This window comes from Bacillus sp. OV322 (genome assembly GCF_900112495.1).
In the GTDB taxonomy this organism is placed as follows: domain Bacteria; phylum Bacillota; class Bacilli; order Bacillales; family DSM-1321; genus Peribacillus.
In genome coordinates, this window is sequence record NZ_FOMA01000001.1 from 519,042 (window position 1) to 634,384 (window position 115,343).

Genomic DNA, 115,343 nt, shown 5'->3' on the forward strand with positions numbered 1-115,343 from the left:
CAATTGTAATAGTTTAAAGGGGGAATACGGAATGGCTTTTTCTTTCAGTAAGTTGACAGCAGCAAGCTTAGTGATGATGCTGCTGTTTGGATACCTGCCAGCTCAATCACAGGCAAAGACCGTGAACCAAAGTACGAGAATTACATTTGCAGGCGATGTCATGATGGATTGGTCGGTCAAAACCACAATTAATAAAAAGGGTGCATCTTATCCTTTTCAGCAAGTGAAAAATGAGGTTGCACAAAGCAGTTTTGCTATTGCTAATTTAGAAACAGCAATCACAACAAGAAAAGATAAAAATGTGAAGCAATATACGTTTAAGTCTGATCCCAAAGCATTAACCGGCTTAAAGAATTCGGGTTTTGACTTGGTTTCTCTGGCAAATAATCATTCAATGGATTATAAAAGGGCAGGCCTGACAGATACCATGAACAATCTTAAAAAGTATCAACTACCCTATATTGGAGCAGGTAATAGCTCTAAGGAAGCTTATCGTGCATATACACAAGTCGTGCACGGGGCTAAGGTTAAGTTTTTGGCTTTTTCAAGGGTACTGCCTGATACGAGCTGGATGGCACAAGCTAAACGGCCAGGTATTGCCAGCGGGTATGATATCAATGTCATAGATTCAGTGATTAAAAGAGAAAAGAAATCTGCTGATTATGTCTTTGTTTACATTCATTGGGGTGTTGAAAAAAATAAGAAGCCAGAGCCTTATCAAAGAGAATGGGCTAAGAAAATGATCAACTCAGGCGCTGATGGAGTAATAGGGAGCCATCCGCATGTCCTGCAGGGGTTCGAATATTATAAAGGCAAGCCAATTGCATACTCTTTGGGGAACTTCCTGTTTCCTGATTATGTCACTGGGGCAGCTGCCCAAACAGGTCTGCTTCATTTGCATTTGAGTAAATCATCCATCTATATGAGTTTTTCCCCATACTATATCAAGAAAGATAAAATCATTGCCCAAAGTTCTTCTGCAAAGAAAAATGTCTGGCGCAATCTCCAATCGATATCTTATGGTGTAAAAATAGTCAACGGAAAAATACTTAAGAAATAATATAACAGCCTGTCCAGGCCGTGACCGAATGTATTTCATTTTCAAAATTACATTCGGGTCCCGGCGATGGACGGCTTTTTTTATCGGCTATAACTTTCAGAGAAATCACTGCCTGATGGAAGTTATTAATGGGTACTTATGAAAAATCAGCAGCCGAAGATCTTTTTTCGTGTGATAAGTCCATTTTTATCTTGTTCAATGCTGATTTTCTCCATGATTTAACGGCGCTGGCTGAGGAGCCTGTAATTTTTGCAATCTCCTGGATTGTAAGGTTATCTTTAAATGAAAGCAGAACCCATGATGCCTGCTTTGCTGTAAGAGATTCGCAGTAGGTTAATAAAATCTCTTCTTCAAGCAGATGATCATGGAAAACTGCGCTAACTTCATTTAACAGTTCAGCGCTGGCAGGTGTAAAGCGGGAGTCAAACCTGGCCTCTTTTTTTAATTCATTAAGTATACGCCCTTTCACCATTGAATAAGCAAAGCTTAGGAAGGAGCCTTTTTCTGCAGAAAATTTTTCTTCTGCCTCCCATAATGCAATGAGGCCGATTTGGAAATAGTCTTCTTTATTTTTGTAGATGGATAACTGTCGGATAATGCTGTGAATCATTGGAGTATATTGGCTGCAAAGTGCTGTAAATTCATCCATATTTTCGCCTTTTTGAAGAGTGCACTCTTCGGTTATTCCCGGGTGAAATAACTTTATTATGTTTTCCCGGCAATGGCTAAAAGGTAAAAAGGATAAATAGACAGCGTTATGGGGTGAAAATAGACAAAACATTCGTGTTAAATAACTAATTGCTGGGTGAAAGGAGAAGAAAGCAAGTTTTTTAATGGAATTCTGATAATTGTGATTATTTGTCATTCCATAGGCTCTGCTAAACGTTTTTGTTGATATTTCATCAAAAGAAAGAACCCATTTATGAGTTCTTCTTGTAGGCATCTTCTTAAGCTACAACACCCTGTAGTTTATGTACATTTCTTCACAAACTAAAGTGAAAAAAAGACAGCGTCTTTTCCCCTTAATTAACTTTGGGCTCAGTTCAACAATTTAATGTTAATCTATTGAAAAAAGAAACCATTTCATCAAATTTATTTTTCTGCTCTAAAAATGGAGAGTGATTACTTTCTTCAAAAATATACAATCTTGAGTTTCTTAATCCTTCGTTGATTTCTTCAGAAAAAACCAAAGGGCATTGTGCATCGTATTTTCCGCAGAAAACAATCGTAGGGATTGTTACATTTGTCAGCTTGCTTTGGATGTCAAAATTGGGTAGGTCTTTAAACGAATAGTAGTCTAATCTCTTTTGCACAACTTTCCCACTACTCGGTTTTGAGAAGTATTCATCCCATCTTTCAGGACTATGTAATGACATACTTGTCCATTCCCTACTAGCTTCTCTTCTCTCTTCTTTAGTTGAAGTTGAAGATTTTAATATTGAGAAAATCTCCTTTAATTGTTTATTTAAAGGACATTTAGGACAATACATACTTCCTTCATGTTCCATATACTGCTTAGAAGATGCTGCACCTCCAATTAATAACTTTTCAAGAGAATTTTGGCACATTACAGCATAAACTAATCCTAACATTCCCCCAGTTGAATGTCCTGCAAAACTCCATTGTTTATAATTTAGTGCTTCTCTAATTGCCTCCAAATCTTTTACACTTTCACTCATACTTAGTTCGTCGTCATAAGAAACTTTATTAGAGTTACCAGCTTCCTTTAAATTAATCAAATACACTTTAAAATGCTTTACAAAGGAATCTGCAAAATAGTTACCTAATTCATTAAACTCACTATACAAATGGGTAATACAAAGAGCTTCTCCACTTCCTTGAGTAAAGAATTCAAATTCTCCTCTAGATGTCTGTACGAAATTTTTCTCCCACATAATTAACCCCCTTGAACTCATAAAATATGATTTGAATAGTTTCTATAATTTGTATGGAAATCCTCTTTGTTCTTCAACTATCCTGCCCTTTAGCAGAAGAAAATCAACTACATACATTAACTGTGCGATTCCATTAAAAAAGAGCCAGGTTTATCTCTTTCATAAACGGCTCTTACGGAATTTTTTTAATTCCTGAATGATCATATCTTTTTTCTCTGCGTCTTCGGCAATATCGAAACCATAATGATAGTGATTCAATTTTTTTTGCTTCCAAATGATGCTGCCTGGAAGAATTAGTTCATTTTCTTCATTCAATGTAAATGAAAGGGAAAACGCTGTGTCCTGATTAACGGGCAGCTCCAGATGTGATTGAAACTTAACTCCGCCCGGACTGAGATCCAGAATTTCCATTTTCCCCATCTTGCTCATGCCTTGGAGTCCATTCATCCTAGTTATGGTAAAGTGACCCGGAAAAGGGGGATTGAAGTTAAAACGGAAGGATTCTTCTCTATTATATTTCATGGTACACCTCCAGATATCGTCAGGCCAGGGGCAGCCTGATCAATTTCCATATCCCCCGAAAGGCTGTGTGTTTGGGAATAGTGAAACTGATATATGTAAAATTATAGTAACTTATTGAAAAGGGAAAGTGAATAATAAAGCGGTATATTTTTTCTTTTCTAAAATGTCACACTATGCTGCCGCTCTATTTCCGCCAAAGATGACCTTTTTTAATATTATAAACGACTTCCTGAGGGTTTTCTGAATTATCTTATGATTGATTTTTGCTGCAAATTAGTTGATTTTAGGTTGAATATTGTGTACTCTTTTTATCATGAAAAGTGAGCCTAATGATTGTATGAAAGCCAAAGGAATGCTATTCTGATGAATGATAAGTATTATTTTATAGTTCCGCAAACTATGGAAATGCTTTCATTTCCATAGGCACACTTGTTTACTTTATAACATAGAATTTCTAATGGCGGGAAAGCTGTAAATAACAGAAATTCATGTTGTTCAGTAAATGAAACATTTATTAAACCATACAAATAAAAGGGAGATTGATTAGAATGGTAGAAAAAACATTTCATGTAATTGCAGAAACAGGTATTCATGCACGCCCGGCAACTTTGCTGGTACAGGCAGCAGGCAAATATGATTCTGAAATCCACCTTGAGTATAAAGGCAAAAAAGTAAACCTTAAATCCATCATGGGTGTTATGTCCCTTGGTGTAGGCAAAGATTCTGACATCACAATTTCAGCAGAAGGCAGCGACGAACAGGATGCACTAAATACTCTTGAAGAAACATTGAAAAAAGAAGGTTTGGCTGAATAATGTCAACACTATTGAATGGCATAGCCGCATCAAACGGCATTGCTATCGCTAAAGCCTATCGATTAATTGAGCCCGATCTTACCGTGAAAAAGCAATCAATCGATAGTGCAGATGAAGAAGTAAGCCGTTTCAGAACTGCTGTTGAAACCTCAAAAACAGAATTGCAAAGCATCCGTGACAAAGCTGAAATTGACTTAGGAGCAGACAAAGCTGCCATTTTTGATGCGCATCTGCTTGTGGTTGGCGATCCGGAGCTTATTTCTCCAATCGAAGATAAAATTAAGAGTGAGAACATAAATGCAGAGTTTGCTTTAAAAGAAACGGCTGATATGTTCGTAACGATGTTCGAACAAATGGATAATGAGTACATGAGAGAACGTGCTGCAGATATCCGCGATGTTACAAAGCGGATTCTTTCACATCTACTTCAAGTCCAAATTCCGAACCCAAGCATGATCCAGGAAGAAGTTATCGTCATTGCTAAAGATTTGACTCCATCCGATACTGCGCAATTAAACCGCCAATATGTGAAGGCTTTTACAACGGATATCGGCGGCAGGACTTCCCATTCTGCCATTATGGCACGTTCCATGGAAATTCCGGCAGTAGTAGGCACAAAAGAAGCAACGGATATTATCCAAAATGGAGACCTGATCATTGTTGACGGCTTGAATGGCGAAGTACATATCAATCCGACTCCAGAACTAGTTAAAAGATATGAATCCGAAATGGAAGCATATGAAAAGCAGAAGGCTGAATTGGCAAAACTGGTGAATGAAAAAACAGTTTCTGCTGATGGGCACCATGTTGAGCTAGTGGCAAACATTGGAACACCTAAGGATTTAACCGGCGTTGTAAACAATGGCGGAGAAGGTGTTGGCTTATACCGGACTGAATTCTTATATATGGGCAGAGACCAAATGCCAACTGAAGAAGAACAGTTTGAAGCATACAAAGCTGTGCTTGAAGGTATGGACGGAAAGCCAGTTGTCGTCCGTACACTGGATATCGGCGGCGATAAGGAACTTCCATACCTGAATCTTCCTAAAGAAATGAATCCATTCCTTGGGTACCGGGCCATACGTCTGTGCCTGGACGAACAGGAGATTTTCCGGATTCAGCTTCGTGCATTGCTCCGTGCTAGCCAGTTCGGCAACCTGAAGATCATGTTCCCGATGATTGCCACTCTTGGTGAGTTCCGCGATGCAAAAGCCATCCTTGAAGAAGAAAAACAAAAGCTTAAAGACAGCGGTGTAAAGGTATCCGAAACAATTGAAGTCGGAATCATGGTGGAAATTCCATCGACAGCTGTTATGGCTGACACCTTTGCAAAAGAAGTTGACTTTTTCAGCATCGGAACAAATGACCTGATTCAGTATACTATGGCTGCAGACCGTATGAATGAACAAGTTTCTTATTTGTATCAGCCGTACAACCCGGCAATTTTGCGCCTTGTTAAAATGGTTATCGATGCTGCCCATAAAGAAGGAAAGTGGGCAGGGATGTGCGGAGAAATGGCTGGAGATGAAATTGCAATTCCAGTATTGCTTGGTTTAGGGCTGGATGAGTTCTCTATGAGTGCAACTTCCATTCTTAAAGCAAGGTCATTGATCTCCAAGCTTAACAAGTCAGATATGGAAAAACTTGCACAATCTGTTCTTGGCATGGATACAAATGACAGCGTTAAAGCTGCAGTAACTGAAGCTGTAACACAATAATGCCGATTTGGACTTGCTGTAAAAAAGCAGCGGGTCATGGATCCCCGGGAAAATTGAGCACAAAAAGGATAAATTAAACCTTAAAATTTTTTAAATAAATGTTTATCCTTTCCTAAAAAGGGTATATAAAGAGCAAGCACAGTTGTTAAGCTAACATTAAGCAGCTGACATTCTCATTTCCCCCTTTTTAAACCGATGGAGTTATATCTCCATCGGTTCTTTTTTTTTAAACAGAGAAGTGCAGATTTTTCACTGCAGACAAAATAAGAAGTATAATAATAAAGAAAAATTCAAATTTCTGAAAGGGGAGGATGAAAGATGGATTTACAAGTAACTAATAAAACTGCTCTTGTTGTAGCTTCAAGCCAGGGGCTGGGAAAGGCAATTGCGGAGGAACTGCTAAAAGAGGGAGCAAATGTGATGCTGACAGGCAGAAATGGCGAGAAACTTGCCAGGCTTGCTGAAGATCTCAATAGGCTGGGATATGGCAGGGCAGCTTATATTAAAACTGACATCACCAAAGCTGAAGATATCAGCGCTATGGTGAAGGCTGCTGTAACTGAGTTCGGAGGATTGGATATTTTGGTAAATAATGCCGGAGGCCCTCCCGCAGGATCGTTTGAAGAGTTATCAGATGAAGACTGGCAGAATGCGTTCGAGCTGAATTTATTGAGTTACATACGGATCATTAGGGAGAGTCTGCCGCACCTGAAAAGGAATGGCGGAAAAATTGTCAATATAGCTTCATCTTCCATCAAGGAACCCCTGCAGGGAATGGCTTTGTCGAATACCTTCCGAACAGGAATTGTGGGCTTGGCCAAGACTCTGGCAGCAGAGCTTGCACCACATGATATCCTTATCAACACTGTCGGTCCGGGAAGGATTGCGACAGACCGGGTTGCTCAGCTTGATAAAATCAATGGAGATAAAAAGGGAATCAGCGCTGAAGAAATGAAACAAACCATGTTATCCTCCATTCCGCTGGGACGCTACGGGGAGCCGGAGGAGTTCGCGAGGTTTGCTGCTTTCTTAGTATCAGGAGCAAATACCTATATGACCGGACAGGCATTCTTAGTGGATGGCGGCATGGTGAAATCGATTTAACATCATGATAAATATAACGTTTGATATAGGAGCTGGCATTATGGGTTTGGATAAAAAAATTACAGCAATAGGGTTTATTGGAACTGGAGTTATGGGGAAAAGCATGGCACGCCACTTGCTGGACGCAGGGTTTGAACTGTTCGTTTATAACCGGAGCAAGGAGAAAGCGGTGGAGCTTCTCGCAAAAGGCGCAAAATGGGCTGGGTCTCCAGGAGAACTTGCCCAAAAGGCAGAAGTGATTATTTCTATAGTAGGGTATCCTCAAGATGTAGAAGAGGTTTACTTAGGTAAAGACGGGGTCGTCGCAAATGCTAAAGAAGGCACTTATCTGATTGACATGACCACTTCGACTCCATCGCTTGCTGAAAAGATTTATCATGCAGCAAAGAGTAAAGGGCTGAAAGCTCTGGATGCACCTGTTTCGGGAGGAGATATTGGGGCAAGGGATGCAAAATTGGCTATCATGGCTGGCGGTGATGAAGAAGACTTCAGGGAAATGAAGCAAATTTTTGATTTGCTTGGCACAAATGTTGTATATCAGGGACCTGCGGGCTCAGGACAGCATACAAAAATGTGTAATCAGATTGCCATTGCTTCCAATATGATTGGAGTCACGGAAGCAATTGTTTATGCAAAAAAGGCAGGGCTTAATCCGGAAACTGTGTTAAAAAGCATTTCCACAGGAGCTGCCGGAAGCTGGTCATTGTCTAACCTTGCACCTAGAATGGTGAAGGGAGATTTTGAACCTGGATTTTTCATTAAGCATTTTATTAAAGATATGAAAATCGCTTTAGAGGAAGCAAAAAGGATGGACATGGAAGTACCCGGTCTTTCTCTTGCAGAATCACTTTATGAAAAGCTTTCTCGTGATGGTGAGGAAAACAGCGGAACACAGGCATTATATAAGTACTGGAAATGAATTTTGAGGTAATTTTGTGCAAACTAAGGCAAAGCAGGGGGTTTGAATGAAAAGAAAAAGCATGCTGCCCATGGCAGTATGCTTTTTCTATTATGAAGCTTGATTTCCTGCAGCTGGGCTTATTTCAAAAGGAAGTTTTCCATTCGGTCCAGAGCTGTTTTTAACGTTTCTAATGAATAAGCGAAGGATATGCGGAAATATCCTTCACCCATCGGAGAAAACGCATCCCCGGGAACAACTGCGACTTTTGCTTTTTCAACAAGTTCAAGACAAAAAGCCAATGAAGTATCGTAATTTGCCGGGATTTTGACAAAAAAGTAAAAGGCACCGTCTGGCTTAACGATTTCAAGATTCATGTCAACTAAACGCTGGAATACATATTCCCGTCTTTTAGAGTATTCTTCTTTCATAGGCAGTGCATCATTATAGCCCTCTGTCAGTGCGGCAATCGCAGCTTTTTGGGAAACTGAAGATGCGCAGGCTACATTATATTGGTGGACCTTTAAGATATGCCGGCAAATGGAAGCAGGTGCGAATAAAAAGCCAATTCTCCAGCCTGTCATGGAATGGGATTTGGATAATCCATTAAGGAGAATGGTCTGATCCTTTAGGAACTCCGCGATTGAGGAGTGTTTTTGTTCATAAACCAGCTCACTGTATATTTCATCAGCCAGAATGAATATATCACGGCCTTTTACAAGTTCAGCGATGGATTGCAGTTCTTCCCTGCTTAACGTTACACCGGTTGGATTAGACGGGTAGGGAAGGACAATGCAGCGGGTGTTTTCTGTTATGTACGATTGGATGATTTCTGCAGTCAAACGAAAACCGCTGGACCTTGTATCTGCATATATGGGGCTTGCGCCGCACATTTTAATGAGGGGTTCATACCCAGGGTAAACAGGACCCGGGAGGATGACTTCACATCCAGGGCTAAGAATTGTCCTGAAGGCAATGTCAATGGCTTCACTGGCACCGGCTGTGACAATGATTTCATCGTCTGCCTTGTACTTTAGCTGATATTTCTTTTGTACATATTGTGATGCGGCTTCTCTTAGTTCGATGAATCCGGCATTATGTGTATAAACAGTGTAATCCTGGTCGATGGCAAGCTTAGCGGCCTCTTTAATATGCGCCGGAGTCGGAAAGTCAGGCTGGCCAAGTGTCAATGAAAGAGTGCCTTCAATGTGGGCTACCATATTGTAAAATTTTCTGATTCCGGAAATCTCTATTTCTTTGACAAGTGGATTGAGTAAATGTTCCATAAGCAGTGGTGCCTCCTTTTCTTTCATTCATTTTATCATTTAACGGCAGCTGAATACCATTGATATATACACAGCTTTCCAGAAGGAATATTTTTGACTATAATGAAGTAGGCATTGGTATTGATACTTAGAGCATGAGCAAATTTTTTACTGAGGATATGATATTGTGATACGAATATGCAGAATCGGAAATGATCATGAACCCCTTTTTGGGTCATCATTGGAAGATGTAAAAGATAATAATATTCAGTGGCATTGGGCGGATTTTTATAATCCTGATGAGCAGGAAATGAAAATGCTGACAGATTTCTATCATTTTCACCCTTTGGCCATTGAGGATTGTATGGATAATTTCAATCAGCGCCCAAAAATGGATTTTTACGAAGATTATCAGTTTCTGGTCATACATTCTCTTGAACAGAAGGAGCTTAGTGCAGTAGAATTGGATATGTTTGTCGGGGAAAATTTTATTGTAACGTTTCATAAGGAGCCTGTTCCGGAACTGGAAGCTACCTGGAAAAGCATGCAGGACAGCAAAAGTCTTAAAAGGGGCCCGTTTTTCTTGATGCATTCATTAATTGATAAAACGGTGGATGAATATTTTCCCCCTGTATATAAAATGGAAACAGAATTGAATGAAATTGAAGATAACACCAAGAACGATACGGTCAGTGAACTGATGGATCAATTATTTGACCTCCGGGCAGATTTGTCAAAATTAAGAAAAACCATTTTGCCGATGAGGGATATGCTGTACAGGATGACTCATTCTGAACGGCTAAGCTATTTGAAAGAACAGCATCTTTATTTTAATGATGTGCATGATCATCTGCTGAAGCTTGCTGAAATGCTTGAATCCTACCGGGATTTTTCATCAGACATCAGAGACAGCTATTTGTCGCTGAACTCCAATAACATGAATACCACCATGATGACCTTGACCGTCATAACGACCATATTCATGCCTCTGACATTCATTGCAGGAGTTTACGGAATGAATTTTAAAAATATGCCAGAGCTGGATTGGCATTATGGCTATTATCTCGTATGGGCCGTTATGCTTGGAATTGCGCTTTGCATGTTTTTGTACTTCGTAAAAAGAGGCTGGCTGGGATCTGGAAGAAGAAAAAGAAAAAAAGGTTTAAACAGAAGATGATGCAGGATAAAAGCAGGTCAGAAGTTTAAAGGATTTTGTCACCTGTCACAAAGTTAAAATATGCATGACAAACAGACCATCAAGTTTTGTAATAACTTGATGGTCTGTTTTTATTCTAAGGGCCCTTTTTCTTACTGGAAACAACTCATTAAGGTATCTCCGAAAGATCTGACGTCAGATAAATAATCATAGCCTTCGGGTGAACCAAAACTATTAAACATACGAACAGCAACCAAGTTTTCTGCAAATGGCTGTTTTCGTAAACTTTGTTGCTGTCTGAACAAGGGGTTGATTTCCGCTACAGGATGCTCCGCTTTCCGCGGGGCGTGCGCTGAGCCTCCTCGACTTGCGTCTGCGGGGTCTCATCTGTCATGCAGATCCCGCAGGAGTCTCCGCACCTTACGCTCCAATCAACCTGCTTTAACAATGGATTTGCCCCGATAACTTATTAAATAATGACGATCTTTAAGAAAGGCTGTTTTCATAAGCTTTGTTGCTGTCTGAACAAGGGGTTGATTTCCGCTACATGATGCTCCGCTTTCCGCGGGGCGTGCGCTGAGCCTCCTCGACTTGCGTCTGCGGGGTCTCATCTGTCACGCAGATCCCGCAGGAGTCTCCGCACCTTACGCTCCAATCAACCTGCTTTAACAATGGATTTGCCCCGATAACTTATTTAAATAACGACGATCTTTAAGAAAGGCTGTTTTCGTAAGCTTTGTTGCTGTCTGAACAAGGGGTTGATTTCCGCTACAGGATGCTCCGCTTTCCGCGGGGCGTGCGCTGGCCTCTTCGACTTGCGTCTGCGGGGTCTCAGCTGTCACGCAGATCCCGCAGGAGTCTCCGCACCTTACGCTCCAATCAACCTGCTTTAACAACGGATTTGCCTCGAAAGTAACAACGGTTTTTGAGAAAGAGCCTACCAATTAGGATCCTCAAGTTCTGCTTTTTTCTATCTCTTTACTCAAGGTGTTAAATATGGAAGGTGGGAGTTGCGGAATTTTGTAAAAATTTGTTATAATCTAGCTTGATATATTTTCATATTTTTAGAGAATGAAAAAAACTCTGGAGGTGGACCATGGAATTTGCAGAACTAACGAAGCATGAAGAAAAGAAAGAGTTTGGAGGATTTTGGATTCGGGCAGCTGCTTATCTGATTGACGGAATCATTGTCGGCATTCCGGTTTATGCCATTTATTTTGTCATTACTATGGTAATAATGGGGGCCGCAAACGGATTTTTTGATGAACCACTCTCAGATTCCGATTCAGCAGCCATAATAATTGGAATGATTATATTATTCCTTATTACGCTTATCGCAGTCACTTTATATTTTTCTTTTATGCATTCTTCAAAGTGGCAGGCGACCTTGGGCAAGAAGCTAATAGGCCTGAAAGTGACGGATTTGGAAGGGAAAAGAATATCTTTTTGGAGAGCTTTCGGCAGGTTTTTTGCTATGTATTTGTCTGGCATTTTTTATATTGGCTATATTATGGCAGCTTTTACTGAAAAAAAGCAGTCACTGCATGACTTAATTGCCGGAACGGTTGTAGTGAAATCCCGGAGTTGATGTCATTAGGTACTGCAGGGCCATTAGAAGAAAATGGAGGGATCTTGTGGATAGAAACGGGATTGCTGATCATTATACGAAATATTCCGAGTGGCTCCAAAGCTTAAAGGAAATGGATGAAACAGAATGGATAACCCCTGTTTCAGAAGGGAAATGGCCGCCTGCAGCCATTATCAGCCACATTTATTTCTGGGATACATTTTCCCTTCACGAACGGTTTCCATTCATTGAAAAGAATGCGAAGCTTAGTCCGTATCCTGATTTTCAAGAGTTTAATAAGGAAGCAGAAAAGTTTGCTGCAAGCGGCATTTCAAAAGAAGAACTATTAAATAAACTCCTCGAGATAAGAGAGGAAATGAAAGAGTTTGTTAACAGGCAATCTGATGATATGCTGGATGCGCCATTTTATATTGGGGAACATAGCCTGACTCTAAGAGAATACTTGGCGGATTTTGCTTCGCATGATTTGCATCATCAAGAACAAATCATTAATTGCTGCAGGTAGAATAAAAAGCAGATTGCATATGCAGTCTGCTTTTTCTGCGGCATTAAACAAATACAGAAGATTGCCGACATTAATATAGAGAACCAAGAAATTCATAAAATAGATAAAATGGAATACCGCAGCTGGCAAGAGCCTATAAAGAGATTTAGCTGCAGGAAAGGCGAGGGAGATATGGAAAGCAATAAAGGAATTCTTCTTGAAAGCGGAACAAATGAACTGGAAATCGTTGAATTTTCCATAGGGAAAAATAAATTCGGGATTAATGTTATAAAAGTAAAGGAAATTATCAATCCGGTAAGCATTACTGAAATTCCCCATGCACATGGTCATGTTGAGGGAATCATTGAACTAAGAGGCGAAGTTTTGCCTATAATTGATGTGGCAAAAGCCCTCGGATTTAAAGGCTCAGATAACCCCGCCCAAGATAAATTTATTGTAGCGGAATTTAATAAACAGAAGATTGTTTTTCATGTACATAATGTGACACAGATACATAGGATTTCATGGAATCAGATTGAAAAGCCTTCTAATATGTATCAGGGACTGGACAGCCAGATTATCGGAGTCATAAAGTTAAATAGTGAAATGATCCTGCTATTGGACTTTGAAAAAATTGTGGTTGACATCAATCCGGAGTCTGGAATTAACATTCAGCAGGTGAGGAAGCTGGGAACCCGTGAACGATCTAATAAAAAGATTGTTGTAGCAGAGGATTCGGCATTATTGCGAAAGCTCTTGCAGGATACGCTAAGCGAAGCGGGCTTTCATAATATTGACTTCTTTGAGAATGGCCAGGATGCACTATCATATCTGGAGGAAATTGTGTCAACAGGCGGGGACATTGAAACAAGTGTTCAATTGGTTCTGACAGATGTTGAGATGCCGCAAATGGACGGACATCATTTTACCAAAAGAATTAAGGAAAGCAGCAAGCTGAAAAAATTGCCGGTTATCATATTTTCTTCACTAATTACAGATGATTTATTGCATAAAGGAAACATGGTTGGAGCAGATGCACAAGTGAGCAAGCCGGAAATTGCAGAATTAATTGGCCTTATTGATCAGTTAATCCTGTAATTTGTACATCCAAGAGAAAAGGAAATCAAAAACGCCCAAAGGACATATTTGTTCTTTGGGCGTTTTTGATTTGCTGGCAAATGAAATCGTTTTAGAAGTATTGATTGCTAGGAGATGCAGAAAAGGGATCCCGGTGCTTTAATACTTAAATCCCTTTCCTAAAAATGAGGAGGGGAAGGTGTTCTGGAATGACTTTTTTGAATTTGTCTTTTGGCCGGCAGGGCGTTTGTGGCTGTCTTTTTTATTTAGTGCATTGCAGGCGGCTTGTCCTATATATGCCTGCAGTATTTGTTTTGCCCGATTTAAGGAAAGGACGGTTTTTGGGTTTCTGACAGATTGCGATCTGCTGCCTAAATGAGGCAAAGTCTTTAAGTCTTCCCTTGTCGGGGGCAGGTGGAAAATATATTCTCCGCAACTGATAATAACATCCGACTGCTGTGCTGAAAATTTTGGATGATCAGAGAAATGAAGACCCATTTTTTTTGCCTTTCCCTCACTAAGGAGTTTATTTAAAGAAAGGCGCTTCAATTCATATAGCAGTTTTGGCTCCGGAGCAGTTTTTGCATGTTTATTTATTATGAAGATAGCCTGGGCAAGAGAATTGGCCTCCGCATGGTCATTGTCGTCAGTTTGCCCTTTATTCTGGTTCATAGGGAAACTCCTTTCCTAAAGTAGCTTTTAGCATGCAGTACATATTATACCATTTCCAAAAAAGAAGGAAAATAAAAGAATGCAGGAAAAAAACGGCCGGTTCTTATTCAAGCTCATGAGGATAAAAATATGGCAGGCAGGAAATGTGGTTCTCGCACAGCAAAAGTGAAACTTGATGGAAAGTTTCACTTTTTTCAGGCTTGCTAATTAAAACCTCAAAAGGTTTAACCAAAACTGAGTGCAGCGGCTATGCGGGAGAAGCGGCAGAAGGACTACAGGCGTGCCCGGCCATCCCGCGGGGAAAATTACTTGAGCGAAAAATTTTCGGCTTCGTTTATCTTTGCTGATTATAAATGTTAATATTTTCTGTCACGCCAGCCTGGCTGCCGTAAACAGGCGGATATCCCGGGTAAGGAGGATAAGCAGGATATGGAGGGAATGGATAGCCTGGCTGTATTGGCGGGTAAGGCGGATAAAATGGACGTGCAAAAGGGCGGAATAATAATGGCCCAATGGCAAGTCCTGCTACAAATGGCAGCAGGGGAAAAAATCTTTGATCCTGATATTGTCCATTGCGAGAGTAAAAGGAATAAGGATTGTTTATATGATTTGATGGATAAAATTGCTGTTGCATGGGTTAACCTCCTTTTTCTCTTATTCCTTACAGTGTATGGTGTTTTGTTTATTTGGAGCCTGTATTATATGTTTTAGGGGAAAGTAAACTGTACTTGAAGACCCTGAAACGGCCGTTTTGGCAGTTGCTGCAGCATTGCTGTAATGGTATGGTTTTAAAGGGCCTGATGAAAATCCGGTGAAGTAAAACATATTTTAACTAAAAGATAGAAGTTTAAGGTAAAATATGAAAGATGTACTTAGAATGCTTGTAGAATGATATAATTTATATAAATGCAAATAGAATGTTTCAGAAACTCTTTATCCAGACAGATAAACAAAAAGATATTGGGAAAGCATACAGAGGCTTTTGATAATATAATTACTAACTATACTGTTTGTTGAAATCATAAATAACGGTACTATATATAATACGGCTGCACGCAATTTTTTATATTATCTCCATAGCATGGGAACTTGAGTTCCGGCGATAAAAAAAAGGCAAATCTGCACAATTGCTCATAAAGTATTTCTGGAGAAATGAGAGCCAGGTTTTACCTCCAGTATGCCTCACATCTCAAAATCAAAAGAGCTTTTGTAAAATGGTTTTTCCTTTTTAATGCTTAGCATTTTCAATGCCTGCGATGAGGACAGGTGTGTTTTTGGCGGAAAAATATAGAAAGATAGGTTCTTTTATTCTCCGCCTATCTTTTATATACTGTTTTCCTAATAATAACAAACTATGTGCAGAATAAGCAGAATATAGTATTTTTTTAATATGATTGAAACGAACCAGAAAAATAGATAGAAAAAGGAGTGCAATCTTTACAGGAAGATTTCATTCTTGCTTTATTGATGAACACCTATACGGGGGTAACAGAATGATGACTCTGCCATTGTTTTTAACAATGATTATACTTTTTTTTACATTGGTTTTCCTTATCCATGGAAAATTTAGAGCCGATTTAATTGCCTTAGCCTCCTTGTTGGCGCTGGGTTTAACACGTATATTGACGCCTGATGAAGTTTTATCAGGATTTTCGAATTCTGTGGTAATCATGATAGCCGGCCTTTATATCGTTGGTGCCGGAATTTTTAATACAGGACTGACTGAAGTGATTGGCTCACAGGTAATCAAAATGAGCAAGGGAAGCAGACTCAGACTTCTTATCATTAGTATGATTACCACTGCCATATTAAGCGGATTATTAAGCGGAACAGGAATCGTGGCCATTTTGCTTCCGATTGTCATGAGCATGGCGATAAAGCAGAAAGCCAGTCCGTCGCGTTTTTTGATTCCCATTGCCTATGCAAGCAGCATGGGCGGAGTTCTGACATTGATCGGGACACCTCCAAACTTGATCGTGGATGCAGTACTGAAGAAAAATGGTTTTGACGGTTTTAAATTTTTTGATTTTACTCCGATTGGATTAATTATCCTTGCAGCAGGGCTTATATTTATGCTTGCAGCAGGAAGAAAACTGCTTCCTGACCGGTCTGCACCAGCCGGTAGCGGGATAAAAGGGCTTTCAGCTGGAGAACTTGCCGGTATGTATAAAATTTATGACAGGCTGCATTACCTCCATATCCCGGCACATTCTGACCTGGTTGGAGAAAGACTTTCCGACCTGAAGCTTCCGGAAAAGTATGAAATTACCGTAATTGAAATCAAAAGGGAAAATGAAGAAAAATCCGGTTCCGATGCCTCAGTAAAAGAGGATACTTTGTCGGCAAGTGCAGATGAAATCTTCCATCCTGAAGATATTATTTTAGTTTTTGGTTCAGAACATGATGTATGCCGCCTCGCAAAGGACTATGAACTAGAGTTAAAGCATTTTAATACAGAGCAGATAAAAAGCCATTTTGCAAGCAGTGAATTCGGACTGACAGAAATTTTGATCATGCCGAATTCAGATTATGAAAACCAGACATTGCGTGATATCCATTTTAGGGAAAAATATCAGTGCAGCGTTCTTGCCATTAACCGGAAGGGAGAATATATTCAGGCTGATGCAGGAAATGAACAGCTTAATCCTGGAGATGCACTTCTCATTCATGGTAGATGGGAAAATATAGAAAGAATATCTGCTGATTTACAGGATATCATCGTAATTGGGAGTGCCCCGGAAGAAAGTGACAGGAGCCCTTACTCGGCTGGAAAGGTGTTAATGGCTGCTGTTATTACCGGGCTCATGATTCTCTTTTTGTCCATTGATATTATCTCGCCGACTATTGCCGTTCTTTCAGCCGCATTTCTGATGATTGTAACAGGCTGTGTAAGGTCAATTGAAGAAGCCTATCAGAGAGTGCAATGGGAGTCAGTAATCCTTATTGGAGCATTGATTCCGCTTTCTGGGGCATTGGAAAAGACGGGCGGATTATTAATGATAAGCACCTGGCTGGAAAAATCCCTGGGTGATCTAGGTCCGTACGGCGTTTTGGCAGGTTTTTATTTATTGACGATGCTTTTGGGGCAATTTGTTTCAAATGCTGCTACCGCTATTATAATTGCGCCTATTGCCTTTACATGCGCCATTAATATGCACTACAGCCCCGACCCGATTTTAATGTCTGTTGCAGTAGCTGCGAGCATGGCATTTACAACGCCTGTCGCATCTCCTACCAATGCACTGGTCATGACCGCAGGTGAATACAGGCTTAAGGATTTCGCATTGATTGGCATATTGCTCCAAATATTAATCGGGATTATCATGATTTTCACTATTCCATTATTTTTCCCGTTTTAACCACAGGCTCTTTGTTAATCGGTTTGCTTGGATAGAAAGGTGCCCGGGAAAGTGAACATCCTGAAGCGGAAATCAGCCGCCATGTTCCATCTCGGCAAAGTTAACGAAAAACTGCATAAACATTATAGCTTAAAAAACCATGTTCACATGCTGGACATGGTTTTTTGCCGTAATGTCTGATTGATTCTGCTTGCAGGCAAACCCGCTTTTATGGAAGTTTTAGCAAATCAAATATGTAAATGATTTAGTAACCCATACTGGCTTTCAAGTGATATAATTTTTTCATAATGTACTTAAAAAAAGGGGGAGCACATCATGGATGCAGATGAAATAATAACCCATCCTGAGCGAATACAGCCTTTTTTTCAGCCTGTTTTCAGTGCTGATGAGCATATGGTTTGCGGTTATGAAATTCTTGGCAGCTATCAGAATGGTAATGATTATCAAAGCCTGGATCCGTTTTTTCAAGACAAAAGCATTCCAGAAGAATACAGAAACGAAGTGGCTAACCAATTGCTCGAAAAAGCTCTGGACATAATCGCGGCAGAGAAGGAAGAATTTTTGATTTTCATTAACCGGGATCCTGGACAGCTTATGAGCGACCATGGTGAATCTTTTTTAGAGATTATAAAAAACCGCCTGGCTCCCGCCCAATATTCAAGAGTTGTCCTGCAATTAACTGACAGGGAGCATACAGAGGCGTTTGACTCTTTTTTGCACGTGCTAACTTATTATAAAACCTATGGAATTAAAATATCTCTTAAGCATATTGGTGAAGAAAGGCTGCTTGACAGGTTTGCGCTTATTTCCCCCCATATTCTTGTTGTGAGCCTTGAAGAGCTAAAGAAATCCGGCAGTGATGCCATGCAGATCACGCTTTATTCGTTAGGGATACTTGCAAGGAAAATCGGGGCAAATCTGTTGTTTGAAAGTATAGACAGAGACTATCAGCTCAGATTTGCGCTGAAAAATGGAGGAAGATATTATCAGGGAGGCTACCTTGCCCTGCCCGGTTCTTCATTTATACCTAAAGATTTGTTGAAAGAAAAAATAAAAGAAGAGAGCCAGCGATATATTTCTTTTGAAATGAGGAAGCTTGAGATTGTTTATCAAAGAACGTTGAAAATCAATGAAGATATTCAGCTGCTCCTGTCTAAACATAAAAAATTCATTACATATGAAAGTTTATTAAAGTCTTTGACTGTCAAGCTTGAGTCAATGTGTTTCCGCTTATATATTTGCAATGAAGAAGGATACCAGAAATCAGCTAACTTTTTGAAAAAAGATGGTTCATGGACAGTCCAAGAAGAGTATCTTGAAAAAAACTGGAGCTGGAGGCCGTATTTTTTAGAGAATATTATCAGGATGAGAAATGAAAAAAAAGGAATATTATCTGATTTGTACAGCGATATTGAAACCGGTGAAACGATCAGGACATTTTCTTATCCTCTAGATGGCAGCCATTATTTATTTTTGGACTTATCTTATGACTATTTATATGAAAATGAGGAACTTTTATAAAAAAGCCGTATGTGGAATAAAAGCCATAAAAATGTGCCATTCTAACCAAAAGAAATGAATGGAGAGGAAATGCGCTTGAGCACGTTTATTTGGATTTTATGCATCGCGGCAGCGGGGATTATCGTTTATTCGATTTATTACACGCTTGTAATCGCCAGAACGCAAAAAGCAGTGAACCAATATGATGGATCAGTAGATGAAAAGGTTCAAAGCCACCCTTATTTCCGCAATCCGGTTTTTATTGCCTTTATTGTTTTTTTCCTTCTGATGGGCTTATTAATCATGTATTTTTCTTTTAAATAACCCTGTTAACTGCTTGAGGATACAGAAATTTGAAGACTGCTGCCGGTTAAAGGGATAAACGGATTTTTCAAAAAGAGACTTCTTGGCGGAGTCTCTTTTTTCATTATTTTCCCAGCTTTTATTCGGTTTTCTGCTGCAGAGGAAGGGTATTGAATGAGTAAGAACCAAGTACAATGCATATAGCGAATCTATACGGGGAGTGATTTATGTGAAAAAATACTTTTTACTTTTTACGGCCGCTCTAATCGCAATGGCATTATCCTTCAGCAGTGCCGGGGCAAAGGGCAAGGTACATAATAACAATACCTTTGGAATCGTGCAGGAAGCTTTTAACAAACAAGTTTCCATTAGTGAAAAACCAAGAACTAAAAAAGAAATTCATGATATTCTGCAGGGATATTTTACGGAAGATGTTATTAAAAAATTCATGAAGCAAAATGTAGTAAAGGTAAAAGGGGGATATGCAGCATTAGGTTCGGATAATGCCGAGTATTATATTCCATTCTTTAGCTATGGAACTAAAACAAAGGTGTTTGAAAACCAGAATCACAGCATAAAATATGTGCAGGAAAAGATGCAGGCAGGTGAAGGGCCTGTATCATATACCCCCCATTATGAAACTGTAAAGATGGAGAAAATTTCAGGTAAATGGAAGGTCAGCTCTATTTCCATTAATAACAGAAAGTTGCCGGCTGCAGCCAAATAAACAAGCAATCCCCCGCAAATGATGGGGGGATTGCTTGTTTATTTTCTTGCTGTTTTCGTCACCATTGCTGCTATGAAACAAGGTGGCTGATTTCAGTTTCAGAATCCGCTTTCCGCATCTAAGCAGGAGTCTCGCACAATGCGTTCAAATCAACCTTACTTCATAATGGGGCCGTCTTACAGAACACATTAGGCCAGGGAGAGTGTCTCTTTAATTTTATCAATCTCAAAGCCGATAATTGCCTGGCCGTTTATCACAATGGTCGGTGTAGAATAAGAGCCGTATTTTTTTGTCAGCTCTTTCATGCTGGCAGCATCTTCTTTAATATTTTTTTCTATAAAAGAAATCTGATTTTCCTGTAAAAACATCTTCATAATCTTACAGGGAGGGCAGTCAGGCTGCGTAAACAGGATAATGTCGTTCATGATTACCTCCAAGTTTCATCGTATAAATAGTATATAGCGGTTTTGTGTTTTTTAAAAGAAAACAGTCTGTAATTGTCCAAGTTTGCTGTTTATCTAAGATACAAACTGCCATGGCTTAATCATGAACATATAATACCGACCCTTTTTGGCCGCCATGGATCTTGATAAAGTAATCTGCCATTCCCAGTGCGCTTACTTTTAAGTCCAGTTTAAGAATATCAAACACCCGATGTGAAGCAGGAACTCCCTTTTCCTGAAGATGGGTGCTTATTTGGCGAAACAGCACCGCCGCTGTTTGTGAAGCCTGCTCGTCCATGCTTTTATCAGAGGAGTAAGAGGTTTCTGCTGCAGAAAGGAATATAGGAAGCCAATGTTTTATTTGTGCATACACATGTGTAGGATTATTGGAGTTTCCAAAATGTCCAAAGTAAATTTTATTAATTCCAAGAACTTCATAAAGCTGAAGAGCCTTAAGCATTGCATCGGGATTAAACTGGTTTGGCGACGTGGAAGGAAGGTAAAATTCAATACTCAATTCCAGTAATTCGCTATAAAATATACCTGCTGTGTCTCCAGTGAACATTCCATTGGAAACGGAATCATGTATGCTCAAGTGATGGCTGGCATGCCCTGGTGTGTCATAAAATGTAAATGTGCAGGATTCTGAAAGCTTAAGAGTTTCTTTGTCATCTTTAATTAAGATAGCGTCATGGGGAATCGGCAGTATAGGTTCGAACAATTTACTGAATTCGCCTTTATAAACACTTTTTGCGCTTTCAATCAGTCGTGCAGGATCCTCAAGATGGCGGGCTCCTTTTTTATGAACAATGACTTTGGCTTTTGGACAGTATTTGAGAAAAAGACCGAGCCCTCCTGAATGGTCCAGATGAATATGGGTAATAATTATATAGTCTATGTCTAAAGGAGATATACCGATTTCAGATAAGCCCTCCAATATACGGGGAATTGATGGGCTTGCAGAAGTTTCAACGAGTGCAAGCTTTTTTTCTCGTATTACATAAGTGCCTGTCCTGTTTGGGATGTTTAAATCATATCCATCTATCAAAGTGATTCTATCATCAATCATATTAATATTAGACAAAATCCATCACCTTCTTTGAATTTTTAATGTACAAAATCTCTTCCTTATTTTATGCTGATACTATGGCCATGTAAATAAAACGTTTCGGATAATTCTGAATTTAATTCGTTATGGTTATTGGATAGAAATATATGATATAGTGAAACCTATCGATAAGGTTTTATTCAGAAAGGAGAGGGAGTATGTCTCAGTTACAGGGCATTCTTACCAGATTAAAAAGTTTACAGGAGCAAGCGAAGGAAACAGAATCTGCTCAGCGTTTTTTTGAAATAGATGGAGTGAAAATTTGCCAGGTTACATATTTCAGCAAAACAGAAATGTTTGAATTGGAAGTATTTAATGAAAAAAGCAAGTCATCTAAATATCAATTTGATAATATTGATATGATTACAATCGAAATTTTCGATTTGCTGCAGGCTTAATTAAAAATCTGCCTATCAATACTAAAAAAGCCGTACTTACACCGCAAGCGGGAATAAGTATGGCTTTTTATGTTCCCGCTGAGAGGATATCGGCAAGCCAAAGTACCAAAACTGTAAAAGTCTTTTTCAGCTGCCGCCAGACTGTGCTGCAGCTTTTTTTATAGCAACTGAATCTTCTTGCCGGTTCCAATCCAAATATATGTATGTGATGTGATAGAAAACTGCATCCTATAAATTGAATACAGCGGACGGCCTGTCATTCAGGCGCCGATGGATAGCAATCCGGCCGTTAGTCTCCCTGAAGACTAGCGAACCTTTAATGGGGTATACTGCCCGCAAAAACGGGTAATAGGGAGGGAAGTTTATGAATTCACCTGTTGTCAGATGTCCCAAGTGCAGAAGTGAAAGGGCAATAGAACATGTATTGACCGCTCAGTCCAATCAAAATGTCATTTATCAATGCAGCCAGTGCGGGTTTGAATTGAGGAATATTAAAACAGATAAAGGGTAAAAAAAGCCTGGTAAATGAATAAATAAATCAGGTATTGCCAGAAGAAAGTTTCCCCTGCCTATGGTACACTTATATAGCGTAAAGATAAAAACAAAGACATATAGGTAAGGGGATTTTAAAATGATTGGTACACATGATGGGGATTTATTGGACTCAAGTGTTAAAGACCTTATGATTTCTTCAGAAAGGGTAGCACATGTGCAAGTGGCCAATAATTTGGAGCATGCTCTGCTCGTTTTAACCAGAAGCGGATATACAGCGATTCCCGTATTAGATCCAATGTACAAGCTGCATGGTCTGATCAGCACACCTGTAATTTTGGATGCAATCATGGGACTTCAGAGAATTGAATTTGAAGAACTTGAAAATAAAAAGGTTTCAGAAATTATCAATAGAGACATTCCGAGGCTTCATATAGACGACAAAGTCAGCAAGGGACTGGAATTGTTAATAGATCATCCTTTTGTGTGCGTTGAAAATGATGAGGGTGTATTTGAAGGTATCCTGACACGCAGGGCCATTTTAAAGAGAATACGCATTAAGTGACCCCTGATTGAGGAATGGTTCAGTCTTCTGCCGGCAGGAGTTCTCTTTGATTAGGCGTCATTATCGAGAATAGCCAGCTATTCAGGAAACAGCTCCCGGTTGGGGGCTGGTTTTATTTATTGCCGAGAGCCGCACCTCCTGCAGCGGCCGGCTCCGCTGGATTCACGCATTATTGTTCCAGCCCGCCATTTTTTTAAAAATTATAATTAAGTAAGGAGGGACTCATGCATTGGGGGGTTCATTTTATAAATCCGGAAAAGAAAACAAGCAAACAAGACGCAGTTTTGTTCTTGCGGCTGTTATGCTTGCTATGTTCATGAATGCAATTGAGGGAACCATCGTTTCTACAGCTATGCCGGCCATTGTGAGCGATCTTGGAGGTTTTTCTCTTTATAGCTGGGTGTTTTCATCGTATCTTTTGATGAATGCAGTTACCGTGCTGATTTATGGCAAGCTGTCAGATTTATTTGGAAGAAAGCCGATTCTGATTTTTGGAATCATTGTGTTCTTAATAGGTTCGATATTATGCGGATTTGCTCATACGATGAATCAGCTGATTATATACCGATTCATCCAGGGCTTCGGGGCAGGAGCTGTCGCCCCGGTTGCTTCCACCATCATTGGAGATATTTATGAGAAGAAAGAACGTGCGAAAGTACAGGGGTACCTATCAAGTGTGTGGGGAATATCAGCTGTCATGGGACCAGCACTGGGAGGCCTTCTAGTCCAGACGCTGACGTGGAGGCTCGTATTCTGGATTAACATTCCCCTGGGCATTTTATCCATGATCGGGCTTGTTTTGTTTCTGCATGAAAATGTTAGTAAGAAAAAACCTGAAATTGATTATGGCGGAGCTGCATTGCTGACAGCCGGCATTTCCGCTGTCATGATCATTCTGGTGGAAGGCGGAGTTCATTGGCAGTGGGGTTCCTGGAAGATTATTATTCTTTTGGCATTCGCGATGCTCGCCCTATTTTTATTTGTCAGGCAAGAACGAAACTTTCCTGAACCTATGATGCCGTTTGAAATTTGGAAAGAAAAATCCATCCTGCTGGCAAATCTCGTTTCTCTGACTACAGGTATTATGATTATTGGATTATCCAGCTACCTGCCGGCTTTCGTACAAGGAGTGATGGAAAAGTCCCCGACTGTGGCGGGTTTTACTTTAACCTCCATGTCCATTGGGTGGCCCATTGCTTCGGCTCTTTCCGGAAGACTTTTAGCTAAAATAGGATTTAAATATACTTCCATTATTGGCGGGGTTTCCTTAATTGCAGGCAGTGCAGTCCTTGTACTGATGAAGGCTTCTTTTGGACCACTGGTGGCTGCATCTGGCACATTTCTTATTGGAATTGGAATGGGGCTCACATCCACATCCTTTATTGTCCTCATTCAAAATACAGTTGAATGGGAGCGGCGGGGCATTGCAACTGCTTCTAATCTTTTTATGAGGAACCTCGGCAATACGATCGGTGCAGCACTGTTAGGCGGCATCATGAATGGAACTCTGCAAACATATCTGAATCACCACAGTGATCGCAAGTCCCTGACGATTGATGATGCTAATTCTTTGCTAAACGCCAGAGAACGTCTGCAGATTCCGGACAAACTAAGGCATATCCTGCAGGAGGGGCTGACAATTTCACTTCACCATGTTTATTTGATTGTCTTTATATTCGCTGCTGTCAGCCTTGCCTTGCTGCTGCTTTTGCCAAAGAGCCATAAGATTGATTAATTTTAAAAGAAAAGGCGATAAATCAGCTGCAAGATGAGGGCAATGGTTACGGCGTGCAAGATCTTTTTTAGATGAATTGCAGCAATTTTTCTTGCCGCCCGTACTGCCAGCTGGGCACCTAGGATAGACCCTATCGCATAATAGATAGCGACATCCCATTCGAAATTACCGGCATACAGATAAGACAGAAATGCGGCCCCGCAGCTGATGAAGGTCTGAAAGCGGGTTAATGCCAGGGCCTTCAGGTAGCTTGCACCATTGTTTAAAAATGTGTACATCAGCATCGTCGCCTGTCCAGGGCCAAACATTCCATCATATACACTTATCCCAAAAAGGGCAGGATATGCTTTTTTAGGGATATACCAATCACCGTCTTTTTGTTTCGGTTTTTTAAAAAAACTGATGATAAACGCTATGCTAAGGAGAATAACAGCCATAATATTCATTGTTTTTTCGCTGAAAGAATTTGCAAGCATTCCGCCTGTCAATCCCCCTGCCAAGGCAAAAGGAATCAGGGTGAGTGCATCCTTTAATGTCAGCTCCCTTTGCTTTAGCAAAACATAAAAACTTGAAAAGGAAGAAAACATGTTGGAGAACTTAGCGGATGCTATAACAGAATGTATCGGAATTCCGATCAGCAGCAGCGATGGCATGCCGATTAATCCGCCGCTTCCGGCAAGTGTGCCAATAAAAGTAGCTGTAAATCCGATCAGGATCAATAAAACAATTGTCATTACGCTCGCTTCCTTTCTTTTTTTCTTGTATTATATGCCGTTTAAGCTGATAATTAAATTCTGATAAAATTAATCAAAGACATAAGATTTAGTTATCATTGGAGGTGCGAACGGTTATGTTATTTACAGAATTTCAGCTTCTGTCCGTTTTAGCGCAGGAAATGAATATGAGAAAAGCTGCTGAGCGTTTATTTGTTTCACAGCCCGCGCTTTCTCAAAGACTGCAAAACATTGAAAATGATTGGGGGAAGAAATTGTTTCTCCGCTCTCAAAAGGGGCTGTCCCTTACTCCTGCAGGCGAGGCAGTGATTCGTTTTGCGAATGAAGTAATTGAAAAAGAAGAAAAGGTAAGGGAAGATATACAGTCTATGGATCATGAAGTGTATGGCACGCTGAAAATAGCTTGTGCAACAATCGTGGGTCAAAACTGGCTGCCGCAGGTTTTGAAAAAATTCGTTCAAAAGTACCCTTATGCGAAAATATCACTTATAACCGGCTGGAGCAGCGAAATCCTAAAGTCGTTATATGAAGGGCAGGTCCATATAGGAATCATCAGGGGTGCCCCTGACTGGAAAGGGGTAAAAAAGCACCTTTTCACAGATAAGCTGTATCTGGTCGATACTGAAATGAATGAATTAAGCCAGGTCCTGGAAACAGAACGGCCATTTATTCAATTTAAAAGTGACTCCAATTATTATCAGGAAATTCAAGACTGGTGGCATAGACAATTCCAGACCACTCCCAAAAATACAATTGTCGTGGACCAGATTGAAACCTGTAAACAAATGGTGTTCAATGGAATCGGCTATGCCATCCTGCCTGCCATTACTCTGCATAATAAAGACGAGAATGTATATAAAATTCCGCTCAGCAATGATCAAAATCATTCCATCCAAAGAGATACCTGGCTTTGCGGATATGAATCTGCTTTTGGGCTGAAGCAGGTGCAGGCATTCACTGAAATTGTCAAAGAGCATATACAGATGCAGGAAATATAATTCAATATCATGGGGTGGCAGGTTTCCCCGGGAAATTTTATTTTTCTGCTTTAGGTATGCAATAACTTGTTTTACATACAGTAGTTTGGTAAATTTAAATCTGAAAAATGATACATATAGGAGGACTATAAGCATGAAAATGATGGACGCAAATGAAATTATCTCATTCATACAAAACAGTAAAAAATCAACACCAGTTAAGGTATATGTAAAAGGTGATCTAGAAGGTGTCGATTTCGGTGATTCCAAGACATTCATTACCGGCAGCACCGGAGTGGTGTTCGGTGAATGGGACATTCTAGGCCCAATCCTTGAGGGAAATGATAAAATTGAGGATTTCGTTGTAGAAAATGACCGCAGAAATTCAGCTATCCCATTGCTTAACCTGAAAGGAATCAAGGCGAGAATTGAGCCGGGCGCAATTATCCGCGACCAGGTTGAAATCGGCGATAATGCAGTCATCATGATGGGAGCTTCCATTAATATCGGATCAGTGATCGGGGAAGGAACCATGATTGATATGAACGCCATTCTAGGCGGAAGAGCAACAGTAGGAAAGAACTGCCATATCGGAGCCGGCGCAGTCCTTGCTGGTGTTATTGAGCCTCCTTCCGCAAAGCCAGTTGTTGTTGAAGATGACGTGCTGATTGGAGCAAATGCAGTTGTTCTGGAAGGAGTAACAATCGGCAAAGGAGCTGTAGTCGCTGCAGGAGCCATTGTCACAAAAGATGTGCCTCCATATACAGTTGCAGCTGGTACTCCAGCGAAGGTCATTAAAGAAATTGATGAAAAAACCAAGTCGAAAACAGAAATCATGCAGGAGCTTCGCCAGCTTTAATCAATCTATATACATCCCACAAAAGCGCGGACTGCTTTATCCGCGCTTTTGTGCTTAGGAGGCAGTGAAAATGGAACAAATTAATCCTTTCATCGAGATACGCAGGGAACTTCATCAAATACCGGAATTGGGTTTTAAGGAATTTAAAACACAGCAATTCTTATTAGATTATATAAAAAATCTTCCGCAAGATAATCTTGAAACAGAAACATGGAAAACAGGCATTTTCGTTAGAATTAAAGGTACCAGCCCCCGTAAGACCATCGGATATCGGGCAGATATGGATGGTCTTCCCATAAAAGAAGAAACAGGGCTCCCTTTTGCATCACGGCATGAAGGCAGGATGCACGCTTGCGGCCATGATTTGCACATGAGCATAGCGCTTGGCGTACTGACCCATTTTGCCCATCATCCTGCAACGGACAACCTGCTCTTTATATTCCAGCCAGCAGAAGAAGGGCCTGGCGGTGCTGAGCCTATGCTTAAGACAGAAACTATGCAAAAGTGGCGTCCTGATCAGATCCTTGGGCTTCATATAGCACCCGAATACCCTGCGGGCACTATCGCCGTCAAAGCGGGCCTGCTTTTTGCAAATACTTCAGAGCTGTTTATTGATTTAAAAGGAAAGGGCGGCCATGCGGCATATCCTCATGAAACAAAGGATATGGTAGTGGGTGCCTGCTCATTAGTCGGCCAGCTGCAGACAATTGTGTCGAGAAATATCAACCCGCTTGATTCTGCGGTCATTACAATTGGCAAGATAACAGGTGGCACCGTTCAAAATGCCATTGCTGAAAATGCCCGTCTGGAAGGTACAATACGGACGCTTAATGCCGATTCCATGCTTAAGGTCAAAAGCCGGATTGAGGCACTTGTCAAAGGAATTGAAATTGGTTTTGAATGTGAAGCTTCAATTGATTATGGAAGTATGTATTATCAGGTGTACAATGAGGAAAAGCTGACAAGGGAATTCATGGAGTTTGCCGAAAAACATTCAAGTGCTAAGGTCATTGAATGCACCGAGGCAATGACCGGCGAGGACTTTGGCTATATGGTGAAAGAGATACCCGGATTTATGTTCTGGCTTGGTGCAGGCTCTGCCTATGGCCTGCATCACTCCATGCTAAATCCCGATGAAGAGGCAATCGGCACAGCCATACCATTGCTGATTTCTTATATAAGCTTCAAGGCAAATAGAATGTAAGAATGAATGTAAAAAAAGAAAAGGGCAGCATGCCCTTTTCTTTTTCATTGCATTTTTACGCTTCTGCACTTGATTCCAGTCTTTTTTGTTCTTCAAGCTGTTCTTTTATCGTTTTTCTTAATGCCCGTTCAACATCTGCCTGTTTGCCGTTTATCGTTTTTGCGAGGATGCGGATAACGACATTGGATGAATCAAAGGACTGCACACCAAGAACACTTGGGCCCTCGATGATAATCTGAGACTGTGCTGCAGCAACTCTGCTGCATGCTTCCTGCAGAAGTTTTATGAGAGGTTCTACCTCCTTATCGGCAGGAAAGGAAATATCCACTAACGCACTCATGTTGCCTCTAGAATGATTGCTTAAGCTGGTTATCTGCCGGTTGGGAAGATAATGGAGAGTTCCGTCCATGCCGCGGATGATGGTTGTTTTAAGTCCGAGCTGTTCAACGACTCCTGAAAAAGTGCCAATTGTTACGTAATCCCCTACATCAAGCTGACGTTCCAGTAATAGAAAAAATCCCGTTACAACATCACTGACAAGTCCCTGCGCCCCAAAACCGACAGCAAGCCCGACAACACCGGCCCCTGCCAAGATGGAGGTAGCAGGAATGCCGAGAACCTGAAAAATGGTAACTAGGAGCACAAAGACAAGAATGTAGCCTATGACATTTCCTGAAAGGCTTTCGAGTGTTTTGGAGCGACCTGGAGACACCTTTTCGCGCGTGCGGATTCTTGAAAAACTGGTTTTAATGATTCTTCTTGAAAGTGACCTGACAATCAGATAAATGATATAGATAATGAGGATTTTTAAAAAAATCATGCCGCCTTTTATTAATAAATCGTTCCAGTAACTGATATCCCGGACGCTATTAGGCAGCGTGAATTCATGCAGTTTCATGTAATCTTCCTTTCTGTGTTCGTCAGTTAAAGCACTTCATTATATTCCCCAAGATGTTCATGATAAACTTTCTTTGGACATTCCTATTTTAACTGAAAATGAAAAAAACTTCATCGCTTGACCGTCATTTACTTATTTATATCTTACGCTGAGCTGCTTTTAAAACTTGGTTTAGCAGGAAGGAATCAGAACACAGCATAAAGGAAATGATAATGGAGGCGGGAGTTATTATTAATAATTACTCTTTATCTAAAATCGTTTTAATTGACGGCAAGAATGTGCTTGTCTATAATGAATTTTGTGCAGAAAAAATGAGAATATATTATCGCATTCTCATTTAATTACTTAATTGGAGGGAATATTATGCCAGAACGCATGGTAGGAAAACAGGCTCCGCGATTTGAACTGGAAGCTGTTATGCCTAATAAAGAGTTTGGAAAAGTAAGCCTTGAAGAAAATATGAAAAACGATAAATGGACAGTTTTATTTTTCTATCCAATGGACTTTACTTTCGTATGCCCAACAGAAATTACTGCTATGTCTGATCGCTTTGATGAGTTCGAAGATTTGGATGCTGAAGTAATCGGTGTTTCTACTGACACGATTCATACTCACCTTGCATGGATTAACACTGACCGTACAGAAAACGGACTTGGCGATCTTAAATATGCCTTAGCTGCTGACACTAACCACCAGCTTTCCCGTGAATACGGCGTGCTGATTGAAGAAGAAGGCGTGGCACTTCGCGGCTTGTTCATCATTAACCCTGAAGGCGAGCTACAGTATCAAGTAGTCAACCATAACAATATTGGCCGTGACGTTGACGAAACACTTCGGGTGCTTCAAGCTCTTCAAACTGGCGGATTATGCCCTGCCAACTGGAGACCTGGTCAAAAAACACTTTAATTTAATTGCAGGGCCTAACTTTGCAGTTAGGCCTTTTTAGATAAATATTATCGTGATGTGTTTTTATTTAACAAGTGGAGGTGCATGGTTTTGAAATTGCGCGAATTAATGCCCGAATTAAGCGGAGCAACAGCGTGGGTGAACAATGAGGTAACAAAGGAAGATCTTGTAGGCGATAAACCGACTTTGATCCATTTTTGGTCTGTAAGCTGCCATTTATGCAAAGAAGCGATGCCGCAGGTCAATCAGTTTAGAGACGAATTCAAGGATAAGCTGAATGTAGTGGCTGTTCATATGCCCAGATCAGAGAAAGACTTGGATCTTGAAGAAATTAAAGAGGTTGCCAAAGAGCATGGCATTACACAGCCTATTTATGTGGACAGTGAACTAAAACTGAATGATGCATTTGCAAATCAATATGTTCCTGCTTATTATGTATTTGATAAAGAAGGAAAACTTCGCCATTTTCAAGCAGGCGGAAGCGGAATGAAAATGCTCGAAAAGCGTGTTAACCGCGTATTGGATGAAAATGAAAAAACCGTTTAATTTAAAGATAGACTAAACCCGGTCTTAATGGCCGACATGGGTTTAGTCTTTTTTTTGCTCTTTTTTAAAGGTTTCAGTATTTGAGTTCTGCTAGGCATTTCCATTGTGAAGAGGGTTGACTGGAGTGAAGGTGCCAGGCTTTTGCGAGCGGGGCATATTAGCCCCAGATGCCCATGTCTCCCGTCATCAGCCGTGCGGAAAACAGCCGCCTTGATCTTGGCAGCAAATTATACGAAAACATTCGCTATGCGCCCCAAATCATATTGGACTGTTGGACAATTTAGAGGAAAGTTTACTTTATTCGAATTTTAAAAAAATAAAAAATATTATTAAAAATAGCTGGAAATTTATTTCGAAACTCGATATATTTAGTAATGCGTCTTATTTAGAAAATACATATTTTGATTTTTTTGGAACTAGAAAGGGGAAGTGAATTTGGAGACTTTTAAAAAACTAAAAGATTTTTATTGGCCATACAAAAAATATTTTTTTGTCTCCCTTGCTTTTTTGCTGATCATTACGGGAGTTACCGTTGTTTATCCGGTTTTTCTGCAGCTGACCATTGATAAAGTGGTAAATGAGAAAAAATATTATATGGTTCCATATCTTTCACTGGGGTTTGTAGCCATCATGGTCATCAAAGGCGGAGCCACCTTTGTTAATCAGTATACAGGTGATTTATTCGGGATTCATTCAGTTTATAAGCTGAGGAATTCTCTATATGAAAAACTGCAGTACCTGCCATTTCGCTATTATGATAATGCAAAGACGGGAGATTTGATGTCGAGGCTGACAGCAGATGTTGAGGGCTTCCGGTTCTTCCTTTCCTATGGCTTTTCAGAGCTCATACGCTTTATATTGATGGTTTTGATTTGCTGCGGAGTTATGTTTTACTATTCTGTTCCGCTGACATTTGTGACGCTTAGCACACTTCCATTTTTGGCGGCAGCGGTATATAAATTCGATAAAGCCGTACATCCGGCTTTCAGGAAAATCAGAAAGTCATTTGGAAAATTGAATACCAATGTACAGGAAAATATCAGCGGAATCAATACAGTAAAATCTCTTTCAAGAGAAAGCTTTGAAATCGGGAAATTTAACCGGTCGAACGGGGAATTTAAGCAAAACAGTCTTCTTACCTCCGGAATATGGGCAAAGTATTTTCCTGTAATGGAGCTTTTAGGGAATATCTCGGTAGTTGCATTACTTTCTTACGGAGGTTATCTCGTCATCCATGGCACCTTGACTCCTGGAGAACTTGTTGCCTTCTACAGTCTTGTCTGGTTTATTATTTGGCCGATTGTGAACCTTGGCTTTGTTGTGAATATGTTTTCCCAGTCTAAGGCTTCCGGGGAAAGACTCCTCGTGATACTTGAAGAAACTCAGCATATTGAGGAAAAAGAAGATGCTATCGAAAAGGAGCGGCTCTTAGGCTCCGTAGAATTTCAGAATGTCAGCCTTCAATATACAGTAGATGATGAAGAAGCCCTGCACGATATTAACTTTACTGCAGAACCAGGAAAGGTTATCGGCCTGATCGGTGCCACTGGCAGCGGAAAAACTTCTATCACCCAGCTGATTACACGTTTTTATAAACCGACAGACGGAAGCATCCTGGTTGATGGAAAGGACATTAGGGATTATTCACTTCAAACCCTTAGAAAGAATATCGGATTTGTCATGCAGGAATCTTTCCTTTTTTCTTCAACCATCAAATCTAATATAGCCTATGGTAAACCGGAAGCATCCATGGAAGAAATCATCGATGCCGCAAAAAGGGCACAGGCACATGAATTCATTATGGAACTTCCTGATCAGTATGATACCCTTCTTGGGGAGAGGGGGATGGGGCTGTCCGGCGGCCAGAAACAGAGAATTGCCATCGCCAGAGCCATCTGTATAAATCCAAGCATACTCATACTTGATGATGCAACAAGCGCTGTTGATATGGAAACCGAATACAAAATACAAAATGCTTTCAGTGAAGTCATGAGAGGAAGGACGACATTTATCATTGCACACCGTATTTCTTCCTTAAAGCATGCAGATGAGATACTCGTCCTTGAAAACGGAAAAGTGGCTGAAAGAGGCACACATGATGAATTAATAAAATCCCATGGAGCATATGGGCGAATATATGATATTCAATTCAAAGACAGAGATTTGATACTGCAATCATAATGGATTGAATAGATAGGAGGTTGAATATGAAACAGGCAAAATCTAAAAGAACCCCATCAGAGCGTTTTCAGTATTCTAATGACCAAGTCATTGAGAAACCCTTCAATTGGAAACAAATGCTGAGGTTATTCAGTTATATGAAGCCGTACAGCAAGAAGCTTCTGCCTCTGGCCATTTTTTCCGTCTTGCTGACAACAGCGATAAAGCTAGTAATTCCAGCTCTTATTGGTGTGTATACACTTGGAGGGGCCATAAAGGAAAAAAACACGAACCATCTTTTCATGTATATCGGTATTATTGCCTGCTTGTATCTTATTGCATATGCCGCAAATATCTTCCGGATAAAGTGGATGAACAAGCTGGGGCAAAATGTTATTTATGATTTAAGGAAGGATTTATTCACACATGTACAGAGCCTGTCGCATCGTTTTTTTGATCAGCGCTCTGCAGGGTCAATCCTGGTGAGAATCATGAATGATATTAACTCTCTTCAGGAGCTGTTTACAAACGGGGTTATTAATCTTTTGATGGATATGGTTTTGCTTGCGGGCATTATTGTTATTTTATTTACATTAAGTCCTCCATTGACACTGGCCATCATGATCATCCTGCCAATTATGTTCTTTATTTCAACAAGTCTCCGCAAAAAAATCAGGAGAAGCTGGCAGCTGGTCCGTTTAAAACAGTCGAAATTGAATTCCCATTTAAATGAAAGCATTCAGGGAATCAGGATTACCCAGTCATTCACCCAAGAAAAAGAGAACATGAACTTTTTTGACGGAATCAATGAAGAAAACTTTGAGAGCTGGAGAAGCGCTGCCAGAAAAAATGCAGTCTTCAGGCCTCTTGTTGAAGCTACAAACGCCCTTGGGACAGCTGTCTTAATTTGGTATGGATCACATCTAATCCGGGGAAGCTCCCTTTCACTAGGCGAATTTGTTTCCTTCTCATTTTATCTGGGAATGTTTTGGGATCCTATTTCGCGTATGGGGCAGGTATATAACCAGCTGCTGGTCGGGATGGCTTCTTCAGAAAGAATTTTTGAATATTTAGATGAAAAGCCTTTAATTGATGAACATCCTGATTCTGTTAAACATGATGATATGAAAGGCCATATCATTTTTAATTCGGTAGAATTTGCGTATAACGGCGACCGAAAAGCATTAAAGGGGATTTCACTCGAGATGGAAGCTGGAAGCACTGTTGCGCTTGTTGGCCATACAGGATCAGGAAAAACCACGATTGCAAATTTGATAAGCCGCTTTTATGACCCGACCGCAGGAGAAGTTAAAATAGACGGTATTGATTTAAAAAACATGTCTCTATCAAGCCTTAGGGGAAATATCAGCATTGTGCTGCAGGATACATTTATCTTTTCGGGAACCATTATGGAAAACATTCGGTTTGGCCGCCCTGACGCAACCGACGAAGAAGTGAAAAATGCTGCCCGCGCTGTTGGAGCGGATATATTTATCCAATCTTTGCCTAATGGATATGATACAGAGGTAGAGGAGAGGGGGAATATCCTGTCTGTAGGGGAAAGGCAGCTTCTTTCTTTTTCTCGGGCCCTTCTTGCAGATCCAAAGATCCTGATTCTTGATGAAGCAACTGCGAGCATTGATACTGAAACGGAAATGAAAATACAAGGAGCCCTTAAAACCCTGCTTAAGGGAAGAACCTCAATCATTATCGCACACAGATTATCGACAATAAGGGAAGCGAATAAAATATTCGTGCTGAACCATGGAGAAATCCTGGAAGAAGGCAGCCATGAAGAACTGATGAATCTAAAGGGTGAATATTATCAACTTGTTAAAGCACAGTTCAATATGCAGCAAGCTGTATAAAAAGGATAATGAAAGAAAACGGTCAGCAATCTTCTTCCGTCTGGAAGGAGAAGCTGGCTTTTTATATGGCACACTATTTCTCTCCTGATAGAAAAATAACAATGTGATAAACTAGAGTACATACAAGCGCATGACTAGCCATGATGAAAAAGGATTGATCAGGTGCCTGCAGATGTGTACACGATCATAAGTAAAGCCTTTCAGGAAGGATGTTTTTCTTTGAAGGCGGAATTTGAAGATGGGTTCAGGAGGAATTTTAGTGAAAAAGGAATTTGCTGTAATTGGTTTAGGGAGATTTGGGGGGAGTATTGTCAGGGCATTGGCTGAAGAAGGCATGGAGGTTCTGGCCATAGATACAAATGAAGAGAGGGTCAATGAATTTGCCCTGGTGGCTTCCCACGCGGTAATTGGTGATTCGACAGATGAAAATGTTCTTAAAAGCCTTGGCATCCGGAACTTTGATCATGTTATCGTAGCAATTGGGGATAATATTCAATCCAGTATTCTTACAACTCTCATGCTGAAGGAAATGGGAGTGGAAAATATAACAGTCAAAGCTCAAAATGATTACCATGAAAGAGTACTGCTGAAAATAGGTGCTGATCGTGTTGTACACCCTGAGCGGGATATGGGAAGAAGGATTGCCCATAATATTGTTTCAAACAATGTCCTGGATTATTTAGAACTGTCTGATGAGCATTCTATTGCTGAGATTGCTGCAAGCAGTAAAATGACAGGAAAATCTGTTATTGATTTAGATATTCGTGCAAAGTTTGGGATCAACATTGTAGCTATTAAAAGAGGGAAGGAAATCATTGTTTCGCCGCTTGCCACTGATATCTTTCAAAATGGGGATATCCTCATTGTCATTGGCGCAGACGATGATATCAGCAGGTTTGAAAGAAAAGTCATCCAATGATTATGCACAAAAAAACCGTTCCCTGGGAACGGTTTTTTTAATGGCTATTATACTTCCATAATAATCGGCAGGATCATCGGGCGGCGTTTTGTTTTCTCATAAAGGAATGGTGAAAGTGTATCAGTGATTTCATTTTTGATTTCTGACCACTGATTAGTTTTTCTTTCCATCACTTTATTGAGATGCTTTGTAATGAGGGACTGGGCATCACTGATCAGATCACCGGATTCTCTCATATAAACAAAGCCTCTTGAAATAATGTCCGGTCCCGCAGAGATTTTGAATTCTTTCATATTAATGCTGACGACCACTACGACAAGACCTTCTTCAGATAAGATGCGGCGGTCGCGCAAAACGATATTGCCTATATCGCCAATGCCGCTTCCATCAATATAAACAGAGCCTGAAGGAATTTTGCCGGCAACCTGGGCAGTATTTTCGCTGAGTGCCAGCACTTCGCCATTATCCATGATAAAGCAATTTTCAGCAGGGACTCCGCAGTCAATCGCATGCTGGCTATGAAGTTTCTGCATCCGGTATTCACCGTGAATCGGCATAAAGAATTTTGGTTTCATTAAACGAATCATTAATTTCTGTTCTTCCTGTCCGCCGTGTCCAGAAGTATGGATATTGTTAAGCGGGCCGGAAATGACCTCAGCACCAGCGCGGTAAAGCATGTTGATTGTTCTGGAAACGCTGATATTGTTGCCTGGTATAGGAGAAGATGAAAATACAACGGTATCCCCAGGAATAATCTGAATCTGGCGATGTGTTCCGTTTGCTATCCTCGAAAGGGCGGCCATAGGTTCTCCCTGGCTTCCGGTACACAAGATCGCAACCTTATTGGCTGGCATTCTGTTAAGCTGGTGAGTATCAATGAAAGTATCCTTAGGTGCACTGATATATCCCAGTTCAAGCCCAATATTAATGGCTGCTTCCATGCTCCTGCCAAAAACAGCAACCTTTCTCCCGTTTGCTACAGCAGCTTCTGTAACCTGCTGCAGACGGTGGATGTTTGAAGCGAATGTTGCAAATATGATTCTTCCGTCAACCTTCCGGAAAATATCATCAATGCTCTCGCCGACGCGTCTTTCAGACATGGTAAAGTGAGGGACTTCACTATTCGTACTGTCTGAAAGCAGGCAAAGAACTCCGTCTCTTCCGATTTCAGCCATTTTTGTCAAGTTGGCAGGCTCGCCGACTGGAGTGAAATCGAATTTGAAGTCTCCTGTGTGGACAATTTGCCCAGGCGGTGTTTTTACTACAATTCCATAAGAATCAGGAATGCTGTGTGTTGTCCGGAAAAACGTCACAGATGTTTTTCTGAACTTGATTACATCATCTTCCTGGATTTCAATTAACTTTGTCTGGCGCAGAAGGCCATGTTCTTCAAGCTTATTCCGAAGAAGTCCCAAAGCCAATTTCCCGCCATAAACAGGGACGTTCAGCTGTTTAAGGAAGTAAGGAATCCCGCCGATATGATCTTCATGGCCATGTGTGATGAAAAGGCCTTTGATTTTATCTTCATTTTTAACTAAGTAGCTGTAATCAGGAATAACATAATCGATGCCAAGAAGTTCGTCTTCGGGAAATTTTATTCCCGCATCGATGATGATGATTTCATCCTGGAATTGTACAGCGTAAGTGTTTTTACCGATTTCTCCCAGTCCGCCTAAAGCGAAGACGGCTGTTTGATCATTTTTTACAAATTTCATAAATTATCCTAGCTCCAATACTTTAAAATCTTCATTATGTTCTTTTTCATATTCATAATAAGCGCCTTGTACTGCTTGAACGAATTCAATATTATATGGTTCTGATTTGAGTTTTAAACGGACATCCCGTTCTGACTCGCCTTCCACATAAATTGTTTTTGTATTTTCCCGCACCGGGACTTCTGTTGCATTTACTTGGTAGTAAACTTTAAAAGTCATCGAATCTCTCTCCTATTCTTTTTTAATTGCTTTTTTCATTATATATAAAAACAACAATTTTTTCATGTTTTACAACATCATGCTAAAATTCATAGAGCCTTCTTTAAACCAGTATTTGCTGTTTGGTTTTTGAAGCCTATTATGTACATAATTATTATGGATGAAACCTGTATAAAAAGAATTATACCAACAGTTCATCCAGAAACCAAACCTTATCGTCATTTTCCTAAAAGACAGCACACTGCCAGGAGGAATATGTAAGGATTTTCATTTGAAATTTTATATAAAAGAAGCCCTGCCCGAATGTTGGGAGGGCCGTATGCCCGTTCTGGAGTCCGTATGCCAGATTAGGCGGGAGAAGAATCATTGACGATATGAACATCAGGCAATTGATTTTTTTCTCAGTAAATCATTCCATTGTTTAAGCAGTTTTTTTCGCAGCCTTTTTAACAAGGTGATTACGCTCCCTTTATCTATTATTGTAAAGGAATATTGGATAATGTAAATATATCTTTCTGCACAAAACGCAAAATACCGAAAGCCTGTTCTGTACCAATGAACATATCCTTTAGTCAGTCACTTCCTTTAGTATGCGGAAAAACCTTAAAAACTTGCAGTTGGAAGTCTGGGAATTGCTTACATAAATCTCCCTGAAAATTCACCCCTGTTTTCTTGACTTATTTCCTAAAGTGAGTATTTAATGGGAACATATTAAAATGAATGCTGACTGAAAAGAATGGATGTGAAACCTGATGAAAATTGTTTTTTTCGATATAGATGGCACATTGCTGGATCATGAGAAATCACTTCCTGCATCGGCAAAAAAGGCTATTAAAACCCTGCAGGAAAATGGAGTGTTTGTCGCCATTTCAACAGGGAGAGCCCCTTTTATGTTTAAAGCCTTAAGGGAGGAACTGGATATTGATACATTTGTCAGCTTTAATGGACAATATGTTGTTTTTGAGAACAATGTAATCTACCAAAATCCTTTATTCCCTGAAGAGGTGGAAAAGTTAAAAAACCATGCAGGCAAACAGGATACTGCTTTTGTATTCATGAATGAACAGACTATGAAGTCTACAGTTCAAAATAATGACAGAGTGAAAGAGGCAATGGGGACACTTAAATTCCCTCATCCCGAACAGGATGCAGATTTCTATAAAGATAAAGAAATATATCAGTCTTTATTGTTTTGCTCCGAAGAAGAAGAACATCGATACATAGGCCATTATGATAAATTCAGATTCATCAGATGGCATGAATTATGCTTGGATGTGCTGCCAGCAGGGGGATCTAAAGCAGAGGGAATTAAGATACTCATGGATAAAATAGGATTCAAACTGGATGATGTATATGCGTTCGGGGATGGTCTGAATGATATTGAAATGCTTCAGGCTGTCGGCCATGGAGTCGCGATGGGAAATGCTCTTGAAGAGGTAAAGAAGCATGCGGATTTTGTAACTAAAGATGTGGATGATGATGGCATCCTTTATGGATTGAAGCATCTGAAGCTGATATAAATAAAGCGGGCAATTGAAGGATGCACAATCTGCAATTGCCTGCCGGTAGCAAAATGCGATTGCACTTATAAAGGCGATAAAAAAAAGTAAGAGGCCGGCAGTGAGCCGATTTGCACTGCCAGCCTCTTATTCACCGTTCAATTGGAACAGCACCGGATTCGATTTCAAATGGATCTTTCTCATTGATATGATCATAAAACATGATACCATTAAGGTGATCGATTTCATGCTGAAATACGATAGCCGGCAGTCCTCTCAGCCTTAGTTTCACTTCTTCTCCATCCATTTTCGTTCCTTTGATTGTTATCCTGGAATGACGGGGGACAAAGCCGGGAACGACGCGGTCAACCGAAAGGCATCCCTCGCCAGCTGTCAGGTAAGATTTTTCTAAAGAGTGGCTGATGATTTTTGGATTAAAGAGAGCATGGCTGTACAGATTTCCTTTCTTATCCCGGACATGGACGGCAATCATTTTCTTTGTAATGTTAATCTGCGGTGCTGCCAGCCCGATTCCTGGCCTCAATCCGTATTTTTCAGCCATTTCCGGATCCTGGCTGTTTTGTACATATTCCATTAAACTCTTCAGGATATTTTTATCCTCTTCAGATGCTGGCAAAGTGACATCTTTTGCAGGAAGCCTCAATGAAGGATGGCCCTCCCTGACGATATCTTTCATGGTAATCACGATTTTCACCTCTATTTATATGTATAGTAAGAGTCTACCAAAAATGTCCTGAAAAGGTAAATGCGCATTTTTAAGGAAGCCTTAAATAAAGAGGGCTTGCCGAACGCCCGCCCTCCATGCAATTCATTTACAACAAATACAAATCTCTTGTTTTAGTTTCTTGCAGAAAAGGGTAAAGGAATATTGGAGTGATGAATGTGAGCACTTTTTGCCTTTTATAGTATTTACTATGTTAATTACATAAGCACGCACCGACAATGATAAGCAAAATGAACAGGACGATAATTAAGGCAAAGCCTTTTCCAAAACCGCAGCCTCCTGCAGGAATTGCCGGATAGCAAGGGGAATAGCTGTAAGAAGGAACAGGTGTGCAGCATTCGCTTCCATAACCTCCATAATACATAGGTGAAACCTCCGCTTTATCTTTTTTATCATCCACCTTGGAATGATTTACTACAGCCTATGCGGTTAGCTGGGTTTGGTGCAGGAGATACCCCGCATGCAGGCTGTGCACGATCAGGAATTTTTCTGGAGAGCAGTATTAAAAACCTTTAAACAAAAGCAGGCGGCAATCCTTTGCCTGTTCAGGAAAAAACGAATACTTAGAAAAATGGGGGTTCTACTAGTGTTAAAGTATCTTAATGTATTGTTCATCATCGGACTTACAGCAGGTTTATCCGGCTGTTTTGGGAGTTCATCTCCTGAAGAGCAAATTCAGGAAACACTGCAAAACACCGTCAACCAGGAGAAGGCATTTGAAAAACAGCAAAAACCGATTACTGATCTGGAAAAACAGGAAAATGCCTATTATCAGCAAATTATCAAATTGGGGATGCCCCAGTACGATCAGATTGTTTCCTTATCGGACAAGGCGATTGAGAATATAAAAAAACGTGAACAGCTGGTTGAAAAGGAGCGGAAGAGCATCATTTCATCACAGGATGAGTTCAAAAAAATGGACAGCGAAATCAGCGATATTGATAAAAAAGATGTGAAAAAGACCGCAGTAACCATGCAAAAGACGATGGATCAGCGCTATAAGGCCCATGAAAAGCTATACAATCTTTACAAAAAGAGCCTAGCAGACAATAAGGAACTGTATCAGCTTTTCAAGAAAAAGGATCTGAAGATGGATGAACTGCAGACCCAGATTGATAAAATTAATCAGTCCTATGACAAGGTGATGGCAGAGAACAAACATTTCAATAGCCTTACAGATCAATACAATAAAGAAAAAAAGGCGTTTTATAAAAAGGCTGAATTAAAAAATGAATCAAAATAAATAAACTGGTGCAGCTGCCAGTTTTTTTTTAGGCTTTTTACTTAAGAGGTTTTTAATGTGTACTTGAGGCAATCAAATGTTAACCGGTTAGATTGGAGCAGGCATCTGGAGCATGAAATTTAAATGACTACCGGCTGTCTTATACATGAAATAGGGATTTTAAAATGAAAAGGCTTACCTTTTGGGGTTTTTTATAGTACAGTAGTAAAATTAAAACTATAACAGATGACTGTAAAAAGGAAACGGAGATGAAAAAGCAAGAAAAATAATCATGGGGAATAAAAGATTCTAACTCATTGACGGATTAATATTGATTACTGTAAACTAAACATGGAATAAAGCATTGTATCAATTTTAGTAAAAAAAATATTGGTACAGTATTAATTTGCAGAAGGTAAAAAATCTTCGTGTTTACGGACAAAGTTATAGGGAAACATATAATGATCTGGATTTTGATCCCTGAGCAGATCAATAATGCTTTATAGATTAATTTAACCCTTTTATTGAAAGGATGAGGTGGCACAGATGGCTTCCAAAACGAAACAGGCTAAATTTGATGTCAAAAAACAACTTGATGTTGTTGAAGAACAGTTTCAAACCTTACAGATACTGAACGAAGAAGGCGAAGTAGTCAATAAAGATGCAATGCCTGATTTAACAGATGAACAGCTTCAGGAATTAATGAAGCGTATGGTGTATACACGTATTCTTGATCAGCGTTCCATTTCCTTAAATAGACAGGGAAGGCTTGGATTTTATGCTCCGACTGCCGGACAAGAGGCTTCACAGCTAGCATCTCAGTATGCTTTGGAAAAGGAAGACTTTATTCTTCCAGGATATCGTGATGTGCCGCAGCTCATCTGGCATGGCCTTCCGCTTGCCCAGGCATTCCTATTCTCACGCGGTCATTTCAAAGGAAACCAGATCCCAGAGGGAGTTAACGTCATTTCTCCTCAAATTATCATCGGAGCACAGTTTGTACAAGCTGCCGGAGTAGCTCTTGGTTTGAAAAAACGTGGTGCAAAAGCAGTTGCTGTTACATATACAGGAGACGGCGGTACTTCACAGGGTGATTTTTATGAAGGCATGAACTTTGCGGGAGCTTTTAGTGCGCCAGCTATCTTTATCGTTCAAAATAACCGTTTTGCGATTTCAACTCCAGTCGAAAAACAATCTGCTTCAAAAACAATGGCCCAAAAAGCAGTTGCTGCAGGTATTCCGGGCATCCAGGTAGACGGAATGGACCCTCTTGCTGTTTATAGGGCTGTTAAAGAGGCTCGTGAACGCGCTGTCAATGGTGAAGGCCCTACACTTATCGAAACATTGACATACCGTTACGGCCCGCATACCATGGCAGGCGATGACCCGACCCGCTACCGTACCTCAGACCTTGACAATGAGTGGGAACTTAAGGATCCGCTAGTGCGCTTCCGTAAATTCCTTGAAGGAAAAGGAATCTGGAACGAGCAGATGGAAAACGAGACAATTGATAAAGCAAAAGAAGATATCAAGGCAGCAATTAAGATTGCTGATGAAACTCCAAAACAAAAAGTGACAGATCTGATGGAAATCATGTACGAAGAAATGCCTGTTAATTTAAAAGAACAATATGAAATTTATAAAGAAAAGGAGTCGAAGTAAGCCATGGCTCAAATGACAATGATACAAGCGATTACTGATGCACTTCGCACAGAATTGCGCAATAATGAAAACGTTCTTGTGTTCGGGGAAGATGTCGGTGTCAACGGCGGAGTTTTCCGTGCAACAGAAGGTTTGCATAAAGAATTCGGCGAGGACCGTGTATTTGATACACCGCTTGCTGAATCCGGTATTGGCGGACTATCAATCGGTCTGGCGCTTCAAGGCTTCCGTCCGGTTCCTGAAATCCAGTTCTTTGGTTTTGTTTTCGAAGTAATGGATTCAGTTGCAGGACAAATGGCACGTATGCGCTACCGTTCAGGCGGCCGCTACAATATGCCGATTACAGTCCGTTCTCCATTTGGAGGAGGGGTTCATACTCCGGAAATGCACTCAGACAGCCTGGAAGGGCTAATGACCCAATCACCGGGATTGAAGGTTGTTGTACCTTCAACACCTTATGATGCCAAAGGGCTTCTTATCTCTGCTATCCGTGATAATGACCCGGTCATTTATCTGGAACATTTAAAATTATACCGTGCCTTCCGTGAAGAGGTGCCTGAAGAAGAATACACTATTCCTCTTGGCAAAGCTGATGTAAAACGTGAAGGTAAAGACCTTTCCATCATCACTTACGGAGCTATGGTTCATGAGTCTCTCAAAGCTGCAGAAGAGCTTGAAAAAGAAGGTTTTTCAGTTGAAGTGGTTGACCTTCGCACGATTGCTCCGCTTGATATTGAAACAATCATTGCTTCTGTAGAAAAAACCGGCCGTGCAATCGTTGTGCAGGAAGCGCAAAAACAAGCAGGTGTGGCAGCAAATGTTGTGGCAGAAATAAATGAGCGCGCTATCTTAAGCCTTGAAGCACCGGTTCTCCGGGTTGCTGCAGCAGATACGATTTATCCATTTTCACAGGCAGAGCCTGTTTGGCTTCCAAACTATAAAGATGTAATTGAAACAGCGAAAAAAGTTCTGAATTTCTAATAAACTAAGATGTCTGCTTACGGGTGTTTCCCTTAAGCAGTTCATTTTTCTAAAACGTCTGCGGCAAAAGCTATTAGATGACAGATACTAGCTATGTTCCTGCTGAATGTTGATTTAAAAAATAGGAGGGTGAATTCATTGTCATTCCAATTTAGACTCCCAGATATCGGTGAAGGTATTCACGAGGGTGAAATAGTAAAATGGTTCATAAAACCAGGAGATAAGATCCAAGAAGACGATGTGCTTTGCGAAGTTCAAAATGACAAAGCTGTCGTTGAAATACCATCTCCAGTTGACGGCACAGTTGAAGAAGTCCTTGTAGAAGAAGGAACGGTTGCCACTGTTGGCGACATTCTGGTAACTTTCGATGCACCAGGATACGAAAACCTTCAATTTAAGGGCCATCACGATGAAGAAGAAGGAAAATCAAGCACGGAAGCACAAGTTCAATCTACTGGAGAAGCTGGCCAGGAAGTGGATAAGGAAGAGGCTTCTAAGCAGGAAGAAAAAGAAACCACTGGTGCAGGAGCACGACCGCAGGCAGATGCAGATCCTAATCGCCGTGTCATTGCCATGCCTTCCGTACGCAAATATGCAAGAGAACAAGGAATAGACATCCGCCAGGTTTCAGGAACTGGTGATAATGGACGGGTTATGAAGAGCGACATTGATGCTTTCGCAAATGGCGGAGCGGAACAAGCTCAGACAGAACAGCCTGTCCAGGAAACAGCTAAAGAGGAAAAAGCTCCTGCAAAAGCAGCAGCAATCCCTGAAGGCCAATATCCTGAAACAAGGGAAAAAATGAGCGGAATCAGAAAAGCGATTGCAAAAGCGATGGTTCATTCTAAACAGACGGCTCCTCATGTGACGCTGATGGATGAAGTGGACGTAGACAAACTTGTTGCACATCGCAAGAAGTTCAAAGAAATTGCTGCTCAAAAGGGAATAAAATTAACATTCCTTCCTTATGTGGTCAAAGCTTTAACTAGTGCATTGCGTGAATTCCCGGCACTAAATACATCTATTGATGATGCTTCAAGCGAAATCGTCCATAAGCATTACTATAATATAGGAATTGCAGCAGACACTGAAAAAGGACTTCTGGTTCCTGTAGTAAAAGATGCAGACCGCAAATCTACTTTTGCTGTCTCAAATGAAATTAATGAACTGGCAACTAAAGCCCGTGAAGGAAAATTGGCAGCAGATGAAATGAAAGGCGCTTCTTGCACAATCACCAATATTGGTTCTGCAGGCGGACAATGGTTCACTCCTGTAATCAATCATCCTGAAGTAGCCATTCTTGGAATCGGCCGCATTGCGGAAAAACCGGTTGTCCGTGACGGCGAAATTGTTGCTGCTCCGGTATTGGCTCTATCTCTTAGCTTCGATCACCGGATTATTGATGGTGCTACAGCACAAAATGCTCTTAATCATATAAAAAGATTGCTTAACGACCCAGAACTTTTGTTAATGGAGGCGTAAAAAATGGTAGTAGGAGATTTTCCGATTGAAACAGATACTTTAGTCATTGGTGCAGGTCCCGGCGGATATGTTGCGGCAATCCGTGCAGCCCAGCTTGGACAAAAAGTAACAATTGTTGAAAAAGGTTCGATTGGCGGAGTTTGTTTGAATGTAGGCTGCATTCCTTCAAAAGCCTTGATTTCTGCAGGACATCGTTTTGAGCAAGCACAGCATTCAGATGAGATGGGGATAACAGCTGAAAATGTGAAACTTGATTTTTCCAAGGTCCAAAACTGGAAAGCAAGCGTTGTTAATAAGCTTACCGGTGGAGTGGAAACTCTTCTGAAAGGCAATAAAGTAGATATCGTTCGTGGAGAAGCATATTTTGTGGATGAAAACAGTATTCGTGTAATTAATGACGATTCTGCACAAACATACACATTTAAAAATGCAATCATTGCTACTGGCTCTACTCCGATTGAACTTCCTGCTTTCAAATATTCAAAGCGCGTTCTGAATTCCACGGGTGCTCTTGCACTTGAAGAAGTTCCTTCATCAATGGTTGTAATCGGCGGAGGATATATTGGAACAGAGCTTGGCGGAGCATATGCCAACCTTGGAACAAAAATTACTATTTTAGAGGGACTGGATGAAATCCTTGCTTCATTTGAAAAGCAAATGTCATCTCTCGTAAAACGCAACCTTAAGAAAAAGGGTGCAGAAATTGTAACAAAAGCAAGTGCCAAGAGTGTGGAAGAAACAGAAAATGGCGTAATTGTCACTTACGAAGTTAAAGGCGAAGAAAAGAAAGTGGAAGCTGACTATGTGCTTGTAACAGTCGGCAGACGCCCGAATACAGCGGAAATGGGATTAGAGCAGCTTGGAATCAAGGTTTCTGATCGCGGACTGATTGAAATAGATGAGCAGTGCCGTACAAATATCAAAAACATCTATGCAATCGGTGATATCGTTACAGGACCTCCTTTAGCGCATAAAGCCTCTTACGAAGGCAAGATTGCTGCAGAAGCAATTTCAGGACATGCTTCTGAAATTGATTACCTGGCAATTCCGGCTGTTGTATTTTCTGAACCGGAGCTTGCTTCTGTAGGCTATACCGAAAAAGAAGCTAAAGATGCAGGAATCGACGCTATTGGATCAAAATTCCCGTTTGCAGCTAATGGAAGAGCTCTTTCATTAAACAGTGCTGAAGGCTTTATGAAGCTTGTTACACGCAAAGAAGATGGACTGGTAATCGGTGCGCAAATCGCCGGAGCCGGAGCTTCTGATATGATTGCGGAGCTGGGATTGGCAATTGAAGCTGGCATGACTGCAGAAGACATTGCTATGACCATTCATGCACATCCGACTTTGGGAGAAATTACAATGGAGGCAGCTGAGGTTGCACTTGGTATGCCAATCCATATCGTAAAATAAATAAACACAAAAAAGTGCGTCTGCTGTTAGCAGGCGCATTTTTTTTGTGTTTATACCGATAGATATCCTTCGTTGTCAGACAGCAAATTAAAGTATAAGCGGGTCGTCATCAGCTGAACTTCTCAGCCTAATACCAGATACTTTACTTTATAGGGTTTTTTGGATAGCTTTCATTATGGCTTGTTTTGTGACATTTGTTCCGGATATCCGGTTGAGAACTTTACCATTTTTAGAAAGAATGACCAACGCCGGAGCTTCTTTTATGTTGAGAGTTTTACAATCTTTTTTATGGTTGTCAAAATTCAGTTTCTTAAGTTTTCCGGATTGTGCGGGATGTTTGCTGATAAATTCCAGAAGGGCATCATAATATGCATTTTCAGACATATAATTGGATTCATTAGAGAGTAAAACAATCTTATCTTTATACTTAGGCAAGGAATGTGCCGAAGGATTTTGGCCTGGAGTGCAAGAGGAAAGAATCAGGAAAAAACATGGAAGAAAAATCAGTAACATTAATTTATTTTTCATGATAAACCCCTTTCTAATACGATAGTTATTTCAGATAAAGGGAGCTTCTCATCCCTGCGAAATTTAAGATAATCACAAATTGATAGTTTATCATCTGTAGAAATATGATAACTTAGCTGCTAATTGAGAATAAATTAATTTTAACATGAAAATCTGCCTAAAACGCCGTGTCATTTAAATGATACACAACTGCAAAAATAGAGGTACAAGCAGGAAAATGTAGAAAAACATGATATTGCTGAACATTTAGGCAAGGAAATTACCAGGTGGGGACTTATAAGATGCAATATAGGATTTAGCGCTTTGCAGTTTATACTTTAGCGAGGGTGATACCTTGAAAAATTATGTAGTTTTCCTTTTTCAGCTTATAGTCTGGAGCGGTTATACAGTTGTAGAATGGCTATCTGTGGATGATAAGCTATTATTTAAAATACTAATGTTCCTGATTTTTTCCTATCTTGCGATTTATATTGGCAATTCGATTCTAAAGTCTAATAAAAAAACGATCCTTATAACAGGAATCAGTTTGTTTTTCTACGGTGCTGTACAGATTTTACTGAAAATTGTCATGCCTTACTCCTAATCGGGGCTTGTAATTTGCAAAATTATCCTGTTCTGTGTAAGTATAGATAATATGGAAAAGTATTATATCCCTCCTGCATGAGGATGCAAAGGGAAGGACAGGCAATTTTGGAACAGGGAGGCCAGACATTGAAGAAGTTAGCTTTCAGTATTGCAGCACTCTCAATCTTTTTAATATTAAGTGCGTGCGGCCAGCAGGATGCCAAACAGCCGGTCACGGAAAAGGGGACTGGCGGGCAAACAGCCCAATCCGCACAAAAAAATGAAAAAAAAGACACAGAACGAACTGGCATTAAGAAAAAAGAAAACAGCAAGGATGCTATGGCGCAATCGGTGCAGACTGCTGAAAAACCAGCTCCTCAATACCGCCTGAATCCGGCTACATGGTCGCTTAAACCGATTTCAAAGGCCAATCCAAAAGCCGTACTGCTTACATTTGATGATTCTCCCGACAAGTATGCATTGGAGATAGCCAAAACTCTTCAGTCTCTTCATGTTAAAGCAATCTTTTTTGTGAACGGTCATTTCCTGGAAAGCGAAGAAGGCAGGGAAAAGCTGAAAGCCATACATGATATGGGCTTTATGATCGGCAATCATACTTACCATCATACTGGGTTAAAAGATCTTACAGAAGCGAAGCAGAAAGATGAAATCGTTAAATTAAATACTCTTGTTAAATCCATTACGGGTGAACAGCCAAAATTTTTCCGGGCTCCTTTTGGACAGAATACGGACTATTCGAAGAAAATTGCTGCACAGCAAAAAATGATTTTAATGAACTGGTCATTTGGATATGACTGGGTGAAAGAGTATCAAAGTAAGGCTGCCATAACAAAAATCATGCTAAACACACCATATTTAACCAGCGGCGCCAATTTGCTTATGCATGACAGAAAATGGACTAGCGAAGCAATCAAGGACATTGTACAGGGCTATCAGGCAAAGGGGTATGATATCATTGATCCTGCTTTGATAGAAACTCTGTAGGCTGATTGAAAAATTTGATGCTGTCTATACGCAAAAGAAATCGAAAATAAGAAAGCTGTTTTCGTAAACTTTGCTGCTATGGAACAAGGTGCTGATTTCCCCTGCGGGATGCTCGCTTTCCGATTCGCGGAACATATTAATAGCAACAATCTTTAAGAAAAGAACCTAAATAAAAAAACCGTTTCAATGCACAACTATTGAGACGGTTTTTTATTATGAAAATTAAACGGTTATGAAACAACCTTGCATTACTTATTTGCGCGGATAAAAATACATTATTCTTTTATTGAAAAGGTGAAGTTCAGCATTTAATTTTTTAGCAATAAACCTGCAGTATTCATTGGCTTTGCCTTTATCTCCGTAAGTGGAGGCAGGTACTAGTTTAATTTGAATATAAGATTGAATTCTTTCTGTTCCTGTTTGATCTTCTATCTTTTCAGTATTAATTCCTGCCAGCATCCCATTATAGCGGTCCTGATTTGAAACAAACCTGATCCATTTTTCTTGTGATTGATCGACCACTTCCATTTTATAAGGAAATGCTGAGTTCTGATAATCCCATTCTATTTGTTTTCCTGTTTTTTCGCTAAGGGATATATAATTGCGGAAAAGGTCTTTCACTTCCTCTATGGTGATACTCTGTTTGTTAGATTGCGGCACAAGTTTGATAAATGCACTTTCAGGCATGATACATTCTCCTTTCTGTCTTCACATTAATTCTTTAATTCCGGGACAAGTCAGAGGAAATGCGCAGGATGTTCAACAGGGCAGACGATTTCAATGTATGCGTTATCATTTTACACCTTATTGCTGATGAGATATAGAAGAGTTTGTCATAAAACAGGCCTATTCATGATATGCAGAATTAATAAAGATAATCCCTAAAAAAATAAATGTGACATACAATTAAGCTTGATATTTTAAATGTGTTATATTATTATAGAGAAATAGAAGAGTAAAGCGCTTTCATTTGTTAGATAATTTGAAGGGAGACTGTAAATATGGGAACAATCATTTGCCAAACCTGCAACAATACAATTGAGCATTACGAAGATGAAAAGGTCAGTGTTTTGTATTCACATTGCGGTACCTGCCAGTATGATATAGAAAAAGAGATGGAGTAAGCAAGCAAACCAAAGAAAGCCGCCCGGGTTGGGCGGCTTTCTTTAGTGCAGCAAGGGATTTGCTTTTATTGATAGGTGTTTACTTAAGTAGTGCTGTCTGTGATTGCGGGACTTCCGCTAATCCAGCAAAAAGCAAGCATCCTGAAACTGAAATGAGCCACGTTGTTTCAGAATGCTAAGTTTGCGAATACAGCCTATTTAAATGATTGCTTTACGTTCTTTAATGACCCGGAGTTTTTTTAGTTCACTATCCTCAGGACCTTGGACAGGCAAGCCCACTTCAATATTTTTCTTTATATAGGCAATATTTTCTTCGGTAATAATTTCGCCAGGAATGAAAATGGGTATTCCCGGCGGATACACCATGATGAATTCCGCGATAATTCTGCCTGCGGATTCTTCGATTGGAACTACCTCTGTAGATGCATAAAATGCATCTCTTGGAGTAAGGGCGAGCAAAGGGATATCAGGAAGCATAACTTCAGAAATTTCCTGGTTTTCTCCTTGATAATGATTAAATTCCTCAGCCAAATCTCTAAGGGCGTTGATTAAAATTTCGGCTTCGGTTTCTGTGTCGCCTGTTGTGACAAGGCAAAGGATATTGTATAAATCCGATAGTTCTACCTCGATATTATGTTTCTCGCGAAGCCATTTTTCTACATCATAACCTGATATGCCCAACTCTTTCACTGATATGATCAGCTTTGTCGGGTCATAGTCAAAGGTAGCCTTGCTTCCAAGTATTTCTTTGCCGATGCAAGTAAGTTTCGGAATTGTATTTACTTCATAACGGATATGGTCTGCAAGTTTGATGGCTTTGTCAATTAACTCCCTGCCTTCTGTTGCAAGGCGTTTCCGGGCAACATCCAATGATGCCAGCAAAATGTAGGACGTAGAGGTAGTTGTAAGCATGCTTAAAATAGATTGTACATGATTGGGGGAAACCAGCCCCTCTTTTACATTCAATACAGAACTTTGAGTCAGGGAGCCGCCCAGTTTATGGACACTGGTAGCTGCCATATCAGCTCCGGCCTGCATGGCAGACATCGGCAATCCGTCATGGAAATGGATATGAACGCCATGTGCCTCATCTACTAATACTGGCACACTGTAGGAATGGGCAATTTCAACAATCTTCTTTAAGTCTGCAGAAACTCCGAAATACGTCGGATTAATAACCAGGAGACCTTTTGCATCAGGATTTTGCTCAAGTGCCTTCTCTACCGATTCAGTTGTAATTCCATGCGAAATACCAAGCTGTTTATCAATTTCAGGATGGATGAAGATTGGAACAGCGCCAGAAAATACAATAGCCGACATAACTGATTTATGAACATTCCGGGGAACAATGATTTTATCCCCAGGTCCGCAGACAGCCATGACCATTGTCATGATGGCACCGCTTGTTCCCTGAACGGAAAAGAACGTATGATCTGCTCCGAAAGCTTCTGCAGCAAGATCTTGTGCTTGTTTTATAATTCCTTTAGGCTGGTGGAGATCGTCTAAAGGTGCAATATTGATTAAGTCGATGGACAAGGCATTTTCTCCAATGAAATTGCGGAATTCTAAGTCAATTCCCTGTCCTTTTTTATGGCCTGGTATGTGAAATTGAATTGGATTTTTTTTTGCATGATTAATCAGGCCTGTAAATAAGGGTGTTTCATACTGTGACAATTCTTTATGACACCTCTTTATAAGAAATTTTCGCGTAAAACAAGAAGAATTATAGCATGGATAAAGAACTTTGCCTAGCGATTCTTTTTTTTTTGCAAAGGCAGCTTTATATAACCGAATTATGAATATTTATGCGAGAGGTATTTTTCTCTAGAGTTTCTGAATTAACTTCTATAAACTGATTTTATATGATGCATTAAGTCGAATAAAGGATAATGGGGGAGCGGAATGAACTGGAAAACTAGAGTGACAGAGATTCTTGGCATAAAATACCCGATCGTGCAGGGAGGCCTTGCACATCTGGCTTATTCTGAACTTGCCTCAGCAGTTTCAAATGCAGGAGGTTTAGGGCAGGTAACAGCGATGTCCCTTGAGTCGCCAGAAGAGCTCAGGGAAGAAATCCGCAAAACAAAATCTAAGACTTTAAACCCCTTTGGTGTGAATTTTGCCATTGGACAGCACGGCAGAAGCTATGAACATTTCCTTGAAGCAGCTTTAAGTGAAGGAGTTCCCGCTATTTCAGTCACTGGGGGAAATCCTGCCCCTTTCCTGAGTCATTTGAAGGGCACTGGTGTCAAGAAGCTCGTTCTTGTAGCATCAAGAAGGCAGGCAGTTAAAGCTGAAGAATCTGGCGCCGATGCTGTCATGGCAGTCGGCCAGGAAGGCGGTGGCCATCTTGGAAGGGATGATATTGGTTTTGCTGTGCTTATTCCAAAGGTTGTTGATGCCGTTTCTATTCCTGTTATCGCATCAGGCGGCATTGGTGATGGAAGGGGACTAATGGCGGCACTTTCACTCGGAGCGGAAGGCATAGAAATGGGCACCAGGTTTATTGCGACTAAAGAGTGCGTCCATGCCCATGATGCCTATAAAAATGCACTGGTTCATGGCAGCGAATATGACACAGTGGTTATTAAAAGGTCCCTGGGTGCTCCAGGGAGAGCTCTTTCAAATACCTGGACAGATAAGATCCTCGGCATTGAGAAGGAGAATGGAGGATATGAGGAGCTGAAAAACTATATCAGGGGTGAAGCGAATCGCCGTTTCATTTATGAGGGCCAAAAAGAAGATGGATATGCATGGGCTGGACAGGTGATGGGGCTTATCCGCGATATTCCATCTTCCGCAGAACTTATTGAAAGAATGATATTAGAATCGGAAGAAATAAGAAGGAAATGGGCAAGATAATAAAAAATAAGCTGAGATTGCAGGCTTTAAAGGTAAATGCATTTCTTTAAATCTGCCATAAATGATTAAAAATGAGGCAGACAGTGAAAGAAACTGGTAAAATTTTTATGAACAAGCAGAAGCGTATAATTGGTTCGGCAGCTGAAACGGTCCCGCATATTAACCAGGCTTTTTTTGATTAAAGTCCAATGCGGAAGCAGAAATCAGCGGGCAGGTTTATTAAGAGGTTAAAAATAACGAATAGCAGGTGACAGCATGAATTACTCATATCCGATGGACAGCGGCTGGAGTACTGAGGAAATTATTGATGTAGTTAAATTTTTTGAATTTGTAGAAAAAGCCTACGAAGGTAAGGTACAAAAAGAACAATTTATGGGCTCCTACCGCAGATTTAAACAAATCGTACCAGGTAAGGCAGATGAAAAAAGAATTACAGATGAATTTCAGGAAAACAGCGGATATTCAGCATATCTGGTCATAAAAAAAGCGAAAGAAATGACATCAGACGGCTACATATCCATTAAGGCGTAATAATTTTAAAAAAACTATTGACAAATTGGGGCGGATAGTTCTATTATTAAAAACAAGAAAACTAGATGCAAAGCGTTGAAGAAGAAGAGTAACTTACTTCATTCACTGAAGAGAGCCGGTGGCTGGTGCAAACCGGTGTGAATGGTTAAGCGAATGGGCTTCTGAGCTCCAAACTGAAACCGGCAGCGGAAGTAGGCTTTGGCGGACCGTCTCATCGTTACCCGAGACAGGCATTTAATCATGATGCTGTAAAGTGAGCTTTTTAAGCTAATTAAAGGTGGTACCACGGGTTCCTCGTCCTTTTGGATGAGGGCCCTTTTTGCGTTTTTTTAAAACGGGGATGTGCTGAAACTCATTGTTAATGTTTGACCTGAATATGACTGAAGCAGCTTGCATTTTGCGGCAAAAGGACATTAGGGATACACTGCAGCCGGGATCAAGAACATGAGAAAGAAATCAGCAAAAATTAACAGACCTTGAATATGTATAATAGATAAATCGCTGAATAAGAGGAGTAATTTTGTCAGATGCACAACAGAGAGCCGGTTATGGTGAGACCCGGTGTGATATGGCAAAATGAATGGGCTTATGAGAGGTTCCTTGAAAATGAAAGTAGAGGAACCCGGTTTCCGCCGTTAAAAGGATAGGGTATCGGAATTTTTCCTGTACCTGAAAAGAGGGAAGGCTTTATAGCTTTCCAACCTGAGGTGGCACCGCGGTAATTAATCGTCCTCTGCAAACACTATTTTGTGTTTGCAGAGGACTTTTTTTGTTTCATTTTAGTTACTTCCAGTTACTAAGATCATTTGAATGTAGAAAAGGCGGGAGAAAATGAAAACCAATTATTCGACACAAAAAAATCCTTTTAAGATAGAAACAGTTGACGGAGATATCCATACACCCGTCTCCATTTTTCAAAAACTGGAAGGCGAAAATAAATTTCTGCTGGAAAGTTCACAGGCGCATCACGATCATGGCAGGTATTCTTATATTGGCTGCAATCCATTTTGCGAGGCAGCATCGTTTGGAGAGGAACTGCGAATTTCTGATCATAAAAAACAGCATCAGGATTTGAGAAGAGAAACCATGATTGACTTTCTGGAAAAACATATGGCGGTAGAAATGGAATCGAAAGATGTTCCGGAGCTCCCCTTTACGGGAGGGGCCGTCGGATATTTAGGATATGACGCAATTCGCCAATATGAAGATATTGGGGCTCAGCCTTTGGATGACCTTAAAATGCCAGATGCCCATTTTCTTATCTACGATGAAATGTATATATTTGATCACATCCTTCAAGTCATCCATTTAGTAACACGGGACGAAGATAGCATGGGCAGGTTCAGGGAGATGAAAGAAGTGCTTAATAGGCCTCTTCCAAAAATGGATGATGAAGTCTTGAAAGATTTGATCTTTGAATCTAACTATTCAAAAGAACAATTTACAAATATGGTCAATATGGCCAAAGAAGCGATTGTTGCTGGAGAGGTTTTTCAGGTTGTTCTTTCTCAGCGCTTTGAATCAGGGTTTCATGGAAACCCGTTCAGGGCATACCGGCGCTTGAGGCTTTCTAATCCATCTCCATATATGTTTTATATCGAGTTCAGAGATTACACCATACTGGGATCATCTCCCGAAAGCCTGATAAGCGTGAGAGGAAATGAATTGACTGCCAATCCCATAGCCGGAACAAGGCCAAGAGGGAAAACAGAGAAAGAGGATATGGAGCTTGAAATTGAGCTGCTTAATGACGAAAAAGAACTCGCGGAACACAGGATGCTGGTTGATCTTGCCAGAAATGATGTGGGAAAGGTCAGTAAGATAGGTTCTGTGTCACTTGCTTCTGAGATGACCATTGAAAGATTTCAGCATGTGATGCATATTGCTTCAAAGGTAAAGGGCCAGTTAAAGGAAGGCACAAGCAGCCTTAAGGCATTGATAGCCTGTCTGCCGGCTGGAACGGTATCCGGAGCACCGAAGATTCGGGCCATGCAGCTTATCAATACCTTTGAAAACCGTAAAAGAGGGGTATACGCGGGTTCAATCGGCTATATCGGATTCGGCGGAAATTTGGATATGGCCCTTGCCATCAGGACGATGGTAGTGAAAGATAACCGGGCATTTATTCAGGCTGGTGCAGGTATTGTATATGATTCAGACCCGGAAAAGGAATATGAGGAAACGAAAAATAAAGCAAAAGCTTTAATGGAGGTGTACCGTTCATGATTTTATTGATTGATAATTATGACTCTTTCACTTTTAATCTATTTCAATATTTAGGTGAATTCGAGCCGGATATTCTTGTGAGAAGAAATGATTGCATAACACTAAATGAAATTGAAGCGCTGAAACCGCAGGCCATCGTGATTTCTCCAGGGCCCGGCCGGCCAGAAAATGCCGGTATCTGCATTGAGTTAATACAGCACTTTCATAAAAAAATCCCGATTTTGGGAATTTGCCTGGGACATCAGGCGATTGGTGCGGCATTTGGTGCAAGGGTTGTAGAAGCAAAAAGAATCATTCATGGAAAAGCATCCTTGATTAAACATGACGGCACTGACTTGTTTAAACAGCAGGATAAGAATGTTTCAGTCATGAGATATCACTCTTTGGTAATTGATGAAAAAAGTATGCCTGCAGAATTAACTGTGACAGCCAATGCTGCTGATGATGGTGAAATCATGGCGATCAGGCATGTGGATTTTCCAGTATTCGGGCTCCAGTTCCACCCTGAATCTATAGGCACTAAAACGGGTAAAAGCATGCTCCATAAATTCATCATTCAAGCAAGGGAGGAGAATCATTTTGAAACAGTATCTTGAAAAGCTATCAAGCCAGCATCCGCTGAACGAGAAAGAAATGATGCTTGCAGCCCAATCGCTTTTTTCAGATGAAATCAGCGAAAGCGAAATTGCTGCTTTTTTAATCGCATTGAAATCGAAGGGAGAAACTGCTGAAGAAATTGCAAGCCTTGTGAAGGTGCTCAGGCAGCATGCAGTCAAAATTAAAACCTCTCAAGAAAATATTATGGATAATTGCGGTACAGGAGGGGACGGGTCACAAAGCTTCAATATCAGCACAGCATCTGCTTTTGTACTCGCTGGAGCAGGAATAAAGATTGCCAAACACGGAAACCGCAGTGTTTCAAGCAAAACGGGAAGTGCAGATGTACTGGAAGAGCTCGGAGTAAACCTGGAACTGGGAACTGGCCAAATAGAGGAGCTATTGGAGGAAGCGGGCATTACCTTTTTGTTTGCTCCCTCTATACAGCCAAAAACAAGGCGGATAATGAAAATAAGAAGAGAGCTTAAGGTTTCCACGGTCTTTAATATCATTGGCCCGCTAACGAATCCAGTCAATCTCGATTCACAGCTTCTGGGTGTTTACCGAAAGGATCTGCTTGGACTTATGGCATCCGTTCTAAATAAACTGGGAAGAAAAAGAGCAGTGGTGCTTACAGGAGCAGGAAATATGGATGAAGCCAGCCTCCAAGGAGAGAACAGCCTGGTTTTACTTGAAAATGGAAGAATGACATCCTTTACCGTTCATCCTGAAGAGGTCGGCCTTCCGGTATATTCCAATGAAGCTATCAGGGGAGGCGGCTCAAAGGAGAATAGCGAAATCCTGCTGAGCGTTCTGCGCGGTGTAAAGGGGCCCTGTCTCGATACAGTCTTGCTGAACTCAGGGATAGGCATATACGCAAATGGGAGAGCAAATTCCATTGCCGGGGGAATTCAGCTGGCAAGAGAAAGCATACAAAGCGGACAGGCGCTTGAGAAGCTGCAATTGCTTATTGCCTACAGTCAGAAAAATAAGGCGGTCATATAAATGGAAAATATTTTATTAAAGATCATCGAGCAAAAAAAGATTGAAGTTGCATTATTAAAGCAATCCGGCATCATGTATCAGATAGATGAAATGCCAGAAAACAAGTCTTTAATTAAAAGACTGCAATCCTCTAAAACAGTCTCAATAATCGCAGAAATTAAAAGGGCATCTCCATCAAAGGGGGATATAAAAAGTGATGCAAATCCATCAGAGCAGGCAAAAAAATATGAAAAGTACGGGGCATCTGCAATTTCAGTGCTTACAGATACAACCTTTTTTAAAGGTTCGATTGAAGACCTGAAAAATGTTAGAGCAGCTGTTCAGGTGCCTGTACTATGCAAGGATTTCATAATTGATGAAATCCAGATTGACAGGGCAAAGGCTGCGGGAGCCAATCTGATCCTTCTGATTGCCGCCGCCCTTCCAATAGAGAGATTAAAGGAATTATATCTATATGCAAAATCTAAAAATCTGGAAGTACTGACAGAAGTTCATGATGAGGAAGAACTGGAAAGAGCCATGCTCATTGATCCTGAGTTAATCGGAATCAACAATCGGAATCTAAAAACCTTTCAAGTGGATTTGGGGATAACAGAAAAACTCGCGAAGGAGCTAAGTTCTTCGGGAAAATTCATCATCTCCGAAAGCGGGATAAGGTCAGAAGATGATGTGAAAAGAGTCAAGGAAGCAGGAGCAAGAGGAATACTTGTAGGAGAAACGCTAATGAAATCGGGGGATTTAAAAAACATACTGAGCAGCTTCCAGGTCAGTTTCTGAAGGAGTGATGGCTATGAAAGTCAAAATTTGCGGCATTAGAACTTTTGAAGCAGCACAGGCAGCAGCATTGGCAGGCGCAGATTACCTAGGTTTCATTTTTGCAGAAGGAAAGCGCCGTATTTCCCCATTGGATGCAGGCAGGATTATCTCTAAAATTGATGGCAGGGTTAAAAAAATCGGGGTTTTCATGAATCAGCCATACGAAGAAATAGTAGAAACTTACTATTTAGCTGGCCTTGATTATGTTCAGCTCCACGGAGAGGAATCCGAAGAATTTGCAGGTTCTCTTCCTTTTCCGGTTATAAAGGCAATATCTCTGAACACTGAGTATAATTTTAGCGGTGTCAGCGGTTACCCTGCAAGCCATTTTTTGCTGGACCGTCCCAAATCAGCTGCTAAGGGAACTCTGGACTGGAAGAGATTAGCCATGAGTGACTTTCCTTTAAGTGAACTCTTCCTTGCAGGGGGGCTTACACCGGAAAATGTGGAAGAAGCCATAATAACAGTACGGCCTTTTGCCGTGGATGTATCCAGCGGTGTAGAAACAGACGGTGTTAAGGATACCGGGAAAATCAAGGCATTTGTTAGAAACGCAAAAAGAGGAAGCAGAGAGGGGATTATCAAATGAAAACATATATACAGCCTGACAACAATGGACATTATGGAGCATTTGGGGGACGTTTTGTACCTGAAACATTAATGGCAGCAGTTAAGGAACTAGAAGAGGTTTATGAAGAAGCAAAAAGGGACGCGGAATTTCAAAGAGAATTGAATTATTATCTAAAGCAATATATCGGCAGGGAAAATCCGCTTTATTTTGCAAAAAACCTGACTGAATTGGCAGGGGGGGCAAAAATATATCTGAAGCGTGAAGATTTAAATCATACAGGTGCACACAAAATCAATAATACAATCGGACAGGCGCTTCTTGCTCTTAAAATGGGCAAAAAGAAGATGGTTGCCGAGACTGGAGCCGGGCAGCATGGGGTGGCAACAGCGACTGTTTGTGCCTTGCTTGATCTTGAATGCATCATTTTTATGGGGAGAGAGGATGTTAAAAGGCAAAAACTGAATGTATTCCGGATGGAGCTCCTTGGAGCAAAAGTAATTCCTGTTGATGGAGGAAGCGCCACGCTGAAAGATGCAGTCAATGAGGCATTGAGATATTGGGTAGCAAATGTTGAGGACACTCATTACATAATGGGTTCTGTGCTTGGTCCTCATCCTTTCCCAGTTATAGTAAGGGATTTTCAGAGTGTAATCGGCAATGAAACTAAGACACAATATCTGAGCCAGGAAGGCAGGCTTCCGGATGCTATTGTCGCCTGCATCGGAGGGGGCAGCAATTCAATGGGAATGTTTTACCCTTTTATAGAGGATGCTGATGTGAAGCTGATAGGAGTAGAAGCTGCCGGGAATGGACTGGATACGGGCCTTCATGCAGCATCACTGACTAAAGGAACAAAGGGAGTGCTTCATGGTTCATTAATGTATGTTTTGCAAAATGAAGATGGACAAATTCAGGAAGCACACTCCATATCAGCTGGATTGGATTATCCGGGTGTAGGTCCAGAACATTGTTATTTAAAAGATATAGATAGAGTTTCATATACATCTGTTACAGACGGGGAAGCACTTGAAGCTTTCATGATCCTGTCTAAAAAAGAAGGAATCATTCCAGCACTAGAAAGTGCCCATGCCATCTCTTATGCCCTTCAGCTTGCGTCTTCTATGAAGAAAGAGGAAGGTATTGTGGTCTGTTTATCAGGAAGAGGAGACAAAGATGTAGAGCAAATCCATGCTGCTATAGGGGGAAAAGAAAATGAATAATAATCGTGTTGAGAAATCAATGATGGCCGTGCAGCAAAAAGGAGAAAAGGCATTTATCCCTTATATTATGGCAGGGGACGGAGGGCTGGAAAAGCTGAAATCCCATTTGCAGTTTTTTGAAGCAGAAGGTGCTGACGCAGTCGAATTAGGCATACCTTTTTCAGATCCTGTAGCAGATGGCCCAGTTATCCAGCGGGCTGGTATTCGAGCTTTACAGGAGGGAACCACATTAAAAAAAATTCTGGACAAATTGAAAGAAATCAAGGGAGAAATCAGAATACCGGTTATTCTGATGGCTTATATGAATTCCATTCTTGTTTATGGTGCAAAACGTTTTGTAAATGACTGCAAATCAGCTGGAGTGGATGGCTGCATAGTTCCTGATTTGCCGATTGAAGAAGAAGAGATTATATCGGGCCATTTAAAGGAAGCGGGCATAGTGCTGATTAGACTTGTTACGCTTACGAGCACTGAACAGCGAATTAAGAAAATAGCAGAAAGGGCTGAGGGTTTCCTTTATGCGGTTACCGTAAAGGGGACAACAGGAGTGCGCAATGATTTCGGTATGGAAGCAGGGCCATATCTCGAAAAAGTAAAAAAAGCAAGCGGGGTGCCTGTTCTGGCGGGATTTGGCATTTCCAGTGCTGAACAAGTAAAGGAACTGTCAAAATACTGTGATGGTGTAATCGTTGGCAGCAAAATAATTGATTGCCTGGAGAGGGAGGAATATAAAGAAATCAGCCGTCTCATTTCTGCGGCGAAAATGGCAGGGGCAAGGCAATGAGCAGCTAATTAGGGGGGGGCTTTAAGCTGGCCCCTTTTTAGCTGCTTTAATGTTTATTGGGTATTAGTTTGTTGTTTAATATAATTTATATAAGGGTATTAAAACTTCAAATGATTCTTGAATACGTTTAATAAATGATTCATCTGAAAGTGAAACGGCATCTTCGCGTGAAATTTGGATGCCGCACAGGATTTCAGCCTTCTTAACAGTCTGCAGCCTTTGAAACATGGATGTCATATCATCAAGGGAAAGGCTGGAATGAGGAATTACATCCGGCTTTGTGTGATCAATGGACCATACAAAGTGTCCGGGGATGGAATCTTTAATCGTTTCGGCATTATTCTCAAGTGTCAATCCGTATTGTGCTTTATCAGGAGCTTCGTAAATGACGGCAAACCATACAAACATATGGGTTCCCCACAATCCAATCTGAAAGTGAGGCATCATTTTGTAGCCCCGGCTGTTTCGTGAAATAGCAACCCAGGTGTCGTTTGGAGGATTAATGGTTCTCCTCATATGCTTCGCAACATGGGGAAACATTTCATCTCCTGTCAGTTCAGTCAGCTCTTTCGAAAAATAGTCGCCCAATTGGCGAAGCTTTGGCTGTATCCGATTCTTTAGTGCTTCCATTCTTGGATCCAGTCCATCTATTTTAAATACATTATAATCAGCTGCAGTAAATCCAGATATATTCATAATGATCCTCCTGCTTATTTCATCTGTTGCATATTGTAGCATATAGAGGAAGAAAAGAGAAAGCATACAATCCTTTGCGGAACATAATTTCCATGAAGGTAAAGAGCACAATTTTGTTGCGATTCTGCTAAAGAAATCATACTATAAAATAAAAATATATCAGAAAATTTAGTCAATTATTGAAGGGAGTACGACAATCATGAAACAAGTAATGAATCAGTCCTTAAAAGCCAAGGAAGTTGAAAAACATAGAACAGCTGTTTTAAGAATGGAAATGGATTATGAATTAGCCACACTGTTTGAAGCAATTGGCGAAGAAAATGAACAAAAGAAAAGCCAGTGCAAACAAAAACTTGAAAGAATTCGTCTTGAACTGTTAAGGCTCAAAGCCCTTTAACCTAAAACCTCAATGCCCGCCAAAATGAAGGAGAAAATTATCCTAAGATGAAAAGATTTATTGATGAAAAATTTCATTAGATGGCGGACACTCTGATTACATTCTGGATGTGTCCGTCTTTTATATTCTTAATTAAGGTGTTTTTACAAGATGCTGGGAAGAAAAACTTGAAGCCCAATGGCCTTTCCTATAATCTTTAGGTAGCATTTGATGCAGAGGCGCTCAAATAATCCCAGAAATAACACGGGATAAAAGCGGAATAATTCTAAAAGATAAACGTATATGGCTTGTTAATCAAATCAGGCGGAGGCTTAAATAATGGCAAACTTAAAAGAAATTGATACATATGCAAAAACCTGGATAAAAGAAGCTGGAGAACGTATAAAATCTTCTTTTGAACACAAATTGAATATTTCCACCAAATCGAATCCCAATGACTTAGTGACAAATATGGATAAAGAAACCGAACAATTTTTTCTGGAAAAAATCACAGAAACTTTTCCCGGCCACCAAATACTCGGTGAAGAGGGAATGTGCAGTGATGTGAGCGATCTTACAGGTATTGTCTGGGTAATCGATCCGATTGACGGCACAATGAACTTTGTACATCAGCAAAGGAATTTTGCAATTTCTATCGGAATCCTTGAAAATGGGATGGGCAAAATAGGGCTTGTATATGATGTTGTCCATGATGAACTTTACCATACTATCAGAGGGGAAGGAGCATTCATGAATGATGTGAAGCTTCCTCCGCTAAAAGCTGTTCCAGTTAATGAAGCCATTTTGTCTTTAAATGCTACCTGGGTGACTGAAAATAAAAAAATTGATCCATCTATTTTGGCACCGCTTGTAAGGGATGTCCGGGGGACCCGTTCTTACGGATCAGCCGCACTGGAAATGGCATTTGTAGCTGCCGGGAGGCTTGATGCCTACATGTCGATGAGGCTTGCACCCTGGGACTTTGCAGGCGGGGCCATCTTAATAGAAGAAGTTGGCGGAGAAGTAACCACAATGACTGGGGAAAAGCTTGATTACTTAAAAGGTAACTCGCTTTTTGTTTCGAAACCCGGCCTGCATCAGCTGATAACTGAGAAATATCTTTCAAACCTGTAATACAGAGGACCCATAATAAAACACAGGGGCTGCCGGTTATAACGGCAGCCTTTAGCAATGAGGAAGTTAGCGTAATATACCCTGGGAACAAAGCGTTTACATATATTTTTTTAAAAAAACAGTCAAGTCAATATTGATTGATCGCAGCTCTTTATAATTTTTCTTTTTGCCGCATTTTCCTTTTTAATGAAAATCCATAGCCCATTATAATAAACAGGGCCAAAATACTGATGATTACCCCGGCAATGCTTTGTTCGGCAATAGAAATGCCTATCCAGCTGATGCTTGCGACAGCCAGAAGAGCTAACAAAAGGAAACTCCATTTTATATTCATTTTCTCACCTCATTAGTGTAGTAAATCTGATATTAATTACATTGTACAAAATTTCGTGCTTGGTTTCTACTATGTTTGTGATATAATATGTAAGTTAATGGTACGATAATAACATTTAAACTAACCACTATTAGGAGTGAATTTTTTGAAATCTCGTAATGATATTCGAAATATAGCAATTATTGCCCACGTTGACCATGGTAAAACAACTTTGGTTGACGAACTTTTGAAGCAATCAGGTACTTTTCGTGCGAATGAACATGTAGAAGAACGCGCTATGGATTCCAACGATCTTGAAAGAGAACGGGGAATCACCATTCTTGCGAAAAATACAGCTGTTCAATATAAAGATACAAGAATCAATATCCTGGATACTCCAGGACATGCTGACTTTGGCGGAGAAGTGGAACGTATCATGAAAATGGTAGACGGCGTTCTTTTAGTTGTTGATGCCTATGAAGGCTGCATGCCTCAGACTCGTTTTGTTCTTAAGAAAGCTCTTGAACAAAAGCTTACTCCAATTGTTGTAGTAAATAAAATTGATAAAGACTCTGCACGTCCTGAAGAAGTAATTGATGAGGTATTGGATCTTTTCATTGAATTAGGTGCAGAAGAAGAACAGCTTGAATTCCCGGTTATCTATGCTTCAGCCATCCAAGGTACTGCAAGCCCGGATCCTGATCCATCAAAACAGGAAGAGGATATGTCTTCATTATTTAAAGCAATTATCGCAAATATTCCTGCTCCAGTAGATAACAGCGATGAGCCGCTTCAATTCCAGGTTGCGCTTCTTGATTACAATGACTATGTTGGCCGTATCGGTGTTGGCCGTGTTTTCCGCGGAAAAATGCATGTAGGACAGCAGGTTGCTCTTATGAAACTTGATGGCAGCGTGAAACAATTCCGTGTTACGAAAATTTTTGGTTTCAGCGGTTTGAAAAAGGTTGAGATTGAAGAAGCATTTGCAGGCGACTTAATTGCAGTTTCAGGAATGGAAGACATTAATGTCGGTGAAACTGTCACTCCTGTTGAACATCAGGAAGCACTGCCTGTTCTTCGAATCGATGAACCAACCCTTCAAATGACTTTCCTTGTTAACAATAGCCCATTTGCAGGACGTGAAGGTAAATTTGTAACGGCCCGCAAAATCGAGGAAAGATTAAAGGTTCAATTACAGACAGATGTAAGCTTGCGTGTTGAAAATACAGATTCACCTGATGTATGGATTGTTTCTGGACGCGGAGAGCTTCACCTTTCCATCCTTATTGAAAACATGAGACGTGAAGGCTACGAGCTTCAAGTATCTAAACCTGAAGTAATTGTCCGTGTTATTGACGGTGTACGCTGTGAACCGGTTGAACGTGTTCAAATTGACGTTCCTGAAGAGCATACTGGATCCATCATGGAGTCTATCGGCGCCCGTAAAGGTGAATTGCTTGATATGATCAATAATGGCAGCGGCCAGGTCCGCCTGATCTTTAACGTGCCTGCTCGCGGACTAATCGGTTACTCAACAGAGTTCCTTACAATCACAAGAGGCTACGGAATCATGAACCATACATTTGATAGCTATCAGCCTATGCAAGCTGGTCAGGTTGGCGGAAGAAGGCAGGGTGTTCTTGTTTCTATGGAAACAGGAAAAACAACTCAATATGGAACTATGCAGGTTGAGGACCGCGGCGTAATCTTTATAGAGCCAGGAACAGACATTTATGAAGGAATGATTGTCGGCGAACATAACCGTGAGAGTGATTTGACTGTTAATATCGTAAAGGCAAAACAAATGACTAATATGCGTTCTGCCAATAAAGATCAGACAACTTCTATGAAAAAACCTAAAATCATGTCACTGGAAGAATCACTTGAATATCTGAATGACGATGAATATTGCGAAGTAACGCCAGAATCAATCCGCCTTCGCAAAAAAATCCTTGATAAGAACGAACGCGAAAAGTTTGCCAAAAAGAAAAAAATGGCTGAAGCCAACTAATACGTACGTTTAGGGAGGAAGAAGCATGGGTGTCCATGAGCATTTATCGTTTTTTGCTGCATTATACAGAGTTGACGAATTTCCTGAAACAGGAATGTGGTTTTTGTATCTGACGATTTTAGCCCTTTGTATAATCGTATATCAGCTGGGTTTTGCAAAAAAGCTGCCGCTGTTAAAAAATATTGTCATTTATGCGGTAATGGCTCTTGGATGTACACTTCTATCCTTCTTGGGCGTTTTTCTGCCAATGGGTGAGGGCCTTGTAATAGCGGCCCTTGTTCTAGGCATATACAGGTTCCGGCTTCGTAATCATAATAAGCGAGAGCAGGCTTAATCATGCAGTCCCTGCAGGATGCTCTTTATAATTGGCTGACCATTAAAGTGGTGTGCGACGCCAGACTGGATGACATGGCTGCTCAAGAAACAAAGGCATTTTTTGAAGCCAGGCTGAAGGAAGATTACGATGCATCAGTTAGTAATCTGGAGAAAAACGGACCATTTTATTTTGTCGATGTGTTAGCAGGCGGTGAAAAAAAACGGCACCGGTTTCCTGTTGAATTAATTGAGGCATTGCTTGAACAAATTGTGGCAGAGCCTGACAAATACAAAAATTATAATGAAGAATAACTAAAAACCCGTACAGGTTCTTCTGTATGGGTTTTTAGTTATTCTGTTTAAAAGAAGCCAGCATAGGCAATAAGCATGCATATAAAAGGTGGGAGATTGCCCATAAACCGAATGCTGTCATATTATTAGTCTGAGGTTTAGGAAGGGAAGAAAGCGATGATAAAGGGAAATATGCAAAAATTAAAGGAATGATTATAAGAAGAGAGGTTACATACTTTCCATGTAATGAGCAGATTTTCCATTGATATAATATAAAAAAATAAAGAATGCCAAGTACGGCAGACAGCAGGAGATGGAATAGGAATTGGGTCATTTCCCTCCACGGGATTTTTCCGATTACAGGAATGAACTTCGTATCGAGAAGAAGCCTATAGATATTTTCATTGGTGACATTTTCGATTGCTTTCATTAAAAATCCAAGAAAAAAGCCGGAAACAAGGCCGGCCATAATGCCATACTGCACAACTTTACCATTCATCTTCGGGAGTAACAGAGCGGTACAGCCGGAAGTTCCCAGTCTCAATGCGCTTCTGTGTTCTTTCTTCTATTCGTGAATGGCATTCTTCACACATATAAGTATGTATAGGGCGGTTCCGTAATTTCTTTGCTTCTGGAGAGTAATCAGGTATTGATTCAATTTTGTCGCAGATTACACATTGTACTTTCATATATTATTCCTCTTTCCCCGGCAGTAATTGCGCTGATTTGCTAGGCTTTTTTTATTAAAAATCAGTGATGAATATACATGGACATCCACCTTTAGTATAACATGTTTATCAGCAGATGAATATTTGGATATCCCAAGAGCCTCCACTGCCCGGAATGCGCGGCTGAAGTTAATTGAAGCCCATTTTCTGCTGCTTTTCATGCAGTCCTGCACCTTTTTGCTGCAGCCAGCATTTTGAATGGAGACTTGGCAAAAATAGTCCTGTTTCCATATACCATACAATTCTTCTTCTATCTTGCCCGGAACCGACATATATTTTATCAATAGTCTCGTCCTTTGTATACACCTGTGAACAGGATGAAAAATGAGACATCTGAAATCGATTAGGCGGGAGGCTTCATTATTGGACAAAATATATGTTTTAGATACCAATGTCTTGCTGCAGGATCCTTATTCCATTTTTTTATTTGAAGATAACGAGGTAGTCATCCCGGCAGTTGTTCTTGAAGAATTGGATTCGAAAAAAAGATATATGGATGAAATAGGAAGAAATGCGCGGCAGGTATCAAAATTAATTGATGGCTTCCGCGAAAAAGGAAAACTTCATAAAAGTGTGCCCCTGCACAATGGGGGTACTATCAGAATTGAATTAAACCACCGTTCTTTTCATGAACTTCAGGAAATTTTCATAGAAAAAACAAATGACAACAGAATTCTGGCAGTTGCCAAAAATTTATCGCTTGAAGAGGAAAGCAAGGAAAACGGAAAAATTGTCATATTAGTCAGCAAAGATACACTGGTACGGGTAAAAGCAGATGCTATTGGGCTGCATGCCCAGGATTTTTTAAACGACCGTGTTGTGGAGATGGACCATATTTACAGCGGGTTTCAGGAGTTATTTCTTTCACTTGAAGCATTGAATGCATTCTATGTCCAGGGTAACCTGGAAATCGCTAAATACTCAAACCAAACCTTCTATCCCAACCAATTTATATTGCTGAAGGACGAACTCGGAGGATCATCTTCCGCAGTGGGCATTATGGACTGGACGGCAAAAAAAGTGAAAAAGCTGATCTTTGACAGCGAGCATGTGTGGGGAATAAAACCAAGGAATGTACAGCAAATAATGGCTATGGAGGTCTTGCTGAGGTCTGACTTGCCTTTGGTGACGTTGATTGGAAAAGCAGGAACTGGCAAGACACTCATGGCACTTGCAGCCGGTCTTATGCAAACGGAAGATCTGGGGCACTATAAAAAGCTTCTTGTTGCCCGTCCGATAGTGCCTGTAGGAAAGGATATCGGTTACCTGCCTGGTGAAAAAGAAGAAAAGCTGAGACCCTGGATGCAGCCGATTTTTGATAATCTGGAGTATTTGTTCAACACTAAAAAGCCTGGGGAATTGGACGCAATCCTTGCGGGGATGAGTTCAATAGAGGTCGAGGCGCTGACATATATCAGGGGGCGAAGCATTCCGGACCAATTCATTATTATTGATGAAGCCCAGAATTTAACCAAGCATGAAGTGAAAACAATCCTTACCAGGGTCGGGGACCGCAGTAAAATTGTATTGATGGGAGACCCCGAGCAGATTGATCATCCATATCTGGATGAATATAATAATGGGCTTGCATATGTGGTTGAGAAATTTAAAGATCAAAAAATATCGGGGCATGTGAAATTGATTAAAGGAGAGCGGTCAGGACTTGCCCAATTGGCTGCGACACTGCTTTAGCTGTATTTTTATTAAAACATTTAATGCTGTTCTCCATGCAAGCGGCAAAGAAAGGTTTCTTTGCCGCCGTCTAAAAGTTATATCCTGCATGGATTGCGGTGATAGAGCTGTTAAGAGTGTAAAAAAATTAAGTTTATTTCACAGTAAATGAGACAACATTTCTTATTGGCTGATCCCGGTTGGTGCCATTGCCGAAGTAAATATATAAAGGCCCGCCATCTTTGATGGGTTTGCCGTCCACGGAGAAACCAAGCAGGAAATTACTGGCTTCTTGCATGGTGAAATGATGTTCTTTACCGCCTGCTGTTACGGTAACTCCGGAAGCGTTTTCATCAGGTTCGGCATTTTTTAGGAATGGCTGAAAGGGAATTATAAATGTGCCTGATAAAAGTCTTTGTTTCTCAAATTTTCTTTCTGTTTTTAAAGTAGGGGGGAGAGTGGCCCCTTCCTGTATTTCCTTTTGCCAATGCCTTGCAGCAGATGCAGTATATTCTTCATCGCCGCTGCGCTCTGTTTTTTCCTCTGAAAAATATGTATCTATCTCAATCTTTCGGTCATCAAAGATCCAGACGCCGGGATCAAGGGTAATCTGATATTTTACTTTCCCGTTAATAAAAACGATGGATTCCATTTCAATCAATTCCTTTCTTGGCTGTTTCAAGTATAAGTATAAGCAAAAATCATGAAATTGTCACAATTGAAGAAATGAAAAACGTGCATCAGTTTGAAATCGAAAATCCCTGCAGTTCCCTTTTGGTGTGACGCTGAGTTACTTTCAGGCAAATAAGAGGCAGGAATCCTGAGTGACTCCTGCAGTAAAACGGAGCCCTTGTAAACTTATAAGTTCCTTGCTTTTTCATGAAAGTAAGGGTAAAATTTATAGATAAGATTTAATCGCTTTTTGAGCGGGGGGATTTATTATGGCATCTGAAATGCTTGTTAATCATCAAGAAAAAGCCTATGCTTTGTTAAAAGCAGATGCTGACAAGATTCTGAAGCTAATTAAAGTACAAATGGACAATCTTACTATGCCTCAATGCCCTCTTTATGAAGAGGTTCTCGATACTCAAATGTTCGGCTTGTCCCGTGAAATAGATTTTGCTGTCCGTCTGGGACTTGTGGATGGTTCAGAGGGAAAAGCTTTATTAGAAGAACTCGAAAGAGAATTATCAGCTTTACATGAGGCTTCCTTGCGAAAATAAACCTGCAGGATAATAAACTCAAAGTAATCGAACAGATTCTTTGAGTTTTTTTATTACCCGTTTTATGCTGTAAACAAATATTTTTATTTCAGTAAATGGTTTTTTTATATATAATGATAAAAAAGTTGCTGTAAATGATTTTTTTATTGAATTCAGAATATTTTCGTATTATTGTTTAAGTATTATTTTTAAAGGATACATAATCATATTCATTATTTTCTGTTTATTCCCTATAAATATTATATTTAAATAATTGGATTATCTTAACAGGGAATTTCTTTGGAATCTGCCATGTTTATTTATCGAAACGTATAGGGCTATTTCCATTAAAATTGTGAAGTAAAAGACCGAGATTGTTCTCCGTTCTTTTTTTCAATATATTCATGTCCATTTCATATTGCAATATTTGAAGGGTGCCGGTATCAGATTTTTGTAAGAATCTTTCTGAGGTGTCCCCCATGGCAAATATGAAATAAGCAATTCAGCTAAAATACATAAAAGTAGGTGCTATTATGAAAAAAAGTCGTATTACAAAAATCCTTGCTGCAAACCGGGGAGAAATCGCAATCAGGATTTTCAGGGCATGTACCGAGCTGAATATTCGGACAGTTGCCATCTATTCCAAAGAGGACTCTGGCTCTTATCACCGTTATAAAGCTGATGAAGCGTATATAGTCGGCGAAGGAAAGAAGCCAATCGATGCTTATTTAGATATTGAAGGCATTATTGAAATTGCAAAAAGAAGCGGTGTAGATGCCATTCACCCTGGATACGGATTCCTATCGGAGAATATTGATTTTGCAAGACGCTGCGAAGAAGAAGGGATTATATTCATAGGCCCTGAAACAAGGCATTTGGATATGTTCGGCGATAAGGTAAAAGCAAGGTACCAGGCTGTACAGGCTGAAATCCCGGTTATTCCCGGAAGTGACGGGCCCATTGGAAGTTTGGGAGATGTCGCAGAATTTGGTGAAAAAAATGGTTTTCCTATTATTATTAAAGCATCATTGGGCGGCGGCGGCCGCGGCATGAGGATCGTCAATAATGCCGGAGAGCTGCAGGAGGCATATGAGCGTGCAAAGTCAGAAGCGAAGGCCGCTTTCGGCAATGATGAAGTGTATGCCGAAAAATTCATTCAGCATCCAAAGCATATAGAGGTTCAGATTCTGGGTGACAAACATGGAAATATCGTACATCTGCATGAGCGGGATTGTTCTGTTCAGAGACGGCATCAAAAGGTTGTGGAGGTAGCTCCGTCTGTATCGATTTCTGCGGAATTGCGGACACGTATTTGTGAAGCGGCTGTAAATTTAATGAAAAATGTAAATTACATCAATGCAGGTACAGTCGAATTCCTTGTGGCAAATGATGAATTTTATTTTATTGAAGTCAATCCAAGGGTTCAGGTTGAACATACCATTACTGAAATGGTAACAGGCATTGACATTGTTCAGTCACAGATTTTAATAGCAGAAGGATTTGAGCTTCACGACTCGACAACGGCCATTCCTGCACAGGAAGATATACAAACACATGGCTTTGCCATTCAGTCCCGTGTCACAACGGAAGATCCCTTAAATAACTTTATGCCTGATACCGGAAAAATCATGGCCTACAGGTCAGGCGGAGGTTTTGGGGTGCGCCTGGATGCCGGTAACGCCTTTCAGGGAGCGGTTATAACACCTTTTTATGATTCATTGCTTGTAAAGCTGTCAACACACGGCATGACCTTTGAAAAAGCGGCCGCCAAGATGGTCAGGAACTTAAAGGAATTCAGGATACGAGGCATCAAAACGAACATTCCATTTTTAGAGAACGTTATTAAACATGAGAAATTCAAAAAGGGAGAATACGATACTTCCTTTATTGATGACACTCCTGAGCTGTTTGTTTTTCCTAAAAGAAAAGACCGGGGCACGAAAATGCTCAGTTATATAGGGAACGTTACAGTAAATGGATTTCCGGGAATTGAAAAAAAGAAAAAACCGGTTTTTGACAAAGTGGATATCAGCAGGCTGAAAACAAGCAAGGATATTCAAAGCGGAACCAAACAGATTCTTGAAGCTATGGGTCCAGAAGGTCTTGCGAATTGGATCAAAGGGCAGAATGAAGTCCTCATCACCGATACTACATTCCGCGATGCCCATCAGTCTTTGCTTGCAACAAGGGTCAGAACAAGGGATCTGCTTCAAATAGCGGAACCTACTGCCAAGCTTTTGCCTCATTTATTCTCCCTGGAAATGTGGGGAGGGGCAACATTTGATGTCGCATACCGTTTCCTTAAGGAAGATCCTTGGGACAGGCTGCTCCGGATGCGCGAAAAGGCGCCGAATGTTTTATTTCAAATGCTGCTGCGTGCATCCAATGCTGTCGGATATAAAAATTATCCAGACAACGTAATTAAAGAGTTTGTCGATAAATCTGCTTCTGCTGGAATTGACGTATTCCGGATTTTCGACAGCCTTAATTTCGTTAAAGGAATGGAAGTTGCGATTGATTCAGTCCGCAGTTCCGGAAAAGTAGCTGAAGCCGCGATTTGCTATACAGGTGATATAAACGATCCATCGAGAAGAAAGTATGATATTGATTATTATAAAAACTTGGCAAAAGAACTGGAAAATCAGGGAGCACATATCCTTGGTATAAAAGATATGGCAGGGCTGCTAAAGCCTGAGGCTGCTTATCGCCTGATCTCTGAGTTAAAGGATACTATTGATATCCCCATCCATTTGCATACACATGATACGAGCGGAAACGGGATTTACATGTATGCAAAGGCAATAGAAGCAGGTGTGGATATTGTCGATACAGCTATCGGCTCCATGGCAGGGCTGACTTCACAGCCAAGTTCCCAGACTTTGTATTATGCCCTTGAAGGCACAAAAAGGCAGCCTAAGCTTGATATTGATTCACTTGAGGAATTATCAGGGTACTGGGCAGGTGTCAGGGAGTATTACAAGGATTTTGAAAGCGGCATGGTGGCGCCCCATACAGAAATCTACAAGCATGAAATGCCTGGTGGCCAGTACAGCAACTTGCAGCAGCAGGCAAAAGCAGTCGGTTTGGGTGAACGCTGGAATGAAGTAAAAGAGATGTATCAAAGAGTCAATGCCATGTTTGGCGATATTGTAAAAGTTACACCTTCTTCAAAAGTGGTAGGAGACATGGCACTTTTCATGGTGCAAAACGATTTGGATGAGGAAGCTGTTATAGCAAAAGGAAAATCAATTGATTTTCCGGATTCAGTTATTGAATTGTTCGAAGGTTATCTTGGCCAGCCAAGCGGAGGCTTTCCAAAAGAACTGCAGCAGGCCATATTGAAAGACAGGAAGCCAATTACGGTAAGGCCGGGAGAGCTTCTTGAAGATGTCGATTTCGATAGTCTTAAAGAAGAGCTATACAGGGAAATCAACAGGCCTGTCACAAGCTTTGATGCGCTGGCATATGCCCTATATCCAAAGGTTTTTCTTGATTATGTGAAAACGATTGAACAGTTTGGGGATGTTTCAAACCTGGACACTCCTACCTTTTTATATGGAATGAGGCTTGGAGAAGAAATTGAGGTTGAAATAGAAACTGGAAAGACACTGATTGTGAAACTAGTATCTATCGGCCAGGCAGAGGCCGATGGAACCAGGGCCATTTATTTCGAACTGAACGGCCAGTCCCGCGAGGTTGTCATTAAGGATGAGAGCATTAAATCATCTGTCCAAAGCAAAATGAAAGCAAATCCCAAGGATCCATCTCACATTGGAGCAACAATGCCAGGAACAGTATTGCGTGTCGTTGCTGAAAAGGGAGAAAAGGTGAAACAAGGCGACCATTTGATTATAACTGAAGCCATGAAAATGGAAACTACTGTACAGGCTCCTTATTCAGGAACCATTAAAGAAATACATGTTAAAGACGGCGAAGGTATCAGCACTGGAGATTTGCTCATTGAAATCGAGAAGTAAATAATCAGAAAGAGTGCAGACTTTAAAGCATCCCGTTTTAAAGAAACAGAAAAAAGGCTATCTCATAGAGATGCCTTTTTTCTGTTTCTGGCCCGAATGATGTACCGCCATGAGCGGGACCTGCTTCGCTATATAATATTACCCTTTTGCGAAGGCTGGAGATTAACAACCTTATTTTTGGAGGCGATCTGTGCCTGGGCAGAAAAACTGTTTTTCTTGCTCCGGCTTGTTAAAAGCAGCAAATAACTCAATACGCCAAAGAAGCAGGAAATGAATACTACATGTGCAAGGGAAACGATTAGGTTTAGCCTCGTAACGATAATCAGAATGCCTGCAAGTGCCTGGAAAGTAATTAAGGAAAAAGCGGTTATCCATCCCCAATAAATTACTTTTTGATGTCTGTATCTGCTTATGGCAGTGTAGGTAGCAATCCCAGCCCAGATAAAAATTAATCCGGCAGCACCCCTATGCCCCATCTGCACCCATTCGTAAAGATTGCCTGGGAGAGAGGGGCTGCTGTTTACGCACAAAGGCCAGTCTTTACATACCAGGCTGGATTTCGTGTGCCTGACAAGTGCCCCTGTATAGACCACAATATATGTATAAATCATCAGTCCGTATATATGGAATTTCATCGTTTTATCGACGATCAGTTTTTTTGCATCGAATTTTTTGTCCACCTCAAAAATAAGAAGAGTCAGCAGGAGCACTGAGGCAAAGGATATTAAGGAAATCCCAAAATGAAGGGCCATAATAAAACTGGATTGACCCCAAAGCACAGCTCCTGCACCAATCAGTGCCTGTACTGCCAAAAAAATGAAAGACATAAGTGACAGAAGCTTTGTTTCCCTGATATGGCCAATGCTTTTCCAGGACCAGACCGAAAGTATTAAAACCATGAATCCCACTGAACCGGAAATGAGGCGGTGTGCCAGTTCAATCAAGAGAGCAGGAGTAATATCCGAAGGGACAAACCTTCCTTCACATAGAGGCCAGGAACGTCCGCAGCCCATTCCTGAGTCAGTTTTAGTTACAAGAGCGCCGCCCAGCAATATTAAAAGCATTCCTATTGTCGTTAATACCGCAAACCACTTTAATGCCCGATACACCCAGTCTCACCTCTTTAATTCTAAGTTCGCTATAAGCACGATAAGCATTCGTTGAATCGCTTGCTGTTCATATTGGCCTTTATTGGTTAATCATAGCATAAAAGAAAAGAATTATTTCAAAAAAACTCAATAATTAAACTTTTTTGATATTATTCAACTTACCTCTTTTTTGAAGAATTGTAAATAAAAAATGTAAACGCTCTTACAAGCTGGATGTTTGAAAATGCACTGTGCAGCTGATAAAACTAATAGGGGAGAAAGGGATAGTATATATAGCAAAGTAATTAAAATTCCATGTGTGAATAGTGCCTGCGGGACGATGCCGTGTTAAGAAGGAGGAATATTTACGGGAAAGGGATTACAGCACCCGGCCCGTTTGGCATTCAGGGTTTTTAATAGCAGGAGATTCTTGAAATTATAGAGATTGAGTCACAATTTGGTCAAAAATTATACAAAAAAAATCCACAAAATTGGATTAAAGTATGATTTAATAGACTCAAGAAGGATACTTAAACTTTTATTCGTGGTAATATAATGATATAGAAATAAAATATATTATATTAGGATTTCGTTGACAGTGATATAGGAATGAAGCTGATTCTTTGTTGACACTTCCTTGATTGCAAATGCAAAAAAAAAATATGAAATAATAAGCAGAAGACGTTTTTTGTGTTTGCTGAAATATTCAAAGGAGGAACATATATGTCTAACAGGGCACTGACAGAAGCCGACATAAAAAACGGCGAAGCATCCCTTATTCCAGAAACAACTGCCTGGAAAGACTTTACGGCGCTTATCAAAGTTGGAATAGTAAATTCCAATATGATTACGACTTTTACGGGCTTATGGCTGGCTCTTCATTTTTCAGGCATGCATTTTTTAACTAATCTTGACACTGTTTTCTTCGTCCTGGCTGGTTCAGCACTAATCATTGCGGGATCATGCAGCTTAAATAATTTTTATGACCGCGATATCGATCATTTGATGGAAAGAACCAAAAACAGACCTACTGTAACTGGAAAAGTCAGTCCTGCCAAGGTATTGACACTTAGTCTCATTCTAATCGCACTAGGGCTGTTTTTGCTTGGCTTAACAAATATGACTGCTGCATTCATCGGCTTTATCGGTGTTTTTTCATATGTAGTGCTATATACAATGATTTCTAAACGGCGTTTTGTCTCAAATACGATTGTAGGCAGCATCTCCGGTGCCGTTCCTCCGCTTATCGGATGGGCAGCTGTCGATCCGGGTCTTGATACAATGGCTTGGGTGCTATTTATGATTATGTTTCTATGGCAGCCTCCCCACTTTTATGCCTTGGCAATGAAACGTGTGGAAGAATACCGGGCGGCAGGCATTCCAATGCTTCCAGTCATAAAAGGATTCAAAGCAACGAAACGGTCTATTGTCTTGTGGGTTGCATGCCTTGTTGCCGTTCCATTCTTTCTTACCTCACTGGGCCTTCCGCTTGTAATTCTGGCTTCAGTACTGACGGCCGGATGGCTTGCACTTGGCCTTTACGGCTATAAAATGAAAGACGATTTAAAATGGGCCAGGCTAATGTTTGTCTACTCCTTGAATTACATGACCATTTTGTATGTTGCTATGGTTATCGTCACCGTAATATAATTAAATGACTATCCGGCAGCTTCTTGAATTGCCGGATAGTTTAATACATAACAGAACATCATCTTTTGTACCGGCATACATAATAAAGCTTGATTCCTATCCTTTTTTTGGGGATTCTTTCTGATTTGCAGAATTTATATAGAGAGAATTTTATTAACCATTCACATCTTTAGAATATGTGAAATTTTGACGAAAGAGGGGTTTCATAAGCTATGAAAAAAAAGCTGCAAAAATGGCGTCTGTTTTCAATTTTTGCAATTTTGGCGCTAATTCTATCCGGGTGCGGAAAGCCTTACCTGTCTGCATTAACGCCAGCTGGAGAAGTAGCGAAAAAACAGTATGACCTGATGATCCTCAGCACGATGATCATGGTACTGGTAATCGTTGCTGTTATTGTGCTTTTCGCTGTTGTAATGGTGCGCTTCCGCCGCAGAAAAGGGGATGAATCAATTCCCAGGCAGGTTGAAGGGAATCACAAACTTGAAATCATTTGGACTGTTATTCCTATTATCCTTTTAATCGTCCTGGCTGTTCCTACTGTTATAAGCACGTTTGACTTTGCGGATACAAAAGCCATGGAAAAGAAAGATAAAGCAGGGAAGACGAAGGATGCCCTTGTAGTAAATGTAAGGGCCAACTTATACTGGTGGGAATTTGAATATCCTGATTTAGGGATTGTCACCAGTCAGGAACTCGTAGTCCCGACTGGCCAAAAGGTTTACTTCAATTTAAAGGCTTCCGATGTGAAGCATTCATTTTGGATTCCTGCAGTAGGAGGTAAAATGGATACCAATGTTGATGGAGTAAATAAATTCTGGCTGGAGTTTGATCCGAAGAAATCAGAGGACGTCGGCAACATGTTCTATGGTAAGTGTGCTGAACTGTGCGGTCCATCCCATGCACTTATGGATTTTAAGGTGAAAACTAAATCCAAGGCAGATTTTAATCAGTGGGCAGCAGATATGAAAGCGGTTAAAAAACCGGCTGCTGCTGGAAATCTTTCAAAAGAGGGCGAAGCAGTGTTTAACAAATCCTGTATTGGATGCCATGCGGTTACCCCTACAGATGCAAGGCCTGAAAAAGCACGCCAGGCGCCAAACTTAGCTAACTTTGGGGAGCGGGAACGGATTGCTGGTGTTTTAAAGCATAATGAAGAAAATCTGAAAAAATGGCTTCAAAATCCTGAAGAGTATAAACCGGGCAATAAAATGACCGGAAAATACGGAAAGCTTACAGATCAGCAGCTGGATGCACTCTCTGCATACTTAATGGGTCTGAAAGTGGAAGAACAATAGGGGAATATTGATTGAATAGGGGGTTGGATTGTGAGTACGCACGCTAAGAAAAAAGGATTTGGCGCAACGATTTGGGATTTCCTTACAACAGTTGACCATAAGAAAATCGCCATATTATACCTTATTACAGGCGGACTGTTCTTTGTAGTCGGCGGACTGGAAGCAATGTTTATAAGAATTCAGCTTGCAGTGCCGAATAATGACTTCGTAAGTGCAGGCTTATATAATGAAATTATAACGATGCACGGCACAACAATGATTTTCCTTGCGGCCATGCCGCTGATTTTTGCGATGATGAATGCAGTTGTTCCTCTGCAGATAGGTGCGAGGGATGTCGCATTTCCATATGTGAATTCGCTTGGATTTTGGCTATTCTTCTTTGGAGGCGTTTTCCTGAACCTATCCTGGTTTTTTGGAAAAGCGCCGGATGCAGGATGGACGTCATATGCATCCCTCGCCATGAACTCTCCTGGACATGGAGTTGATTTTTATATACTCGGACTGCAGATTTCGGGATTTGGAACATTAATAGCGGGAGTCAATTTTCTCGTTACCATCATTAACATGCGTGCACCAGGCATGACTTATATGCGGATGCCGCTTTTGACCTGGTCGACATTCGTGGTTTCGGCATTAATTCTTTTTGCTTTCCCTCCTTTGACAGTAGGGTTAACGCTAATGATGTTCGACCGGATGTTCGGGGCTAATTTCTTTGAAGTAGCAGCTGGAGGGAATACGATAATCTGGGAGCATCTTTTCTGGATATTCGGCCATCCTGAAGTATATATTCTCATTCTGCCTGCGTTTGGTATTTTCTCTGAAATATTCGCAACATTCTCAAGGAAAAGATTATTCGGATATTCTTCAATGGTATTCGCTACCGTTTTAATTGGTTTCCTTGGTTTCATGGTATGGGCTCACCATATGTTTACGGTAGGACTGGGCCCGATTGCGAATGCCATATTTGCGGTTGCAACAATGGCTATTGCTGTCCCTACAGGCATCAAGATCTTCAACTGGATCTTTACCATGTGGGGCGGCAGTGTAAAGTTCACAACGCCAATGCTTTACGCTGTCTCATTTATTCCTACTTTTACAATGGGAGGAGTAACAGGCATCATGCTTGCCGCTGCTCCAGCAGATTATCAGTATCATGACAGTTATTTTGTTGTAGCACATTTCCATTATGTAATTGTAGGCGGAGTAGTTTTAGGCTTGCTTGCGGGAATAACCTTTTACTGGCCAAAAATGTTCGGAACAATTTTAAACGAAGCTCTCGGGAAAATTTCGTTCTGGTTTTTCCTGATAGGTTTCCACTTAACATTCTTTGTTCAGCATTTTTTAGGACTCATGGGGATGCCTCGCCGTGTGTTTACCTATCTGCCTGGCCAAGGTTTCGAGACGGCCAATATGATAAGTACAGTGGGAGCATTTTTAATGGCAATCGGAGTACTGGTAATGCTTGTCAATATTGTTATGACGTCTGTTAAAAATGAAAAAGTAGGAAATGACCCTTGGGGAGATGGGCGCACGCTTGAATGGTCCATTCCTTCACCGCCGCCATTTTATAATTTCAAACAAACGCCGCTTGTCCGCGGACTAGATGCCTTTTGGATTGAAAAAATGGAAGGGAAGAATACTTATACACCTGCAGAGCCGCTGGGTGATATCCATATGCCTAACTCATCCATTCTGCCTGTGACCACTTCACTTGGTCTGTTTGTTGCAGCTTTCGGTGCGATGTATCATGCTGATAAAGCAACTTGGGCAATACCTGTAATCATCCTTGGCCTTGCGATTACATTTGGATCCATGCTTCTCCGATCAGTGATCGATGACCATGGTTTCCATATTCATAAAGAGGATTTGCTAGAGGATGAAGATAAGGGGGTAAAGGCGTAATGCATGCAGATGAAAAATTCACTGACATAACCTGGCCAGCTGCTCCAGAAAAAGCCACTCTTGAAGGAAAAAATAAGTTTTTGGGGTTTTGGCTGTTTCTAGGCGGCGAGACTGTATTATTTGCTTCTTTATTTGCCACTTATCTTGCTTTGAAGGACAAAGTTCCGAATGATGGTGCTGCCCTTGCAAAAGATTTATTTGAATTGCCTTTAACATTTGTTGCCACAATGCTTTTGCTTACAAGCTCTTTGACTAGCGTTTATGCAATTTTTCATATGAAGAACCGGGATTTCAGTAAAATGCAATCCTGGCTTGTGGTAACAGTTTTGCTCGGCTTTGGATTCCTCGGACTGGAAGTGTATGAATTTAATCACTATGTTCATGAATTCCATCATACGTTTACAAGCAGTGCATTTGGATCTGCCTTCTATACGCTTGTAGGATTTCATGGAGGCCACGTTGCCTTTGGTCTAATGTGGTTTTTATCCTTAATGCTGAGAAATGCAAAAAGAGGACTCAATTTATATAATGCGCCTAAATTTTATATTGCAAGCCTGTATTGGCATTTTATTGATGTAGTATGGGTATTTATCTTTACAGTTGTATATCTAATGGGAATGGTGGGATAAACTGATGGCGAATGATCAATCAAATTCAGCTAACCCTAATGTGAATTTAACGTATCGCCGCAAAAAAAATGCTGAGGAAATGAAGCATCAGCTTATTACTTTTACGCTCATGATTTTCCTTACTCTAATCGCTTTTTTTGCAGTGAAGTATGACGGTTTTTCACATTGGTTCACTAAGCCATTTATTTTGCTTCTGGCTGTTGTACAGGTAATATTTCAATTGTATTATTTCATGCATATGAAGCATAAGGGCCACGAAACGATAACCATATTTATATATGCAGGGTTAGCGGTGGGGTCCATTGCCATACTAACGTTCCTGACTATTGTCTGGATTTGATTTTATAAGGAAAATCGGCTGAAATTGAGCCGGTTTTTCTATATATATCACCGAAAACAGCACCTGACAAAACGGGTAAAAGGGACTGGCAGCAAATGTGTTAAAGGGGTGATTGTATGTCAATTGATATATTTGGTTTTCAGGCCTTGTGGAGTCCATACTTTTTTGCATCTTTGATCATCTTAACTGTTGGTTACTTGTTATTGGTCACGAAGTATAGATATGTATTCGCGGGAAACGCACCAGTGCCTGCAGGACAAAATTTGATCTTTTCTGTAACGATGCTGCTGCTGTATATAATAAAAGGGTCGCCGGTTGACCTGCTTGGGCATATTATGTTCAGTGTCCATATGTCACAGATGGCTATCCTTTATCTCGTGATTGCTCCATTATTTATTATTAGCATTCCCGGCTGGCTTTTTAGATGGCTGTTTTCCATGAAGGGCTTGGATACTATTTTTAATTTCTTTACGGTTCCTTTGATTGCTCTGATTGTTTTTAACGGGCTTTTTTCTTTCTATCACATCCCTTTGATATTTGACTTTATCAAGGTGAACATGTGGCTGCACAGTACGTATACTATAGTCCTGTTTATTGCCGCCATATTCATGTGGTTTCCATTATTGAATACACTGCCGGAAAGAGAAAGTCTTTCAGGGCTAAAGAAAGTCGGATATATTTTCGGCAGCGCCATTTTGCTGACACCGGCTTGTGCGCTTATTATTTTTGCGGATCACCCGATTTACCATACATTTTCCAATCCGCAAGCATGGTCGAGTGCCATGGCGCTCTGTGTTCCATCTTCTGCTTTATCAGGAATCCAGTTAAGCGGGCCGGAGCTTTTCAATGGACTTCCTTTGCTTGAGGATCAGCAGCTCGGAGGGGTCCTAATGAAAATTATTCAGGAAATTGTGTATGGCATCTTGTTAGGGTATATCTTCTTTTCCTGGTACCGGCAGGAAAATGGAGAATCAAAAAAAATTGATCCCGCTTTAGATTTTGATTTTGTGAAATGAAAATATGGCATTCTGCTTGATGCGGGATGCCATATTTTTTGCGGAAAAGTGAGCGTTCTGTTACGAAAGGGGGAGTATTATATTGTATTTTAACAAAACGTTTTATAAAATGAATGAGATGAATATAAATAGAGAGGGCGTTTAACTATCCTATGTCTTTACCAATTCTCCCTACAATCAGCACCGCTTTTATCGTATTAAGTGCAATCATGATTGCAATCGGCTGGTACCTGATTAAGCAGCGCAACATTGAAGCGCATAAAAAGGCCATGGTCACTGGTGCTGTATTCGCGCTGATTTTCTTTTTGATTTATGCGACCCGCACAGTTTTCATTGGAAATACTGCCTTTGGCGGTCCGGATAAAATTAAAGTATATTATACAATTTTTTTAATCTTCCATATTACCCTCGCAACCACTGGAGGAGTTTTTGGGATTGTGACCCTGGCACTTGCGTATAATAAAAAATTTGCTAAACACAGGAAAATTGGCCCGGTTACCAGCATCATCTGGTTTTTTACCGCTATTACTGGAGTAGCTGTTTATCTGCTTTTGTATGTGTTTTATAAAGGCGGAGATACAACATCTGTCATAAAAGCCATTTTGGGCAATATGTAAACAAAACAAAAAAATCCTGGTCTTGCTGACCAGGGTTTTTTTTGCTTTCTTATGCCAAAACCATGGATATTCTCCTTGTTTTCGGCAGTGCTATTATATTATAGTCCGTTAAACTCATCCAGTTCAGCCTTGACTGCAGCAAGGGTTTTTTCACATTGCTTAATAAGTGAAGCGGGAAAGTGCTCTCCTTCTCCATACTCAAGGCCATGAGGGTAATAGTGCTTGCCTAACAAAGGAACCAATAGTTTAATAACAGCTTTATGGGAGCCTACGTCTCCTTCAACAGAGTAGCCCTGGACACGAAGGTAAAAAACGCCTTCCTGTAATTCGAATTTCCGGTCATAATTTACTCTTTCATAATCCCATTGCTCAGCTCTCACTAAACCGTGGCTGTTCATTACATCATCTAGCCTATTTAACTCTGCTGTTAATTGATTAAAACCATAGCTTTCAAATTTCACTTCAATTACCCTCCTAATAAGTTGAAAATTATCAATTTCATACTGATATATGATTTGCCGGGGGCTGGTGCTCTGAAGCCGGGGGAATCATTGTCCTGGAAATATCCCTGCGGCAGAAGTCTAAAATATGAAATTGAATCGATAGAATGACAAAACAAATTATGGAATACTATATGAATAAAATATATAAAATTCCCAAAAATGTTTGCGGTTACAGATTGTTCTATATTTTTATAATAGTATGAAATTAACTAAGTTGCAATTAGTTCATCCATTGTTATGGATGTAATCGAAAAAACGGCAGGATTTCCTTCATGAATTCTTAATATTCAGCACGATGTTTTATAAGTATGATTTATATTATTCATAAAAAAACAATGCTATAATAAAAAAAACCTTTAGTGTCAGGCAATTGGTGCTGATTCTAGACTGTTTCGGAATTTCTTTACTTTCTAGAGCCATTCAGCAAGAAAATACGCTTTTTATTTTGAATGCGTTTTTAAAAATTCTGCACCAAGCTTTTTTAAGGAAAACTAATACGCATTCTATTGCGGTGCTTCTAATATCCTCTAAGTTTGCAACCCTGATTCCATTAAGAGAAAGAGAGGGGGAGGAATCCTCTGCGTACACTTGCAAAAATTTTCATTTTAGTGATTTTGTTTTTTTTGATAGGCATATATCTCAATATTGGAAATGACAGCGGGAAAAACCCCGTTCTATACGGAAAAAATGATGTAAATCCTAAAGAAGACAGTCAAACCATCAAGGAAAAAAATAAACATGAAGAAAGCGGGAGTTTAAAGCAGCCTCGTGAGGGAATTGCCTCTATTATTGGCAAACCTGCATCCCGTGCACTGAAAACATATGGCAAGCCTGCGAGGGTTGATCTTTCTGCGTTTGGTTATGAGTGGTGGATTTATAATAAGGAAAGAAAGCATTATTTTCAGCTGGCGGTGGAGAATGGGAAGGTCATATCTGCATATGGGCTTGGCAGCAGGGTTAACGTGATGCCATTTAAAATCGGACAGCCGATAGATGAATTATATTCAAGCCTTTTTTTCGAGACCTCGGTTAATATTAATGAAAAAGGCAGTTCATACCGATTTGAACTATCGGAGGAAGATATGAATATGCGCCCACTTGTTAAAATGGGAAACGTTTATGCCCAGCTTTATCTTGATAAGTTTACCGGTACGGTATCGAGCATCCGTTTTTTAAATGAAGATGCTTTGCTTAAAATCAGCCCTTATGAAATGACTTATCACGGTACACTCCTGAAAAATAAGGAACTGACTGATGAAGAATGGAAAAAAGTCGAACTGGGCAATAAAAAACAGATTTTTGATATTACCAATGTCATGAGGGACCGTTTTAAGCTTTCAGAGCTCAAATGGGATGAACAAATTGCAGAGGTTGCTTTTCTTCACAGCAATGATATGTCGATAGGCGATTATTTTTCGCATACTTCTCCGACAAAGGGAGATTTAACAGAAAGACTGCAAAAGGGTGATGTTACTTATCGGGCTGCTGGTGAAAACATCGCTGCCCATTATATAGATGCGATTGAAGCGATGGAGGGCTGGCTGAACAGCAAGGGGCACCGTGAAGCCCTCCTGAGCGGCGAGTTCACAGATATTGGCGTTGGAGTTTATCATAACTATTATACCCAGAATTTCATTGCAAAATAGTGATTAAGGAAGTCCCGGCAGGATCGTGGGGCTTCTTTTTTTATCTTTGGAAGCAAAGCCGGCATGAGGAGCCATATAAGCAAATGGTTAACACACATCATATCCAGGTAAATTCAAAAAACATTCCGTGTGGTGAATGATGACTGACTGCACTGGTTCAGGAAGATGTGTTATCTTTTGCATTACGCTTGCAGCAGTCTGCTAAAAAGAGGTGCTATGCCGCAAGCGTTATGTTCTTTTAAACTGGTTCTGCAGCTATCATGTAAAAAGTGGCTGTGGAATGAGCGCATAATGTGCCATTTTCCAGGTATACCTTTCCTTCTAGCACCATGGTTTTGGTTCCTTTGTGAATGAAGACAGCTTTGCATGTCAGCTTATTTCCATTTGCCGGATGGAGGTAGTGAATCTGTATCTCTGCTGTTACCGCAGATTTTCCTTCCGGAAGCACAGTGTTTACGAGGGTGCCCATTGCTGTGTCTGTTAAAGTGGCAATCACTCCCCCGTGTACAATGCCAAGGTTATTATGCACTAGGCTTGAGATGGGCATGGACATGGTCAAGCTGTTTTCACCCAGCTCGCTGCTTAATTGCAGGAGCTTTGAGATGTATGTTCCATTTTGTGTTTTTCTTTCTTTTAGTCCCTTCAATAAAAAAGACAGAACTCTTAGTTCTTCCTCGTTTGCTGTTTTTGCGAGTTCCTGAAACTGCACTGATAATTGATCTTCCATGAAAACCCCTCCATATCTTATTCATTATTATATTTATTTGCATGCCTGCTTGTACAGCGGATGCACAGTTTTTACATTTTTGCATACTCTGTAGGTAGGCAAATGTCTTAAAGCGAGGTGAAAAGAATGGCCAATAAACGCCGTCCATCCGTAGAACAGTTCAGGCAATTTGTCCAAAATCATCCGAAGCTAAGAACGGAAGTAAGACAGGGCAAGTATACCTGGCAGGCTTTGTTTGAGGAATGGTATTTATTAGGTGAAGGAAACAAGCAGTGGGAAAAATATCAAGAAGGAAACACTGTTAAAGAAGAAGCATCAAACGACGAGAAATCTGATTTGATTGGAAACTTGCTTAATGTTTTTAAAGGTATGGATATAACTCAGATCCAAAAATATATTTCAAATGCAAATCAGGCTCTTGGTGCAATCCAGGGGGTCATTTCTTCTTTTCAGGGAGGAGAACAAAGTAAATCAGAAGAACCAAAAAGAGAAAATGCACGACCCAATCCGTTTCAATTTAGAAAGGATTAGAAAGAGGGTGATTATATGAGACAAGACATTTACAGCGTAATAGAAAAAAGCGAAGACTTAAGAAACTATCTCCGTCTGCAGCCGATTTGGTACAGAAAACTTATGAGGAACCCGCAGCTGCTTGCAAGCATGGAAACAGAAGCCACATATTTCTTTAAAAAATCCATTCCGCATCGTATTTCCAAATTTTCAGATGGAGTCCAAATTGCCTCCATGATGATGTCCATGTTCCAGGCGATGAATACACCTGGAAACAGCTAGCCTTTATGGAAAGGGCAGTGAATATTCACAAATGATGTGTATTTTGCTTTTTTTTGCAGAGAATAGTGCAAAGGAGGGTGAAAGAATGAAAGCTATCAGATGCTCGATAATCATGCTGCTGATTTACGCAGCATGCAGCCATATTACCACGCCGCTTTTGCAAACCATCGGATTTTCACCAAACAGCCAAGCAGCTGCACAAGCAGGGATTACTGAAATTAATAGCGACGATTTTAAAATTCACTATTATTTAAAGGGAAGCAGCATTTACGCAGAAGTTTATATGAAAAATTATACCTTCAGTGCTTCGGGAGAAAAAAAACAGGCTGAAGTTGCCGTTTATCTTGATGAAAAAAAGGTGAGAAATATGAAAACTGCCGCTTTTATCATTAAAGATATTCCTGCCGGAAAACATAAAATAAAGATGGAAGTAGTGGATATGGCACACATGCCTACAGGATTATCTAAGGAATTTTTAGTACATATTCATTCAAGCATTTAATCAAAGGAATGGCATAACTTTGCCAATAATGTTAAGATAGTGGTGGAGGTGAGCTAGTTTATGCTTGCTACTATTGAAAGAGCGGACATTTTGCAAAGAGCCGATGAATTGGCGCAAATGGTTATACAATCAGAGCTTGGGGAAAATTATTTTCAAAGCTTATATAATATGCGTAATGACAGTGAAGCGCAGCGGAAAATAAGGGAATTTTCTTCTCTTAAAGATTTGTATGAAGAGGTACAGAGATTCGGGAAATATCATCCTGAATATAAACGGGTGAATCTTGAAATCAGGCACTCTAAGCGTGATATGGATCTTCATCCAACCATTGCAGAATTTAAAAGAGCTGAAACAGAGCTGCAGGGTATTCTGGATGAAATGAGCCTTAAAATAGGCCAAGCCGTTTCGTTTAACATTAAGGTTCCTTCAGGAAATCCATTTTTTGAATCACAGTCAAGCTGCGGCGGGGGCTGCGGTTCGGGAGGAAGCTGTTCCTGCTCTGCCTAGCATGAAAAAGCCTGGAAACAGGCTTTTTTTTGTGCCATAATATGATGATTCTGTTAGCCATCATTTCTGTACAAGATGCAATCATCACATAAATTTCCGCAGCAGAACATTTTCTGCTGCGGAACGTAAAACCGGTGCCTGAAGACACTCAGGCCCGTTTCCCTGCGTACAAAGATCGTGACACTGTGTAGCCGTTTGCCCCGCATGGATCTTGCAGATGCTTGCTTTATCAGGTTTGAAAGCGAATCGGGAGAAAGTGAATCTTCTGAATATTGGATATATAAAAATGGCAGTCCTGCAATCTTCTTATACCACACTTTATGGATGCCTTCTTCCTTAGTGAGATAGTGTATAAAAGAATTCCATATCGGCTCCAGTTCCATTAATCAACATCCTTTCTTACCCATTTTTTCCCTAAACTTACGTTGTGATAAACTTTTCTAGTTGAAAGAAAAGTTTGCGCTGTGCTACACTTAATGAAAACCTTGAATAAGGGAGTCAGTCTATTATGTTTGGAGCGAGACAAGGTATTATCGTGTATTTACATACATTAAAACAAGCAAAGATGCTCAGGAAATTCGGAAATATCCATTTTGTATCAAAAAAACTTAAATATGTGGTGATTTATACAAATATGGATGATGTAGAAGCCTTAGCAGAAAAGCTGAAGTCTTATTCCTTCGTAAAAAAAGTTGATCTGTCCTATAAACCCTTTTTGAAATTGGAATATGAAAATTCAAAACCAGATAAAGCGAAGGAATATGATTATAAGATGGGTATTTAAAGAAAGCTGACTCTTTTAAGCGAGTCAGCTTTTTTATTTTGCATGTTCCCTGAATTTACAGCTGAATGGCCTTCTAAGACAGGGTGCAGGAGCCTGAAGAGGTTTCAGCTCATTGGAGGCAAATATTTATTCATTCGTAATATCCCTATTAAATGCTGAAAATATAGCTCTTTTTCACTATACAAATTTGATGGCTTAACTTCCAGTTCAATAATGGATTTTCCGAGTTCCTTTGCTAATTCCTCAAATAGTCCATACCGCTTATTAGGCTTTAGGCGGGGGCTGGGAATTCCCTCCCTGCATATGTATAAAGGCTGGAAATTCCCGGGCTGTGCCGGCTGAAGGACAATAACCGGGGATATAACCTGTTTGCCTTCCATTTCTGTATGCAAAGCAAGCAAGCGCAGGATACGGTTCTGATTTGACCTGCCTATTTCTATAAGTTCGTATATATCTGAATAACCTGTTCCAAGCTCAATAAAACGCTGTATCAACTGCATCTCTCCTATTAAAACATAATCTCTTTTACTTTATCATGTTCCTGCACGAATTAGAAGGCATGGTGGTTCAAAGATCCTTTATTAGGCAGATCAAAGGCTCTTTTCTTAAAGATTGCTGTTTTTTAATTTGTTCTGTGAAGCGATCCCGTTGTTAAACAGGGCTGATTGGATTTAAGGTGCGAGTCTCCTGCAGGAAAAGCGGGAAAAGTGAGACACTGTACATTGCTTGTGAGGCTCACCACACGGAAAGCGGGCATCCTGGAGCGGAAATCAGCCCCTTGTTCCATAACAGCAAAGTTTACGAAAACAGCCAATAAAAAAACCTGCAGAAATTACTGCAGGTCCTTCTATATCCTTTATAAAAGGAAAGAAGGCAAAGGGAGAGGAGAAACCGGAGGAAGAGCTTATGGGGAAACGTAAGTCTTCTCCGCGGTTGGCAACAACACCTGAAACAGTGATGTTGTTACAATACATTATGGCCGATTATTCCTTTTTTATTCAAAAACAAAGAATTTTTCCAGAGGGATGTCTTGGTGTGCTGCTAATGGCATTCACAGGTGAATTATAGCCTTCAGTACTAAACATCCTGCATAAAAGCCAGTTTATATATTGAGAGTTAGTGAAAACTAATGCAGGATCGACTGGCTGGCAGTTCATGCTTTAAAATGTATTGGCTCACATATTCGAATATGTTAGGATAGGTAGTGGTAGAAATTTGTCAAAAAATGTGGTGAGAATATGAGGGTCGTTTCCGGAAGTTGTAAAGGAAGACCATTAAAAGCAGTACCAGGTACTGGTACCCGTCCAACAACTGATAAAGTGAAAGAATCAATTTTTAATATGATTGGCCCGTATTTCGACGGCGGATTATCATTGGATTTATTTGCAGGCAGCGGCGGACTGGGGATCGAGTCTTTAAGCAGGGGAATCGATAAAACGATATTTATCGACCGGGAATATAAGGCCCTGCAGACGGTCAAAGCCAATTTGCAAGCCTGCAGTTTTACAGAAAAAGCAGAAGTATATAAAAATGATGCAGAGAGGGCCATCAAGGCATTGATGAAAAGAGAGCTTTCCTTTAAGCTCATTTTACTGGATCCTCCATATAAAAAACAAAAGCTGGTAGATCTGCTGGAGTCCATATATACAGGGAAATTGCTTAGTAATGATGGTTTTATAGTCTGTGAGCACGGCAGCGATGTGGTGCTGCCGGAAAAAGTCAGCGGTTTCATAAAATGGAAAAAAGAAATTTATGGAATGATTGCTGTATCCATATACCGCTTTGAAAATGGGGAAGGCGGACAGGGGGACTCAAACAATGTCTAAAATTGCAGTATGTCCAGGTAGTTTTGACCCGATTACATTCGGCCATCTTGATATTATTCAAAGAAGCGCTAAAGTTTTTGAAGAAGTATATGTGGTCGTACTGAATAACTCAGCAAAGAACTCACTTTTTTCGATTGAGGACCGGCTGGCGCTTATCCAAAAAGCAACGGAGCATATTCCGAATGTTAAAGTGGATTCATTTCAGGGGCTCCTGGTTGATTATGCAAAAAGTATAAAGGCAGATGCCATAATCAGGGGACTGAGAGCCATTTCGGATTTCGAATACGAAATGCAGGGTACATCAATGAACAGATTGCTTAATGAAAAGATTGAAACATTTTTCATAATGACAAATAACCAGTATTCCTTCCTCAGCTCAAGCATTGTAAAAGAAGTTGCCAAATATGGGGGGGACATTTCAGAATTGGTGCCGGCCATTGTGAAAGATGCCCTTCATGAAAAATTTAATTCTGCACAAAAAAAATAGGATGCCGCCGCATCCTTTTTTTTTGTGCCAATATCCCTTAGCACCCTGCGCTATTTCTTATGCTGATTCATCTTAGCAGATGATATGAAAATATACAAAATTAAACAGAGGATGGTAAAAAGCGGCCCCCACTGTACCACGGTGTGGTAGATGGAAATGGTGAATCCGCCTTCGCCTATTCCGGATACGGGATGAGCATTGGAAGGTTTGCTTATATAGCTGAAGCGTTCGTAAACTGGTTTCCAGACAAGAAAAGTAATAAAGGCCGCTATAAATCCCTGAAGGATCCTTCCTGCGAAAAATGGGAAAAACCGGATATCTGTCTCAGCAAGAATACTGGCCACCTGTGCTTGTACACTGAAGCCGCTGAATGCCAATATAAAGCTTGTTATGACTGCCTGCTGCATTAACGATGCATTTGCAGCCCCGCTTGTCATTTGAGAACCGAGGGTGATTTCAAACAAACCTGCAATATAAGGAGTGCTCAATGTTTCTGGAAACCCGATAAAAGATAATAAAAATTCCACTCCTTTTGCCAGTAAATCTGTGATATTCATATGATAAAGCAATTTGTTGATCACAGAAAACAAAATGATAAATCCGCCAATTAAAAGCAGGCTATGAATGGATGAAATCACGGCATCGCCAAGAAGTTTGCCAAGCGGTCTCTTTTCCTGGAGCCTGGTAATATGCATTTGCCTTAACGCCTGTTTAATGGAAATAGATTTATATTTTACAGTTTTTTTTGGCACATCCTCTTTACCATAAAAACGCATAATAAGTCCTACACAAATATTGCTGGCATAATGGGATATAGCCAGGATGATTCCGAGATTGGAATTATGAAAAAATCCTACAGACACGGCACCAAATATAAAAAGAGGATTAGAGGAGTTAGTAAAGGATACTAATCTTTCTGCCTCTATTCTGCTGATCTGGTTTTCCTGGCGCATCCTTGCTGTGAATCTGGCGCCAGAGGGAAAGCCTGAAGCCATTCCCATTGCCAATACGAATCCTCCTATCCCAGGAACTCTGAATAATGGTCTCATCATCGGCTCGAGCAGAACACCAATAAATTTAACTACGCCAAAACCAATGAGCATTTCTGAAATAATGAAAAAAGGAAGCAAGGAGGGAAAAACAATTTCCCACCACATATTCAGTCCCCTGATGGAAGCTTCAAAGGATTCTTGCGGAAAGGTGATGAGTGCTCCTGCAATTGTTGTAATGAAAGCCGCTAATGTAAGAGATTTAATCTTTGACTTAAACAAAACTTCTTAGCCTCCTCCAGAAGGGAATATGCATGAAAACATAAATTGGATGTTCTGTCTTATGGATGGCCCATGCTTTTTATAATTGTTTAAAATTGCACGGATGCAAAAATAATCTTGGCCCTGTCCTACACAATATGCACATAGAATTCATTTTAAGACCATAACTTTAAAGGAATGTTATGAACGTGAATCAAAGGAGGGAGCGGCCTTGAGAGAGCCCAAAATCGGCCTTGCGCTTGGCTCTGGAGGAGCGAGGGGCTTCGCTCATGCAGGAGTCATTAAAATTCTGGAAGAAGAGGGAATACCTGTCCATATGATAGCTGGAAGCAGCATGGGGGCTCTTGTAGGAGCATTTTACGGGGCAGGTCCTGATATTGAAAGGCTGTATCAGCTTGCGAAGACTTTTAAGCGGAAGTACTATCTGGATTTTACAATTCCTAAGATGGGCTTTATTTCCGGCAAGCGGATCAAGGAGTTTATCAGGATGTTTACATATGGGAAAAATCTCGAAGACACCGAAATACCAGTATCAATTGTAGCTACAGATATTAAGACAGGTGAAAAGGTCATTTTTGATAATGGGCCGATTGCTGAAGCTGTCAGGGCGAGTATTTCAATTCCGGGAATCTTCGTTCCGGAAAAAATTGGTGACAGGCTGCTGGTTGACGGAGGGGTGGCAGACCGGGTTCCGGTTTCGGTGGCAAAAAGCATGGGAGCTGACATTGTTATAGGTGTTGATGTGTCGCATTTTAAGCAGGAGGCGGAAATATCATCCATTTATGATGTTATCATGCAAAGCCTTGATATTATGCAGCGGGAGCTCGCGGAAAACAGAAAAGTTGCATCTGATGTCATGATCCGGCCGGATGCCGGAAAATACAATTCAAAATCATTTACAAATATTCTTGAAATAATTACTATTGGAGAAGAAGAAGCAAAAAAACATGTAAAAGAAATTAAGAAATGCATTGAAACTTGGAAGGAGTCTGCTATAAATGAGCCGTAAAGTTTTTTTTCGCTCTTTCCTGGCTGCGATTATCATTCTTTGTGCGTCCGCGTTTTATTACCTGCCTTACTATGTAACTAAACCTGGAATGGCAAAAGAGTTAGAGCCTATAGTGAAAGTTCAGGGGGGCGATGAAGCAAAAGGAAGCTTCATGCTGACAACTGTAAGAATGGGAAGAGCCAATATTTATTCGTATATTATTGCGAAAATGAGCAAGTATCAGGAGTTGTATCCTGAAAGAGCTATTCGTGACGAAAGCCAAACGGATGAGGAATACAATGTCACGCAGCTGCACATGATGGATGGTTCGAAAAATAGCGCAATCAAGGTTGCGTATGAAAAGGCGCATAAGCCGATTTCCTTTAAGTATTTAGGGGTATATGTGCTTGAGGCAGTAAAAGGCATGCCTGCTTATGGCAAATTGCATGCAGGGGATCAAATTGTACAAGTTGATGACCTGAAGTTTCATTCATCAAAAGAATTCATGGATTATGTAGGGAAAAAGAAAGCAGGCGACAAAATCACCCTTGTATATGAAAGAGGGAACTCCGAAAAAACGGCAGTGCTGCCTCTGAAAACCTTTAAAGAAGATCCAAAAAGGGCCGGAATAGGAATTGCATTGGATGATGATAAAAAACCTGAAACCACTCCAGCTGTTTCCATAAATACCGATCAAATCGGCGGGCCGTCAGCAGGGCTGATGTTTACTTTGGAAATTTATAATCAGCTGACGAAAGGCGACCTTACAAAAGGCTATCAAATAGCCGGAACAGGCACAATGTCAGAGGACGGGTCAGTGGGTCCGATAGGCGGGATTCAGCAAAAAATTGTAGCGGCAGATGAAACGGGTGCACAGATTTTCTTTGCTCCTAATGAAAAAGGAAGGCTCCACTCAAATTACCGGGATGCTTTAGCGGCTGCGAAGGATATCAAAACAAAAATGAAAATTGTGCCAGTTGACTCTTTCAATGACGCACTAAACTATTTGGAGAAACTAAAGGCGAAAAAATCCTGATTATTTTCTTTCCGGAAAAATTAAAAAGCTTAAACAATCTGTGCTGCAGAATGTTTAAGCTTTTTTTGTGTTTTTTTACGGCAAAATGACTGGAGCTTCATACTCTCTTTTTATAAGGATATTTTGAGAGGGTGGTTTAAGCCCCATTGCATATATATTGGCGGCTTTTATATCTGCAAGGATATTATTGTCATGATATGACGATAGTTTTGAAATTAAAGGAAGAGGCAGGGATTTTTTAACTTCACTTAAATAGTTCCTTCCCCTGGCTGTCATGCCGAGCAGCCGTAAATATTGAGGCATTTGCCCATCTTGCAGCCGGTTTTGCCTCGGAGTTCCTGCAAGCACATGAATGAGAATCCTTTGAATTCTTGTCCATGTATAGCGCTTTGTTTTCATGCGCACCATAAATTCCTGGAAGTTAGAGGACGATAATGCTGCATCTTGCATCCTATGCTCTATACCTTCTTCCACTTCATAAATTTCTGCCAATTGAGAAGGAGTGGAAGACACAATTTTATATTTCAGGAGCGGCCAGTAATGTTCCCAGGTATGAAAGGAATGATAAGTCTTCATGTACGTTCCGAGAATTTCTTTCGTTGAGAGGGGAATGTAATCCCCAATTCCAGAAAGGTCCTGGCCGTTTTCCGACAAAGCCTTCCTTATGCCGGTTGCACTCGCAATATGGCCTGAGATAAGCTCGGTTTCATGGTAATCCGCTCCAATCCGCTGAATGGTAACAGGCTTTATGGAAAATCCATTTGAAAGGGCAGCTTTGACATATTCATAACCGAGGATATTATTCGGCTTCGTCAAATCGAGATACTGTCCGCCCTTTGAGAGCGTACTGAATACGAGTGAAGCTGCTTTTGGATAACTGTTTCCCTCTTTTATGAATTTTTTTAGCGATTCATCAAAAAGAACCTGATTTGCTTTCAAAAAATGATATGCCTGAAGGAATGGCTCTATTTTCCCTTCTTCACTTCCGAAACAAAAAGCCTCGCATTTCAAAGCTTCCAATATGCTGATAGACCCTCTTGCGAAGATTTCAGCACTATGCGGAGCAAAAGCAAAAGGAAGCTCTATAACCAGATCGGCACCTCCTGATAACGCCATTTCCGCCCTTGCCCACTTTGAAACCAAGGAAGGTTCCCCCCTCTGCAAAAACGGCCCGCTCATGACAGCTGCAACAATATCAGCGCCTGATTTCTTCCTGCTCTGAGCGATATGAAATGCATGGCCATTATGGAAAGGATTGTGCTCTACAACTACACCAACAGCCCTCATAACTTTCACCTCACCTGAATTAATTTGTATTTTTTCAACTTCATGCTAAAATAGTACTTGGCCTAGAGAAAAACGTAAGCGGCTGAACAGTCTGCGAAGCAATTAGGGCAGGAGCTGCATGGCGACTCAGCCATTAAAGGGCCGGCATCTTTTGTACAGCAGGCAAGCCGCAGCAGTTAGCCAAAGAAAAACGTAAACGGCTGAACAGCCTGCGAAGCAAATAGGGCAGGACCCCCATGGCGCATTAAGCCATAAAGTGCCGGCGTATTTTGCGCCGAAAATGCCGCAAAATGCATGAATGGCTTAAAGTTAAAATGGTTATAATGACTACATTATAGTGTAAAGAAAAAATATTGACAAACGGTAGAATGACAGCTATAATTACCTTTGTTGCCTTGAGGTGATTCATTTGAAATGGACAATTAGTCAACTTCAAAAATATCGGGATAAAAATTTTCAGATTGATGAATATGCGGACGTTACTGGAGTCATGGAGAGGGATCCGCAGATTCGCGGAGTTTCTCCGATAAAAGTAACAGGAAGAGCTGACCTCAGTTCGGGGAGAGTTACTTTCCATTTGCATCTTTCTGGAGAATTAATATTGCCTTGCTCCCGTACACTGGTAGATGTAAAATATCCGATTGATATTGATACAATTGAAACCTTTTTGTTTAACGCACACGGTGAAACCTTCGAAGGTGAAGAAGTAACTGTTGTGGAGGGTGACGTTGTAGATCTAATACCGGTAATAACAGAAAATGTATTGCTCGAAATTCCCATGCAGGTTTTTTGTGATGATGTCATTTCAGAAGAAGGAGCTCCCCAGTCAGGAAAAGATTGGGCTGTTGTTTCGGAAGAAGAAAGCAAACAAAAGCTAGATCCAAGATTAGCGAAGCTTGCCAACTTTTTTGACAGCGATAAGGAATCGTAATGGAATCAGGAAGACGGAATTCGTTTTGTCTTCATAGTCTTTTCACTTATTTTTAAGGAGGTGGGAATAATGGCTGTACCTGCTAGAAGAACGTCCAAGACTGTTAAAAGACAGCGCCGTACACACTTCAAGCTTCAAGTTCCAGGTATGGTAGCATGCCCAAACTGCGGTGAAATGAAACTTTCACACCGTGTATGTAAGGAATGCGGTACCTACAAAGGAAAAGAAGTTGTAAATAACTAATTTTACAGCTGCATAAAGATAGCATCCGCTTTTCTTTATGCACCAAAGCCTTAATTGGCTCAAAGCACAGAGACATGCTCTCTGTGCTTTTTTACATACCGGTTTCTGCGTTCAATTAATAGTCAGGAGGATGGATATGGAAGAAGCGGTCATGATTAAAAAAAATGAAGGCGGTTGCATGAAAATAGTCATTAATCGGCCAGAAAAGAGAAATGCCGTCAATACAGCGGTTATGGTAGGCCTTGAATCAGCGCTCGAAGAAGCTCGGGCAGATGATACGGTTAAAGCTGTGATATTAACAGGGAGCGGGGGAAAATCCTTCTGTTCAGGAGGAGACATTAAGGAGTTCAGTGTGCTTCACACTGAATCAGAAGCATTGGGCATGCTTGCGAGAATGGGGGAAATTGTTTACAAGCTGGCAGTTCTGCCGAAACCGACCATAGCCTTTTTAAATGGTAATGCTTTTGGAGGCGGCTGTGAACTTGCAGCAGCATGTGATTTCAGATATGCAAAAAAGGGGGTTTCATTTGGTTTTATTCAGGGAACCCTTGGCATAACCACGGGATGGGGCGGTGCATCCCTTTTGCTGGAGAAGATTCCTCATCAGGCAGCTATGGAATTATTAATGACATCCGGGATTTTTTCATGCGAGCAAGGACATGAAATGGGTTATATCGATCAAATCTTCAGCAGCCTTCAAGATGCTGACGATATGATCAAGCCTATTTTGGAAAGAGAACTCCATGTGCTGAAATCTTATAAAAAAATACTAGTCAGCAGGATGCAGCAGAATGGGATTAAAGAAAGGATGAAGGAGGAAATCAATAATTGTGCCGTGCTTTGGGAAACAGATGCACATCACATGGCGGTAGAGAGCTTTCTTAATAAAAAATAATTCATGAACCATCTAGCTTTTTCTTCTATCTTTTCTAGCAGGAGCATATGTATGAAATAAAAACCTGCTATGGAGGGGAAGAAATGTCAATTGCCAGACAAGATGCGTGGACCCAGGATGAAGATTTATTGTTAGCAGAGGTAGTGCTGAGACATATACGCGAGAGCAGCACACAGCTTAAAGCGTTTGAAGAAGTGGGAGTGCAGTTATCCAGAACAGCGGCAGCCTGCGGGTTCCGCTGGAATTCCTTTGTTAGAAAACAATACAAATCAGGCATTGAGCTGGCAAAAAAACAGCGTAAAGAAAATAAAGTGATAGCTAAGGAGACGGAAATACTCCCTTGTGGGGAAGATGCAGCGATTTCCCTTGCCCCTGAAGAAAGCCTTTCATTTGGAACTTCCCTATCCTTCGGGGAGGTAATGAAATACCTTACAAGATTAGAAGAAGTCTACAAGCTCCATAGCAAGGAAAAGGAACAATATACTTTGGAAAATGAAAAACTGGGAAGACAGATTGAAGTCTTGGCGGAGGAAAATAGGCTTCTTAAGGAAAAGATGGGGTCTGTTGAAGATGATTATCACGCCCTGCTGTCTATCATGGAAAGAGCCAGGAAGCTGATTGTTCTGGAGGAAGATAAAAAGATTCCGAAAGTTAAATTCCAGATGGACAAAAACGGTAATCTCGAGAGAGTCAACAAGTAAGATCATACAATATAAGCTGCAATCTGCTGTTTCAATATTCTATTATCACATTAATTTCATTTAAGATAATAAAAGAAAGCGCATGCAGCTAAGCACGCTTTCTTTTATTTTTCCTGCAGTCATTCAGCGGCGCTGTCTGGATGCCAGAGCAATGGGTTTTCTCCCAGGTCTCTTTCCATATCATATTCTGCATGTTTAAATTTCATTTTGTTCCAGAAGTTTTCTGACTTTACGCGCGGGCTGGTTTTAATAGGCAGTCCAAAACTTTTTGCATATTCAACCAAGGCATTTCCGTAGCCTTTTTTCTGGTATTCAGGAAGCACTTCAAGCTTCCATAGCTCTAGATAGTCCTGCTTAGGCTCAAAATAACGGTCAAATTTCGCTTTTCTTTCATATAAACTCATGCGTGCTACCAATTTGTCTCCGAAGTAGATCCCGTAAAAAGGAGATTGACTGTTGTTTTCAATGATGTTGTCCTCCAAATCCCCAAGCATGGACAGCTCCTGCAAACCATATTCTTTAAACTTTTTAAATTCCTCTAATGTTTTATAATTGACCAGCAGACGTTCTATTTTATATTCCATGCAAAGATCCCCCTTATAGCTCAATGGATGTGTCGCGAAGCCGGGCATTTTCCTCCGGCAGGTTAAACGGTTACTCAGAATTCATAAGACATACCTATTAAAGACATTTTATTCACTTATTATAGTATATTTCTTCAAAAAATTCTTTAAAAAAGGAAAGAGCAATGCTTTTGGCGTATTTAACTATATAGCGAAAACTTCGCTGAAATTTTTTTGTTAAAGCGGATACTTTGATATTATGAATGTAAAAAGTCAGGAATAAGGCAGGTTATTATGAAAATAGGAATTATTGGCGGCGGTGCAGTCGGACTGCTTTTTGCTGCTTATTTGAATGACGATCACGAAATTACCATATATACACGCACGCAGAAACAGGCGGAGCTGATAAACAGGGAAGGGCTGCTGCTTGTTTCGCAAAATAGGCATACCGTGAAAAAAGTGTCTGCAAGCAGGATGAGCGAACAAGTAAAGCGTGAAGAAATGCTTATTGTTGCTGTAAAACAATATCAATTAAAAGACATACTTTCATCAATAGGGGACATTGGAATACCTCTGCTGTTTCTGCAAAATGGATATGCTCATATTGATTTGCTGGAAAAACTGTCATCAGACTCTATATTTGTAGGAGCTGTGGAGCATGGAGCATTCAAACAAAGCGGAAATTCCGTCGAACATACAGGAATGGGAAAAACCCGCATTGCCGCTTTTTCCGGTGATCTTTCTCTGCTTCCTTTTTCATATCATGAATCCAATGGTTTTCCCTTTGTCTGGGAAGAAGATTACCATGAAATGCTGATAGAGAAGCTTGCCGCAAATTGTGTAATTAACCCATTGACTGGCATTCTTGGTGTGAAAAACGGAGCGCTTATAGAAAATCCGCACTATTATCAAGTATTTAAAGCTCTGTTCCGTGAAATCTCTCATGTACTGGAGCTGAAGGAGCCGCAAAGTCATTTTGAGCGTATAACGCAAATTTGCCGGAATACTTCGGAGAATACTTCTTCAATGTTAAGCGACCTGGAAAACGGGCGAAGTACTGAAATTGACTCAATCTTAGGATATGCAGTAGCCAAGGCAAAGGCTAATAAGAAGGAAATTCCGCTGGCAGCGGCTCTCTTGCATATGATAAAAGGAAAGGAAGCCGGGGAGGGCCATATATGATATCAATTCTTTCTGCAGTGGCAGCAGCTCTAATAACGGTTCCTTTCATCGGATATATAGCTGCGTTTGTGTTTGCTAAACAAGTGACTAAAAACCATCGGCGTTCTGTGCATCTGGCCATGGATGTCAGTACATTTTTATTTATTGTGTCTGTTCACTTTCTCATTATAGCAATCTGGCATAAATCACTTTTTTTAATTTTGCTTTTGTTCATGCTTGGAATTGCCCTCCTTGTTACGGTTATTCACTATAAAGCGAAGGGAGAAATTATCTTCAGTAAAGTACTTAAAGGGTTTTGGAGAGTGAACTTCGCCTTTTTCTTTTTCTGTTATATTGTTTTGACTGTAATCGGAATTTTATATCGCCTATCATGGACGCTTGCATCATAAATGCTGCAAGGGCTGCAATACATTAAGTGCAAAGCGTCTAATATATTGCGATAATAAATGGATTTATTGGGCAAGTTTTTTTGTTTTCCCGGGTCAGAATGATATACTCTAAAAAGAATTGCAGTAGCAGAGAAAGGGAGAACAAAAATGGAGATGAAAGATCTCGCTTTACCATCTTTAAATCGTTTTGCTTCAGATTACCTGGAGGGGAATTTGACGCTTGAGGATTACTTTCATTATAGCGTTTCAAGCAAGAGCTCTTTTAGTCGCAGATATGATGAGCTTATGAATCGCTCTTTTTGCAGGATGGAACTGGCGACTTACATACAGCAATATATGGCGCGCTTTCCGCTGAGCGATAAAGCCGCACGTAATATAGAAGATCTTAAGAATGAAACTTCCGTAGTGGTTGTCGGCGGGCAGCAGGCTGGACTTCTGTCAGGTCCGCTTTATACAATTCATAAAGTGATATCCATCATAAAGCTTGCCGCAGAACAGGAGAAGGAAATCAATGCGCGCGTTATTCCTTTATTTTGGATTGCGGGGGAGGACCATGATCTTGCCGAAGTGAACCATGTATATACACTGAAAAACCAAAAGCCTGAAAAGAAAACGTATCCGCTATATCATCCTTTTAGATCTGCAGTAACGGATGTTGAGCTGGATTTAGATACAGCATATGCCTGGATGGAGGAAATCGTCGAGACTTATGGCGAAACAGATTTTACAAATAAACTGCTTGCCGATATGAAGGATATTCTGCAGCAGTCAAATACTTTTGCTGATTTTTTTGCAGCTTTAATTCATGAGTGGTTTTCGGAATATGGATTATTAATGATAGATGCTGGTGACCCTTCATTGCGGAAAATTGAGTCGGAGTATTTTGGGCAAATCATATCAAACACCAGGAACATAACCGAAGCAGTTCTGTCGCAGCAGTCTTTCATGAAGGAGCAGGGGTATAACCGGGCTATTGAAATGGATCCAAGCGCGGCAAACCTGTTTTATTACGACAGGGACAAGAAGGAAAGAACACTGCTGGAATTTGACGGAGACACTTTTCATGGTAAAAACGGCGAGGTATCCTTCAGTTATGGCGAACTTTTATCGATAGCGGAAAATGAGCCTGAGAAATTAAGCAATAATGTAGTGACCAGGCCGCTCATGCAGGAAATGCTTCTCCCGGTACTGGCATTTATTTCAGGGCCTGGAGAAATTGCTTACTGGGCAGAGCTGAAGCGTGTTTTTGATTTATTCTCCATGAAAATGCCTTTGATCATGCCGCGCTTGAATATTACCATCCTTGAAAGAGGCATTTGGACTGATATGAAAGATACCGGCCTGGACTTGGAAACGGTCCTGACGGAGGGTGCAGAAGCATCCATGGAGGCCTTTCTTGAGTCCGTAAAAGATGATGAAGCTTGGCTTCAGTATGAATTAACGAAAAAACAGCTTGCAGAAAACCATCATCTTCTTTCTGAAAAAGCCATAGAAATCGATAGGGGTCTTGCTCCTTTGCTTGAGAAGAACCGCCTTTATCTAGAGAGGCAGCTGGATTTCATTTATGGGAAAATCGTTGATAGTACCAGAAGAAATCATTCTGTAAGTGTAAATAAATATCAGCGGATAACCAATTCCCTATATCCACTTGGCTCTCCGCAAGAAAGAATCTGGAACATCTTTTATTACTTAAACAAATACGGTCCTGACTTCATTAAAGAAATTATGGAGCTGCCGTATGAATTTAATAATCAGCATAAAGTCATTTTTATATAGGTAATCAGACAGGCCGTGTGCCTGTCTTTTTGTGTGCCTGGAAAACAGAATTTAAGGCAGGAATACTGTAAATTTATTCATACAATGGAACAGTTGCCCTCAGGAAAAAGCAATTGCAAAAGCAGGAATTACTTTCCCCTTTAACGAAAGTAAAAACAAGTGGTGAAAAGTGGGGGATTGTGGTACATTGATATTAGAAAGTGGGGGCAGTGGCATGTTCATGGGCGAATACCATCATAACATTGATACGAAGGGACGAATCATCGTTCCGGTTAAGTTCAGAGAAAGCCTCGGTGAAGAGTTTGTTTTAACACGGGGACTTGATCAATGTTTATTTGGCTATCCAATGGACGAATGGAAACTGCTTGAAGAAAAATTGAAAGCTTTGCCTCTTACTAAAAAAGATGCCCGCGCCTTTACCCGTTTTTTCTTTTCAGGAGCTACGGAATGCGAATTGGATAAACAGGGGCGCATTAATATTCCCGCACCGCTTACTGCTTACGGTCAATTAGAAAAAGAGTGTGTAATTCTCGGAGTTTCCAATCGAATTGAGATTTGGAGCAAGTCTCTTTGGGAAGACTATTTTACAACTTCAGAAGACTCTTTCGCTGAAATAGCAGAAAACATGATAGGTTTTGATATCTGATTCTGTACAGGGAAGAGCAGCTTCAATTATCGGTTGGAAGGATGTATAAGATGTTTCAGCATAAAACAGTACTGCTTAAGGAAACTGTGGACGGTTTGGATATTAAGCCTGACGGTGTGTATGTAGATTGTACACTCGGAGGTGCAGGACACAGTGAATACCTGTTATCGCAGCTATCAGCAAAGGGAAAGCTATATGCATTTGACCAGGATATTACAGCAATAAAACATGCTGCTGAAAAACTGGCCGGCTACGGAGAAAGAGTGACCCTTATTCAAAGCAACTTTGAACATATCAGTGAAGAGCTAAACACCCGCGGAGTACATAAAGTTGATGGAATCCTCTATGATTTAGGTGTTTCCTCTCCGCAGCTCGATACGCCAGAGAGGGGCTTTAGCTATCACCATGATGCCCCGCTTGATATGAGGATGGATCAGAACTCAGACATCTCTGCTTACCAGGTTGTTAATGAATGGTCATTTCAAGATCTGACAAGGATATTCTTTCAATACGGGGAAGAAAAATTTTCCAAGCAGATAGCAAGAAAAATCGAAGCTGCCAGGGAAAAGAAGCCTATTGAAACGACCTTTGAACTAGTAGAGCTTATTAAAGATGGAATACCGGCACCAGCCAGAAGAAAGGGCGGACATCCTGCCAAAAGGATTTTTCAGGCTATCAGAATTGCTGTAAACGATGAACTTGGCGTTTTTGAACATTCACTTAAGCAATCGATAGAACTTTTGAATCCCGGAGGAAGGATATCTGTCATCACCTTCCATTCACTTGAGGACCGGATCTGTAAGACTGTATTTAAAAGCGCAAGTGATTTGCCGGAGCTTCCGCACGGCTTGCCGGTCATACCTGAGGAATTCAAGCCGCCATTGAAATTAATTACCAGAAAACCTCTGCTTCCGTCTGAGGAGGAACTTGAGGGAAATAACCGGTCACGATCGGCGAAATTAAGGATAGCTGAAAAACTATAAAATAAATATTCTGTGAGGGGGAGTAGACAGTGAGCTCAATTGCAAAAAAAATTCAGGAACAGAATTATGAACAGCAGCAGCAGCAGCCAGTAAGCCAGGTCGTGGCGGTCCGGAAAGCTAAAATCAGTTTTGGGGAAGTTATATTATTGTGTGCCTTAGGTTTAATGATTGCCTTTGCAGGGGTGAAAATCATCACCAACCAATCTGCCATTTATCAAACCAATAAGGACATCCAGCAAGCGGAAGCAAAAATAGATGAACAGGTAAAAACGAATAATGACCTGAAGGTGCAAGTTGGAGAGCTAAGCACATACGAACGGATCTGGAAAAAAGCTGCAGAACTCGGACTAAAGCTGAACGAGAAAAATGTGAAGGTTGTGCAGAAATAATGCAGATGAAGCAAAAAAATATGAAGAGCGGAGCTGCGATATTATTTCTAATATTCGGCCTGCTCTTTTTTATATTAATATTCCGTTTTGTTTATATTGAAGCCACCGGGAAAGCAGGGGGCCAGGTTCTGGCAGCTAGGATTGAAAAAAAGTATAAAAAGGTGCATCCGATTGAAGCTGAAAGAGGAAAAATCCTGGATTCAAAAGGCGAGGTAATCGCTGAAGACACGTCCTCTTTCACACTTAAGGCCGTACTGGACAAATCTGTGACATTGAATAAAAATAAACCGAACAATGTAGTAGACCCTGAAGGGACGGCAGAAAAGCTTTCTAAGTATATTAAAATGGACAAGGAAGCGATTTATGAAAGGCTGACCAAAAAAGGTGCTTTTGAAGTGGAATTAGGGCCTTCCGGCAAGGATTTATCGAATGACGTGAAGCAAAAAATTGAAAAACTGGCGCTTCCCGGCATCTATTTTACCAGGGATAATAAACGCTTTTATCCCAATGGAGTTTTTGCCTCGCATTTAATCGGTTTTACAGAGAAGGATCCTGATACAGGAAAAACATCCGGAAGACTTGGCATAGAAAAATATTTGAATGATTATCTGAAAGAGAAAAACGGAAAAATCACTTATAACAGCGATCGCTGGGGAGTACTGCTGCCAAACAGCAAACAGCATGTTACACCTCCGAAAAACGGAAAAAATGTCACGTTGACAATCGACAAAAAAATTCAGACCTTCCTTGAGGACTCACTTACTAAGGTACAGAAAAAATATAATCCAAAGGATATCATTGCGATCGTCTCTAATCCGAAAACGGGGGAAATCGTGGCGATGAGCCAGCGTCCGACCTTCCATCCGCAGACAAGGGAAGGGCTTGCGGATACCTGGCATAACTTATCAATAGAGGAAGCATTTGAACCGGGTTCAACCATGAAGATATTCACTCTTGCAGCTGCTGTGCAGGAAAATGTTTTCGATCCAAACGGCACATATACCTCTGGCAGCTATAAAGTCCCCGGATCGATTCCGATAAAAGATCACAGCGGTATACCTAAGGGGAAAACCATGACCTTCCTTGAGGCAGTGCAGCGTTCCTCCAATGTAGGGTTTGCGACACTTGGCATGGATAAATTGGGTCCTGACAGACTGAGGGATTATCTTACCAAGTTCGGGCTTGATAAGAAAACAGGCATCGACCTCCCCTATGAAGCAAATAGCAAGATTCAATATAAGTGGAAGCGGGACAAGGCGTCTACAGCATTTGGACAGGCTTCTGCAATAACCCCCATTCAGCAGATTCAAGCGGTCTCAGCTGTGGCCAATAATGGGAAAATGATGAAGCCATATGTTATTAAATCTATTTCTAGCCCGGATACTAAAAAGGTAATAAAAAAAACGAAGCCGTCTGTGGCAGGCGAGCCAATTTCTGCTGAAACGGCAAAAAAGGTCCGCGAGTATCTCGGAACAGTCATCACAGCGAAACACGGAACAGGGCAAAAATATAAAATTGATGGATACGAAGTTGCCGGAAAAACTGGAACAGCGCAAATGTCCGGTCCTGGCGGAGCCTATTTGCATGGCAAAAACAATTATGTTTTCTCATTTATGGGAATGGCACCGAAAAAAGATCCTCAGCTTGTCATGTATGTGGCTGTTAAACAGCCGCAGCTTGCCGGAAACGAAGCGGGCTCAGATCCCTTGTCGGAAATATTTGATCCAGTCATGCAAAACAGCCTGCAGTACCTAAATATCAAGCCGTCAAATCTTAAAGATGAAACGGCAGAGAAAATAGGTGATTACCGTGACCAGACAACCAGCTCGGCTAAAGCTGATTTAACCAATAAAGGATATGACGCAGTAGTTGTGGGCAAAGGGAAGATGGTCATCGATCAATCCCCTAAACCAGGCAGCATCCTTCTTGAGGGTGAGAAAGTGGTTTTAAGGACAGACGGAAGCATGACAGCCCCTGATATGACAGGATGGTCTCTTCGTGACGTAATGAAGGTCGCAAGTATTGCGGGACTTGATTTAAATGCCTCGGGAACGGGGTATGTCTCTAGCCAGAACCTTAAAGCTGGAAAAGTAATAAAAGAGGGAACCTACTGCATTGTAAACCTTAAGAAACCTAGTGATATTAGTTTGATGAAAACAGAAAAAAAGAAAGATGAAGTGCATGACTGATTTTTAAGTCTTGTGCATGAAAGGCCGCGGCACGGAAGGTATCTTCCGTTATGCCGGGGCCTTTTTTTGATTGGCTGTTTTCGCAAACTTTGCTGATATGGAAAGAGGGGGTGATTTCCGCTTCAGGGTGCTCGCTTTCCGCGTGGCGGCGTTGGGCCTAAAGCAATGCTTGCGAGGGTCTCACCTTCCCGCTAGTCGAAGCAGGAGTACCGCGCTTTACTTTACACTCCAATCAACTCTGTTTAACAGAGGATTGCTTCACGGAACCTATAAAACAACAATCTTTAAGAAAACCCTTTTGATTAAAGGTATATGATTATCTGTTTTTTGAAGCATTGATATTTTTGTGTAATGCCTGCATCCAAACAAGCATATAGTTGTACAAGCTGATATTGGAGGTGTCTTTTTTGCGCGTTTCAAACGTAACTGTCAGAAAAAGACTGGCTATTGCATTAGTGGTGGGGCTTGCTGTTTTTTTAATCATTGATATTCGCCTGGGCATTGTCCAATTTTATCTTGGAGACAAGCTTACAAGCCTCGCAAAGGATTCGTGGAGCAGAAATATACCATTTGAGCCCAAAAGGGGTGAAATACTGGACAGAAATGGAGTGAAACTTGCGACAAATATCTCAGCACCGACTGTCTTTGTTATCCCCAGACAAGTTGAAAATGCCGAGGATACTTCAAAGAAGCTTGCATCCATTCTTGATGCCAATACTGAGAGTGTGTATAAGTTAATTACGAAATCGGAAATGAGCGTCATTATACCTGATGGCAGGAAAATCTCCCATGAAAAAGCAAAACAAATTAAGGCGCTCGGGTTAAAGGGTGTATATATAGCCGAAGATTCAAAACGGCATTACCCTTTTGGGGAATATTTATCACATGTGCTTGGGTTCGCAGGTTCTGATAATCAAGGGTTAATGGGTATCGAGCTTTCTTATGATAAAGAGCTTAGCGGCAAAAAGGGGTATGTGAAATTCTACTCGGATGCTAAAGGGAAAAGAATGAAAAACATGGCGGATGATTATAAAGCGCCCGAGGATGGAGATAATCTAAAACTGACAATTGACAGCAAAATCCAAACCATTATGGAAAGAGAACTGGATAATGCCCAGGCGACTTATGACCCGGATGGCATAGTGGGTATAGCGATGAATCCGAATACGGGGGAAATATTAGCTATGTCAAGCAGGCCAACCTTTGACCCTGATAATTTCCAAAAGGTCAAACCAGAGGTTTATAATCGGAACCTGCCTGTTTGGAGTGCGTATGAGCCAGGTTCTACATTTAAAATTATTACCCTTGCTGCCGCAATAGAAGAGAAAAAAGTAAACCTGACAAATGAGCATTTTTATGATTCCGGTCATGTTGAAGTCGGGGGAGCCAATCTGCATTGCTGGAAAAGGGGAGGGCATGGTGATCAGACATTTCTGGAAGTTGTCGAAAATTCCTGCAACCCGGGATTCGTTGAGATGGGGAACCGTTTAGGCAAAGATAAATTGTTTGAGTATATCCATGATTTTGGTTTTGGCGAGAAAACCGGAATAGATCTTCAAGGGGAATCAAAGGGGATTATGTTCAATATGGATAGAGTGGGGCCAGTAGAACAGGCTACGACGGCATTTGGACAAGGAGTTTCTGTAACACCCATACAGCAGGTAGCAGCTGTGTCTGCAGCAGTGAATGGGGGTACATTGTATACGCCATATATTGCTAAGGAACTGATTGATCCCAAAACTGGCAAGGTCTTGATGGAAAAAAAGCCGCAGGCAAAAAGGAAGGTCATTTCCGCTAAAACGTCCGCTGAAATTCGTAATGCGCTGGAATCTGTAGTCGCAAAGGGGAGCGGAAAAAAAGCTTTTGTGGAGTCTTATAGGGTTGGCGGTAAAACAGGAACTGCGCAGAAGGCACAAAACGGAAGGTACCTGGAAAATAACTATATCGTGTCATTCATGGGTTTTGCTCCAGCAGATAAGCCTGAAATTGTCGTGTACCTTGCTATTGACAATCCAAAAGCAGCGGTAAAATTCGGCGGAGTGATTGCAGCTCCGATCGTAGGGAACATCATGGATGATTCACTGAGGGCGTTAGGGGTGAAACCCAGGAAACAGCAGATTGAAAAAGAAACAACCTGGCTTGATCCGGTGATGATTAAAGTGCCTAATGTCGTGGGAATGAGCAAAAAGGAACTGCAGACGCAGGATGTGAATCTTCAGCTCGATATTGCAGGAACTGGGGATAAAGTCATAAAACAGGCCCCAGATGCCGGTGTAAAGGTGAAAGAAGGATCAACTATTCGAATATACCTTGGCGAAAGCGGAGAATAAGTATAAAATAATACAAGGATGATTTGAAGCGGCTGTAGCTAATCAGCCGCTTTGTTTACGGAGGAGACTGGCAGAGGCATAATATTGGTTACAGATAGTCCTCGACACGCACTGCTCTCCTCCTTTATAATTAATAGCTCTAAACAGGTTGAAAGGGATGGAAAAATGAAGCTTCACAAGTTACTTTCTTATTTACACTCTTTATCAGTATTCGAAGGTGATAATCCAACTATCACTTCAATAGAAAACGACCACCGGAAAGTCAGGAAAGGAAGCTTGTTTGTTTGTATCAAAGGATACACCGTAGACGGCCATGATTATGCACAATCTGCCGTTGAAAATGGAGCAGCCGCCATACTGTCTGAAAAACCTCTTCCTTTAGATGTACCGGTCATTGCAGTACGGGATACACAAAGAGCTATGTCTGTTTTAGCAGATGCTTTTTATGAGCATCCGAGCCAAAAAATCCGTTTGATTGGCATTACAGGCACAAATGGCAAAACAACAACCTCTCACTTGCTGGAAAAGATCTTTCACGATGATAAGCAAAAAACTGGATTGATTGGAACGATGTATACAAAAGTCGGGAGCAAGATATACAACACAAAAAATACTACACCTGACAGCGTCACCCTGCAGCAGACTTTTCATGAAATGGCAGAGTCATCTGTAGATACAGCAATCATGGAAGTATCTTCTCATGCCCTTGAACTCGGACGGGTCCATGGCTGTGATTTTGATATTGCTGTTTTTACGAATCTTACACAAGATCACCTGGATTTTCATGGAACGATGGAGAACTACAAACACGCCAAGTCTCTTTTCTTCTCACAGCTTGGAAATGCTTATTTGGAAAACAGGCCAAAGTTTGCAGTCATCAATGCTGATGATGATGCAGCTCTTGATTTCATCAAAGCCACCCCTGCACATGTGATTACATATGGGATCGATCAGAAAGCGGATATTATGGCAAAGAATATCAGCATCACTTCCAAAGGGACTTCATTTACCCTGGAGGCACCTGGTATTTCTAGAGAAGTACAGCTGCAGCTTGTCGGTAAATTCAGTGTTTATAATGTTCTTGCAGCTGCAGGTGCAGCTTTATGCGCCGGAATATCCCCGGATAGAATCATTTCATCTATAGAAGAAATCAAAGGGGTTTCAGGCCGATTTGAACTTGTGCAGGCTGGACAGGAATATTTGGTGATTGTGGATTATGCACACACCCCGGACAGCCTTGAAAATGTTCTGAATACCATCTTGGAGTTTGCTAAAAAGAAAGTGTATGTGATTGTAGGGTGCGGAGGGGACCGTGACAAAACGAAAAGGCCGATCATGGCGCAAATTGCCTGCAGGCTGGCCACAGACCCTATCTTCACTTCAGATAATCCGAGAAGCGAGGATCCGCTGCAAATTCTGAGAGACATGGAAGCGGGAGTAGAGGGAGAAAAGTACACAATTATTGCGGATCGCCAAAGCGCTATAGACTTTGCGGTTTCGAAGGCAGCAGAAGGCGATGTAATCCTTATTGCAGGAAAAGGCCATGAAACTTATCAGCTGATCGGCAATCAAGTACTGGACTTTGATGATCGCGAAGCGGCAAAAAAGGCAATACTGGAAGCGAATTGATGTTTCGGTTTTATTGTTTAATATATAAAAATGAATTCAGTTCAAATCTAAGGAAAATTGCATTCTGAAAAAAACTCCGGTAACATATCCTGGAAAAGATGAAAAGATTGTCATGATACAAAATCAGTATTTTAATGAGTTAGGAATGAGGTAGTAAGGCATGCAGGAACAAGTGATTTTTTATACAATATTAGCAGGTTTTATAATAACGGTAATTCTATCTCCCGTGTTTATACCGTTTCTGAGAAGACTTAAATTTGGACAAAGCATCCGTGAGGAAGGTCCGCAGTCACATCAGAAAAAATCAGGAACACCGACTATGGGCGGCCTGGTGATATTGCTGTCTGTCACGATAGCAACATTGGCCATCACGCTTAAATTTTTTAAGCCATCTGTTGAAATGTACCTTTTATTGATGGTGATGCTTGGTTTTGGCCTGCTTGGCTTTCTGGATGACTTCATCAAGGTGGTCATGAAAAGAAATCTTGGATTAACATCCAAACAAAAATTGGCTGGACAAATTATCATATCTGTTATTTTTTATTTCGTATACAAGAATACAAGCCATTTTATTCCGGAGATAGCCATCCCGGGAACAGATCTTTCCATACATGTAGGCTGGTTTTATTTATTTATCATCATTTTCTGGCTTGTAGGATTTTCTAATGCAGTTAACCTGACAGATGGCCTTGATGGCCTTGTTTCAGGAACCTCTGCAATAGCTTTTGGGGCATTTGCAGTGCTTGCCTGGAATCAGTCTCAATATGATATCGCAGTCTTTTCGCTTGCTGTAGTGGGTGCTGTGCTTGGTTTTCTGGTATTTAACGCACACCCTGCAAAAGTATTCATGGGCGACACTGGATCTCTTGCACTGGGAGGGGCTATTGCAGCAATCGCCATTCTTACAAGGATGGAGCTCCTGCTAATTATCATCGGCCTGGTATTCGTAATTGAAACACTTTCAGTTATTCTTCAGGTGGCATCTTTTAAAACAACAGGAAAGCGAATTTTTAAAATGAGTCCCTTGCATCATCATTATGAACTTGTTGGCTGGTCGGAATGGAGAGTCGTAGTAACATTCTGGTCTGTAGGCCTGCTTTGTGCAATACTCGGAATCTACTTGAAGGTGTGGTTGTAATTGAAGGAGACAGCTAAATATACTCAGAAAAAAATATTAGTCCTGGGGCTGGCAAAGAGCGGAGTAACTGCTGCTTCCCTCCTGCATAAGCTCGGGGCATTTGTAACGGTAAATGATATGAAGCCATTATCTGAAAATCCTGAGGCACAGGGGCTGCTTGAGCAGGGAATTAAGGTCATTTGCGGAAGCCATCCTATTGAACTTTTGGATGAAGGTTTTGAAATGATCGTGAAAAATCCCGGAATCCCTTATCGAAACCCCATGATCCAGGGAGCTATCCAACGAGGGATCCCTGTCATTACTGAAGTTGAATTGGCTTACCAGATAAGCGATGCACCCTTTGTGGGTATTACGGGTACGAATGGCAAAACTACCACAACAACCTTGATCTTTGAAATGCTTAGGGAAGGCAATAAGCTTCCTCTGATTGCAGGGAACATCGGAACAGTGGCTTCCGGGGTTGCGGAAAAGGCGATGAAAAACAACACGATTGTCATCGAACTTTCATCTTTCCAGCTAATGGGCATACAGGAGTTCAAACCTCATATTGCCATCATGACAAACCTATATGATGCTCACCTTGATTATCATACTTCAAGGAGCGAATACGCGCAGGCGAAAGAAAATATTACTAGAAATCAGACAAGTGAAGACTATTTCATTTACAATGCAGACCAGGAAGAGGTTGCCGCTATGGCTGCCAGGTCCAATGCAGAACTTGTTCCGTTCTCTGCCGTAAATAAGCACGAGAATGGGGCATATATTGAGGATGAATATATGTATTTCAGAGGAGAGAAAATTATTGCTCTCTCCCAAATCGCATTGCCCGGAAAACATAACCTTGAAAACATCCTCGCTGCCGTTTCTGCTGTTAAGCTAAGCGGGGCGTCCAATGAGGCAATTGCAGGAGTACTCAGCACATTCCATGGAGTGCGGCACCGTCTTCAGTATGTGGAAACGATCCAGAAAAGAAAGTTTTACAATGATTCAAAGGCAACAAATATCCTGGCGGCATCCAAAGCACTGGGTTCTTTTAAAGATCCTGTGGTATTGCTTGCTGGAGGACTGGACCGGGGCAATGAGTTTGATGAATTAATACCTGCTCTTAAACATGTCAAGGCGCTGGTTACTTTTGGAGAGACGGCCGGGAAAATTGAGCGCGCTGCAAAAGAAGCAGGAATATCTATTATAAAACGTGTCGATAATGTAGAAAAGGCAGTGCCGGCCGCTTTCGATCTATCAGACGAAGGCGATATCATTCTTCTCTCCCCGGCTTGTGCAAGCTGGGATCAATATAAAACTTTTGAACAAAGAGGAGACATGTTTATGGAGGCCGTGCATAAGCTTAACTAAGAGCTTTTTCATACAAGCATTACCTGAGCTTAGCATAAGGAAGAATCCTTCCATTCGGCATCCTAGAGGAAAAAGCGATAATTTTATGTATCGCTTTTTTTTTGGCTTATCAGACTGCAGTCCTGATATTCGGTTTTCTCTTATGAACCGCCAAAAGCTCATGATTTCAGCTCTAATATCTTCCTAGAGGTGTTAACTTGTGCCCATAAAAAAATCCAATCCAGATCTGATTTTGATCATTGTTACATTAAGTCTTTTGGCAATAGGGCTAATCATGGTTTACAGTGCCTCTGCAATATGGGCGGCTTATAAATTTGATGACTCCTTTTATTTTGCCAAAAGACAAATGCTTTTTGCTTTTGTTGGCGTCATTGCCATGTTTTTTATTATGAATGTGGACTATTGGACATGGAGAACCTGGTCTAAAGCATTAATTATTATTTGTTTTGTATTGCTATTGGTGGTATTAATACCAGGCATAGGTGTCGCTAGGAACGGATCACGGAGCTGGATAGGGGTCGGGGCATTTTCCATTCAGCCTTCAGAATTCATGAAGCTTGCAATGATCGCCTTTTTGGCAAAGTTTCTTTCTGAAAGACAAAAGCTGATTACATCATTCAAAAAAGGCCTGCTTCCCTCCTTAGCCCTTGTATTTACTGCTTTTGGGCTGATTATGCTGCAGCCTGATCTTGGGACAGGTACAGTGATGGTTGGAACATGCATCGTCATGATTTTTATTTCTGGTGCGAGAGTAAGCCACTTTGGCGTATTGGGTCTGCTGGGCCTGACAGGCTTTGTGGGACTGGTTTTATCAGCGCCTTACCGGATGAAACGTATTACTTCCTTCCTGGATCCGTGGCAGGATTCCCTCGGCAGCGGGTTCCAAATTATCCAATCGCTCTATGCCATCGGTCCTGGCGGTCTGTTCGGACTCGGGCTCGGCCAGAGCAGGCAAAAATTCTTCTATCTCCCTGAACCGCAGACAGATTTTATCTTTGCCATACTGTCAGAAGAATTGGGGTTCATCGGAGGCTCCCTGGTTATCCTGCTGTTTGCTCTTCTCCTCTGGAGGGGCATCAGGATTGCGCTGGGTGCACCCGATCTTTATGGAAGCCTGGTTGCGGTTGGGATTATTGCCATGGTTGCCATCCAGGTAATGATAAATATCGGTGTTGTAACAGGGCTGATGCCCGTAACAGGCATCACACTTCCGTTTTTAAGCTATGGAGGATCATCATTGACTTTAATGCTGATGGCCATCGGTGTTTTACTCAATATAAGCCGATATTCCCGATATTGACACTCTTAGAAGTTCCGTTATATGAGCGGAGCTTTTTTTTTCATCTTATATGGGAATTAGGTCGGATTTGTATAAAAAATAACCATTTTTACCATGTAAGTTTAGAACGGATTTTATAAGTATTTATTGGCATTAGGGCATTGTTTAGACTATAGTATAAGAGGGTAAAGCCATCAGTGCATATCTTTATTCAAGGCTGCCTGCTTTATAAAAATAGTCTGGCTGTGCATTAAAGCGCTGCAGGCAGGATGCCGGATATTTTGCCTTTTGACTGATTTTCATACATGGGCTGAAGTAAGACTGCGGGCGGTCCTATCCTTTATATACATATAATTAACAATGACAGCTGCATTAATGATATGTTAAAATGTCTGGTCATAAAAATTAAGGTGTCACGAGGAAAATCCTGCTGGCCGGTGTACAATGGCGGATCAGCGGGCAGCTTTAATTGCACGGTGCAAAAATAAACCGGCAGTGAAAAGGAGCATGACCCGCAAAGCAGGGTGCCTTAAGTAAAAGATGAACCCATGGAAGCTATGTGGAATACGATAAAATTATTTGAGACAATTGCAGGAGGATTACAATGAGAGAAGCAGCTGAACAGCTAAAGGAAATGCAGGTTGGAAAGGTACTTGAAAATGAACCGCTTTCTAACCATACAACGATGAAAATTGGCGGCCCTGCGGATTTATTTATCGAGCCGTCATCCGTTGAAAATCTTGAAAATGCTATGAAGGTCATAAAGGAACATCATATGGAGTGGCGTGCAATTGGAAGGGGCTCTAATCTGCTTGTCTCTGACGAAGGAATAGAAGGAGCAGTTATTAAGCTTGGAAAAGGCCTGGATTCTCTAGAGATAGACGGGACTGAAATTACCGTTGGCGCTGGTTTTTCGCTTGTCAGCCTTTCTGTACAAATCAGTAAAAAAGGATTGGCTGGCCTCGAATTTGCGAGCGGCATTCCCGGTTCAGTCGGCGGGGCCGTTTATATGAATGCAGGAGCCCATGGTTCGGATATTTCCAATATCCTGAAAAAGGCATACGTTTTATTTGAAGATGGCACTTTTTCCTGGCTTACACGCGAGGAAATGGAGTTTTCCTACCGCACATCGGTTCTTCAGAAAAAAAGACCAGGCATTGTCATCCAGGCTGTCTTTGAATTAACTGAAGGAAATAAAGAAGTAATCACCGAAAGAATGCAGCAGAATAAAAACTACCGCAAAGATACCCAGCCATATAATCTTCCCTGTGCCGGAAGCATTTTCAGAAATCCGCTTCCCCATCATGCAGGCCGCCTGGTCCAGGAGGCCGGACTAAAAGGGCATTCTATCGGTGGTGCTCAGATATCGGAAATGCATGGAAACTTCATTGTAAATGCCGGCAATGGTCGTGCTGAAGATGTGCTGGCCCTTATTCAGCATGTAAAGGATACAGTGCGTGAGAAATACGGAGTGGAAATGGAAACAGAAGTTGAAATTATCGGCCGGAAATAGAAAAATCCATATTTTCATTTTTTAGCATATGTTATAATTTATCTGGAAAAACCCTGGTTTTCAGGCGTTTTCTGTTCGGATTTCTTAACAAGACAAGCCGGTTGATAAAGAGTCTATTGGTTTCAGGAAGAGGTGAGAGGGATGGAGAACGGGAAAATTATTTCCATTGAAGACCGCATCCCCAAGCTTAAACAACTGAGAAAAAGAAAAGCAAATAGAAGGCTGATTTCGCTGCTTGCTGCTTTTTTCATTCTCGTCGCCTGCATATTATATTTTCTTTCTCCTTTAAGCCATATTCGAACCATTAAAGTTGATGGCAATCGCTATATTGCTTCAGAGAAAATCATAAAGTCAAGCAAGCTATCAAATGATACAAGCATTTGGAATATTGATAAAAAAAGTACCACTGCCCTAATAAAAAAGTATCCGGAAATAGATACAGTGAAGATTTCTTCCGTTTTCCCGAACACCGTGAAAATCAATGTTTCCGAATTTGAACGCATTGCATACATTTCAAAGGATCATTTATTTTATCCGGTCATGGAGAACGGCAAGATTCTTCCGCCGTTAAAAAAGAAGGAAATCCCTGTATACGCGCCTGTTCTTATAGATTTTTCCGAGGGGAAAGCTTTGAATAAACTGCTGTCAGAGCTTGAAAAGCTTCCGCAGGTAATCAGGAATTCTATATCGGAAATCCATGATGATCCGACGAAAACTGACGAATATCATATTACAATGTATATGAATGACGGTTTTGAAGTTAGTGCGACAAGCACAACGCTTTCAGATAAAATGGTACATTATCCCGCAATTGTCAGCCAGTTGAATAAAAACGTCAAGGGAGTTATTGATCTTGAAGTTGGATCTTTTTTCAAGGCTTA

The 115,343-nt window shown here is 40.8% G+C and carries 118 protein-coding genes and 2 other annotated features (1 of these 120 only partly in view); of the genes, 87 read left to right on the top strand and 31 right to left on the bottom strand.

Annotated elements, in window-relative coordinates; translation table 11 throughout:
• Positions 1 to 31 precede the first annotated feature (31 nt).
• Complete coding sequence (locus BM126_RS02585; protein ID WP_256212954.1) at positions 32 to 1,060, top strand: CapA family protein; 1,029 nt, start codon at positions 32 to 34, stop codon at positions 1,058 to 1,060.
• Between the two features lie 136 nt (positions 1,061 to 1,196).
• Here the strand turns inward: BM126_RS02585 and BM126_RS02590 are convergent, their stop codons facing one another.
• From BM126_RS02590 to BM126_RS02600, 3 genes are all read right to left on the bottom strand, one after another.
• Entirely contained in the window at positions 1,197 to 1,709 is a 513-nt protein-coding gene (locus BM126_RS02590; RefSeq protein WP_090987876.1) for a sigma-70 family RNA polymerase sigma factor, read from the bottom strand.
• 394 nt (positions 1,710 to 2,103) lie between these two features.
• A complete protein-coding gene (locus BM126_RS02595) occupies positions 2,104 to 2,955 on the bottom strand; it encodes an alpha/beta fold hydrolase (RefSeq protein ID WP_090987878.1) in 852 nt (283 codons plus the stop codon).
• A 159-nt stretch (positions 2,956 to 3,114) separates the two neighbouring features.
• Positions 3,115 to 3,477, bottom strand: coding sequence for a PilZ domain-containing protein (locus BM126_RS02600; RefSeq protein WP_090987879.1), 363 nt, complete (start codon positions 3,475 to 3,477; stop codon positions 3,115 to 3,117).
• A 548-nt stretch (positions 3,478 to 4,025) separates the two neighbouring features.
• Between BM126_RS02600 and BM126_RS02605 the strand changes: the two genes are divergently transcribed.
• The 4 genes from BM126_RS02605 to BM126_RS02620 all read left to right on the top strand — a co-directional run bounded on the left by BM126_RS02605 (position 4,026) and on the right by BM126_RS02620 (position 8,033).
• A complete protein-coding gene (locus BM126_RS02605) occupies positions 4,026 to 4,292 on the top strand; it encodes a phosphocarrier protein HPr (protein ID WP_071349921.1) in 267 nt (88 codons plus the stop codon).
• Entirely contained in the window at positions 4,292 to 6,010 is a 1,719-nt protein-coding gene (gene ptsP / locus BM126_RS02610; protein ID WP_090987881.1) for a phosphoenolpyruvate--protein phosphotransferase, read from the top strand. Before BM126_RS02605 ends, ptsP begins: the two co-directional genes overlap by 1 nt.
• 318 nt (positions 6,011 to 6,328) lie before the next feature.
• Positions 6,329 to 7,114 carry an SDR family oxidoreductase gene (locus BM126_RS02615; RefSeq protein WP_090987883.1) on the top strand — a complete coding sequence of 262 codons (786 nt, stop codon included), beginning with the start codon at positions 6,329 to 6,331 and terminating at the stop codon, positions 7,112 to 7,114.
• Positions 7,115 to 7,118: 4 nt separating this feature from the next.
• Complete coding sequence (locus BM126_RS02620; RefSeq protein ID WP_256212955.1) at positions 7,119 to 8,033, top strand: NAD(P)-dependent oxidoreductase; 915 nt, start codon at positions 7,119 to 7,121, stop codon at positions 8,031 to 8,033.
• 119 nt (positions 8,034 to 8,152) lie between these two features.
• Here the strand turns inward: BM126_RS02620 and BM126_RS02625 are convergent, their stop codons facing one another.
• On the bottom strand, positions 8,153 to 9,298 hold the full coding sequence (locus BM126_RS02625; protein ID WP_090987887.1) for an aminotransferase A: 1,146 nt from the start codon (positions 9,296 to 9,298) through the stop codon (positions 8,153 to 8,155).
• A 166-nt stretch (positions 9,299 to 9,464) separates the two neighbouring features.
• Here BM126_RS02625 and corA point away from each other — a divergent pair, with 166 nt between their 5' ends.
• From corA to BM126_RS02650, 4 genes are all read left to right on the top strand, one after another.
• Positions 9,465 to 10,454, top strand: a complete 990-nt coding sequence (corA, locus tag BM126_RS02630) for a magnesium/cobalt transporter CorA (RefSeq protein WP_090987889.1) — start codon at positions 9,465 to 9,467, stop codon at positions 10,452 to 10,454.
• A gap of 1,075 nt (positions 10,455 to 11,529) precedes the next feature.
• Complete coding sequence (locus tag BM126_RS02640; RefSeq protein WP_090987893.1) at positions 11,530 to 12,021, top strand: RDD family protein; 492 nt, start codon at positions 11,530 to 11,532, stop codon at positions 12,019 to 12,021.
• A gap of 46 nt (positions 12,022 to 12,067) precedes the next feature.
• On the top strand, positions 12,068 to 12,526 hold the full coding sequence (locus BM126_RS02645; RefSeq protein ID WP_256212956.1) for a DinB family protein: 459 nt from the start codon (positions 12,068 to 12,070) through the stop codon (positions 12,524 to 12,526).
• Positions 12,527 to 12,697: 171 nt separating this feature from the next.
• Positions 12,698 to 13,603 carry a chemotaxis protein gene (locus BM126_RS02650; protein WP_071353580.1) on the top strand — a complete coding sequence of 302 codons (906 nt, stop codon included), beginning with the start codon at positions 12,698 to 12,700 and terminating at the stop codon, positions 13,601 to 13,603.
• Positions 13,604 to 13,741: 138 nt separating this feature from the next.
• On the opposite strand, the gene BM126_RS02655 is transcribed toward BM126_RS02650, so the two are convergent.
• Entirely contained in the window at positions 13,742 to 14,254 is a 513-nt protein-coding gene (locus BM126_RS02655; RefSeq protein WP_090987895.1) for a YkyB family protein, read from the bottom strand.
• 334 nt (positions 14,255 to 14,588) lie between these two features.
• Positions 14,589 to 14,888: a hypothetical protein gene (locus BM126_RS22145; protein ID WP_090987896.1), complete on the bottom strand. Its 300-nt coding sequence runs from the start codon at positions 14,886 to 14,888 to the stop codon at positions 14,589 to 14,591.
• A gap of 886 nt (positions 14,889 to 15,774) precedes the next feature.
• Here BM126_RS22145 and BM126_RS02665 point away from each other — a divergent pair.
• The 4 genes from BM126_RS02665 to BM126_RS02680 all read left to right on the top strand — a co-directional run bounded on the left by BM126_RS02665 (position 15,775) and on the right by BM126_RS02680 (position 20,143).
• Positions 15,775 to 17,613: an SLC13 family permease gene (locus BM126_RS02665; protein ID WP_256212957.1), complete on the top strand. Its 1,839-nt coding sequence runs from the start codon at positions 15,775 to 15,777 to the stop codon at positions 17,611 to 17,613.
• A 315-nt stretch (positions 17,614 to 17,928) separates the two neighbouring features.
• A complete protein-coding gene (locus tag BM126_RS02670; RefSeq protein WP_090987899.1) occupies positions 17,929 to 19,134 on the top strand; it encodes an EAL-associated domain-containing protein in 1,206 nt (401 codons plus the stop codon).
• 75 nt (positions 19,135 to 19,209) lie between these two features.
• Complete coding sequence (locus tag BM126_RS02675; protein ID WP_071351711.1) at positions 19,210 to 19,437, top strand: hypothetical protein; 228 nt, start codon at positions 19,210 to 19,212, stop codon at positions 19,435 to 19,437.
• A gap of 208 nt (positions 19,438 to 19,645) precedes the next feature.
• Positions 19,646 to 20,143 carry a DUF3993 domain-containing protein gene (locus BM126_RS02680; protein ID WP_090987900.1) on the top strand — a complete coding sequence of 166 codons (498 nt, stop codon included), beginning with the start codon at positions 19,646 to 19,648 and terminating at the stop codon, positions 20,141 to 20,143.
• A 188-nt stretch (positions 20,144 to 20,331) separates the two neighbouring features.
• On the opposite strand, the gene BM126_RS02685 is transcribed toward BM126_RS02680, so the two are convergent.
• Positions 20,332 to 20,568, bottom strand: coding sequence for a glutaredoxin domain-containing protein (locus BM126_RS02685; RefSeq protein ID WP_090987902.1), 237 nt, complete (start codon positions 20,566 to 20,568; stop codon positions 20,332 to 20,334).
• A 115-nt stretch (positions 20,569 to 20,683) separates the two neighbouring features.
• Entirely contained in the window at positions 20,684 to 21,670 is a 987-nt protein-coding gene (locus tag BM126_RS02690; protein ID WP_256212958.1) for an MBL fold metallo-hydrolase, read from the bottom strand.
• Positions 21,671 to 21,852: 182 nt separating this feature from the next.
• On the opposite strand from BM126_RS02690, the gene BM126_RS02695 reads away from it, so the two are divergent.
• The 4 genes from BM126_RS02695 (at position 21,853) to BM126_RS02710 (ending at position 24,884) form a co-directional block, all read left to right on the top strand.
• Positions 21,853 to 22,092, top strand: a complete 240-nt coding sequence (locus tag BM126_RS02695) for a YkuJ family protein (RefSeq protein ID WP_071351707.1) — start codon at positions 21,853 to 21,855, stop codon at positions 22,090 to 22,092.
• Between the two features lie 364 nt (positions 22,093 to 22,456).
• Positions 22,457 to 22,603: a hypothetical protein gene (locus BM126_RS22150; RefSeq protein WP_090987904.1), complete on the top strand. Its 147-nt coding sequence runs from the start codon at positions 22,457 to 22,459 to the stop codon at positions 22,601 to 22,603.
• A 120-nt stretch (positions 22,604 to 22,723) separates the two neighbouring features.
• Complete coding sequence (gene cbpB / locus BM126_RS02705; RefSeq protein WP_071351706.1) at positions 22,724 to 23,149, top strand: cyclic-di-AMP-binding protein CbpB; 426 nt, start codon at positions 22,724 to 22,726, stop codon at positions 23,147 to 23,149.
• 301 nt (positions 23,150 to 23,450) lie between these two features.
• Positions 23,451 to 24,884: an MDR family MFS transporter gene (locus BM126_RS02710; protein ID WP_090988403.1), complete on the top strand. Its 1,434-nt coding sequence runs from the start codon at positions 23,451 to 23,453 to the stop codon at positions 24,882 to 24,884.
• A 2-nt stretch (positions 24,885 to 24,886) separates the two neighbouring features.
• Here the strand turns inward: BM126_RS02710 and BM126_RS02715 are convergent, their stop codons facing one another.
• Positions 24,887 to 25,618 (bottom strand): sulfite exporter TauE/SafE family protein, encoded by a 732-nt coding sequence (locus tag BM126_RS02715; RefSeq protein WP_090987906.1) that lies wholly within the window; start codon positions 25,616 to 25,618, stop codon positions 24,887 to 24,889.
• Between the two features lie 116 nt (positions 25,619 to 25,734).
• Here BM126_RS02715 and BM126_RS02720 point away from each other — a divergent pair, with 116 nt between their 5' ends.
• From BM126_RS02720 to BM126_RS02730, 3 genes are all read left to right on the top strand, one after another.
• On the top strand, positions 25,735 to 26,616 hold the full coding sequence (locus BM126_RS02720) for a LysR family transcriptional regulator (protein WP_090987908.1): 882 nt from the start codon (positions 25,735 to 25,737) through the stop codon (positions 26,614 to 26,616).
• A gap of 133 nt (positions 26,617 to 26,749) precedes the next feature.
• Positions 26,750 to 27,454, top strand: a complete 705-nt coding sequence (dapD, locus tag BM126_RS02725) for a 2,3,4,5-tetrahydropyridine-2,6-dicarboxylate N-acetyltransferase (RefSeq protein ID WP_090987910.1) — start codon at positions 26,750 to 26,752, stop codon at positions 27,452 to 27,454.
• A gap of 70 nt (positions 27,455 to 27,524) precedes the next feature.
• On the top strand, positions 27,525 to 28,658 hold the full coding sequence (locus BM126_RS02730) for an N-acetyldiaminopimelate deacetylase (protein ID WP_090987912.1): 1,134 nt from the start codon (positions 27,525 to 27,527) through the stop codon (positions 28,656 to 28,658).
• 55 nt (positions 28,659 to 28,713) lie between these two features.
• Here the strand turns inward: BM126_RS02730 and BM126_RS02735 are convergent, their stop codons facing one another.
• On the bottom strand, positions 28,714 to 29,556 hold the full coding sequence (locus BM126_RS02735) for a mechanosensitive ion channel family protein (protein ID WP_090987914.1): 843 nt from the start codon (positions 29,554 to 29,556) through the stop codon (positions 28,714 to 28,716).
• Between the two features lie 363 nt (positions 29,557 to 29,919).
• Between BM126_RS02735 and BM126_RS02740 the strand changes: the two genes are divergently transcribed.
• From BM126_RS02740 to BM126_RS02760, 5 genes are all read left to right on the top strand, one after another.
• Positions 29,920 to 30,462 (top strand): peroxiredoxin, encoded by a 543-nt coding sequence (locus BM126_RS02740; protein ID WP_090987916.1) that lies wholly within the window; start codon positions 29,920 to 29,922, stop codon positions 30,460 to 30,462.
• A 90-nt stretch (positions 30,463 to 30,552) separates the two neighbouring features.
• Positions 30,553 to 31,008 carry a TlpA disulfide reductase family protein gene (locus BM126_RS02745; protein WP_090987918.1) on the top strand — a complete coding sequence of 152 codons (456 nt, stop codon included), beginning with the start codon at positions 30,553 to 30,555 and terminating at the stop codon, positions 31,006 to 31,008.
• Between the two features lie 435 nt (positions 31,009 to 31,443).
• Complete coding sequence (locus BM126_RS02750) at positions 31,444 to 33,189, top strand: ABC transporter ATP-binding protein (protein WP_090987920.1); 1,746 nt, start codon at positions 31,444 to 31,446, stop codon at positions 33,187 to 33,189.
• Between the two features lie 26 nt (positions 33,190 to 33,215).
• A complete protein-coding gene (locus tag BM126_RS02755; protein WP_090987921.1) occupies positions 33,216 to 35,036 on the top strand; it encodes an ABC transporter ATP-binding protein in 1,821 nt (606 codons plus the stop codon).
• Between the two features lie 259 nt (positions 35,037 to 35,295).
• Entirely contained in the window at positions 35,296 to 35,955 is a 660-nt protein-coding gene (locus tag BM126_RS02760) for a potassium channel family protein (protein WP_090988404.1), read from the top strand.
• Positions 35,956 to 36,002: 47 nt separating this feature from the next.
• Here BM126_RS02760 and rnjA read toward each other — a convergent pair whose 3' ends face one another.
• Together rnjA and BM126_RS02770 are read right to left on the bottom strand one after the other, a co-directional pair.
• Positions 36,003 to 37,670, bottom strand: a complete 1,668-nt coding sequence (gene rnjA / locus BM126_RS02765) for a ribonuclease J1 (RefSeq protein ID WP_071351695.1) — start codon at positions 37,668 to 37,670, stop codon at positions 36,003 to 36,005.
• Positions 37,671 to 37,673: 3 nt separating this feature from the next.
• Entirely contained in the window at positions 37,674 to 37,889 is a 216-nt protein-coding gene (locus BM126_RS02770) for a DNA-dependent RNA polymerase subunit epsilon (RefSeq protein ID WP_071351694.1), read from the bottom strand.
• A gap of 752 nt (positions 37,890 to 38,641) precedes the next feature.
• Between BM126_RS02770 and BM126_RS02775 the strand changes: the two genes are divergently transcribed.
• Positions 38,642 to 39,409, top strand: coding sequence for a Cof-type HAD-IIB family hydrolase (locus tag BM126_RS02775; RefSeq protein WP_177201288.1), 768 nt, complete (start codon positions 38,642 to 38,644; stop codon positions 39,407 to 39,409).
• 130 nt (positions 39,410 to 39,539) lie between these two features.
• Here BM126_RS02775 and def read toward each other — a convergent pair whose 3' ends face one another.
• Both def and BM126_RS23135 read right to left on the bottom strand, forming a co-directional pair.
• Complete coding sequence (gene def / locus BM126_RS02780; protein WP_090987925.1) at positions 39,540 to 40,094, bottom strand: peptide deformylase; 555 nt, start codon at positions 40,092 to 40,094, stop codon at positions 39,540 to 39,542.
• 232 nt (positions 40,095 to 40,326) lie between these two features.
• Positions 40,327 to 40,497 carry a YjcZ family sporulation protein gene (locus tag BM126_RS23135; RefSeq protein ID WP_083392145.1) on the bottom strand — a complete coding sequence of 57 codons (171 nt, stop codon included), beginning with the start codon at positions 40,495 to 40,497 and terminating at the stop codon, positions 40,327 to 40,329.
• A gap of 96 nt (positions 40,498 to 40,593) precedes the next feature.
• Between BM126_RS23135 and BM126_RS02790 the strand changes: the two genes are divergently transcribed.
• From BM126_RS02790 to lpdA, 5 genes are all read left to right on the top strand, one after another.
• The gene (locus BM126_RS02790) at positions 40,594 to 41,376 is read left to right on the top strand and encodes a YkyA family protein (RefSeq protein ID WP_090987927.1); all 783 of its coding nucleotides are present in this window, start codon (positions 40,594 to 40,596) and stop codon (positions 41,374 to 41,376) included.
• Between the two features lie 525 nt (positions 41,377 to 41,901).
• Positions 41,902 to 43,017 carry a pyruvate dehydrogenase (acetyl-transferring) E1 component subunit alpha gene (gene pdhA, locus BM126_RS02795; protein ID WP_090987929.1) on the top strand — a complete coding sequence of 372 codons (1,116 nt, stop codon included), beginning with the start codon at positions 41,902 to 41,904 and terminating at the stop codon, positions 43,015 to 43,017.
• A gap of 3 nt (positions 43,018 to 43,020) precedes the next feature.
• Entirely contained in the window at positions 43,021 to 43,998 is a 978-nt protein-coding gene (locus tag BM126_RS02800; protein ID WP_071351691.1) for an alpha-ketoacid dehydrogenase subunit beta, read from the top strand.
• Between the two features lie 138 nt (positions 43,999 to 44,136).
• Positions 44,137 to 45,480, top strand: a complete 1,344-nt coding sequence (locus BM126_RS02805) for a dihydrolipoamide acetyltransferase family protein (RefSeq protein ID WP_090987931.1) — start codon at positions 44,137 to 44,139, stop codon at positions 45,478 to 45,480.
• A 3-nt stretch (positions 45,481 to 45,483) separates the two neighbouring features.
• Complete coding sequence (gene lpdA, locus BM126_RS02810) at positions 45,484 to 46,893, top strand: dihydrolipoyl dehydrogenase (protein WP_071351689.1); 1,410 nt, start codon at positions 45,484 to 45,486, stop codon at positions 46,891 to 46,893.
• Positions 46,894 to 47,040: 147 nt separating this feature from the next.
• Here the strand turns inward: lpdA and BM126_RS02815 are convergent, their stop codons facing one another.
• Positions 47,041 to 47,421, bottom strand: coding sequence for a thioredoxin domain-containing protein (locus BM126_RS02815; RefSeq protein WP_090987932.1), 381 nt, complete (start codon positions 47,419 to 47,421; stop codon positions 47,041 to 47,043).
• 334 nt (positions 47,422 to 47,755) lie between these two features.
• On the opposite strand from BM126_RS02815, the gene BM126_RS02820 reads away from it, so the two are divergent.
• Positions 47,756 to 48,004, top strand: a complete 249-nt coding sequence (locus BM126_RS02820; protein WP_090987934.1) for a hypothetical protein — start codon at positions 47,756 to 47,758, stop codon at positions 48,002 to 48,004.
• Between the two features lie 128 nt (positions 48,005 to 48,132).
• Positions 48,133 to 48,990: a polysaccharide deacetylase family protein gene (locus tag BM126_RS02825; RefSeq protein ID WP_256212959.1), complete on the top strand. Its 858-nt coding sequence runs from the start codon at positions 48,133 to 48,135 to the stop codon at positions 48,988 to 48,990.
• 252 nt (positions 48,991 to 49,242) lie between these two features.
• Here the strand turns inward: BM126_RS02825 and BM126_RS02830 are convergent, their stop codons facing one another.
• Positions 49,243 to 49,677, bottom strand: coding sequence for a DUF1885 family protein (locus BM126_RS02830; protein WP_177201289.1), 435 nt, complete (start codon positions 49,675 to 49,677; stop codon positions 49,243 to 49,245).
• 314 nt (positions 49,678 to 49,991) lie between these two features.
• Here BM126_RS02830 and BM126_RS02835 point away from each other — a divergent pair, with 314 nt between their 5' ends.
• On the top strand, positions 49,992 to 50,114 hold the full coding sequence (locus BM126_RS02835) for a GapA-binding peptide SR1P (RefSeq protein ID WP_083392247.1): 123 nt from the start codon (positions 49,992 to 49,994) through the stop codon (positions 50,112 to 50,114).
• A 198-nt stretch (positions 50,115 to 50,312) separates the two neighbouring features.
• On the opposite strand, the gene BM126_RS02840 is transcribed toward BM126_RS02835, so the two are convergent.
• A complete protein-coding gene (locus BM126_RS02840; protein ID WP_090987939.1) occupies positions 50,313 to 51,788 on the bottom strand; it encodes an aminotransferase class I/II-fold pyridoxal phosphate-dependent enzyme in 1,476 nt (491 codons plus the stop codon).
• A gap of 228 nt (positions 51,789 to 52,016) precedes the next feature.
• On the opposite strand from BM126_RS02840, the gene BM126_RS02845 reads away from it, so the two are divergent.
• The 9 genes from BM126_RS02845 to trpA all read left to right on the top strand — a co-directional run bounded on the left by BM126_RS02845 (position 52,017) and on the right by trpA (position 60,726).
• A complete protein-coding gene (locus BM126_RS02845) occupies positions 52,017 to 52,976 on the top strand; it encodes an NAD(P)H-dependent flavin oxidoreductase (RefSeq protein WP_090987940.1) in 960 nt (319 codons plus the stop codon).
• 255 nt (positions 52,977 to 53,231) lie between these two features.
• A complete protein-coding gene (locus BM126_RS02850; protein ID WP_090987942.1) occupies positions 53,232 to 53,507 on the top strand; it encodes a UPF0223 family protein in 276 nt (91 codons plus the stop codon).
• A 66-nt stretch (positions 53,508 to 53,573) separates the two neighbouring features.
• Positions 53,574 to 53,812: a binding site (T-box leader), on the top strand.
• A gap of 187 nt (positions 53,813 to 53,999) precedes the next feature.
• Positions 54,000 to 54,244 (top strand) — a binding site (T-box leader).
• Positions 54,245 to 54,338: 94 nt separating this feature from the next.
• Positions 54,339 to 55,733 carry an anthranilate synthase component I gene (gene trpE, locus BM126_RS02855; protein WP_090987944.1) on the top strand — a complete coding sequence of 465 codons (1,395 nt, stop codon included), beginning with the start codon at positions 54,339 to 54,341 and terminating at the stop codon, positions 55,731 to 55,733.
• Entirely contained in the window at positions 55,730 to 56,329 is a 600-nt protein-coding gene (locus BM126_RS02860) for an anthranilate synthase component II (RefSeq protein ID WP_090987946.1), read from the top strand. Before trpE ends, BM126_RS02860 begins: the two co-directional genes overlap by 4 nt.
• Positions 56,313 to 57,335: an anthranilate phosphoribosyltransferase gene (trpD, locus tag BM126_RS02865; protein ID WP_177201290.1), complete on the top strand. Its 1,023-nt coding sequence runs from the start codon at positions 56,313 to 56,315 to the stop codon at positions 57,333 to 57,335. The genes BM126_RS02860 and trpD overlap by 17 nt, the downstream gene beginning before the upstream one ends.
• The gene (gene trpC, locus BM126_RS22710; RefSeq protein ID WP_090987948.1) at positions 57,336 to 58,112 is read left to right on the top strand and encodes an indole-3-glycerol phosphate synthase TrpC; all 777 of its coding nucleotides are present in this window, start codon (positions 57,336 to 57,338) and stop codon (positions 58,110 to 58,112) included.
• 13 nt (positions 58,113 to 58,125) lie between these two features.
• Complete coding sequence (locus tag BM126_RS22715; RefSeq protein WP_090987950.1) at positions 58,126 to 58,740, top strand: phosphoribosylanthranilate isomerase; 615 nt, start codon at positions 58,126 to 58,128, stop codon at positions 58,738 to 58,740.
• Positions 58,737 to 59,942: a tryptophan synthase subunit beta gene (gene trpB / locus BM126_RS02880; RefSeq protein WP_090987952.1), complete on the top strand. Its 1,206-nt coding sequence runs from the start codon at positions 58,737 to 58,739 to the stop codon at positions 59,940 to 59,942. Before BM126_RS22715 ends, trpB begins: the two co-directional genes overlap by 4 nt.
• On the top strand, positions 59,935 to 60,726 hold the full coding sequence (gene trpA / locus BM126_RS02885) for a tryptophan synthase subunit alpha (RefSeq protein WP_090987954.1): 792 nt from the start codon (positions 59,935 to 59,937) through the stop codon (positions 60,724 to 60,726). Before trpB ends, trpA begins: the two co-directional genes overlap by 8 nt.
• A gap of 75 nt (positions 60,727 to 60,801) precedes the next feature.
• Here the strand turns inward: trpA and BM126_RS02890 are convergent, their stop codons facing one another.
• On the bottom strand, positions 60,802 to 61,422 hold the full coding sequence (locus BM126_RS02890) for a YktB family protein (RefSeq protein WP_090987956.1): 621 nt from the start codon (positions 61,420 to 61,422) through the stop codon (positions 60,802 to 60,804).
• Positions 61,423 to 61,621: 199 nt separating this feature from the next.
• On the opposite strand from BM126_RS02890, the gene BM126_RS02895 reads away from it, so the two are divergent.
• Positions 61,622 to 61,819: a hypothetical protein gene (locus tag BM126_RS02895; protein WP_071352852.1), complete on the top strand. Its 198-nt coding sequence runs from the start codon at positions 61,622 to 61,624 to the stop codon at positions 61,817 to 61,819.
• Between the two features lie 318 nt (positions 61,820 to 62,137).
• The gene (locus tag BM126_RS02900) at positions 62,138 to 62,932 is read left to right on the top strand and encodes an inositol monophosphatase family protein (protein ID WP_090987958.1); all 795 of its coding nucleotides are present in this window, start codon (positions 62,138 to 62,140) and stop codon (positions 62,930 to 62,932) included.
• 151 nt (positions 62,933 to 63,083) lie between these two features.
• On the opposite strand, the gene BM126_RS02905 is transcribed toward BM126_RS02900, so the two are convergent.
• Entirely contained in the window at positions 63,084 to 63,266 is a 183-nt protein-coding gene (locus BM126_RS02905; RefSeq protein ID WP_090987960.1) for a YlaF family protein, read from the bottom strand.
• 145 nt (positions 63,267 to 63,411) lie between these two features.
• Between BM126_RS02905 and typA the strand changes: the two genes are divergently transcribed.
• The 3 genes from typA to BM126_RS02920 are packed head-to-tail and all read left to right on the top strand — an operon-like array spanning position 63,412 to position 65,883.
• A complete protein-coding gene (gene typA, locus BM126_RS02910) occupies positions 63,412 to 65,256 on the top strand; it encodes a translational GTPase TypA (protein WP_090987963.1) in 1,845 nt (614 codons plus the stop codon).
• Positions 65,257 to 65,281: 25 nt separating this feature from the next.
• Entirely contained in the window at positions 65,282 to 65,590 is a 309-nt protein-coding gene (locus BM126_RS02915) for a YlaH-like family protein (RefSeq protein ID WP_090987965.1), read from the top strand.
• A gap of 2 nt (positions 65,591 to 65,592) precedes the next feature.
• The gene (locus BM126_RS02920; protein ID WP_090987966.1) at positions 65,593 to 65,883 is read left to right on the top strand and encodes a hypothetical protein; all 291 of its coding nucleotides are present in this window, start codon (positions 65,593 to 65,595) and stop codon (positions 65,881 to 65,883) included.
• A 34-nt stretch (positions 65,884 to 65,917) separates the two neighbouring features.
• Here the strand turns inward: BM126_RS02920 and BM126_RS02925 are convergent, their stop codons facing one another.
• From BM126_RS02925 to BM126_RS21845, 3 genes are all read right to left on the bottom strand, one after another.
• Positions 65,918 to 66,361 (bottom strand): hypothetical protein, encoded by a 444-nt coding sequence (locus tag BM126_RS02925; protein ID WP_090987968.1) that lies wholly within the window; start codon positions 66,359 to 66,361, stop codon positions 65,918 to 65,920.
• Positions 66,351 to 66,551, bottom strand: a complete 201-nt coding sequence (locus BM126_RS02930; RefSeq protein WP_071352845.1) for a YlaI family protein — start codon at positions 66,549 to 66,551, stop codon at positions 66,351 to 66,353. Before BM126_RS02930 ends, BM126_RS02925 begins: the two co-directional genes overlap by 11 nt.
• Positions 66,552 to 66,719: 168 nt before the next feature.
• Positions 66,720 to 66,923 (bottom strand): hypothetical protein, encoded by a 204-nt coding sequence (locus BM126_RS21845; RefSeq protein ID WP_141770022.1) that lies wholly within the window; start codon positions 66,921 to 66,923, stop codon positions 66,720 to 66,722.
• A gap of 30 nt (positions 66,924 to 66,953) precedes the next feature.
• Here BM126_RS21845 and BM126_RS02940 point away from each other — a divergent pair, with 30 nt between their 5' ends.
• Positions 66,954 to 68,282, top strand: a complete 1,329-nt coding sequence (locus BM126_RS02940) for a PhoH family protein (RefSeq protein WP_090987972.1) — start codon at positions 66,954 to 66,956, stop codon at positions 68,280 to 68,282.
• 133 nt (positions 68,283 to 68,415) lie between these two features.
• On the opposite strand, the gene BM126_RS02945 is transcribed toward BM126_RS02940, so the two are convergent.
• Positions 68,416 to 68,943 (bottom strand): peptidyl-prolyl cis-trans isomerase, encoded by a 528-nt coding sequence (locus tag BM126_RS02945; RefSeq protein ID WP_371261392.1) that lies wholly within the window; start codon positions 68,941 to 68,943, stop codon positions 68,416 to 68,418.
• A 259-nt stretch (positions 68,944 to 69,202) separates the two neighbouring features.
• Here BM126_RS02945 and BM126_RS02950 point away from each other — a divergent pair, with 259 nt between their 5' ends.
• Complete coding sequence (locus BM126_RS02950; RefSeq protein ID WP_071352842.1) at positions 69,203 to 69,484, top strand: Fpa/YlaN family protein; 282 nt, start codon at positions 69,203 to 69,205, stop codon at positions 69,482 to 69,484.
• 512 nt (positions 69,485 to 69,996) lie between these two features.
• The gene (gene pyc, locus BM126_RS02955) at positions 69,997 to 73,440 is read left to right on the top strand and encodes a pyruvate carboxylase (protein WP_090987976.1); all 3,444 of its coding nucleotides are present in this window, start codon (positions 69,997 to 69,999) and stop codon (positions 73,438 to 73,440) included.
• 128 nt (positions 73,441 to 73,568) lie between these two features.
• On the opposite strand, the gene BM126_RS02960 is transcribed toward pyc, so the two are convergent.
• Entirely contained in the window at positions 73,569 to 74,549 is a 981-nt protein-coding gene (locus BM126_RS02960) for a COX15/CtaA family protein (protein ID WP_090987977.1), read from the bottom strand.
• Between the two features lie 702 nt (positions 74,550 to 75,251).
• Between BM126_RS02960 and cyoE the strand changes: the two genes are divergently transcribed.
• The 7 genes from cyoE to BM126_RS02995 all read left to right on the top strand — a co-directional run bounded on the left by cyoE (position 75,252) and on the right by BM126_RS02995 (position 81,977).
• Complete coding sequence (cyoE, locus tag BM126_RS02965; protein ID WP_090987979.1) at positions 75,252 to 76,178, top strand: heme o synthase; 927 nt, start codon at positions 75,252 to 75,254, stop codon at positions 76,176 to 76,178.
• Between the two features lie 212 nt (positions 76,179 to 76,390).
• The gene (gene coxB, locus BM126_RS02970) at positions 76,391 to 77,473 is read left to right on the top strand and encodes a cytochrome c oxidase subunit II (RefSeq protein ID WP_090987981.1); all 1,083 of its coding nucleotides are present in this window, start codon (positions 76,391 to 76,393) and stop codon (positions 77,471 to 77,473) included.
• Positions 77,474 to 77,503: 30 nt separating this feature from the next.
• Positions 77,504 to 79,375, top strand: coding sequence for a cytochrome c oxidase subunit I (gene ctaD, locus BM126_RS02975; protein WP_090987983.1), 1,872 nt, complete (start codon positions 77,504 to 77,506; stop codon positions 79,373 to 79,375).
• Positions 79,375 to 80,004 carry a cytochrome (ubi)quinol oxidase subunit III gene (locus tag BM126_RS02980; protein ID WP_090987985.1) on the top strand — a complete coding sequence of 210 codons (630 nt, stop codon included), beginning with the start codon at positions 79,375 to 79,377 and terminating at the stop codon, positions 80,002 to 80,004. Before ctaD ends, BM126_RS02980 begins: the two co-directional genes overlap by 1 nt.
• A gap of 4 nt (positions 80,005 to 80,008) precedes the next feature.
• The gene (ctaF, locus tag BM126_RS02985; protein ID WP_071349384.1) at positions 80,009 to 80,344 is read left to right on the top strand and encodes a cytochrome c oxidase subunit IVB; all 336 of its coding nucleotides are present in this window, start codon (positions 80,009 to 80,011) and stop codon (positions 80,342 to 80,344) included.
• 116 nt (positions 80,345 to 80,460) lie between these two features.
• On the top strand, positions 80,461 to 81,360 hold the full coding sequence (gene ctaG / locus BM126_RS02990) for a cytochrome c oxidase assembly factor CtaG (RefSeq protein ID WP_090987987.1): 900 nt from the start codon (positions 80,461 to 80,463) through the stop codon (positions 81,358 to 81,360).
• A gap of 152 nt (positions 81,361 to 81,512) precedes the next feature.
• A complete protein-coding gene (locus BM126_RS02995; RefSeq protein WP_090987989.1) occupies positions 81,513 to 81,977 on the top strand; it encodes a DUF420 domain-containing protein in 465 nt (154 codons plus the stop codon).
• A 98-nt stretch (positions 81,978 to 82,075) separates the two neighbouring features.
• Here the strand turns inward: BM126_RS02995 and BM126_RS03000 are convergent, their stop codons facing one another.
• Positions 82,076 to 82,438, bottom strand: a complete 363-nt coding sequence (locus BM126_RS03000; protein WP_071349387.1) for a YugN family protein — start codon at positions 82,436 to 82,438, stop codon at positions 82,076 to 82,078.
• Between the two features lie 650 nt (positions 82,439 to 83,088).
• On the opposite strand from BM126_RS03000, the gene BM126_RS03005 reads away from it, so the two are divergent.
• A complete protein-coding gene (locus BM126_RS03005; RefSeq protein ID WP_256212960.1) occupies positions 83,089 to 84,126 on the top strand; it encodes a CAP domain-containing protein in 1,038 nt (345 codons plus the stop codon).
• 238 nt (positions 84,127 to 84,364) lie between these two features.
• On the opposite strand, the gene BM126_RS03010 is transcribed toward BM126_RS03005, so the two are convergent.
• Complete coding sequence (locus BM126_RS03010; RefSeq protein WP_090987991.1) at positions 84,365 to 84,853, bottom strand: PaaI family thioesterase; 489 nt, start codon at positions 84,851 to 84,853, stop codon at positions 84,365 to 84,367.
• 126 nt (positions 84,854 to 84,979) lie between these two features.
• Here BM126_RS03010 and ylbD point away from each other — a divergent pair, with 126 nt between their 5' ends.
• The 4 genes from ylbD (at position 84,980) to BM126_RS03030 (ending at position 86,654) form a co-directional block, all read left to right on the top strand.
• Complete coding sequence (ylbD, locus tag BM126_RS03015) at positions 84,980 to 85,384, top strand: YlbD family protein (RefSeq protein WP_090987993.1); 405 nt, start codon at positions 84,980 to 84,982, stop codon at positions 85,382 to 85,384.
• 15 nt (positions 85,385 to 85,399) lie between these two features.
• Positions 85,400 to 85,645 carry a YlbE-like family protein gene (locus tag BM126_RS03020; RefSeq protein WP_090987995.1) on the top strand — a complete coding sequence of 82 codons (246 nt, stop codon included), beginning with the start codon at positions 85,400 to 85,402 and terminating at the stop codon, positions 85,643 to 85,645.
• 85 nt (positions 85,646 to 85,730) lie between these two features.
• The gene (locus BM126_RS03025) at positions 85,731 to 86,147 is read left to right on the top strand and encodes a hypothetical protein (RefSeq protein WP_090987997.1); all 417 of its coding nucleotides are present in this window, start codon (positions 85,731 to 85,733) and stop codon (positions 86,145 to 86,147) included.
• 60 nt (positions 86,148 to 86,207) lie between these two features.
• A complete protein-coding gene (locus BM126_RS03030; RefSeq protein WP_090987999.1) occupies positions 86,208 to 86,654 on the top strand; it encodes a YlbF/YmcA family competence regulator in 447 nt (148 codons plus the stop codon).
• 53 nt (positions 86,655 to 86,707) lie between these two features.
• Here BM126_RS03030 and BM126_RS03035 read toward each other — a convergent pair whose 3' ends face one another.
• Complete coding sequence (locus BM126_RS03035) at positions 86,708 to 87,037, bottom strand: hypothetical protein (protein ID WP_090988001.1); 330 nt, start codon at positions 87,035 to 87,037, stop codon at positions 86,708 to 86,710.
• Positions 87,038 to 87,162: 125 nt separating this feature from the next.
• Here BM126_RS03035 and BM126_RS03040 point away from each other — a divergent pair, with 125 nt between their 5' ends.
• Positions 87,163 to 87,438, top strand: coding sequence for a YlbG family protein (locus BM126_RS03040; protein WP_071349394.1), 276 nt, complete (start codon positions 87,163 to 87,165; stop codon positions 87,436 to 87,438).
• 104 nt (positions 87,439 to 87,542) lie between these two features.
• On the opposite strand, the gene BM126_RS03045 is transcribed toward BM126_RS03040, so the two are convergent.
• Entirely contained in the window at positions 87,543 to 87,932 is a 390-nt protein-coding gene (locus tag BM126_RS03045; RefSeq protein WP_090988003.1) for a DUF7147 family protein, read from the bottom strand.
• Positions 87,933 to 88,344: 412 nt separating this feature from the next.
• Between BM126_RS03045 and BM126_RS22160 the strand changes: the two genes are divergently transcribed.
• From BM126_RS22160 to coaD, 3 genes are all read left to right on the top strand, one after another.
• The gene (locus tag BM126_RS22160) at positions 88,345 to 88,506 is read left to right on the top strand and encodes a hypothetical protein (protein ID WP_177201291.1); all 162 of its coding nucleotides are present in this window, start codon (positions 88,345 to 88,347) and stop codon (positions 88,504 to 88,506) included.
• A 170-nt stretch (positions 88,507 to 88,676) separates the two neighbouring features.
• Positions 88,677 to 89,264: a 16S rRNA (guanine(966)-N(2))-methyltransferase RsmD gene (gene rsmD, locus BM126_RS03055; RefSeq protein ID WP_090988007.1), complete on the top strand. Its 588-nt coding sequence runs from the start codon at positions 88,677 to 88,679 to the stop codon at positions 89,262 to 89,264.
• Complete coding sequence (gene coaD, locus BM126_RS03060) at positions 89,257 to 89,751, top strand: pantetheine-phosphate adenylyltransferase (protein WP_090988010.1); 495 nt, start codon at positions 89,257 to 89,259, stop codon at positions 89,749 to 89,751. The genes rsmD and coaD overlap by 8 nt, the downstream gene beginning before the upstream one ends.
• Positions 89,752 to 89,801: 50 nt before the next feature.
• On the opposite strand, the gene ylbJ is transcribed toward coaD, so the two are convergent.
• On the bottom strand, positions 89,802 to 91,022 hold the full coding sequence (gene ylbJ / locus BM126_RS03065; RefSeq protein WP_090988011.1) for a sporulation integral membrane protein YlbJ: 1,221 nt from the start codon (positions 91,020 to 91,022) through the stop codon (positions 89,802 to 89,804).
• A gap of 211 nt (positions 91,023 to 91,233) precedes the next feature.
• Here ylbJ and BM126_RS03070 point away from each other — a divergent pair, with 211 nt between their 5' ends.
• Entirely contained in the window at positions 91,234 to 92,031 is a 798-nt protein-coding gene (locus tag BM126_RS03070; RefSeq protein ID WP_090988013.1) for a patatin-like phospholipase family protein, read from the top strand.
• Complete coding sequence (locus BM126_RS03075; protein ID WP_090988015.1) at positions 92,021 to 93,046, top strand: SepM family pheromone-processing serine protease; 1,026 nt, start codon at positions 92,021 to 92,023, stop codon at positions 93,044 to 93,046. The genes BM126_RS03070 and BM126_RS03075 overlap by 11 nt, the downstream gene beginning before the upstream one ends.
• Before the next feature lie 75 nt (positions 93,047 to 93,121).
• Here the strand turns inward: BM126_RS03075 and BM126_RS03080 are convergent, their stop codons facing one another.
• Positions 93,122 to 94,333 (bottom strand): nucleotidyltransferase, encoded by a 1,212-nt coding sequence (locus BM126_RS03080; RefSeq protein ID WP_090988017.1) that lies wholly within the window; start codon positions 94,331 to 94,333, stop codon positions 93,122 to 93,124.
• 409 nt (positions 94,334 to 94,742) lie between these two features.
• On the opposite strand from BM126_RS03080, the gene BM126_RS03085 reads away from it, so the two are divergent.
• The 4 genes from BM126_RS03085 (at position 94,743) to BM126_RS03100 (ending at position 97,103) form a co-directional block, all read left to right on the top strand.
• Positions 94,743 to 95,264, top strand: coding sequence for a YceD family protein (locus BM126_RS03085; protein WP_090988019.1), 522 nt, complete (start codon positions 94,743 to 94,745; stop codon positions 95,262 to 95,264).
• 69 nt (positions 95,265 to 95,333) lie between these two features.
• Positions 95,334 to 95,507 (top strand): 50S ribosomal protein L32, encoded by a 174-nt coding sequence (rpmF, locus tag BM126_RS03090; RefSeq protein WP_071349404.1) that lies wholly within the window; start codon positions 95,334 to 95,336, stop codon positions 95,505 to 95,507.
• A 136-nt stretch (positions 95,508 to 95,643) separates the two neighbouring features.
• A complete protein-coding gene (locus BM126_RS03095; protein WP_256212961.1) occupies positions 95,644 to 96,402 on the top strand; it encodes an enoyl-CoA hydratase/isomerase family protein in 759 nt (252 codons plus the stop codon).
• A gap of 83 nt (positions 96,403 to 96,485) precedes the next feature.
• Positions 96,486 to 97,103, top strand: a complete 618-nt coding sequence (locus BM126_RS03100; RefSeq protein WP_090988408.1) for an RsfA family transcriptional regulator — start codon at positions 96,486 to 96,488, stop codon at positions 97,101 to 97,103.
• Positions 97,104 to 97,222: 119 nt separating this feature from the next.
• On the opposite strand, the gene BM126_RS03105 is transcribed toward BM126_RS03100, so the two are convergent.
• Positions 97,223 to 97,687 carry an N-acetyltransferase gene (locus BM126_RS03105; RefSeq protein ID WP_090988021.1) on the bottom strand — a complete coding sequence of 155 codons (465 nt, stop codon included), beginning with the start codon at positions 97,685 to 97,687 and terminating at the stop codon, positions 97,223 to 97,225.
• A 273-nt stretch (positions 97,688 to 97,960) separates the two neighbouring features.
• On the opposite strand from BM126_RS03105, the gene BM126_RS03110 reads away from it, so the two are divergent.
• From BM126_RS03110 to BM126_RS03175, 14 genes are all read left to right on the top strand, one after another.
• Positions 97,961 to 98,848, top strand: coding sequence for a 2-dehydropantoate 2-reductase (locus BM126_RS03110; protein ID WP_090988023.1), 888 nt, complete (start codon positions 97,961 to 97,963; stop codon positions 98,846 to 98,848).
• Complete coding sequence (locus tag BM126_RS03115; RefSeq protein ID WP_090988025.1) at positions 98,845 to 99,237, top strand: DUF3397 domain-containing protein; 393 nt, start codon at positions 98,845 to 98,847, stop codon at positions 99,235 to 99,237. The genes BM126_RS03110 and BM126_RS03115 overlap by 4 nt, the downstream gene beginning before the upstream one ends.
• Before the next feature lie 147 nt (positions 99,238 to 99,384).
• A complete protein-coding gene (bshC, locus tag BM126_RS03120) occupies positions 99,385 to 101,013 on the top strand; it encodes a bacillithiol biosynthesis cysteine-adding enzyme BshC (protein ID WP_090988027.1) in 1,629 nt (542 codons plus the stop codon).
• A 214-nt stretch (positions 101,014 to 101,227) separates the two neighbouring features.
• The gene (gene mraZ, locus BM126_RS03125; protein WP_071349410.1) at positions 101,228 to 101,659 is read left to right on the top strand and encodes a division/cell wall cluster transcriptional repressor MraZ; all 432 of its coding nucleotides are present in this window, start codon (positions 101,228 to 101,230) and stop codon (positions 101,657 to 101,659) included.
• A gap of 50 nt (positions 101,660 to 101,709) precedes the next feature.
• Entirely contained in the window at positions 101,710 to 102,642 is a 933-nt protein-coding gene (gene rsmH, locus BM126_RS03130; protein WP_090988029.1) for a 16S rRNA (cytosine(1402)-N(4))-methyltransferase RsmH, read from the top strand.
• A gap of 29 nt (positions 102,643 to 102,671) precedes the next feature.
• A complete protein-coding gene (ftsL, locus tag BM126_RS03135; RefSeq protein ID WP_090988031.1) occupies positions 102,672 to 103,031 on the top strand; it encodes a cell division protein FtsL in 360 nt (119 codons plus the stop codon).
• Positions 103,032 to 103,036: 5 nt separating this feature from the next.
• Positions 103,037 to 105,220: a penicillin-binding protein gene (locus BM126_RS03140; protein ID WP_256212962.1), complete on the top strand. Its 2,184-nt coding sequence runs from the start codon at positions 103,037 to 103,039 to the stop codon at positions 105,218 to 105,220.
• 407 nt (positions 105,221 to 105,627) lie between these two features.
• Positions 105,628 to 107,550 (top strand): stage V sporulation protein D, encoded by a 1,923-nt coding sequence (locus tag BM126_RS03145; protein ID WP_090988035.1) that lies wholly within the window; start codon positions 105,628 to 105,630, stop codon positions 107,548 to 107,550.
• A gap of 165 nt (positions 107,551 to 107,715) precedes the next feature.
• Positions 107,716 to 109,179, top strand: coding sequence for a UDP-N-acetylmuramoyl-L-alanyl-D-glutamate--2,6-diaminopimelate ligase (locus BM126_RS03150; RefSeq protein ID WP_090988037.1), 1,464 nt, complete (start codon positions 107,716 to 107,718; stop codon positions 109,177 to 109,179).
• Positions 109,180 to 109,339: 160 nt separating this feature from the next.
• The gene (mraY, locus tag BM126_RS03155) at positions 109,340 to 110,317 is read left to right on the top strand and encodes a phospho-N-acetylmuramoyl-pentapeptide-transferase (RefSeq protein ID WP_090988039.1); all 978 of its coding nucleotides are present in this window, start codon (positions 109,340 to 109,342) and stop codon (positions 110,315 to 110,317) included.
• The gene (gene murD, locus BM126_RS03160; protein WP_071349416.1) at positions 110,318 to 111,670 is read left to right on the top strand and encodes a UDP-N-acetylmuramoyl-L-alanine--D-glutamate ligase; all 1,353 of its coding nucleotides are present in this window, start codon (positions 110,318 to 110,320) and stop codon (positions 111,668 to 111,670) included. It abuts the gene before it with no gap.
• A 199-nt stretch (positions 111,671 to 111,869) separates the two neighbouring features.
• On the top strand, positions 111,870 to 112,970 hold the full coding sequence (gene spoVE, locus BM126_RS03165) for a stage V sporulation protein E (RefSeq protein WP_090988041.1): 1,101 nt from the start codon (positions 111,870 to 111,872) through the stop codon (positions 112,968 to 112,970).
• A 583-nt stretch (positions 112,971 to 113,553) separates the two neighbouring features.
• A complete protein-coding gene (murB, locus tag BM126_RS03170; RefSeq protein WP_090988043.1) occupies positions 113,554 to 114,462 on the top strand; it encodes a UDP-N-acetylmuramate dehydrogenase in 909 nt (302 codons plus the stop codon).
• A 141-nt stretch (positions 114,463 to 114,603) separates the two neighbouring features.
• A protein-coding gene (locus BM126_RS03175; protein WP_090988045.1) for a cell division protein FtsQ/DivIB crosses the window boundary here: on the top strand, positions 114,604 to 115,343 show its 5' portion. The gene runs 52 nt beyond the window's last position; only the first 740 of its 792 coding nucleotides appear in the window; its start codon is at positions 114,604 to 114,606; its stop codon lies beyond the right edge, outside the window.

Bases quoted from the DNA above. Each gene is read 5' to 3' on its own strand.
- BM126_RS02720 (WP_090987908.1), top strand. From the start codon at position 25,735: ATGTTATTTACAGAATTTCAGCTTCTGTCCGTTTTAGCGCAGGAAATG.
- BM126_RS03150 (WP_090988037.1), top strand. From the start codon at position 107,716: ATGAAGCTTCACAAGTTACTTTCTTATTTACACTCTTTATCAGTATTC.
- BM126_RS02615 (WP_090987883.1), top strand. From the start codon at position 6,329: ATGGATTTACAAGTAACTAATAAAACTGCTCTTGTTGTAGCTTCAAGC.
- BM126_RS02585 (WP_256212954.1), top strand. From the start codon at position 32: ATGGCTTTTTCTTTCAGTAAGTTGACAGCAGCAAGCTTAGTGATGATG.
- BM126_RS02740 (WP_090987916.1), top strand. From the start codon at position 29,920: ATGCCAGAACGCATGGTAGGAAAACAGGCTCCGCGATTTGAACTGGAA.
- rsmD (WP_090988007.1), top strand. From the start codon at position 88,677: ATGAGGGTCGTTTCCGGAAGTTGTAAAGGAAGACCATTAAAAGCAGTA.
- BM126_RS02590 (WP_090987876.1), bottom strand. From the start codon at position 1,709: ATGGATGAATTTACAGCACTTTGCAGCCAATATACTCCAATGATTCAC.
- BM126_RS02685 (WP_090987902.1), bottom strand. From the start codon at position 20,568: ATGAACGACATTATCCTGTTTACGCAGCCTGACTGCCCTCCCTGTAAG.
- trpC (WP_090987948.1), top strand. From the start codon at position 57,336: ATGGAAAATATTTTATTAAAGATCATCGAGCAAAAAAAGATTGAAGTT.
- BM126_RS02830 (WP_177201289.1), bottom strand. From the start codon at position 49,677: ATGCCTGAAAGTGCATTTATCAAACTTGTGCCGCAATCTAACAAACAG.
- BM126_RS03010 (WP_090987991.1), bottom strand. From the start codon at position 84,853: ATGGAAGATCAATTATCAGTGCAGTTTCAGGAACTCGCAAAAACAGCA.
- BM126_RS22715 (WP_090987950.1), top strand. From the start codon at position 58,126: ATGAAAGTCAAAATTTGCGGCATTAGAACTTTTGAAGCAGCACAGGCA.
- trpE (WP_090987944.1), top strand. From the start codon at position 54,339: ATGAAAACCAATTATTCGACACAAAAAAATCCTTTTAAGATAGAAACA.
- cbpB (WP_071351706.1), top strand. From the start codon at position 22,724: ATGATTGGTACACATGATGGGGATTTATTGGACTCAAGTGTTAAAGAC.
- BM126_RS03100 (WP_090988408.1), top strand. From the start codon at position 96,486: ATGTCAATTGCCAGACAAGATGCGTGGACCCAGGATGAAGATTTATTG.
- BM126_RS21845 (WP_141770022.1), bottom strand. From the start codon at position 66,923: ATGTCTCATTTTTCATCCTGTTCACAGGTGTATACAAAGGACGAGACT.
- BM126_RS02800 (WP_071351691.1), top strand. From the start codon at position 43,021: ATGGCTCAAATGACAATGATACAAGCGATTACTGATGCACTTCGCACA.
- trpB (WP_090987952.1), top strand. From the start codon at position 58,737: ATGAAAACATATATACAGCCTGACAACAATGGACATTATGGAGCATTT.
- BM126_RS02710 (WP_090988403.1), top strand. From the start codon at position 23,451: ATGCTTGCTATGTTCATGAATGCAATTGAGGGAACCATCGTTTCTACA.
- BM126_RS02850 (WP_090987942.1), top strand. From the start codon at position 53,232: ATGAATTACTCATATCCGATGGACAGCGGCTGGAGTACTGAGGAAATT.
- BM126_RS02790 (WP_090987927.1), top strand. From the start codon at position 40,594: ATGCAGGCTGTGCACGATCAGGAATTTTTCTGGAGAGCAGTATTAAAA.
- lpdA (WP_071351689.1), top strand. From the start codon at position 45,484: ATGGTAGTAGGAGATTTTCCGATTGAAACAGATACTTTAGTCATTGGT.
- BM126_RS03020 (WP_090987995.1), top strand. From the start codon at position 85,400: ATGAGACAAGACATTTACAGCGTAATAGAAAAAAGCGAAGACTTAAGA.
- BM126_RS22145 (WP_090987896.1), bottom strand. From the start codon at position 14,888: ATGCAACAGCAATTTTATCCATCAAATCATATAAACAATCCTTATTCC.
- BM126_RS22150 (WP_090987904.1), top strand. From the start codon at position 22,457: ATGAATTCACCTGTTGTCAGATGTCCCAAGTGCAGAAGTGAAAGGGCA.
- BM126_RS03075 (WP_090988015.1), top strand. From the start codon at position 92,021: ATGAGCCGTAAAGTTTTTTTTCGCTCTTTCCTGGCTGCGATTATCATT.
- BM126_RS02920 (WP_090987966.1), top strand. From the start codon at position 65,593: ATGCAGTCCCTGCAGGATGCTCTTTATAATTGGCTGACCATTAAAGTG.
- trpA (WP_090987954.1), top strand. From the start codon at position 59,935: ATGAATAATAATCGTGTTGAGAAATCAATGATGGCCGTGCAGCAAAAA.
- BM126_RS02890 (WP_090987956.1), bottom strand. From the start codon at position 61,422: ATGAATATATCTGGATTTACTGCAGCTGATTATAATGTATTTAAAATA.
- BM126_RS02980 (WP_090987985.1), top strand. From the start codon at position 79,375: ATGCATGCAGATGAAAAATTCACTGACATAACCTGGCCAGCTGCTCCA.
- BM126_RS02620 (WP_256212955.1), top strand. From the start codon at position 7,119: ATGATAAATATAACGTTTGATATAGGAGCTGGCATTATGGGTTTGGAT.
- pyc (WP_090987976.1), top strand. From the start codon at position 69,997: ATGAAAAAAAGTCGTATTACAAAAATCCTTGCTGCAAACCGGGGAGAA.
- BM126_RS03035 (WP_090988001.1), bottom strand. From the start codon at position 87,037: ATGGAACTGGAGCCGATATGGAATTCTTTTATACACTATCTCACTAAG.
- BM126_RS02925 (WP_090987968.1), bottom strand. From the start codon at position 66,361: ATGAATGGTAAAGTTGTGCAGTATGGCATTATGGCCGGCCTTGTTTCC.
- BM126_RS02950 (WP_071352842.1), top strand. From the start codon at position 69,203: ATGGCATCTGAAATGCTTGTTAATCATCAAGAAAAAGCCTATGCTTTG.
- BM126_RS02665 (WP_256212957.1), top strand. From the start codon at position 15,775: ATGATTATACTTTTTTTTACATTGGTTTTCCTTATCCATGGAAAATTT.
- BM126_RS02650 (WP_071353580.1), top strand. From the start codon at position 12,698: ATGGAAAGCAATAAAGGAATTCTTCTTGAAAGCGGAACAAATGAACTG.
- BM126_RS02995 (WP_090987989.1), top strand. From the start codon at position 81,513: ATGTCTTTACCAATTCTCCCTACAATCAGCACCGCTTTTATCGTATTA.
- BM126_RS03140 (WP_256212962.1), top strand. From the start codon at position 103,037: ATGAAGCAAAAAAATATGAAGAGCGGAGCTGCGATATTATTTCTAATA.
- BM126_RS02755 (WP_090987921.1), top strand. From the start codon at position 33,216: ATGAAACAGGCAAAATCTAAAAGAACCCCATCAGAGCGTTTTCAGTAT.
- BM126_RS02815 (WP_090987932.1), bottom strand. From the start codon at position 47,421: ATGAAAAATAAATTAATGTTACTGATTTTTCTTCCATGTTTTTTCCTG.
- BM126_RS02900 (WP_090987958.1), top strand. From the start codon at position 62,138: ATGGCAAACTTAAAAGAAATTGATACATATGCAAAAACCTGGATAAAA.
- murB (WP_090988043.1), top strand. From the start codon at position 113,554: ATGAGAGAAGCAGCTGAACAGCTAAAGGAAATGCAGGTTGGAAAGGTA.
- mraY (WP_090988039.1), top strand. From the start codon at position 109,340: ATGCAGGAACAAGTGATTTTTTATACAATATTAGCAGGTTTTATAATA.
- BM126_RS03115 (WP_090988025.1), top strand. From the start codon at position 98,845: ATGATATCAATTCTTTCTGCAGTGGCAGCAGCTCTAATAACGGTTCCT.
- ptsP (WP_090987881.1), top strand. From the start codon at position 4,292: ATGTCAACACTATTGAATGGCATAGCCGCATCAAACGGCATTGCTATC.
- BM126_RS03080 (WP_090988017.1), bottom strand. From the start codon at position 94,333: ATGAGGGCTGTTGGTGTAGTTGTAGAGCACAATCCTTTCCATAATGGC.
- BM126_RS02640 (WP_090987893.1), top strand. From the start codon at position 11,530: ATGGAATTTGCAGAACTAACGAAGCATGAAGAAAAGAAAGAGTTTGGA.
- ctaF (WP_071349384.1), top strand. From the start codon at position 80,009: ATGGCGAATGATCAATCAAATTCAGCTAACCCTAATGTGAATTTAACG.
- BM126_RS23135 (WP_083392145.1), bottom strand. From the start codon at position 40,497: ATGTATTATGGAGGTTATGGAAGCGAATGCTGCACACCTGTTCCTTCT.
- BM126_RS02895 (WP_071352852.1), top strand. From the start codon at position 61,622: ATGAAACAAGTAATGAATCAGTCCTTAAAAGCCAAGGAAGTTGAAAAA.
- BM126_RS02595 (WP_090987878.1), bottom strand. From the start codon at position 2,955: ATGTGGGAGAAAAATTTCGTACAGACATCTAGAGGAGAATTTGAATTC.
- BM126_RS03105 (WP_090988021.1), bottom strand. From the start codon at position 97,687: ATGGAATATAAAATAGAACGTCTGCTGGTCAATTATAAAACATTAGAG.
- BM126_RS02835 (WP_083392247.1), top strand. From the start codon at position 49,992: ATGGGAACAATCATTTGCCAAACCTGCAACAATACAATTGAGCATTAC.
- BM126_RS02845 (WP_090987940.1), top strand. From the start codon at position 52,017: ATGAACTGGAAAACTAGAGTGACAGAGATTCTTGGCATAAAATACCCG.
- BM126_RS02770 (WP_071351694.1), bottom strand. From the start codon at position 37,889: ATGACTTTTAAAGTTTACTACCAAGTAAATGCAACAGAAGTCCCGGTG.
- BM126_RS02905 (WP_090987960.1), bottom strand. From the start codon at position 63,266: ATGAATATAAAATGGAGTTTCCTTTTGTTAGCTCTTCTGGCTGTCGCA.
- ylbD (WP_090987993.1), top strand. From the start codon at position 84,980: ATGGCCAATAAACGCCGTCCATCCGTAGAACAGTTCAGGCAATTTGTC.
- cyoE (WP_090987979.1), top strand. From the start codon at position 75,252: ATGTCTAACAGGGCACTGACAGAAGCCGACATAAAAAACGGCGAAGCA.
- bshC (WP_090988027.1), top strand. From the start codon at position 99,385: ATGGAGATGAAAGATCTCGCTTTACCATCTTTAAATCGTTTTGCTTCA.
- BM126_RS02695 (WP_071351707.1), top strand. From the start codon at position 21,853: ATGTCTCAGTTACAGGGCATTCTTACCAGATTAAAAAGTTTACAGGAG.
- BM126_RS02655 (WP_090987895.1), bottom strand. From the start codon at position 14,254: ATGAACCAGAATAAAGGGCAAACTGACGACAATGACCATGCGGAGGCC.
- rnjA (WP_071351695.1), bottom strand. From the start codon at position 37,670: ATGAAATTTGTAAAAAATGATCAAACAGCCGTCTTCGCTTTAGGCGGA.
- BM126_RS03110 (WP_090988023.1), top strand. From the start codon at position 97,961: ATGAAAATAGGAATTATTGGCGGCGGTGCAGTCGGACTGCTTTTTGCT.
- BM126_RS02730 (WP_090987912.1), top strand. From the start codon at position 27,525: ATGGAACAAATTAATCCTTTCATCGAGATACGCAGGGAACTTCATCAA.
- BM126_RS02670 (WP_090987899.1), top strand. From the start codon at position 17,929: ATGGATGCAGATGAAATAATAACCCATCCTGAGCGAATACAGCCTTTT.
- BM126_RS02860 (WP_090987946.1), top strand. From the start codon at position 55,730: ATGATTTTATTGATTGATAATTATGACTCTTTCACTTTTAATCTATTT.
- BM126_RS02605 (WP_071349921.1), top strand. From the start codon at position 4,026: ATGGTAGAAAAAACATTTCATGTAATTGCAGAAACAGGTATTCATGCA.
- BM126_RS02600 (WP_090987879.1), bottom strand. From the start codon at position 3,477: ATGAAATATAATAGAGAAGAATCCTTCCGTTTTAACTTCAATCCCCCT.
- ctaG (WP_090987987.1), top strand. From the start codon at position 80,461: ATGTCAATTGATATATTTGGTTTTCAGGCCTTGTGGAGTCCATACTTT.
- BM126_RS03095 (WP_256212961.1), top strand. From the start codon at position 95,644: ATGGAAGAAGCGGTCATGATTAAAAAAAATGAAGGCGGTTGCATGAAA.
- BM126_RS03030 (WP_090987999.1), top strand. From the start codon at position 86,208: ATGCTTGCTACTATTGAAAGAGCGGACATTTTGCAAAGAGCCGATGAA.
- BM126_RS03040 (WP_071349394.1), top strand. From the start codon at position 87,163: ATGTTTGGAGCGAGACAAGGTATTATCGTGTATTTACATACATTAAAA.
- BM126_RS02915 (WP_090987965.1), top strand. From the start codon at position 65,282: ATGGGTGTCCATGAGCATTTATCGTTTTTTGCTGCATTATACAGAGTT.
- coxB (WP_090987981.1), top strand. From the start codon at position 76,391: ATGAAAAAAAAGCTGCAAAAATGGCGTCTGTTTTCAATTTTTGCAATT.
- BM126_RS02930 (WP_071352845.1), bottom strand. From the start codon at position 66,551: ATGAAAGTACAATGTGTAATCTGCGACAAAATTGAATCAATACCTGAT.
- BM126_RS02775 (WP_177201288.1), top strand. From the start codon at position 38,642: ATGAAAATTGTTTTTTTCGATATAGATGGCACATTGCTGGATCATGAG.
- rpmF (WP_071349404.1), top strand. From the start codon at position 95,334: ATGGCTGTACCTGCTAGAAGAACGTCCAAGACTGTTAAAAGACAGCGC.
- BM126_RS03025 (WP_090987997.1), top strand. From the start codon at position 85,731: ATGAAAGCTATCAGATGCTCGATAATCATGCTGCTGATTTACGCAGCA.
- BM126_RS02715 (WP_090987906.1), bottom strand. From the start codon at position 25,618: ATGACAATTGTTTTATTGATCCTGATCGGATTTACAGCTACTTTTATT.
- pdhA (WP_090987929.1), top strand. From the start codon at position 41,902: ATGGCTTCCAAAACGAAACAGGCTAAATTTGATGTCAAAAAACAACTT.
- coaD (WP_090988010.1), top strand. From the start codon at position 89,257: ATGTCTAAAATTGCAGTATGTCCAGGTAGTTTTGACCCGATTACATTC.
- BM126_RS02735 (WP_090987914.1), bottom strand. From the start codon at position 29,556: ATGAAACTGCATGAATTCACGCTGCCTAATAGCGTCCGGGATATCAGT.
- BM126_RS02625 (WP_090987887.1), bottom strand. From the start codon at position 9,298: ATGGAACATTTACTCAATCCACTTGTCAAAGAAATAGAGATTTCCGGA.
- rsmH (WP_090988029.1), top strand. From the start codon at position 101,710: ATGTTTCAGCATAAAACAGTACTGCTTAAGGAAACTGTGGACGGTTTG.
- mraZ (WP_071349410.1), top strand. From the start codon at position 101,228: ATGTTCATGGGCGAATACCATCATAACATTGATACGAAGGGACGAATC.
- BM126_RS22160 (WP_177201291.1), top strand. From the start codon at position 88,345: ATGGGGAAACGTAAGTCTTCTCCGCGGTTGGCAACAACACCTGAAACA.
- dapD (WP_090987910.1), top strand. From the start codon at position 26,750: ATGAAAATGATGGACGCAAATGAAATTATCTCATTCATACAAAACAGT.